The sequence below is a fragment of the Microbacterium petrolearium genome (genome assembly GCF_054782875.1).
This window is the reverse complement of the sequence record NZ_BAAGRQ010000012.1, coordinates 1-89814: the sequence shown is the minus strand read 5'-3', so window position 1 is coordinate 89814 and position 89814 is coordinate 1. Positions and strand designations below refer to the sequence as shown.

The 89814-nt window shown below is 71.5% G+C and carries 90 protein-coding genes, 2 tRNA genes and 2 pseudogenes; 59 read left to right on the top strand and 35 right to left on the bottom strand.

Translation table 11 applies throughout. The features are described 5' to 3' along the window. The 3 genes and pseudogenes from ACYVJ0_RS10515 to ACYVJ0_RS10505 form a co-directional block, all read right to left on the bottom strand. Positions 1-534, bottom strand: a pseudogene (locus tag ACYVJ0_RS10515) (hypothetical protein); the annotation flags it as partial. Further along, positions 522-1055, bottom strand: coding sequence for a hypothetical protein (locus tag ACYVJ0_RS10510; RefSeq protein WP_460817716.1), 534 nt, complete (start codon positions 1053-1055; stop codon positions 522-524). The gene ACYVJ0_RS10510 and the pseudogene ACYVJ0_RS10515, both read right to left, overlap by 13 nt. Positions 1056-1135: 80 nt before the next feature. Then, a complete protein-coding gene (locus tag ACYVJ0_RS10505) occupies positions 1136-1519 on the bottom strand; it encodes a DUF2255 family protein (RefSeq protein ID WP_460817714.1) in 384 nt (127 codons plus the stop codon). Positions 1520-1618: 99 nt separating this feature from the next. On the opposite strand from ACYVJ0_RS10505, the gene ypfJ reads away from it, so the two are divergent. Then, entirely contained in the window at positions 1619-2500 is an 882-nt protein-coding gene (gene ypfJ / locus ACYVJ0_RS10500; RefSeq protein WP_460817712.1) for a KPN_02809 family neutral zinc metallopeptidase, read from the top strand. A gap of 91 nt (positions 2501-2591) precedes the next feature. On the opposite strand, the gene ACYVJ0_RS10495 is transcribed toward ypfJ, so the two are convergent. Together ACYVJ0_RS10495 and ACYVJ0_RS10490 are read right to left on the bottom strand one after the other, a co-directional pair. Then, entirely contained in the window at positions 2592-2843 is a 252-nt protein-coding gene (locus ACYVJ0_RS10495; protein ID WP_460817711.1) for a TraR/DksA family transcriptional regulator, read from the bottom strand. 101 nt (positions 2844-2944) lie between these two features. Then, positions 2945-3457, bottom strand: a complete 513-nt coding sequence (locus ACYVJ0_RS10490; protein WP_460817709.1) for an O-acetyl-ADP-ribose deacetylase — start codon at positions 3455-3457, stop codon at positions 2945-2947. Positions 3458-3543: 86 nt separating this feature from the next. Here ACYVJ0_RS10490 and ACYVJ0_RS10485 point away from each other — a divergent pair, with 86 nt between their 5' ends. From ACYVJ0_RS10485 to ACYVJ0_RS10470, 4 genes are all read left to right on the top strand, one after another. After that, positions 3544-3861 carry a heavy-metal-associated domain-containing protein gene (locus ACYVJ0_RS10485; protein ID WP_460817708.1) on the top strand — a complete coding sequence of 106 codons (318 nt, stop codon included), beginning with the start codon at positions 3544-3546 and terminating at the stop codon, positions 3859-3861. A 40-nt stretch (positions 3862-3901) separates the two neighbouring features. Then, positions 3902-4783: a nuclease-related domain-containing protein gene (locus ACYVJ0_RS10480; protein WP_460817706.1), complete on the top strand. Its 882-nt coding sequence runs from the start codon at positions 3902-3904 to the stop codon at positions 4781-4783. Positions 4784-4858: 75 nt separating this feature from the next. Next, the gene (locus ACYVJ0_RS10475; RefSeq protein WP_460817704.1) at positions 4859-5635 is read left to right on the top strand and encodes a MerR family transcriptional regulator; all 777 of its coding nucleotides are present in this window, start codon (positions 4859-4861) and stop codon (positions 5633-5635) included. 29 nt (positions 5636-5664) lie between these two features. Beyond that, complete coding sequence (locus ACYVJ0_RS10470) at positions 5665-6957, top strand: CoA transferase (RefSeq protein ID WP_460817703.1); 1293 nt, start codon at positions 5665-5667, stop codon at positions 6955-6957. Positions 6958-6975: 18 nt separating this feature from the next. Here ACYVJ0_RS10470 and ACYVJ0_RS10465 read toward each other — a convergent pair whose 3' ends face one another. Then, on the bottom strand, positions 6976-7614 hold the full coding sequence (locus ACYVJ0_RS10465) for an MBL fold metallo-hydrolase (RefSeq protein ID WP_460817701.1): 639 nt from the start codon (positions 7612-7614) through the stop codon (positions 6976-6978). A gap of 140 nt (positions 7615-7754) precedes the next feature. On the opposite strand from ACYVJ0_RS10465, the gene ACYVJ0_RS10460 reads away from it, so the two are divergent. Next, positions 7755-7827, top strand: a tRNA-Glu gene (locus tag ACYVJ0_RS10460). Between the two features lie 51 nt (positions 7828-7878). On the opposite strand, the gene ACYVJ0_RS10455 is transcribed toward ACYVJ0_RS10460, so the two are convergent. Next, positions 7879-9114 (bottom strand): DUF4349 domain-containing protein, encoded by a 1236-nt coding sequence (locus ACYVJ0_RS10455; protein WP_460817700.1) that lies wholly within the window; start codon positions 9112-9114, stop codon positions 7879-7881. Further along, on the bottom strand, positions 9111-9668 hold the full coding sequence (locus ACYVJ0_RS10450; RefSeq protein WP_460817698.1) for an RNA polymerase sigma factor: 558 nt from the start codon (positions 9666-9668) through the stop codon (positions 9111-9113). Before ACYVJ0_RS10450 ends, ACYVJ0_RS10455 begins: the two co-directional genes overlap by 4 nt. 307 nt (positions 9669-9975) lie before the next feature. Here ACYVJ0_RS10450 and ACYVJ0_RS10445 point away from each other — a divergent pair, with 307 nt between their 5' ends. The 7 genes from ACYVJ0_RS10445 to ACYVJ0_RS10415 all read left to right on the top strand — a co-directional run bounded on the left by ACYVJ0_RS10445 (position 9976) and on the right by ACYVJ0_RS10415 (position 17615). Further along, positions 9976-11022: a TerC/Alx family metal homeostasis membrane protein gene (locus ACYVJ0_RS10445; protein ID WP_460817696.1), complete on the top strand. Its 1047-nt coding sequence runs from the start codon at positions 9976-9978 to the stop codon at positions 11020-11022. Positions 11023-11247: 225 nt separating this feature from the next. Continuing rightward, complete coding sequence (gene leuC / locus ACYVJ0_RS10440; protein ID WP_449853713.1) at positions 11248-12720, top strand: 3-isopropylmalate dehydratase large subunit; 1473 nt, start codon at positions 11248-11250, stop codon at positions 12718-12720. 1 nt (position 12721) lies between these two features. Then, a complete protein-coding gene (gene leuD / locus ACYVJ0_RS10435; protein WP_449853712.1) occupies positions 12722-13318 on the top strand; it encodes a 3-isopropylmalate dehydratase small subunit in 597 nt (198 codons plus the stop codon). A gap of 86 nt (positions 13319-13404) precedes the next feature. Beyond that, positions 13405-14763, top strand: a complete 1359-nt coding sequence (murA, locus tag ACYVJ0_RS10430) for a UDP-N-acetylglucosamine 1-carboxyvinyltransferase (RefSeq protein ID WP_449853711.1) — start codon at positions 13405-13407, stop codon at positions 14761-14763. Continuing rightward, positions 14760-15506 (top strand): lysophospholipid acyltransferase family protein, encoded by a 747-nt coding sequence (locus ACYVJ0_RS10425; protein ID WP_449853747.1) that lies wholly within the window; start codon positions 14760-14762, stop codon positions 15504-15506. The genes murA and ACYVJ0_RS10425 overlap by 4 nt, the downstream gene beginning before the upstream one ends. Next, positions 15506-16621: an NAD(P)H-dependent glycerol-3-phosphate dehydrogenase gene (locus ACYVJ0_RS10420; protein ID WP_449853710.1), complete on the top strand. Its 1116-nt coding sequence runs from the start codon at positions 15506-15508 to the stop codon at positions 16619-16621. The genes ACYVJ0_RS10425 and ACYVJ0_RS10420 overlap by 1 nt, the downstream gene beginning before the upstream one ends. Then, positions 16521-17615 (top strand): D-alanine--D-alanine ligase family protein, encoded by a 1095-nt coding sequence (locus ACYVJ0_RS10415; protein ID WP_460817693.1) that lies wholly within the window; start codon positions 16521-16523, stop codon positions 17613-17615. The genes ACYVJ0_RS10420 and ACYVJ0_RS10415 overlap by 101 nt, the downstream gene beginning before the upstream one ends. A gap of 15 nt (positions 17616-17630) precedes the next feature. Here ACYVJ0_RS10415 and ACYVJ0_RS10410 read toward each other — a convergent pair whose 3' ends face one another. Further along, positions 17631-18155, bottom strand: a complete 525-nt coding sequence (locus ACYVJ0_RS10410; protein WP_449853708.1) for a DUF3515 family protein — start codon at positions 18153-18155, stop codon at positions 17631-17633. A 43-nt stretch (positions 18156-18198) separates the two neighbouring features. Here ACYVJ0_RS10410 and thiL point away from each other — a divergent pair, with 43 nt between their 5' ends. Together thiL and ACYVJ0_RS10400 are read left to right on the top strand one after the other, a co-directional pair. After that, entirely contained in the window at positions 18199-19173 is a 975-nt protein-coding gene (thiL, locus tag ACYVJ0_RS10405) for a thiamine-phosphate kinase (protein WP_460817691.1), read from the top strand. A gap of 31 nt (positions 19174-19204) precedes the next feature. After that, positions 19205-19720 (top strand): YbhB/YbcL family Raf kinase inhibitor-like protein, encoded by a 516-nt coding sequence (locus tag ACYVJ0_RS10400; protein WP_449853706.1) that lies wholly within the window; start codon positions 19205-19207, stop codon positions 19718-19720. An 85-nt stretch (positions 19721-19805) separates the two neighbouring features. On the opposite strand, the gene ACYVJ0_RS10395 is transcribed toward ACYVJ0_RS10400, so the two are convergent. Both ACYVJ0_RS10395 and ACYVJ0_RS10390 read right to left on the bottom strand, forming a co-directional pair. Further along, positions 19806-20258 (bottom strand): dinucleotide-utilizing enzyme, encoded by a 453-nt coding sequence (locus ACYVJ0_RS10395; protein WP_449853705.1) that lies wholly within the window; start codon positions 20256-20258, stop codon positions 19806-19808. 96 nt (positions 20259-20354) lie between these two features. Then, positions 20355-21425, bottom strand: coding sequence for a COX15/CtaA family protein (locus ACYVJ0_RS10390; RefSeq protein ID WP_460817689.1), 1071 nt, complete (start codon positions 21423-21425; stop codon positions 20355-20357). Positions 21426-21649: 224 nt separating this feature from the next. Between ACYVJ0_RS10390 and sufB the strand changes: the two genes are divergently transcribed. From sufB to ACYVJ0_RS10355, 7 genes are all read left to right on the top strand, one after another. After that, a complete protein-coding gene (sufB, locus tag ACYVJ0_RS10385) occupies positions 21650-23068 on the top strand; it encodes a Fe-S cluster assembly protein SufB (protein WP_460817688.1) in 1419 nt (472 codons plus the stop codon). Position 23069: 1 nt separating this feature from the next. Next, positions 23070-24293, top strand: coding sequence for a Fe-S cluster assembly protein SufD (gene sufD / locus ACYVJ0_RS10380; RefSeq protein WP_460817686.1), 1224 nt, complete (start codon positions 23070-23072; stop codon positions 24291-24293). Further along, complete coding sequence (locus ACYVJ0_RS10375) at positions 24290-24616, top strand: non-heme iron oxygenase ferredoxin subunit (RefSeq protein WP_449853701.1); 327 nt, start codon at positions 24290-24292, stop codon at positions 24614-24616. Before sufD ends, ACYVJ0_RS10375 begins: the two co-directional genes overlap by 4 nt. 37 nt (positions 24617-24653) lie before the next feature. Then, complete coding sequence (gene sufC, locus ACYVJ0_RS10370; RefSeq protein ID WP_449853700.1) at positions 24654-25424, top strand: Fe-S cluster assembly ATPase SufC; 771 nt, start codon at positions 24654-24656, stop codon at positions 25422-25424. Positions 25425-25434: 10 nt separating this feature from the next. Continuing rightward, positions 25435-25764, top strand: coding sequence for a metal-sulfur cluster assembly factor (locus ACYVJ0_RS10365; protein ID WP_261167227.1), 330 nt, complete (start codon positions 25435-25437; stop codon positions 25762-25764). A gap of 64 nt (positions 25765-25828) precedes the next feature. Beyond that, the gene (locus ACYVJ0_RS10360) at positions 25829-26986 is read left to right on the top strand and encodes a MalY/PatB family protein (RefSeq protein ID WP_460817683.1); all 1158 of its coding nucleotides are present in this window, start codon (positions 25829-25831) and stop codon (positions 26984-26986) included. Then, on the top strand, positions 26983-28389 hold the full coding sequence (locus ACYVJ0_RS10355) for an MFS transporter (protein ID WP_460817681.1): 1407 nt from the start codon (positions 26983-26985) through the stop codon (positions 28387-28389). The genes ACYVJ0_RS10360 and ACYVJ0_RS10355 overlap by 4 nt, the downstream gene beginning before the upstream one ends. A gap of 10 nt (positions 28390-28399) precedes the next feature. Here ACYVJ0_RS10355 and ACYVJ0_RS10350 read toward each other — a convergent pair whose 3' ends face one another. Next, entirely contained in the window at positions 28400-28942 is a 543-nt protein-coding gene (locus ACYVJ0_RS10350; RefSeq protein ID WP_449853697.1) for a TetR family transcriptional regulator, read from the bottom strand. Positions 28943-28991: 49 nt separating this feature from the next. Between ACYVJ0_RS10350 and ACYVJ0_RS10345 the strand changes: the two genes are divergently transcribed. Genes ACYVJ0_RS10345 through ACYVJ0_RS10335 form a run of 3 tightly spaced genes read left to right on the top strand, consistent with a single transcriptional unit; the run spans position 28992 to position 30873 of the window. Further along, positions 28992-29582: a biotin transporter BioY gene (locus tag ACYVJ0_RS10345; RefSeq protein WP_460817680.1), complete on the top strand. Its 591-nt coding sequence runs from the start codon at positions 28992-28994 to the stop codon at positions 29580-29582. Next, positions 29579-30283: an energy-coupling factor ABC transporter ATP-binding protein gene (locus ACYVJ0_RS10340; protein ID WP_460817678.1), complete on the top strand. Its 705-nt coding sequence runs from the start codon at positions 29579-29581 to the stop codon at positions 30281-30283. The genes ACYVJ0_RS10345 and ACYVJ0_RS10340 overlap by 4 nt, the downstream gene beginning before the upstream one ends. Then, on the top strand, positions 30280-30873 hold the full coding sequence (locus tag ACYVJ0_RS10335; RefSeq protein WP_460817677.1) for an energy-coupling factor transporter transmembrane component T family protein: 594 nt from the start codon (positions 30280-30282) through the stop codon (positions 30871-30873). Before ACYVJ0_RS10340 ends, ACYVJ0_RS10335 begins: the two co-directional genes overlap by 4 nt. Here ACYVJ0_RS10335 and ACYVJ0_RS10330 read toward each other — a convergent pair. From ACYVJ0_RS10330 to ACYVJ0_RS10295, 8 genes are all read right to left on the bottom strand, one after another. After that, the gene (locus ACYVJ0_RS10330; RefSeq protein ID WP_449853693.1) at positions 30870-32156 is read right to left on the bottom strand and encodes a hemolysin family protein; all 1287 of its coding nucleotides are present in this window, start codon (positions 32154-32156) and stop codon (positions 30870-30872) included. The genes ACYVJ0_RS10335 and ACYVJ0_RS10330 overlap by 4 nt on opposite strands. A 91-nt stretch (positions 32157-32247) precedes the next feature. Continuing rightward, a complete protein-coding gene (locus ACYVJ0_RS10325) occupies positions 32248-33270 on the bottom strand; it encodes a TerC family protein (protein WP_460817675.1) in 1023 nt (340 codons plus the stop codon). Between the two features lie 183 nt (positions 33271-33453). Further along, a complete protein-coding gene (locus ACYVJ0_RS10320; RefSeq protein WP_449853691.1) occupies positions 33454-34464 on the bottom strand; it encodes a glycosyltransferase family 2 protein in 1011 nt (336 codons plus the stop codon). A gap of 37 nt (positions 34465-34501) precedes the next feature. Next, positions 34502-35830 carry an ATP-binding protein gene (locus ACYVJ0_RS10315; RefSeq protein ID WP_460817673.1) on the bottom strand — a complete coding sequence of 443 codons (1329 nt, stop codon included), beginning with the start codon at positions 35828-35830 and terminating at the stop codon, positions 34502-34504. Beyond that, complete coding sequence (locus tag ACYVJ0_RS10310) at positions 35827-36555, bottom strand: LytR/AlgR family response regulator transcription factor (RefSeq protein ID WP_449853665.1); 729 nt, start codon at positions 36553-36555, stop codon at positions 35827-35829. The genes ACYVJ0_RS10315 and ACYVJ0_RS10310 overlap by 4 nt, the downstream gene beginning before the upstream one ends. Before the next feature lie 32 nt (positions 36556-36587). Next, a complete protein-coding gene (locus tag ACYVJ0_RS10305; RefSeq protein WP_449853664.1) occupies positions 36588-37241 on the bottom strand; it encodes a hypothetical protein in 654 nt (217 codons plus the stop codon). Further along, positions 37238-39667 carry a glycoside hydrolase family 3 C-terminal domain-containing protein gene (locus tag ACYVJ0_RS10300; RefSeq protein ID WP_460817671.1) on the bottom strand — a complete coding sequence of 810 codons (2430 nt, stop codon included), beginning with the start codon at positions 39665-39667 and terminating at the stop codon, positions 37238-37240. The genes ACYVJ0_RS10305 and ACYVJ0_RS10300 overlap by 4 nt, the downstream gene beginning before the upstream one ends. Positions 39668-39751: 84 nt before the next feature. Beyond that, the gene (locus ACYVJ0_RS10295; protein ID WP_460817670.1) at positions 39752-42661 is read right to left on the bottom strand and encodes a glycoside hydrolase family 3 N-terminal domain-containing protein; all 2910 of its coding nucleotides are present in this window, start codon (positions 42659-42661) and stop codon (positions 39752-39754) included. A gap of 229 nt (positions 42662-42890) precedes the next feature. On the opposite strand from ACYVJ0_RS10295, the gene ACYVJ0_RS10290 reads away from it, so the two are divergent. Next, entirely contained in the window at positions 42891-44489 is a 1599-nt protein-coding gene (locus tag ACYVJ0_RS10290) for an ABC-F family ATP-binding cassette domain-containing protein (protein WP_460817668.1), read from the top strand. 88 nt (positions 44490-44577) lie between these two features. On the opposite strand, the gene ACYVJ0_RS10285 is transcribed toward ACYVJ0_RS10290, so the two are convergent. The 3 genes from ACYVJ0_RS10285 to ACYVJ0_RS10275 are packed head-to-tail and all read right to left on the bottom strand — an operon-like array spanning position 44578 to position 45952. Further along, positions 44578-45429: an SURF1 family cytochrome oxidase biogenesis protein gene (locus ACYVJ0_RS10285; RefSeq protein ID WP_460817667.1), complete on the bottom strand. Its 852-nt coding sequence runs from the start codon at positions 45427-45429 to the stop codon at positions 44578-44580. Next, positions 45426-45635: a hypothetical protein gene (locus ACYVJ0_RS10280; RefSeq protein ID WP_460817665.1), complete on the bottom strand. Its 210-nt coding sequence runs from the start codon at positions 45633-45635 to the stop codon at positions 45426-45428. Before ACYVJ0_RS10280 ends, ACYVJ0_RS10285 begins: the two co-directional genes overlap by 4 nt. Further along, entirely contained in the window at positions 45632-45952 is a 321-nt protein-coding gene (locus tag ACYVJ0_RS10275; RefSeq protein ID WP_460817718.1) for a DUF3099 domain-containing protein, read from the bottom strand. The genes ACYVJ0_RS10280 and ACYVJ0_RS10275 overlap by 4 nt, the downstream gene beginning before the upstream one ends. Positions 45953-46082: 130 nt before the next feature. On the opposite strand from ACYVJ0_RS10275, the gene fabG reads away from it, so the two are divergent. Continuing rightward, complete coding sequence (gene fabG, locus ACYVJ0_RS10270) at positions 46083-46793, top strand: 3-oxoacyl-ACP reductase FabG (RefSeq protein WP_460817663.1); 711 nt, start codon at positions 46083-46085, stop codon at positions 46791-46793. 286 nt (positions 46794-47079) lie between these two features. On the opposite strand, the gene ACYVJ0_RS10265 is transcribed toward fabG, so the two are convergent. Then, positions 47080-47892 (bottom strand): SDR family oxidoreductase, encoded by an 813-nt coding sequence (locus tag ACYVJ0_RS10265; RefSeq protein WP_460817661.1) that lies wholly within the window; start codon positions 47890-47892, stop codon positions 47080-47082. Between the two features lie 47 nt (positions 47893-47939). On the opposite strand from ACYVJ0_RS10265, the gene ACYVJ0_RS10260 reads away from it, so the two are divergent. Then, positions 47940-48446 (top strand): tetratricopeptide repeat protein, encoded by a 507-nt coding sequence (locus tag ACYVJ0_RS10260; protein WP_460817660.1) that lies wholly within the window; start codon positions 47940-47942, stop codon positions 48444-48446. Here the strand turns inward: ACYVJ0_RS10260 and serB are convergent. Beyond that, positions 48422-49054, bottom strand: a complete 633-nt coding sequence (serB, locus tag ACYVJ0_RS10255) for a phosphoserine phosphatase SerB (protein ID WP_449855284.1) — start codon at positions 49052-49054, stop codon at positions 48422-48424. The genes ACYVJ0_RS10260 and serB overlap by 25 nt on opposite strands. Positions 49055-49139: 85 nt before the next feature. On the opposite strand from serB, the gene ACYVJ0_RS10250 reads away from it, so the two are divergent. Both ACYVJ0_RS10250 and ACYVJ0_RS10245 read left to right on the top strand, forming a co-directional pair. After that, positions 49140-49928, top strand: coding sequence for an ABC transporter ATP-binding protein (locus tag ACYVJ0_RS10250; protein ID WP_460817658.1), 789 nt, complete (start codon positions 49140-49142; stop codon positions 49926-49928). Positions 49929-50021: 93 nt separating this feature from the next. Further along, the gene (locus tag ACYVJ0_RS10245) at positions 50022-50273 is read left to right on the top strand and encodes a type B 50S ribosomal protein L31 (protein ID WP_449855282.1); all 252 of its coding nucleotides are present in this window, start codon (positions 50022-50024) and stop codon (positions 50271-50273) included. 272 nt (positions 50274-50545) lie between these two features. Here ACYVJ0_RS10245 and ACYVJ0_RS10240 read toward each other — a convergent pair whose 3' ends face one another. Continuing rightward, positions 50546-51250 carry a 3'-5' exonuclease gene (locus ACYVJ0_RS10240; RefSeq protein WP_449855287.1) on the bottom strand — a complete coding sequence of 235 codons (705 nt, stop codon included), beginning with the start codon at positions 51248-51250 and terminating at the stop codon, positions 50546-50548. 258 nt (positions 51251-51508) lie between these two features. On the opposite strand from ACYVJ0_RS10240, the gene ACYVJ0_RS10235 reads away from it, so the two are divergent. Then, positions 51509-52390, top strand: coding sequence for an alpha/beta fold hydrolase (locus ACYVJ0_RS10235; protein WP_460817656.1), 882 nt, complete (start codon positions 51509-51511; stop codon positions 52388-52390). 3 nt (positions 52391-52393) lie between these two features. Here the strand turns inward: ACYVJ0_RS10235 and ACYVJ0_RS10230 are convergent, their stop codons facing one another. The 3 genes from ACYVJ0_RS10230 to ACYVJ0_RS10220 all read right to left on the bottom strand — a co-directional run bounded on the left by ACYVJ0_RS10230 (position 52394) and on the right by ACYVJ0_RS10220 (position 54461). After that, the gene (locus tag ACYVJ0_RS10230; protein WP_449855280.1) at positions 52394-52870 is read right to left on the bottom strand and encodes an Lrp/AsnC family transcriptional regulator; all 477 of its coding nucleotides are present in this window, start codon (positions 52868-52870) and stop codon (positions 52394-52396) included. A 136-nt stretch (positions 52871-53006) separates the two neighbouring features. Then, a complete protein-coding gene (locus ACYVJ0_RS10225) occupies positions 53007-53567 on the bottom strand; it encodes a histidine phosphatase family protein (protein WP_449855279.1) in 561 nt (186 codons plus the stop codon). Positions 53568-53609: 42 nt separating this feature from the next. Beyond that, the gene (locus ACYVJ0_RS10220) at positions 53610-54461 is read right to left on the bottom strand and encodes a Sir2 family NAD-dependent protein deacetylase (RefSeq protein ID WP_460817653.1); all 852 of its coding nucleotides are present in this window, start codon (positions 54459-54461) and stop codon (positions 53610-53612) included. 46 nt (positions 54462-54507) lie between these two features. On the opposite strand from ACYVJ0_RS10220, the gene ACYVJ0_RS10215 reads away from it, so the two are divergent. Next, positions 54508-55338: a TrmH family RNA methyltransferase gene (locus ACYVJ0_RS10215; protein ID WP_460817651.1), complete on the top strand. Its 831-nt coding sequence runs from the start codon at positions 54508-54510 to the stop codon at positions 55336-55338. A 6-nt stretch (positions 55339-55344) separates the two neighbouring features. Here ACYVJ0_RS10215 and ACYVJ0_RS10210 read toward each other — a convergent pair whose 3' ends face one another. Then, on the bottom strand, positions 55345-56184 hold the full coding sequence (locus ACYVJ0_RS10210) for an SGNH/GDSL hydrolase family protein (RefSeq protein ID WP_460817650.1): 840 nt from the start codon (positions 56182-56184) through the stop codon (positions 55345-55347). A gap of 53 nt (positions 56185-56237) precedes the next feature. On the opposite strand from ACYVJ0_RS10210, the gene ACYVJ0_RS10205 reads away from it, so the two are divergent. From ACYVJ0_RS10205 to ACYVJ0_RS10160, 10 genes are all read left to right on the top strand, one after another. Next, complete coding sequence (locus ACYVJ0_RS10205) at positions 56238-57983, top strand: DEAD/DEAH box helicase (protein ID WP_460817648.1); 1746 nt, start codon at positions 56238-56240, stop codon at positions 57981-57983. 206 nt (positions 57984-58189) lie between these two features. Continuing rightward, complete coding sequence (locus tag ACYVJ0_RS10200; RefSeq protein ID WP_460817646.1) at positions 58190-59281, top strand: VIT1/CCC1 transporter family protein; 1092 nt, start codon at positions 58190-58192, stop codon at positions 59279-59281. Between the two features lie 86 nt (positions 59282-59367). Further along, positions 59368-59453, top strand: a tRNA-Leu gene (locus ACYVJ0_RS10195). A 128-nt stretch (positions 59454-59581) separates the two neighbouring features. After that, positions 59582-60895, top strand: a complete 1314-nt coding sequence (locus tag ACYVJ0_RS10190; protein WP_460817645.1) for a M20/M25/M40 family metallo-hydrolase — start codon at positions 59582-59584, stop codon at positions 60893-60895. A 57-nt stretch (positions 60896-60952) separates the two neighbouring features. Beyond that, positions 60953-61786 (top strand): undecaprenyl-diphosphate phosphatase, encoded by an 834-nt coding sequence (locus ACYVJ0_RS10185; protein WP_460817643.1) that lies wholly within the window; start codon positions 60953-60955, stop codon positions 61784-61786. 63 nt (positions 61787-61849) lie between these two features. After that, complete coding sequence (locus ACYVJ0_RS10180) at positions 61850-62071, top strand: hypothetical protein (RefSeq protein WP_460817641.1); 222 nt, start codon at positions 61850-61852, stop codon at positions 62069-62071. A 90-nt stretch (positions 62072-62161) separates the two neighbouring features. Next, a protein-coding gene (locus ACYVJ0_RS10175; RefSeq protein ID WP_460817640.1) for an IS3 family transposase occupies positions 62162-63354 on the top strand; the annotation gives its coding sequence in 2 pieces (ribosomal slippage) (positions 62162-62446 and positions 62449-63354; 1191 coding nt in all). A gap of 37 nt (positions 63355-63391) precedes the next feature. Further along, positions 63392-63667, top strand: coding sequence for a hypothetical protein (locus ACYVJ0_RS10170; RefSeq protein ID WP_449855302.1), 276 nt, complete (start codon positions 63392-63394; stop codon positions 63665-63667). Between the two features lie 24 nt (positions 63668-63691). Beyond that, complete coding sequence (locus ACYVJ0_RS10165; RefSeq protein ID WP_460817638.1) at positions 63692-65926, top strand: glycoside hydrolase domain-containing protein; 2235 nt, start codon at positions 63692-63694, stop codon at positions 65924-65926. A 105-nt stretch (positions 65927-66031) separates the two neighbouring features. Then, on the top strand, positions 66032-66340 hold the full coding sequence (locus ACYVJ0_RS10160) for a hypothetical protein (RefSeq protein ID WP_449855307.1): 309 nt from the start codon (positions 66032-66034) through the stop codon (positions 66338-66340). A 356-nt stretch (positions 66341-66696) separates the two neighbouring features. Here ACYVJ0_RS10160 and ACYVJ0_RS10155 read toward each other — a convergent pair whose 3' ends face one another. After that, positions 66697-67758, bottom strand: coding sequence for an endonuclease/exonuclease/phosphatase family protein (locus ACYVJ0_RS10155; RefSeq protein ID WP_460817635.1), 1062 nt, complete (start codon positions 67756-67758; stop codon positions 66697-66699). Between the two features lie 409 nt (positions 67759-68167). Beyond that, on the bottom strand, positions 68168-68542 hold the full coding sequence (locus tag ACYVJ0_RS10150; RefSeq protein WP_460817634.1) for a hypothetical protein: 375 nt from the start codon (positions 68540-68542) through the stop codon (positions 68168-68170). A 507-nt stretch (positions 68543-69049) separates the two neighbouring features. On the opposite strand from ACYVJ0_RS10150, the gene ACYVJ0_RS10145 reads away from it, so the two are divergent. Together ACYVJ0_RS10145 and ACYVJ0_RS10140 are read left to right on the top strand one after the other, a co-directional pair. After that, complete coding sequence (locus ACYVJ0_RS10145; RefSeq protein WP_460817632.1) at positions 69050-69466, top strand: hypothetical protein; 417 nt, start codon at positions 69050-69052, stop codon at positions 69464-69466. 202 nt (positions 69467-69668) lie between these two features. Then, a complete protein-coding gene (locus ACYVJ0_RS10140; RefSeq protein ID WP_449855082.1) occupies positions 69669-69998 on the top strand; it encodes a hypothetical protein in 330 nt (109 codons plus the stop codon). A 159-nt stretch (positions 69999-70157) separates the two neighbouring features. Here the strand turns inward: ACYVJ0_RS10140 and ACYVJ0_RS10135 are convergent, their stop codons facing one another. Next, entirely contained in the window at positions 70158-71015 is an 858-nt protein-coding gene (locus tag ACYVJ0_RS10135; protein WP_449855083.1) for a PAC2 family protein, read from the bottom strand. Between the two features lie 101 nt (positions 71016-71116). On the opposite strand from ACYVJ0_RS10135, the gene ACYVJ0_RS10130 reads away from it, so the two are divergent. The 13 genes from ACYVJ0_RS10130 (at position 71117) to ACYVJ0_RS10070 (ending at position 85981) form a co-directional block, all read left to right on the top strand. Then, positions 71117-71797, top strand: a complete 681-nt coding sequence (locus ACYVJ0_RS10130) for an HAD family hydrolase (protein WP_460817631.1) — start codon at positions 71117-71119, stop codon at positions 71795-71797. After that, a complete protein-coding gene (locus tag ACYVJ0_RS10125; RefSeq protein WP_460817629.1) occupies positions 71794-72801 on the top strand; it encodes a tRNA (adenine-N1)-methyltransferase in 1008 nt (335 codons plus the stop codon). The genes ACYVJ0_RS10130 and ACYVJ0_RS10125 overlap by 4 nt, the downstream gene beginning before the upstream one ends. Before the next feature lie 67 nt (positions 72802-72868). Then, on the top strand, positions 72869-73846 hold the full coding sequence (locus tag ACYVJ0_RS10120) for an FKBP-type peptidyl-prolyl cis-trans isomerase (RefSeq protein WP_449855086.1): 978 nt from the start codon (positions 72869-72871) through the stop codon (positions 73844-73846). Positions 73847-73922: 76 nt separating this feature from the next. Further along, positions 73923-74915, top strand: a complete 993-nt coding sequence (locus ACYVJ0_RS10115; protein ID WP_460817628.1) for a helix-turn-helix transcriptional regulator — start codon at positions 73923-73925, stop codon at positions 74913-74915. Further along, the gene (locus ACYVJ0_RS10110; protein ID WP_460817626.1) at positions 74912-75883 is read left to right on the top strand and encodes a WYL domain-containing protein; all 972 of its coding nucleotides are present in this window, start codon (positions 74912-74914) and stop codon (positions 75881-75883) included. The genes ACYVJ0_RS10115 and ACYVJ0_RS10110 overlap by 4 nt, the downstream gene beginning before the upstream one ends. A gap of 88 nt (positions 75884-75971) precedes the next feature. Continuing rightward, positions 75972-76238 (top strand): Sec-independent protein translocase subunit TatA, encoded by a 267-nt coding sequence (tatA, locus tag ACYVJ0_RS10105; RefSeq protein ID WP_449855089.1) that lies wholly within the window; start codon positions 75972-75974, stop codon positions 76236-76238. Between the two features lie 6 nt (positions 76239-76244). Continuing rightward, positions 76245-77060, top strand: coding sequence for a twin-arginine translocase subunit TatC (tatC, locus tag ACYVJ0_RS10100; RefSeq protein WP_449855090.1), 816 nt, complete (start codon positions 76245-76247; stop codon positions 77058-77060). Between the two features lie 4 nt (positions 77061-77064). Beyond that, on the top strand, positions 77065-79452 hold the full coding sequence (locus ACYVJ0_RS10095; protein WP_460817624.1) for a DEAD/DEAH box helicase: 2388 nt from the start codon (positions 77065-77067) through the stop codon (positions 79450-79452). A gap of 64 nt (positions 79453-79516) precedes the next feature. Next, on the top strand, positions 79517-81103 hold the full coding sequence (gene lnt / locus ACYVJ0_RS10090; protein WP_460817623.1) for an apolipoprotein N-acyltransferase: 1587 nt from the start codon (positions 79517-79519) through the stop codon (positions 81101-81103). A gap of 31 nt (positions 81104-81134) precedes the next feature. Then, entirely contained in the window at positions 81135-81317 is a 183-nt protein-coding gene (locus ACYVJ0_RS10085; RefSeq protein WP_460817621.1) for a PspC domain-containing protein, read from the top strand. A 21-nt stretch (positions 81318-81338) separates the two neighbouring features. Continuing rightward, entirely contained in the window at positions 81339-81554 is a 216-nt protein-coding gene (locus ACYVJ0_RS10080; protein WP_460817619.1) for an SPOR domain-containing protein, read from the top strand. 58 nt (positions 81555-81612) lie between these two features. Continuing rightward, on the top strand, positions 81613-82950 hold the full coding sequence (locus ACYVJ0_RS10075) for a glutamine synthetase family protein (protein WP_449855095.1): 1338 nt from the start codon (positions 81613-81615) through the stop codon (positions 82948-82950). Positions 82951-82984: 34 nt separating this feature from the next. Further along, entirely contained in the window at positions 82985-85981 is a 2997-nt protein-coding gene (locus tag ACYVJ0_RS10070; RefSeq protein ID WP_460817617.1) for a bifunctional [glutamine synthetase] adenylyltransferase/[glutamine synthetase]-adenylyl-L-tyrosine phosphorylase, read from the top strand. A 157-nt stretch (positions 85982-86138) separates the two neighbouring features. Here the strand turns inward: ACYVJ0_RS10070 and glnA are convergent, their stop codons facing one another. Then, positions 86139-87563, bottom strand: coding sequence for a type I glutamate--ammonia ligase (glnA, locus tag ACYVJ0_RS10065; RefSeq protein WP_460817615.1), 1425 nt, complete (start codon positions 87561-87563; stop codon positions 86139-86141). Positions 87564-87734: 171 nt separating this feature from the next. On the opposite strand from glnA, the gene ACYVJ0_RS10060 reads away from it, so the two are divergent. After that, complete coding sequence (locus ACYVJ0_RS10060; protein WP_449855098.1) at positions 87735-88133, top strand: RDD family protein; 399 nt, start codon at positions 87735-87737, stop codon at positions 88131-88133. 83 nt (positions 88134-88216) lie between these two features. Here ACYVJ0_RS10060 and ACYVJ0_RS10055 read toward each other — a convergent pair whose 3' ends face one another. After that, complete coding sequence (locus tag ACYVJ0_RS10055; RefSeq protein WP_460817613.1) at positions 88217-88924, bottom strand: DUF4191 domain-containing protein; 708 nt, start codon at positions 88922-88924, stop codon at positions 88217-88219. A gap of 133 nt (positions 88925-89057) precedes the next feature. On the opposite strand from ACYVJ0_RS10055, the pseudogene ACYVJ0_RS10050 reads away from it, so the two are divergent. Further along, a pseudogene (locus ACYVJ0_RS10050) lies at positions 89058-89814 on the top strand (hypothetical protein); the annotation flags it as partial.

Genomic DNA, 89814 nt, shown 5'->3' with positions numbered 1-89814 from the left:
GGACACGGGCAGGTCGAACAGGGTGCCGGTGGCGGTGTGGGCGGTGGCGGTGACGAGGACGTTCATGGGCATGCCGACGACGGCGACGCCGTCGGGTTCGGTGCCGATGGCGGGGGTGGCGGGGGCGAATCGGGCGACGTCGGTGGCCTGCACGGCGGGGATGATCGGCGCGTCTTCGGTCTGCTCGGCGGGTGTTTCGGGGGCGTAGTCCTGCCAGCAGAGGCCGTCGGCGCGTGGGGAGGTCTGGTCGTCTCGGCATCGTCCCCACCGCGGGTCGCGTTGCGGCGGCGCCGCCTCACCGACGCCGTCTCCGTCGCCGGCGATCGGCTGCGTGCCACCGCCGGACTCCGACGAGCCACCGCCGGTACCGGGACGCGTGGCGGAACCGCCGACGTCCACACCGGAGCCATCGTTATCGACTGAGCAGTTGAATGGAAGAAACGTGCCGCAGGAGGATTCGCTCGCGGCGGCGGGTTGTGCTGCTGCGAAGACGAGCGTGATGAAGACCGCTGTTCCAAGCGCTACTCGTCGCATTCGAGGCCATCCTCGCGCGGACTCATGCGACTGATGGCGAGCCCCGTGCGGGTCTCGTTTGACGCTCGCAACTCGACTCGCACGGACTGCACGTCTGGACGGTCCGCGGGCACGAGTGACTCGCCGTTCTCATCAACGACATCGACGTCCGAAACATCTACGCAGACGTCCAGAGTCACCTCGCGGAGGTCATCTGAAGCGTCGTTCGGCGCGATCTGATCGACGACCGCTGTGCCGGACCGCGTCCACTTCTCGGCTGCGGCCGTCGTGAACTCTTCCCGAGAGGCACTGAGAGCATCGTCGGCGACCCACTCGTAGATCAGCTCCGCCGATGCGGGATCATCCGGCTTGGCGCGATTCGTGGCCTCCACATATGCCCGATACGTCTCCTCGGCTGCAGCAAAGGCTTCTTCCTCGCTCGCGAACCCAGTCGGCGTCGGCTCGGGCTCGGGCGTGGCAGCGCATCCGGCCACCGCAAGTGCGATACCCAGGAGCAAGGCGGCGGACGACGAACGCGACATGCCACACACGGTAGCGAGCGCGCCGGATCCGTGCAGTCGCTCTCCACAGACGACGCAGCGGTGCCGCGGCGGACCGCCCGTCAGTCGATCGGGACGATCCGCAGGTTCGCGTCGCGGGCGGGGGGTCGGGTCATGGCGCGGACGCCCGCGTCGTCGCCGTAGCGGGATCGCAGGGCCCCGTCGATCTCGGCCTCCCGCCCGGTGTCGGGAATGAACCGCACCGCGATCCGCCTGCGGCCCACCTCGATCCGGCCCCTCCCTGAGCGCGTGGCCGCGCGGTACCACGCGCCGGCCGTGACGTTGAGCGAGCGGACGAGCTCGTCGGATCCGAGGCGCACGTGGCCGACGGGCACCGCGGGCGCGAGGCTGCCGTCGGCCCGCTCGGGCGCGAGGCGGATGAGCGGGGCGTCGTCGAGCGCGGCCAGCTCGCCCGCGCTCCAGGCCCGTGGCTGCTCGCGCGTCATGTCGCATCCTCCCTCGGGGCGGTCCACGCCCGCGCGAACGACTCTACGCGCGCGGTCGGGGCCATTGGGCGGCGCGGGCGGTGCCGGTAGCGTGACGGCATGACGTTCAACGAGAACGCGGATGTCGGCGGCAACAAGGCGCGGCGGCGCGGACGGGGCGCGGCCATCGCGGGCGGCGGCACGCTCGGCCTCGGCGTGATCGCCGTGCTGCTCATCCAGGCGTTCACGGGGCAGGATCTCGGCGGGCTGCTCGGCTTCGCCGACGGTGCCGGCGACGGGCAGGGATCGGGCGGATCGTCCGTCATCGGAGACTGCGAGACGGGGCAGGACGCGAATGAGAACGACGACTGCCGGCTGGCGGCGGGATCGCTCGCGATCGACGAGTTCTGGTCCGAGACGCTCGAGGGCTATCGGGAGCCGCAGCTGATCATCGTCGACGGATCGACGCCCACGCAGTGCGGCACCGCCTCGAACGCCACGGGGCCCTTCTACTGCCCACCCGAGGAGACGGTGTACGTCGATCCCACGTTCTTCGGCCTGCTGCGCGAGCGGTACGACGCCTCGGCGGGCTCTCTCGCGCAGCTGTACGTGCTGGCGCACGAGTACGGGCACCACGTGCAGAACCTCATCGGCGTCTTCGAGCAGTACCCGAACAACGGCACCGGACCGGACAGCAACGGCGTACGCACCGAGCTGCAGGCCGACTGCTTCGCCGGCGCGTGGGTGGCGGCGATGACGCAGCAGGAGGATGAGAACGGCGTGCCCTACCTGCAGCCACCGACCGCGCAGCAGATCGCCGACGCGCTGGATGCCGCCGCGGCCGTCGGCGACGACCACATCCAGGAGCAGTCGGGCGGGTTCGTCAACCCGGAGAGCTGGACCCACGGATCCAGCGAGCAGCGGCAGCGCTGGTTCGACACCGGCCGCACCGAGGGGGTGCAGGGCTGCGACACGTTCGCGGTGGCGGGGGATCAGCTCTGATCCGACCGGCCACGAAACGCGCTGTTGCGGTGGTCGCTTCATCTTCGGCCGCTTCGCGGCCTCAGTTCAGCAACCGCCGGGTGCGGGCGGCTCAGGCGGCGCAGTGCACGCACAGTGTCGCGCTGGGACGCGCCCGGAGCCGCTCGGCGGGGATGTCGCGCCCGCACCGCGCGCACACGCCGTAGCTTCCCGCGTCGAGGCGCCCGAGGGCGGCGTCGACCTCGGCCAGCTCGGACCGCGCCTGCGCGTCGAGTCCCTCCAGGCGCGACCATTCCTCGGCGAGCGTGCCGCCCTCCGGATCGTGCTCGTCGTCGGCTGTCGCGGCCGAGCGCGCATCCGCCATCGTCGCGCGCGCATCCTCCCGTCGCCGACGGCCGTCCAGCAGCTGCGCCCGACGCGCCTCGAGGACTGCCCGGAACTCTCCCGGATCGATCCCGCCCGGGCTCACGAGTACCCGCCCTCTCGGATCGCGCGCCGCACGAGCTCGAAGGCCGGATCCTGGAACGCGACGATCCGCGCCTCCTCGACGGCGCTGCCCGCTGCGGCGATCGTCGACACGGCCGCCTCGACCGCGTCCTCGAGCGGCCAGCCGTAGACACCGGCGCTGATGAGGGGGAAGGCGACGGATCGGGCGCCGAGCTCGTCGGCGATCTCGAGCGCCCGGCGGTAGCACGAGACGAGCAGGCCGCGATCGCGCTCCCCGGCGACGTGGTTCGGTCCGACCGTGTGGATCACCCACCGCGCGGGCAGCTCGCCCCCGGTCGTCCACCCCGCGTCGCCGGTGGCCAGGCCGTGGGGGAAGCGCGCGATGCAGTCGGCCAGGATCGCCGGTCCGCCCGCCCGATGGATCGCGCCGTCGACGCCGCCCCCGCCGCGCATCGCGTTGTTCGCCGCGTTGACGACGGCATCGACGTGCTGCTCGGTGATGTCGCCCCGCACCGCCACGATCCTGGTCATCCTTCCAGTGTGGACGATCCCTCCGACGTTGGATCGAGATACCCCTAGGGGGTACTATGAAGCGCAGACGACGACAAGGAGATCACATGGCTGTCGAACGCATCGAACTCGGCAAGAAGGACGCGGGCGCGACGGGTTGCGCCTGCTGCGCCGCCCCGGAGACCTCCACCGCCGCGCAGACGCGGTCGGGGGAGACCGAGACCATCCGCGTCGAGGGCATGACCTGCGGCCACTGCGTCTCGGCCGTGACGGAGGAGCTCTCGGCCCTCGGCGGCGTCGAGGGCGTCGACGTGGATCTGGTGGCGGGCGGCGTCTCGACCGTCACGATCCGCCGCTCCGCCCCGCTGGATCCCGCCGCGATCGACGCGGCGGTGGGCGAGGCCGGCTACTCCGTCGTGCGCTGACCCCGCGCGGCGGCGCGGCGCCGTGAGGCAGAATGGCGCCGTGGAGACGGCCGCGGGCGACGAGCGGGAACTGAGGCTGCGGTACGCCGGCACCTGCGTGACCTGCGGTGAGGGCATCGCGAAGGGCGAGCGCGCCACCTACCTGCCGGCGGTTCGGAAGGTGCGGCACCTCGCCTGCGCGCCGTCGCAAACGGAGGTCGCATTCCCTGAATCCACGCCGGTGGAGCATCCGCCCGTCCACGCGGGCACGGCCGGCGCGTCCGCGCTGCGGGAGTTCGAGCGCCGGAGAGCGAAGGACGAGGCCCGCATCGCGGAGCAGAAGGCGAAGGTCGCCTCGGAATGGGGTACCGGGGTCATCGGACGGATCGCCGCGCTGCTCGCCGTGGACGATCGCCCCCGCACCTCGACCACCGTCTGGTCCCAGGGTGCCGCGGGCGAGGCCCGGGTCGCCGAGAAGCTCGACGCGCTCGCCGAGGTGGGCGTCGCGTCGCTGCACGACCGCCGCATCCCCGGTTCGCGCGCGAACATCGACCACATCGCCGTCACGCCGTGGGGCGTCTGGATCGTCGACGCCAAGCGGTATGTCGGCAAGCGCGTGTCGAGCGACGTGGTCGGCGGGCTGTTCGGCTTCGGCGGTCGGCGGCGTCTGCTCGTCGGGGGCCGCGATCGCTCGCCTCTCATCGACGGGATCGAACGGCAGGTCGCGCTCGTGCGTGCAGTCGTCGGCGACGCCGTCGACGTCACCGGCTGCCTCTGCTTCGTCGACGGCGAGTGGCCGCTGATCGGCGGTGACTTCGAGATCCGCGGCGTGCGGGTGTGCTGGCCGAACCGCCTCGGGAAGACGCTGCTGCGCACGTCCGAGCCGACCGTGGACATCCCGCACATCCACCGCCGGTTGGCAGCGGCGTTCCCGCCGGCCTGACGCCAGCTGTCGAACGCGAACTCGACAAGAACATCGCTTGACCTTGACGCCGCGTCAACCTCTAGCGTCGAGGTCATGAACGACGAGGAGTGGTCGATCCAGCAGGTGGCCCGGATCGCCGGAACCACCAGCCGCACGCTGCGTCACTACGGCGACATCGGGCTGCTTGCGCCGTCGCGCGTGGGCCACAACGGCTATCGCTACTACGACCGGGCCGCGCTCGTGCGCCTGCAGCGCATCCTGCTGCTGCGCGAGCTCGGGCTCGGTCTGCCGCAGATCGCCGACGTGCTCGCGCGCGAGACGCCGGAGGCCGATGCGCTCGAGGCGCACCTGGCGTGGCTGCGGCAGGAGCAGGACCGGCTGGTGCGGCAGATCGCGTCGGTCGCGACCACGACCCGTGCGCTGAGAGGAGAGGAGCAGGTCATGGCCGAGAAGATGTTCGACGGGTTCGACCACACGCGGTACAAGGACGAGGTGCAGCGCCGCTGGGGCGCCGCCGCGTACGCCGAGAGCGACCGCTGGTGGCGCTCGCTGAGCGCCGACGAGAAGGCGGCCTGGCAGCGGAAGGTGATCGACCTGGGGCGGGACTGGATCGCGGCGGCTGAGAGCGGTGCGGCGCCCGACGGCGCCGAGGCGCAGGAGCTCGCGCGACGTCACGTCGAGTGGCTCACGGGCATGCCGGGCACCCCGGCCGCCGACGGCGGCGACGTGAAGGGCTACGTCATCGGTCTGGGCGAGATGTACGTCGCCGATCCGCGCTTCGGCGCGAACTACGCCACGAGCGAGGGCGGCACGGCCGGCGCCGAGTTCGTGCGCGACGCGTTGCGGATCTACGCGGAGGCGCACCTGTGATCCGCCGGTCGCGCCCGTAGCCTTGCCGCATGACGCACGACGGCATCCCGGCGATGGGAGGCGACCTCCTCGCCCGCCTGCACGGCGGCGGGGAGGTCGCCTGGTCGGGGCCGCGGGCCTGGTGGGGTGGCCCGCTCGACGTCGAGGGACTCGCCCTCGGCGCGACCGACGCGGCGGCCCGCGCGCTCGCCGCGGTCACGGGGAAGACCGTGAGCGTCGACTCGGCCGGCGCCGCCGGCTGGTTCGGATCCTTTCCGCTGCTGCGGGTGGACGGGCGCGCACTCACGGGCTTCGCCCCGCTGTCGGGCTTCTTCGAGGCCGCCGACGGCTGGGTGCGCACCCACGCCAACTACCCGCACCACGAGCGCGCGCTGCTCGCCGCGCTCGGCGCGCGCGACGGTGACGAGGCGCGGGCGGCGATGCGGGGGATGCCGGCGCTCGAGATCGAGCGCGCCGCCTTCGAGGCGGGCGGGCTGGCGGTCGCCGTGCGCGACCCGGGCGACGTCCGCGGAGGCGGGGAGGGGGAGTGGATCCGCGTCTCGCACCTCGGCGAGGGACGGCCCTTCGACCCCGCACCGGGGCCGCGCCCGCTCGCCGGGCTCCGCGTGCTCGACCTCACCCGCGTGCTCGCCGGCCCGTCCGCCACGCGGCTGCTCGGCGCGCTCGGCGCCGACGTGCTGCGGGTGGACCCGCTGCACCTGCCCGAGCCCCTCGACCAGCACCTCGACACGGGGTTCGCCAAGCGCTCGGCCGTCGCGGCCTTCGGCGAGGGCATCGAGCGGCTGCTCGCCGACGCGCACGTCGTCGCGCTCGGCTACCGGATCGAGCGGCTCGCGCGGCACGGGATGGATCCCGAGAGCCTGCGGGAGCGGCATCCGCACCTGGCCGTCGTGTCCCTCGACGCGTGGGGCGACGCGCCGGGGTGGAGCGGCCGGCGCGGCTTCGACAGTCTCGTGCAGGCGGCCACGGGCATCGCCCGCGTGTACGGCCGCGACACCGGCGACGGCTGGCGGCCCGGCGCCCTGCCCGTGCAGGCGCTCGACATGGCCACGGGGCTCGGGATGGCGGCGGCCGCGATCGCGCTCGCCGCGTCCGGCCGAGCGGGATGGGCGCACCTCTCACTCCTCGGCACCGCCCACCGGCTGCTCGCCCTCGGCGCCGGTCCGCCCGACCCCGCCGCCCTCGACATCCCCCTGCGCACGACCGACAGCCCGTACGGGCGCCTCACGTACGCGCCGCCGCCCTTCCGCATCGCCGGTGAGGCCGTGGACTACGCGTCCGCGCCGCAGCGGTACGGATCCGCCGGGCTCGCCTGGCTCTGAGACGCCGGCGCCCGCTGGTCACACGTCGAGCTCGTCGCCCGGGTCGAGGTCGAAGAACTCGCCGCCGTGCTGCTCGGTCGCCCAGCGCAGGCGGTCGCGGTGCATCGTGCGCCCGACGACCGAGAGGGTCATGTCGTGCACGCCGAAGGCGCGGCGCGGCGCCACGGCGAGCACGAAGTCCATGGCGTCGCCGATGCGCAGCCACGGCGCCCCGAGCGGCGCGGCAAGCGTGTCGACCTCGACGCCCTCCGGCACGTGGAACGAGTCGCCGGGGTAGTAGAGGCGCTCGTTCACGAGCACGCCGAGGTTCTGCACCGGCGGCAGGCTCGAGTGGATCAGCGCGTGCGCGCCGCCGAAGAAGCGCAGCGTAAATGCGCCGGCGGTCACGACGTCGCCCGCCGAGACCACCTCGATGTCGTAGCCCGCCGCCGCATCGGCCACGCCCTGCGGCGCGTAGATCGGCACGCGGGGCGCGACCTGCGCGAGGTGGTCGAGCTGGGCCGGCGTCCAGTGATCCGGGTGCTCGTGCGTGATGACGACCGCCGCCAGATCGTGCAGCTCCGCGAGCGGGGTGGTGAAGCCGCCGGGATCGATGACGAGCGTGTCGCCGGCGTCCTGGAGGCGGAGGGTGGCGTGTTCGTGCTTCGTGACGCGCATATCGCCATCCAATCACCGTCCGGCCCCGGCGACACGCGCGAGATGCGCGCGGGAGCCGCGCCGATTTGTCCGGCTCGCCGGACTCATGGCATACTCTTCTAGTTGCCCCGCTGAGGGAGCAACGCGAGAAACTCAAGAACGGCCCCATCGTATAGCGGCCTAGTACGCCGCCCTCTCACGGCGGTAACGCGGGTTCGAATCCCGCTGGGGTCACATTCGGAAGCCCCCGGTTCCTCGGAACCGGGGGCTTCCTCCGTCTCGGGGTCAGGCCTCCGCGTCGCGCGCGGCCGCCCGCGCCCGCCCGCGGCGCCGGATGAGCCACACGAGCAGCACGACGGCGGCGATCGGCACGAGCCACGGCAGCGCGAACCCGACGACGGCGACGAGGCCCCCGAGCGCCGCGACGAGCGCGTTCCACCCCGTCAGCATGCCGTCGAGGAAGGGCGAGCCGGGCTCGACGGGCGCCGGGGTGTCCTGTCGCACGAGCCACACCTGCAGCGTCGACATCGCCACGCGCCCCTCGACGTGCTCCAGCTCGGACTCGTACGCCTCCAGCTCGGACTGCCGCTGCGAGAGCTGGTTCTCCACCTCCAGCAGGTCGGCCACCGAGCCGGCCTCGGCCATGAGCTCGGTGAGCCGCGCGATCGACGCCTCCGCCGCCGCGACGCGGGCGCGAAGGTCCACGGCCTGGCCCGTCACGTCCTCGCGTGCGATGCTCGTGCGCAGCACCTCGCCGAGCCCGCCCAGATCCGCGATTGCGGCGTCCAGGCTGTCGCTCGGCACGCGCAGGGTGGCCGCGTCCGAGGACGACGGGGCGATCGTCGACGTCGACGCGTCGTCCGACGACGCCTCGGGCGCCGCGCTCACTGCGAGGTGCTGCACGTACCCGCCGTGCTCGGCGGCGAGTGCGCTCAGCGCCTCGGCCGCGTCGGCGGGGGAGGCGACCTCGACCGAGACCTCGGCCGTCACCGCGACCTCCCGATCCTCCTCGAGCGCACCGTCCGAACCGGAGCCGGCGCTCGCGGATGCGCCGGCCGCCGCATCGCCCGATGCCGCCTCCTCGGAGCCCGCATCCTCCGACGCCGCACCTCCGGATGATTCGGCCGACACGCCGGCGCCGGGTGCCTCGACGCCGGGCAGGGTCGGCCATGGGCCGTCGGCGACGCCCGGCTCCGCGACCCACGACGCGTCACTCTCGCCCATCGACGTGCTGCGCACCTGGTTCAGGATCGCGGGGGAGACGACCGCCGCGACCACGACGAGACTCGCGGCGATCGCCACGCCGCTCCACGAGCGGCGCCGGCGGCGGGCGCGCCGGGCCTCGAGCCGCCGCTCGGCCGCGATCGCCTCGAACACCGCGTCCTCGACGCGCGCGATCGCCTCCTCGCCCATCTCGGGCAGCGCCGTCTCGGGCAGCGCCGTCTCGGGCGCGGCGCGGTCCTCGTGGGCGCTCTCCGCCCCCGTCGCGCGCGGCGCGTCCTCGTGCTCCGACGACGTCATGACAGCTCCTCTCCGGCGACGATCCGCAGCCGGCTCCGGATGCGGGCGAGACGGTTCCGCACGGCGCCATGCCCCACGCCGATGCGCTCCGCCGCCTCCGCGTAGGGCAGGCCCTCGGCCACACACAGGCGCAGGATCTCGCGGTCGACGCCGCTCATGCCCGCGAGCTCGCGCAGCACCGCGTCCAGTGTGGCCGCGGCGACCACCTGCCGCTCCACGTCCGTCGCCGCCGCGAGATGCTCGGCGTGCTCGGCCGGCGCGACGTGCGCGCGCTCGCGCCGACGGGAGCGGATGCGGTTCGCGGCGGTGTGGCGACAGATGGCGGCGAGCCAGGGCAGCAGCGAGTCGCCCGCGAGCGCGAGGCCGCCGAGCTTGCGCCACGCGACGACGAACGTCTCCTGCACGGCGTCCTCGGCGTCCGGCCTCGTGCCGAGCAGCCCGTGCGCGATCCAGTAGACCGCGCGCGCGTGCCGGCGGTACAGCGCGCGGAAAGCCGGCTCGCTGCCTCCGGCCGCGCGCGTCACCAGGGCCGCGTCGTCCTCGTCCTCGTGCATGCCTCCGCCTGTCGTCGGGTGAGGGAATCGTCTCTCACCCTGTCAGTGTCCGCGCGGGCGCGATCGTCTCGGATCGATCACGACATTTCCGCGGACCGGTCGCGCACCGGTCTCCGGCACCCCGCCGGTCGCCCGGGGACGCGACGTCGGCGACCTGTGGCGCGGTACCCTGGGGGAGCGAGAGGGAGTATCCCGTCATCGCGCATCCGTCATCACGAGCTCCGACGACGCGGCTCCGGGTGCGCACCGCGAACGCGCGGGGGAGAGACTTTCGAGATCCCACCACGTCTCCGAAAGGCTCCCGCCGTTGGACATCCCCGTCTGGTTCGAGGTCGGCTCGCTCGTCGTGCTCGTCCTCATCCTCGTCGCCGATCTGCTGATCATCCTGAAGCGACCCCACATCCCCTCCACGAGGGAGTCCACGCTGTGGGTGGTCTTCTACATCTCCCTCGCGCTCGTCTTCGCGGGGGTGCTGTGGCTGGTCGTCGACGCGCAGCACGCCGGCGAGTTCGTCGTCGGCTGGCTCACGGAGTACAGCCTGTCGATCGACAACCTCTTCGTCTTCGTGCTGATCATGGCCCAGTTCTCGGTGCCGCGCCGCTATCAGCAGGAGGTGCTGATGGTGGGCATCATCATCGCCCTCGTGCTGCGCGCGGCCTTCATCCTGCTGGGCGCCGCCGCGATCGAGAACTGGAGCTGGATCTTCTACCTCTTCGGCGCCTTCCTCGTCTTCACGGCCATCCGCCAGGCGCTGCCGGAGAAGCACGAGGGCGACGCGCAGACCGAGAGTTTCATCGTCCGGACGATCCGCCGGTTCGTGAACATCAGCGACGAGTACGACGGCGCGAAGCTGACGACCGTCGTCGACGGCAAGAAGATCCTCACGCCCATGCTCATCGTGTTCGTCTCGATCGGCGTTACCGACCTCATGTTCGCGATCGACTCGATCCCGGCCATCTACGGCATCACGCAGGTGCCGTTCCTCGTCTTCGCCGCCAACCTGTTCGCGCTCATGGGCCTGCGCCAGCTGTACTTCCTGCTGGGCGACCTGCTCGAGAAGCTGCGCTACCTGCACTTCGGTGTGGCGTTCATCCTCGCGTTCATCGGCGTGAAGCTGTTCTTCCACGCGCTGCACGTCAACGAGCTGCCCTTCATCAACGGCGGGCATCACGTGGAGTGGGCGCCGGAGATCAACAACTGGATGTCGCTGGGCGTGATCATCGGATCGATGGCCGTCGCGACGATCGCGAGCCTCCTGGCCGACGCGCGCGACAAGCGCAAGACGGCCGCCCGCACCGCGGGCGACGAGAGCGCGCTCCCGTCCGAGGCGCGCGCGCACGGCGACGAGCGCTGATCGATCCGATCAACGAAGGCGGGATCCTGCTCATCGAGCGGGGTCCCGCCTACGCTTTCGCTGGGCACAATGTGCGCGAAACGCGAGTCGGCGTTGCAGAGTGCTAGGGTGTTCGCATGCGCGCGGTGCTCCTCCTTAGTCGCCGCGACGAGCCCTCGTCCTAGGGCCAGGCTCGTCGCGGAGTCACGTGATGCGCCCGACCCGCCGACGAGACCTGGAACCGACATGACTTCACCCGCGACCCCCGCGATCCCCGAGAACCCCCGCACGCTGGCCGAGAAGGTCTGGGACGCCCACCTGGTGTCCAAGGGAGAGAACGGGCAGCCCGACCTCCTCTACATCGACCTGCACCTCGTGCACGAGGTCACGAGCCCGCAGGCCTTCGACGGGCTGCGGGCCGAGGGCCGCCCCGTGCGCCGCCCCGACCTGACGATCGCCACGGAAGACCACAACACCCCGACGCTCGCGATCGACAAGCCCATCGCCGACCTCACGAGCCGCACCCAGATCGAGACCCTGCGCCGCAACGCCGCCGAGTTCGGCATCCGGCTGCACTCGCTGGGCGACGCCGAGCAGGGCATCGTGCACGTCGTGGGCCCCCAGCTGGGCCTGACGATGCCGGGCATCACCGTGGTGTGCGGCGACAGCCACACCTCGACGCACGGCGCGTTCGGCGCGATGGCGTTCGGGATCGGCACGAGCGAGGTCGAGCACGTGCTCGCCACGCAGACGCTGCCCCTCAAGCCCTTCAAGACCATGGCGATCACGGTGGAGGGCGAGCTCAAGCCCGGCGTGACCGCCAAGGACATCATCCTCGCCGTCATCGCGCGGATCGGCACGGGCGGCGGCCAGGGCTACGTGCTCGAGTACCGCGGCAGCGCCATCCGCTCCCTCTCGATGGAGGGGCGCATGACGATCTGCAACATGTCGATCGAGGCGGGAGCGCGCGCCGGCATGGTGGCGCCGGACGAGACCACCTTCGCCTACCTGAGGGGGCGCCCGCACGCGCCGCAGGGCGCGGACTGGGACGAGGCCGTCGCGTACTGGAAGACGCTGCCCACCGACGAGGGGGCGGCGTTCGACGCCGAGGTCTTCATCGACGCGGACGAGCTGGAGCCGTTCGTCACGTGGGGCACGAACCCCGGCCAGGGTGTGAACCTGGGCGGCCGCGTGCCCTCGCCGGAGGACTTCGAGGACGAGGGCGATCGCAAGGCGGCCGAGCGCGCGCTCGAGTACATGGCGCTCGAGGCGGGCACGCCCATGAAGGAGATCGCGGTCGACGCCGTCTTCATGGGCTCCTGCACGAACAGCCGCATCGAGGATCTGCGCGCGTTCGCGTCGATCATCAAGGGCCGCAAGAAGGCCGACGGCGTGCGCGTCATGGTCGTGCCGGGCTCCGCGCGCGTGCGCCTGGAGGCCGAGGCCGAGGGCATCGACAGGATCGTCGAGGAGTTCGGCGGCGAGTGGCGCTTCGCCGGCTGCTCGATGTGCCTGGGCATGAACCCCGACCAGCTGGCGCCGGGGGAGCGCTGCGCCTCGACGAGCAACCGCAACTTCGAGGGTCGCCAGGGCAAGGGCGGGCGCACGCACCTCGTCTCGCCCCTGGTCGCGGCGGCGACCGCGGTGCGCGGCACCCTCTCGGGGCCGGCCGACCTCGCGCCGCTGGACGAGCACGCACTGACCGGAGCGGAGGCCTGACATGGAGAAGTTCACGACGCACACCGGCGTGGCCGCGCCCCTGAAGCGGTCGAACGTCGACACGGACCAGATCATCCCCGCGGTGTTCCTGAAGCGGGTCACGAAGACCGGCTTCGAGGACGCCCTCTTCCACGGCTGGCGCCAGGACCCGGAGTTCGTGCTGAACCAGCAGCCGTTCGCGGGCGCCTCGATCCTCGTCGCCGGCCCGGACTTCGGCACGGGATCGAGCCGCGAGCATGCCGTGTGGGCGCTGCGCGACTACGGCTTCCGCGTGGTGCTGAGCCCCCGCTTCGCCGACATCTTCCGCGGCAACTCCGGCAAGCAGGGCCTCGTCACGGGCGTGATCTCCGAGGACGATCTGCACCGGATCTGGGCCGCGATCGACGCGCAGCCCGGCATCGAGATGACGGTCGACCTCACGACGCGCACGGCCGTTGTCGGCGACTTCACGGCTCCCTTCGACATCGACGATTACACTAGGTGGCGGCTCCTCGAGGGGCTCGATGACATCGGGCTCACGCTGCGCGACGCGGATGCGATCACGCAGTTCGAGGCCCGCCGCGAGGCGTGGCGGCCACGCACCCTCCCGGTGCCGTGAGCCCGGCCGGAAGCCCCTGAGGATCGGGGCAGACGGCCCCCGACCGGCGGCGCGAGCCGCCTAGACGATGTGAGGCCATCTGCACCATGACACTTCTCGGCTCCACGGAGACCACCCAGCGCGTCGACGCTGACATCCTCGAGATCCGCGGGGGCCGGCCCCTCAAGGGTCAGGTGGACGTGCGCGGCGCGAAGAACCTCGCCACCAAGGCGATGGTCGCCTCGCTGCTCGGCGAGACGCCCAGCATCCTGCGGGACGTCCCCGACATCCGCGATGTCGAGGTCGTCCGCTCGCTGCTCGAGGTGCACGGCGTGCACGTGTCGGCCGGCGAGGAGCCGGGATCGCTCGTGCTCGACCCCGCCGACGCGAAGTCGGCGAACTTCGAGCAGATCGACGCCCACGCCGGCTCGTCGCGCATCCCGATCCTCTTCTGCGGGCCGCTGCTGCACCTGCTCGGCCAGGCCTTCATCCCCGACCTCGGCGGCTGCCGCATCGGCGACCGCCCCATCGACTTCCACCTCGACGCGCTGCGCAAGTTCGGCGCGATCGTCGACAAGCAGCCCAGCGGCATCCGCCTGTCGGCCCCCGAGGGCCTGCACGGCGCGCGCATCGAGCTGCCGTACCCGAGCGTGGGCGCGACCGAGCAGGTGCTGCTCACGGCCGTCAAGGCCAAGGGCGTCACCGAGCTGCGCAACGCGGCGATCGAGCCCGAGATCATGGACCTGATCGGCGTGCTGCAGAAGATGGGCGCGATCATCTCCTACGAGCCCAACCGCGTGATCTTCATCGAGGGCGTCGACGAGCTCAAGGGCTACGACCACCGCAGCCTCTTCGACCGCAACGAGGCCGTGTCGTGGGCCTGCGCCGCGCTCGTCACCGACGGCGAGATCTTCGTCAAGGGCGCGCGCCAGTACGAGCTGCTCACGTTCCTCAACGTGTTCCGCAAGGTCGGCGGCGACTTCGACGTCACCGACGACGGCATCACGTTCCGCCGCGGCGAGACGCCGCTGAAGCCCGTCATGGTCGAGACCGACGTGCACCCCGGGTTCATGACGGACTGGCAGCAGCCGCTGATCGTCGCGCTGACGCAGGCCGAGGGCACCTCGGTCGTGCACGAGACCGTGTACGAGAACCGCCTGGGCTTCACCCACGCGCTCAACCAGATGGGCGCCGACATCGTCGTGCACCCCAACGGCATCGACGACCCGAAGCGCCGCGTGCCCCGCCGCGCGCTCGAGCAGGCGGCCGTCATCAACGGACCGACCCCGCTGCGCGGCGCGGACATCGTGGTGCCCGACCTGCGCGGCGGCTACGCGTACGTCATCGCGGCGCTGGCCGCCGAGGGCACCTCGCGCGTGAGCGGCGTGCGGATCATCGCGCGCGGCTACGAGAAGTTCCTCGACAAGCTCAGCGCCCTCGGCGCCGACTTCGACGTCGTGGGCTGAGCGTGGCGCCGATCTCCCCGGAGCGTGCGCGGCCGGGCGGCGTCTTCCGCCTGCTCGCGATCATCGTCGTGCCGCTGTACGCGTGGTTCGCGAAGATCGAGATCCGCGGCCGCGAGAAGATGCCGCTCGACGGTCCCTTCGTGCTGGCCCCGAACCACCACAGCGAGATCGATCCGCTGACGATCGCCGTCGCCACGTGGAAGCTGGGACGCCTGCCGCGATTCCTCGCCAAGGAGAGCCTTTTCCGCGTGCCGGTGCTCGGCGCCGCCCTGCGGGCCACCAAGATGGTGCCCGTCAAGCGCGGCAACCAGGGCGCGCTCGCGCTCGAGCAGGCCAAGGTGCTCGTCGAGAACCGCAGCGGCGTGATCGTGTACCCGGAAGGCACCCTCACGCGCGATCCCGACCTGTGGCCCATGCGCGGCAAGGCCGGCGCGGTGCGGATCGCGCTGGCCGGCGGGTTGCCCGTCATCCCGGTCGCGCACTGGGGCGAGCAGCAGATCATGCCGCGCTACGGCAAGCTGCGCCTGTGGCCGCCCCGCCGGCCCGTGACGCTCGTCGTGGGCGATCCCGTCGACCTGTCGGACCTCGCCGGCCGCGCCCAGGAGCGCGCCGCGCTCGAGGAGGGCACGGAGCGCGTGATGGCCGCCATCACCGCGCTGCTCGAGGAGCTGCGCGGCGAGAAGGCGCCGCCCGAGCGGTGGGACCCCACCCAGCACGGGCAGGCCGAGACGGGGCGCCTCTGATGGGCCCGCGGGTGGCGGTGCTCGGCGCCGGCAGCTGGGGCACGACGTTCGGCAAGATCCTCGCCGACGGCGGCGCGCGCGTCACGATGTGGGCGCGGCGCCCCGAGCAGGCGCACGAGATCGACGAGGCCAAGCGCAACTCGCAGTACCTTCCCGGCATCAACCTGCCGCGCACCATCCGCGCGACGCCGCGGCTGGCGCGCGCCGTCGACGGCGCGGAGCAGATCTACCTCTCCGTGCCGAGCAAGACGGCGCGTGAGGCGCTCAAGCAGCTGCGGCCCTTCGTCGCGCGCTCCGAGGTGCCGATCGTGAGCCTCATGAAGGGCGTCGAGAAGCGCTCGGGCATGCGCATGAGCCAGGTGATCGCCGAGGTGCTGGACTGCGATCCCGCCCGGATCGCCGTGGCCAGCGGGCCGAACCTCGCGCTCGAGATCGCGCGCGAGCAGCCGACGGCCGCCGTCGTGTCGTCGAGCAGCCTCGAGACCGCCGAGCTCATCGCGCGCACGGCCACGAACCGCTACTTCCGCACGTTCGTCAACACCGACGTCGCCGGGACCGAGTTCGGCGGCGTGCTGAAGAACCTCATCGCCGTCGCGATCGGCATCGTCGACGGCGTGGGGTACGGCGAGAACACGAAGGCCTCGATCATCACGCGCGGGCTCGTCGAGATGACGGACTTCGCCGTCGCCTACGGCGCCCAGGCCGAGACGATGCACGGGCTCGCGGGCCTCGGCGATCTCATCGCCACGTGCCAGTCGCCGCTGAGCCGCAACAACACGGCGGGCCGCCTGCTCGGCCAGGGGTACACGCTGCAGGACGTCGTGGCGCACATGGAGCAGACGGCCGAGGGCCTCGGATCGGTCGGCCCGATCCTGAAGCTCGCGAAGGCGAAGGGCGTCGAGATGCCCATCGTGCAGCAGGTGAAGATGGTGCTGGACGGCGCGATGGATCCCAAGGACATCGGCCCGCACCTCACGACGGACGACGACACCCCGCAGGGCGAGAGGACGCAGAATGGCCAGGACGACCGTGGCGGTGCTCTTCGGAGGGCGTTCCAGCGAGCACGCGATCTCCTCCGCGACGGCGGGGGGAGTGCTCGGCGCGATCGACCGTGACCGCTACGCGGTGATCCCGGTCGGGATCACCCGCGACGGCGTCTTCGTGCTCGAGCAGGACGATCCCGCGCGCTTCGCGCTCGACGCCGAGCGGCTGCCCGAGGTGGTCGACAACGGCACGCGCGTGCTCTGGCCCCTGCCCGGCGAGGGGCGCGAGCTGCGCGTGCGCCGCGCCGACGGCACGGTCGACTCGCTCGGCGAGGTCGATGTCGTGCTGCCGATCCTGCACGGCCTGCACGGCGAGGACGGCACGATGCAGGGCTTCCTCGACATCCTCGGGATGCCGTACGCGGGCGGCGGCGTGCTGGACTCGGCGATCTGCATGGACAAGCACTTCATGAAGGTGGCGCTGCAGGCCGCCGGCATCGCGGTGTCGCCGTGGGTGACCGTGCGCGCGTCGCGCTGGGCCGCCGCGCCCGACGCCGTGCGCGCGGAGGCCGCCGCGCTCGGATACCCGCAGTTCGTCAAGCCCGCGCGGGCGGGATCGAGCGTGGGCGTGTCGAAGGTGCACGACGCGGGCGAGCTGGACGAGGCGATGAGCCTGGCCCTGGCCGAGGACGACAAGGTGCTCATCGAGGCCGGCATCGCGGGCCGCGAGATCGAGGTGGCCGTGCTCGAGGGCCGCGGGGGCGCGCCGGCGAGGGTGTCGCTGCCCGGCGAGATCGTGCTCACCACGCGCGAATTCTACGACTTCGAGGGCAAGTACCTGGGCGGCGACGGCGCCGAGGTGGTGTGCCCGGCCGATCTCACCGACGAGCAGATCGCGCGGATCCGCGACGTCGCGGCGCGCGTCTTCGAGGCCGTGGAGGGGCGCGGGCTCGCCCGCGTCGACGTGTTCCTCACGCCCGAGGGCGAGGTCGTCGTGAACGAGCCGAACACCATGCCGGGCTTCACGCCGATCTCGATGTACCCGAAGTGCTGGATCGCATCGGGCCTGAGCTACGCCGACCTCATCTCGGAGCTCATCGAGCTGGGCCTCGAGCGCACCCGCTGACCGGCGCAGGCCGGGTCAGCCGACGTACTCGGCCTCGTCCGGGGCGACGCACTCGCCCGTGCGCTCCAGCTGCGACACGGCGCCGCCGAGCGCGCTGAGCACGTCGTTGCTCGAGACGCCCTGGCCGTCCTCGTCCACCGCCGTGTCGACGTAGACCGACGCGGCGGGCGTGCGGCCGTAGGTGGCCATGCGCAGGCGCGGGAAGTCCGTGTCGTCGACCACCCAGTCCACGCCGCCGACCGAGACGCACTGCAGCGTGCTCGGCGCCAGCGGCTCCAGGCCGCACGCGAAGATGACCTCCTGATCCTCGCCCCACACGGCGGTCGCCTGCGCGTCGGTCCAGACCCGCGGCAGGTCGCCGAGCGCATCGGGCAGGCGCACCGAGACCTCGGCGCAGAGCGGGTCGTTCGCGAGCGGCTCGGCGGGCAGGTGCACCGTGGTGGCGCAGCCGCCGAGGGCGAGCGCGCCCGCGAGGATCGCGGCGAGCCGCGCACTCATGGCGCCCCCGGCCCGGGCGGCGGAGGAACGGCGGCGGATCACCCCTCCAGCGTATTGCGGGGTCGCGTGTGGATACCCTGAACGGATGGATCCGACCGTGGGCGAGCTGAGCGAGCGAGAGGTGCTGCGGCGCATCGCGGCGCGCACGGGCAGGGCGCCGGCGGCGATCGTGGGCCCGGGGGACGATGCGGCGGTCGTCGCCGCGCCGTCGGGCTCCGTGGTGGCCACGACCGACACGCTCGTGCACGGCCCCGACTTCCGCCTCGCCTGGTCGAGCGGGTACGACCTCGGCTGGAAGGCCGCGGCGGTCAACCTCGCCGACGTCGCCGCGATGGGCGCCCGCCCGACGGGGCTGCTCGTCGCGCTTGCGATGCCGAGCGCGACGAGGATCTCGTTCGTCGAGACCCTCGCCGACGGGCTGCGCGAGGCGTGCGAGGCGCTCGCCCCCGACTGCGCCGTCGTGGGAGGCGACCTCACCGTCTCCGACACCCTGACGATCGCCGTGACGGCGCTCGGCGACCTGGAGGGTCGCCCCGCCGTGCTGCGCTCGGGCGCCCGCCCCGGCGACGTCGTCGCCGTGGCGGGCGAGCTCGGCGCCGCCGGTCGCGGCCTGGCGATCCTCTTCGACCGCTTCCGCGACGACGGCGGCGAACCGATTCCCGTCGACCGCGCGGCGCTCGGGGAGGGGGAGTCCGCGCTGCTCGACGCGCAGCTGCGGCCCGCGCCGCCCCTCGGGCTCGGCCCGATGGCAGCGATGTCGGGCGCCACCGCGATGATGGACGTCTCGGACGGGCTCGCGCTCGACGCGACGCGGATGGCCGAGGCCTCGGGCGTGCGTCTCGACCTCGATCCGGCCGCCCTGGGCGCCGATCGGCGCGCCGCCCTGGAGGGCGGAGAGGACCACGCCCTGCTGGCGACGTTCCCCGGAGACGTCCTCCCGCCCGGGTTCCGCCCGATCGGCCGCGTCGAGGAGGGATCGGGCGTCTCGGTCGGGGGCGAGCCGTACGACCGCCGCGGCGGATGGGACCCCTACGCCGACTGGGACGCGCGCACCGGCTGACGCGGCGCGGATCGCTGGCTAGGCTGGCGCCATGTTCTCCTACGATCCGTATGCAGAGCTCGCCACGCTGAGGGACTTCGCGCCCCTCACCGTCACCAGCACCGACATCGCCGAGGGGCAGCCGCTGCCGAAGGCGCAGTGGGGATCGGCCGGCGGCGGGTCCGACATCTCCCCGCAGCTGAGCTGGTCGGGGGCGCCCGAGGGCACGAAGTCGTTCGCCGTGTCGTGCTTCGATCCGGACGCGCCGACGGGCTCGGGCTTCTGGCACTGGGCCGTCTACAACCTTCCGGCCGACGTGACGTCGCTCGACACGGGCGACGACCGCCCCTCGGCGGGCATCGCGCTGCGCAACGAGTCGGGCGAGCCCGGCTTCATCGGCGCCGGCCCGCCGCCGGGAACCGGCGTGCACCGCTACTTCTTCGTCGTCGACGCGCTCGACACGGTGCTGGAGCTGCCCGAGGGGGCGACGCCCGCGATCCTCGGCTTCAACCGGCACTTCCACGCGCTCGCGCGCGGCATCCTCGTCGCCACGGCGACGAGCGACTGACCGCCACGCGCGTGCACGACGCGCGCCGACGCCCGTTCCGCCGTGCCCCTCGGGGCCGGCGGAACGGGCGTCTCGCGTCCGGGCGTCAGGCGCGGTGGGTGGGCGCCTGCTCGGCCTCCGGCTCGGGGACCGGCCGAGCCGTCGCCGGCTCGTCGGCCGTGACGGGCGCGCCGGCAGCAGGGGCCGGCTCCTCCGTCAGGCGAGCAGCGGCCGGCGCGTCGTCGATCTCCGGCTCCTCATCGGCGGGCAGCGCCTCCGCCGCCGGCACGGGACGGGCGGGCACGAGCGCCTTGGCCGCGGCGATCGCGGCGGTCAGGGCGAGGCCGATCAGGCCGGCGCCGAGCACCGGTCCGCCCACCGTGACGAGCGCCTGGCCCGCATAGACGTCGGCCGTGGTGGCGCTGCCGTCGAGCAGGGTCGTGCTCATGTTGTCGATCGTGGGGAAGCTCATCGCGAATCCGGCCGCGGTGGCGGCGAGCGATCCGATCAGCAGCACCCAGTAGGGCGCGCTGGTGATGAGTCGGGGCGTGCGGGGCATGATTCTCCTCGGGTTCGCATGCGGACTCCGCCACGATCCCCGGCGCGCCCATGCGCGGCCGATGCGTCCCCTATGCTCCCGCTGTGGATCGCCGCGTCAGGCCACGGGGCGCTTCAGCCGCAGCACCACGACCGTGAAGGCGGCGGCCGAGAGGGCCGCGAGCACCATGTGGATGCCGACGAGCAGCTCGGGCAGGCCGTTGCGGGCCTGGAAGACGCCGACGATCACCTGCACGGCGATGACGGCGAGCAGCGCGACGAGCCACGGCAGGGGGCGGAGCCGGCGCACCGCGGCGATCACGACGAGCGCGACCACGAGGGCGAGCAGGATGTAGCCGGGCCACGAGTGCACGTGCGCGAGCACGGTCGCATCGAAGCCGTCGCGGATCACGGCGGCATCGCCGGAGTGGGGCCCGTTGGCCGTGGTGAGCACGCCGAAGAGGATCGTGAGGGCGAGGACGAGCGTCGTCGCGTGGGTGAGGGCGGCGAACCACGCCGGCACGGCGCGCTCGCGCGGGCCCGGCACGTCGTGCAGTCGCACGAGGTAGGCGGCCGTGACGCACACGAGCACGAGCGACGAGACGTAGTGGAAGCCCACGATGAAGGCATTCAGCTCGGTCAGCACCGTGATGCCGCCCACGAGCGCCTGCGCCACGACGCCGGCGACGACGATCCACGCGAGGATCTGCAGGTCGCGGCGGGCGGGCAGCGAACGCACCGAGTACACGGCCGCGGCGATCACGGCCAGCAGCAGCACGGCGGTCGCCGCCCAGAACTCGCCCACGGCGAGGTAGGCGACCACCGCGGCGGCGATGCCGCCCAGCGCGAACCACACCGCCGCCAGCACGTCGCGGCGCGTGCCCACGGCGCGCAGCGTGAGCAGCAGCACCGCGATGGCGACGATGCCGACCGCGCCGGTCATCGTGCGGTTGCCGAACTCGATGAAGCCGTGGATGCCCATCTCCTGCGTCGGCACGAGCGACTCCGGCGTGCACAGCGGCCACTCCGAGCAGCCGAGGCCGGAGCCGGTCAGGCGCACGGCGCCGCCCGTGCCGATGATCGTCGTCTCGAAGAGGAACGAGAGCCAGGCGAACAGGCGCAGCCAGCTGCCGCCGACGGCGGCGGCGCGGGGCGCGGTGAGCGGGGGAGCGGCGGGTGCGGTGGCCATGCGGGTGGTGCCTCCTGATCCGCTCCGAATCCGACACGCACGGCGCCGTGGGGGAGCGAACCTGTAGAATTGAATCGCTGAAAAAACGGGCGGTTCCGCCCGTGGCGACAGCAGACAGTCTAAGGCGCGATCCGCGTCGCAACGGGGCCCCAGTACGGCACTCCACTCCGGAGCGCCGGGCCGGCTGACACCGTTTCGGGACCCATGAGGAGAGTAGAGACCGCATGTCTGATGTGCTGATCGACCGCCCCGAGCTCGAAGGTCTGGGGGTGTACGAATTCGGCTGGCACGACCCGGACGTCGCCGGCGCGAGCGCCAAGCGCGGCCTCAGCGATGCCGTCGTCCGCGACATCTCGGCCCTCAAGCAGGAGCCGGAGTGGATGCTGAAGACCCGGCTGAAGGCCCTCTCCCTGTTCGAGAAGAAGCCGATGCCCACGTGGGGCGCCGACCTCAGCGACATCGACTTCGACAACATCAAGTACTTCGTCCGCTCCACCGAGAAGCAGGCCCAGACGTGGGAGGACCTGCCCGAGGACATCAAGAACACGTACGAGAAGCTCGGCATCCCCGAGGCCGAGCGTCAGCGCCTCGTCGCCGGCGTGGCCGCGCAGTACGAGTCCGAGGTCGTCTACCACCAGATCCGCGAGGACCTGGAGGCGCAGGGCGTCATCTTCATGGACACCGACACGGCGCTGCGCGAGCACCCCGAGTTCTTCGAGGAGTACTTCGGCACCGTGATCCCGTCCGGCGACAACAAGTTCGCCGCGCTGAACACGGCCGTGTGGTCGGGCGGATCGTTCGTGTACGTGCCCAAGGGCGTGCACGTGGAGATCCCGCTGCAGGCCTACTTCCGCATCAACACCGAGAACATGGGCCAGTTCGAGCGGACCCTGATCATCGCGGACGAGGGCAGCTACGTCCACTACATCGAGGGCTGCACGGCGCCGATCTACAAGAGCGACTCGCTGCACTCGGCGGTCGTCGAGATCATCGTGAAGAAGAATGCCCGCGTGCGCTACACGACGATCCAGAACTGGTCGAACAACGTGTACAACCTCGTCACCAAGCGCGCCGTCGCCCACGAGGGCGCGACGATGGAGTGGGTCGACGGCAACATCGGCTCGAAGGTCACGATGAAGTACCCGTCGATCTTCCTGATGGGCGAGCACGCCAAGGGTGAGACGCTCTCGGTGGCCTTCGCGGGCCCCGGTCAGCACCAGGACGCCGGCGCGAAGATGATCCACATGGCGCCGTACACGCAGTCGTCGATCGTCTCGAAGTCGATCGCCCGCGGCGGCGGCCGCGCCGGCTACCGCGGCGAGGTGCGCGTGGACGAGAAGGCCCACCACTCCGCCAACACGGTGCGGTGCGACGCCCTGCTCGTCGACACGATCTCGCGCAGCGACACGTACCCCGCGATCGACATCCGCGTGGACGACGTGCAGCTGGGCCACGAGGCCACGGTCTCGAAGGTGAGCGAGGAGCAGCTGTTCTACCTCATGAGCCGCGGCATGCCCGAGGACGAGGCGATGGCGATGATCGTGCGCGGCTTCATCGAGCCGATCGCCCGCGAGCTGCCCATGGAGTACGCCCTCGAGCTGAACAAGCTCATCGAGATGGGCATGGAAGGATCGGTCGGCTGAGATGACGGCCCCCACGCAGGCGCCTGCAGAGGCGCAGAACGAGCACGCCCACCGCGACCCCGCGACGGTCATCATCCCGCCGCAGGACGAGGTGACGGTCCCCGTCCAGACGCGCTCGGAGCGCCCCCGCTCCTACGAGCCCGCCGACTTCGGCACCCCCAGCGGCCGCGAGGTCAACTGGGTGCACGCCCCGATCAAGCGGCTCTCGCCGCTGTTCGAGCGCGCGGCCGAGAACGACGGCGTGACCTACGCCTTCGATGCGGGTGAGCGCTACGACGCGGGCACGCTCGCGATCGGCGCCGCCCCGCGCGGCGAGGTGTTCGAGCCCGAGGACCTGCCCGCCGCCGTGGCGTGGCAGGGTTCGCCCGAGGCGCGGTTCATCCGCATCCCGCGCGAGGAGGAGGTCGCCGAGCCGATCGTCCTGCGCATCACGGGCCAGGGCGCCGAACGCCGGGCCGATGCGCACCTCGTGATCGAGGCGCAGGAGCACAGCCAGGCGGTCGTCGTGCTGCGGCACGAGGGCGCGGCGCAGCTGGCCGAGAACGTCGAGATCATCGTGCGCGACGGCGCGACCCTCACGGTCGTGGCCGTGCAGCGGTGGGACGACAGCGCGATCCACGCGGCGGCGCACCAGGCGCGCGTGGGCCGCGACGCCACGCTGCGTCACTTCGTCGTGAGCTTCGGCGGCGGCGTCGTGCGCGTGAACCCGAACGTCGAGCTCGCGGGCGCAGGATCGAACGGCGAGGTCTTCGGCCTGTCGTTCGCCGACTCGGGCCAGCACCTCGAGAGCCAGGTCTACCTGCACCACAAGGGCCCCGAGACGACCGGCAACGTGCTCTACAAGGGTGCGCTGCAGGGCGCGAGCGCGCGCAGCGTGTGGATCGGCGACGTGCTCATCGGCCCGGACGCCGTCGGCACCGACTCGTACGAGGCCAACCGGAACCTCGTGCTCACGAACGGCGCGCGCGCCGACTCGATCCCGAACCTCGAGATCCAGACGGGCGACATCAAGGGCGCCGGCCACGCGTCGGCCACCGGTCGCTTCGACGACGAGCAGCTGTTCTACCTGCAGGCCCGCGGCATCGACGAGGCCGAGGCACGTCGCCTCGTCGTGATCGGCTTCCTCGCCGAGATCGTGCAGAAGCTCGGCCTGCCCGAGCTGGAGGCCGAGCTCTCGGCCGCGATCGAGCAGGAGATCGCCGCCGGGGAGGGGATCGCCGCGTGAGCGCGACCCGCGTCTGCGCCAAGAGCGAGCTGGTCCAGGACCAGGCTCGCCGCGTGGAGGTGGACGGTGTGCCCATCGCGCTCGTCCTGGACGCCCAGGGCGAGGTGCACGCGATCGGCGACACCTGCACGCACGGCGACATCTCGCTGTCCGAGGGCTTCGTCGAGGGCGACTCGCTCGAGTGCTGGGCCCACGGCTCGGCGTTCTCGCTGCGCACCGGCAAGCCACTGAACCTTCCGGCCTACGAGCCGGTGCCCGTCTACGAGGTGACGATCGAGGGCGACGACGTGCTCATCGATCCCACCGTCATCAAGTCGGCCTGAGCCAGGCCCCACGAACTCTCCACAAGAAGGAATCAACATGACTGTCCTCGAGATCAAGGACCTGCACGTCACGGTCGAGACCGACGAGGGGACCACGCCGATCCTCAACGGCGTGACCCTGACCGTGCGCTCGGGCGAGACCCACGCCATCATGGGCCCGAACGGCTCGGGCAAGTCGACGCTCGCGTCGACGATCGCCGGCCACCCCAAGTACACCGTCACGGGCGGATCGATCACGCTCGACGGCGAGGACGTGCTGGAGATGGCCGTCGACGAGCGCGCCCGCGCCGGACTGTTCCTGGCCATGCAGTACCCCGTCGAGATCCCCGGCGTGACGGTGGCGAACTTCCTGCGCACCGCCAAGACCGCCATCGACGGCGAGGCCCCCGCCATCCGCACGTGGACGAAGGAGGTCAAGGAGGGCATGTCGGCCCTGCGCATGGACCCCAAGTTCGCGCAGCGCAACGTGAACGAGGGCTTCTCGGGCGGCGAGAAGAAGCGCCACGAGATCCTGCAGCTCGAGCTGCTGAAGCCGAAGCTCGCCATCCTGGACGAGACCGACTCGGGCCTCGACGTCGACGCGCTGAAGATCGTGTCGGAGGGCGTCAACCGCGCGAAGGAGAGCACCGGCCTCGGCGTGCTCCTCATCACGCACTACACGCGCATCCTCCGCTACATCCAGCCCGACTTCGTGCACGTGATGGTCGCGGGCAAGGTCGTCGAGGAGGGCGGCCCCGAGCTCGCCGAGCGCCTGGAGGCCGAGGGCTACGCCGCCTACCTGCCTGCGGACGCGCCCGTCGAGGCGTAAGGTCGGGGCCATGACCGCGACGCTCACTCCCGAGAAGTACGACGAGGTCACCGAGGCACTCAAGGACGTCATGGACCCCGAGCTGGGGGTCAACGTCGTCGACCTGGGCCTCATCTACGACCTCGGCTGGGACGACGAGAACGACGCCCTCGTCATCCACATGACGCTCACGAGCGCGGGCTGCCCGCTCACCGACGTCCTCGAGGAGCAGACGGCGCAGGCGCTGGACGGCGTCGTCGAGCAGTTCCGGATCAACTGGGTCTGGATGCCGCCGTGGGGTCCCGAACGGATCACCGACGACGGCCGCGACATGATGCGCGCGCTCGGCTTCTCCATCTGATCCACCCGACGAGGGCCCCGTCCACGGACGGGGCCCTCGTCGTTCCCGGCTTAGGATGAGACGGGTGACCACGCCTCTCGACGCCCTGCCGCTGAACCTCCTGCGGGCCCGCACGAGCAGCAAGTGGATGCGCTACCCGGACGAGGTGCTGCCGCTGTTCGTCGCCGAGACGGACTTCCCGCTCGCCGAGGTGATCGAGCGCGCGCTGCTCGACGCCGTGCGCCGCGGCGACACGGGCTACGCGCCGCCGGGCGACTCCCGCATCCCCATGGCGTTCGCCGGCTTCGCCGCGCGCCGCTTCGGCTGGCGGGTCGACCCGTCGCGCGTGCGCACGACGTGCGACGTCATGATGGGCGTCGCCGAGCTGCTGCGCGCCGTCACGGAGCCCGGCGACCGCGTGGTCATCACGCCCCCGGTGTATCCGCCGTTCTTCGGGGTGCACGAGGAGAGCAGCACCGTGCCCGAGACCGTGCCGCTGATCCGCTCGGAGGAGGGCTGGTTGCTCGACCTGGACGGGATCGAGCGCGCCTTCGCCGCCGGCGCCCGCGCGATCCTGCTGTGCAACCCGCACAACCCCACCGGCACGGTGCACGACGCCGCGACCCTCGCCGAGCTGGCGCGGATCGCGCAGCGGCACGGCGCGTGGGTGATCAGCGACGAGATCCACTCGCCGCTCACGCTTCCCGGCGCGAGCTTCACACCGTTCCTCGCGGCCGCGCCCGAGGCGGCCGAGGTCGGCTTCGCGCTCACGAGCGCGAGCAAGGCGTTCAACCTCGCGGGGCTGAAGTGCGCGCTCATCGTGACGGCCGCCGACGGCCCCACGCGCATCGTGCGACGCATCCCCGACGAGGTCGAGTGGCGCACGTCGATCCTGGGGCTCATCGCCGGCGAGGCGGCCATGACGGCGGGCGACGAGTGGCTCGACGCGCTTCTCGCGCGGCTCGACGCCAACCGGGTGCTGCTGACCGACCTGCTCGCCGAGCACGCGCCGGGGGCGCGCTACCTGCCGCCGCAGGCGGGCTTCCTGGCCTGGGTGGACTTCGCGGCGGGCGGCTGGGGCGATGACCCCGCGCTGCGCATCCTCAAGGAGGCGCGCGTCGCGCTGAACCCCGGCCCGTCGTTCGGCGAGCAGGGGCGCGGCTTCGCGCGGATCAACATCGGCACCGGGCCGGAGATCCTCACGGAGGCGCTGCGCCGCATCGGCGGGGTGCGGGCGTCGTGAGCGCGCCCCGCGATTTCTCCGGCCCCATCCCGATCCCCGCGCACCCGGCGCCGACGCGCGAGAGCATCTGGGACCCGAAGCACGTCTGGGTGACGATCGGCTCGTTCGCGCTCATCTTCCTCGCGGCGGTGCAGTCCCTGGCCGTGACGACCGTGATGCCGGCCGTGAGCGAGGCGCTGCACGGCGAGGCGCTGTACGCCGCGGCGTTCTCGGGCACCCTGGCCGCGAGCGTCATCGGCATGGTGGCCGTGGGGGCCTGGGCCGACCGGGCCGGACCCGTCGTGCCGCTGTACGCGGCCGTGGCGCTGTTCGTGACCGGACTGATCATCGACGCCCTCGCGCCGACGATGGGCGTGCTCGTGATCGGGCGGCTCGTGCTCGGGCTGGGATCGGGCGGCCAGCTGGTCGCGCTCTACGTGGTGGTGGCGCGGATCTTCCCCGCCGCCCTGCACGGCCGCGTGTTCGCCCTCTTCTCGGCCGCGTGGATCGTGCCGGCGCTCGTGGGGCCGTTCCTCGCCGGGGCGGTGGCGCAGTACCTGCACTGGCGCTGGGTGTTCGCGGGCGTCGCGGTGCTCGCGGTGCTCGCCATGGTCATGATCGCGCCGCGGCTGCGCGGCCTCGACGAGCCCGCGGGCGCGCCGGCGGCCGGATCGCGCCGGCTCATCGTGCGCCGCCTGCTGCTGGCCGTGATCGTGGCGGGCGCGGCGCTGTCGCTCGGGCTCGCGGGCGATCTGCCCAGCCCGTGGTCGTGGGTGATCGCGGCGGCCGCCCTGTTGCTCGTCGCGGTGGCCGCGGCGCCGCTGCTGCCGCGCGGCACGTTCCGCGCGGCGCCCGGACTGCCGTCGGTCATCCTGATGCGCGGCGTGCTCGCCGGCGGCTTCTTCGGCGCCGAGGTGTATGTGCCCAAGCTCTTCATCGACGCCTACGCCTGGACGCCGACCTTCGCGGGGCTCGGGCTCACGATCGCGGGCATCACGTGGGCGCTCGGGGCGGAGCTGTCGGCCCGTCACGCCGACCGCGTCGGCAACACGCGCCTCGTGCTCACGGGCGTGACGATCCTCGCGGGCTCGGTCGCGCTCGTGCTCGTCGCGGCCGTGGCGGGCTGGCCCGGCATCGTGCCCGCGCTCGCGTGGGGCGCCGCGGGCCTCGGCATGGGACTCGTGTACGCGCGGCTGTCGGTGCTCATGCTGGCGTACTCGAGCGCCGCGAGCCAGGGGTTCAACTCGTCGGCCCTGCAGATCGCGGATGCCGTGGGCTCCTCGGCCGTCATCGCCGTGATGGGCCTCGTCTTCCTCTCGCTCGGCCCCGCCACGGGCTTCTCGGCCGTGTTCGCGCTGGCGGTGCTCATCATGCTGCTCACGCTCGTGCCCGGCCTGCGGCTCGGGCACGCGCGCGAGCTCTGACGGGCCCCGCTCAGGAGCGCAGGCCCGCGAGGATCGCGGCGACGCCGGCGTCGAAGTCGGCGGCGGTCTCGTCCGCGACGGCCGTGGGGTCGGCCTCGACGGCGCCGAACTCGGCGGCCTGGATGCGCTGCTGCACGAGCGAGGCGTGCCCGAGGACGAACGGCAGCAGCACGCGGGCGGCGCGATCGGGATCGGCGGACCTGTCGCGCCCGAACGCGGCGCGCAGCGTGTCGTGCGCCGCGAGCGCGCCGAGCGACAGCGCCGCCGAGCTCAGCACGACCTCGGCCCCGTCGCGGTGGGCCAGCAGCGCCGAGCGCAGCGCCCGCGCCGTGCCGACGACATCCGCAGCGGGGGAGGCCTCCGCCACGATCCGGTCGGCGAGCGAGGCCAGCAGCGCCTGCTTGCTCTCGACGTGCCAGTACAGCGCGCTCGGCTGCACGCCCAGCTCGGAGGCGAGGCGGCGCATCGTGAGGTCGGGCAGGCCGTAGGCGTCGAGCAGCCGCAGGGCGACGTCGACGATGCCCTCCCGGTCGTGCCGCACGCGATCGCGCATGCCTCGACTATAGTGAACGCTGTTCAGTGAACGGTGTTCAGGAGGCGGAATGGCAGGGAAGTCCTGGGAGGCGCGCGACCTCGCGCGGGTCGCGGTATTCGCGGCGCTCATCGTGGTGCTGGGGCTGATGGGGCCGATCCCCGTGCCCGGCCTGCCCGTGCCGGTGACCGCGCAGACGCTCGGCGTCATGCTGGCCGGCACCGTGCTGGGCGGACGCCGCGCCGGAGCCGCCGTGCTCATCGTCTTCGTGCTCGTCGCCATCGGCCTGCCCGTGCTCGCGGGCGGACGCGGCGGCCTCGGCGTGTTCGTCGGCCCGACCGTCGGCTTCCTCCTCGGGTGGCTGCCCGGTGCGATGGTGGCGGGCTGGATCGCGCATTCCGGCCGGCTGACGTGGTGGCGGGTGCTGCTGGGCGCGCTCGTGGGCGGCATGGTCGTCGTCTACGCCGTCGGCATCCCGCTGCTCGCCCTCGTCGGCGGGCTCACGCTGCCGCAGGCGGCGCTGGCGAACGTGGCGTTCCTGCCGGGCGATGCCGTCAAGGTCGCCCTCGCCACGATCCTCACGCTGCTGCTGTACCGCGCGTACCCGCCGGCGTTCCCCGCGTCGGTCCGCGCGCGGCGCGCGGCGCGGGCGCGCGCGTGACGGCACCCGGCATCGAGGTGCGCGGGCTCGGCGTCGCCATCGACGGGGCCCGCATCCTCCGCGACATCACGGTGTCGCTGCCGCAGCGCCGGATCGCCGTGATCGGGGCGAACGGATCGGGCAAGTCGACCTTCGCGCGCACGCTCAACGGCCTCGTCGCCCCGAGCGAGGGGACCGTGCGCGTGGCCGGCATCGACGTGGCCCGCGAGCCGCGGCGCGCGCGCGAGGCGGTGGGGTTCCTCTTCACGAATCCCGACGCGCAGCTGCTCATGCCCACGCCGATCGAGGACCTCTCCCTCTCTCTGCGCGCGGCGGGGGCGAGCCGGCGCGAGGTCGCCGCCGAGGCCATGGCGGCGCTCGAGCGCTTCGGCCTGGCCGAGCGGGCCGATCAGCCGTCGTACAGCCTCTCGGGCGGGCAGAAGCAGCTGCTCGCGCTGGCGGCCGTGCTCGTGCGCCGGCCCCGCGTGGTGGTGGCGGACGAGCCGACGACCCTGCTCGACCTCGGCAACGCCCGCCGCATGGCGCGGCTGCTGCTCGAGGGCGACGAGCGCGGCCCGGTGGCGGATCAGGTGGTCATCGTCACGCACGACCTCGAGCTGGCCGCGCGCTGCGACGTCGCGCTGCGCTTCGCGGGCGGGCGGCTCGCCGAGACGGGGGAGCCCGAGGGCGTGATCGACCGGTACCGCGCGGAGTTCCCGTGATCGCGCTCTACCGGCCGGGGCGCAGCCCGCTGCACCGCGCGCCGGCCGGGGCGAAGCTGCTCGGGCTCGCCGCGCTCGGCCTGGCCGTGTCGCTCATCCCTCACACGGTCTGGACGGCGGCCGGAACGCTCGTCGGGGTGCTGCTGCTGTTCCTGCTCGGCGGCATGGGGCCGGGGGAGTTCGGGCGCCAGTTGTGGCGGGCGAAGTGGATCGTCCTCCTCCTCGCGATCTCGCAGGCGGTGTTCCTGGGGCCGGAGGCGGCGCTCATCGGCACGACCCGCGTCGTGGCGATCGTGCTGCTCGCCGCGCTGGTGACGCTCACGACGCCCATGGGCGAGCTGCTCGAAGCGCTGCAGACCGCCCTCGGCCCGCTGCGGCGCGTGGGCGTGGACCCCTGGCGCGTGGCGTTCACCGTCTCGCTCGCGATCGCCGCCGTGCCGGTCGTCGCCGGCTTCGCCGCGCAGGTGCGCGAGGCGCAGCGCGCCCGCGGCGTGCGGCTGGGGCCGCGGGCCGTGGTCACGTTGCTCGTCCTCGCGCTGCGGCACGGCGACGACGTCGCCGACGCCCTCACGGCCCGCGGCCTGGCCTAGGCCGTCTCCACCTCCGCGGCGGCATGCGGCGTGACACGCAGCCACGCGATGCGGCGGCGGTCGGTGGCGGTGACCTGGATGGTCGCGCCGGGCACGTCGATGGTGTCGCCGACGGCGGCCAGCCGTCCCAGCCGCTCGGTCACGAAGCCCGCGATCGTGTCGGACGCGCCGCGCGGCAGCTCGAGGCCCGTGAGCTCCTCGAAGTCCTGCAGGTTGAGGCGGCCGTCGATCATCCCGCTTGCCGTGGTGGCGACGCCGTCCGTGTCGTACTCGTCGAAGATCTCGCCCACGACCTCCTCCACGAGGTCCTCGAGCGTCACGATCCCGTCGGTGCCGCCGTACTCGTCGACGACGACCGCGATCTGGTGGTTCTCGGCCCGCATCTGCGTGAGGGTGGGCAGCACCCGTGCCGTCGACGGGAAGTACGGGATCGCGCGGATCGCCGACGCGAGCGCGCGGGACGGATCGTCCGCGGCCGCCTCGAAGAGGTCGCGCACGTGCACGAAGCCGACGATGTCGTCGATGGAGGTGTCCGACACCGGGTAGCGCGAGAACGGCAGCTCGCGCACCCGCTCCACCGCCGCCGACACCGTGTCGGTGGCATCGAGCGCGACGACCTCCGGGCGCGGCCGCATGACCTCGCTGATCTGCCGGCCGCGCAGCGAGAGCACGTCGTCGAGGATGCGCCGCTCGTCCTCCGGCAGGCCCTGATGGGTGGAGACGATGTCGCGGATCTCCTCCTCGCTCAGCTCGCCGGCGGTCTTGTGCGGGTCGCCGCCGAGCAGCCGCACGAGCGCGTTCGTGCACACCGACAGCAGCCAGATGACGGGGCGCATGATCGTCGCGAAGCCGTCGAGCACCGGCGCGACGGCGTACGAGAACGCGGTGTTGCGCTGGATGGCGAGCCGCTTGGGCACGAGCTCGCCGAGCACGAGGGAGAGGAACGCGATGACGAGCGTCAGCAGCACCGTCGCGACCGTGAAGGCCAGTGGCTCCGCCACGCCGAGGGCCTCGAGCAGCGGCGCGACGGACGGGGCGATCGATGTGGCGCCGTAGGCCGAGGACGCGAAGCCCGCGACGGTCACGCCGATCTGCACGGCGGACAGGAAGGTGTTGGGGTTGCGGGCGAGGGCGGCGACCTTCTGGCCGCGGCGGCCGCGGGCCGCGATGGCGTTGATCTGGCTCTCGCGCAGGGTCACGAGGGCCATCTCGGTGGCGGCGAAGACGCCGCCGATGAGGACGAAGAGCAGGACGAGGGCGATGTTCCAGAGCAGGGCGTCCATCAGCGGCCCCCTCGCTGCGGGACGGCGGCGCCCGGTGCGAGCCGGGCGCCGGGACTATGAGGGTCGGACGGATCGGACGTGCGAGCGGTGCTCACGAGCTCTCCTTCTGAGCGTCGGTGACGGGACGCGCGTCCGCGTCGTCCTCGCGCCGGCGATCGGCGCGGGTCTTGATGAGGCTGGCGACGGTGGCCACGGCGATGGTCGCGCCGATGAACAGCAGCGAGAACCAGATCGGGATCTCGGGCGCCCAGGCCACGCCCTCGCCGCCGTTGATGAACGGCAGCTCGTTCACGTGCAGCGCGTGCAACAGCAGCTTCACGCCGATGAACGCGAGGATCACGGCGAGGCCCTGCGCGAGGTAGACGAGGCGCTCCAGCAGGCCGCCGATGAGGAAGAACAGCTGGCGCAGGCCCATGAGGGCGAACGCGTTCGCGGTGAAGACGATGTACGCCTCCTCCGTGAGCCCGTAGATCGCCGGGATGGAGTCGACCGCGAAGACGAGGTCGATGAAGCCGATCGCGACGATCGTCAGCAGCATGGGCGTGACCCAGCGGCGGCCGTCCTTGCGGACGGTGAGGCGATCGCCGTGGTACTCGTCCGTGACGGGCAGCACGCGGCGCACGAGGCGCATGAACGCGCCGTCGGCGGGATTGTCGTCGTGCCCGCCGCGGGCCTGCCGGTACGCGAGCACGAGCAGCAGCGCGCCGAAGACGTAGAAGATCCACGAGAGGTTGGCGATGAGCGCGGCGCCGACGGCGATGAAGATGCCGCGCAGGATGAGCGCGATGACGATGCCGATCATCAGCACCTTCTGCTGATAGATGCGCGGCACGGCGAAGCCGGTCATCACGATGAGGAACACGAAGAGGTTGTCGACCGACAGGGCCTTCTCGGTGAGGTAGCCGGCGAAGTACTCGCCGCCGTACGTCCATCCCGAGACAAGGCCGATGCCCACGCCGAACAGCAGCGCGAGGCCGATGTAGAAGGCCGACCAGCGGGCGGCCTCGCCGACCGAGGGCGCGTGCGGCTTGCGCACGTGCGCGAAGAACTCGTAGACGAAGAAGACGATCGTGACGAGGATGGTGATGCCCCACACGACAGGGGTGATGTTCAAGGAAGGCTCCAGGACTTGGCGTGGACGAATCGACATCAAGGTCTTCCCCATTCCCGTGACGGGAACCGGTGGCCCGGAGTGCGATGCACCCGTAGTGACGAGCCGACCGTGTCGGAGTACTCCCCTTGCACTCTCGATCCTAAGGGATCGAGATGGATGCGGGCTGTCAGCCCGGGCGGCGGCCTAGCTGAAGCCGACCACGCGGCGCGCGACGCGGTAGGTCAGCAGCGTGACGCGCCGCCCCACGGGCCCGGGCAGGTTGGCGCTCGTGCCCATCACGCCGTGGCGCAGCCGCGTGTAGATCCACGGGCTCTCGTGCTTGATCTCGCGCCACAGGGCGCGCCGCTGCGCGAGGTGCTCGGGCGTGCCCGCGCGCACGAGCAGGGCCGAGGTGATGCCGCACAGCACCTCGACGTGGTGCAGCACGTAGCCGTACAGCCCCTGCGGCACGGTCGAAGGATGGGGGAGGGCCGCGAGCACGAGGCGCGTCACCCGCAGCTGCTGGTCGACGCGGCGCACCATGACGGCGTCGTTGACCGACTGGTCCGCGCGACCGATGAAGTAGCGGTACAGGTCGACGTCGAGGTAGTACAGCCGGCGGGTGTGCACGAGCGGCTGCACGACGTAGAGGTTGTCGACGTAGAAGGTGTGCTCGGGCAGCGCCAGCCCGGACTCCCGCAGCAGCGCCGTGCGATACGTGAGGGCGTGCATCATGAGGTACTGGCGGCGCCCGAAGACGCCCACCTCGTCCCAGCCGAACACGCGCCGGCGCGGCATGACGTCCTCGTACCGGATGTGCCGGCGGCTTCGTCCCAGCCGCTCGTGCACGTAGTTCGTCACGACCGCATCGACGCCGCCGGTGGCCTCGAGTCGCTCGAGCGTCGCCACGAGCAGGCGCAGGGCGGGCACATCCAGCCAGTCGTCGGCGTCGAGGACCTTCAGGTACGCGCCTCGCGCGGCGGCGACGCCCGCGCCGATCGCGCCGCCGTGCCCGCGGTTGCGCTGATGGATGACGCGGAAGGTGTCGGGGTGCTCGAACGCGTAGCGGTCGGCGAGCGCGCCGGTGTCGTCGTGCGATCCGTCGTCGACGACGATGACCTCGATGCGCTGCACGCCGATGAGGGGGTCGAGTGCGCGGGCGAGATACGCGGCGGCGTCGTACGCGGGCACGACGATCGTCAGCAGGGGATGCACGTATAGATCGTCGTCGAAGACGGGCGTTGGCACCAATTCAGCTCGCATTCGTGGGATCGAGACGTGGGGAGGGGAGGAGGATCCGCAGCGAGAACCAGCGCTCGTCGGCGGAGATCGAGACCGTGCCGCCGTAGCGCTCGACCGTCTGCTCGATGCTGCGCAGGCCGTAGCCGTGATCGGAGCGGCGGCCCTTGCGCGAGACGATGCGGCCGTCGGCGCGGTGCAGGACGCCGTCGAAGGTGTTCTCGACGCGCAGCATGGCGAAGTCGTCCTGCGCGAACAGAGCGACGCGCACCGCGCGGCGGTCGGGATCGTCCACGCGCCGCGTGTTCTCGATGGCGTTGTCGAGCGCGTTGCCCATGACGGCGACGATGTCGAGGTCGCTCATCCCCTCGAGCAGGGCGCCGTCGGCCACGCACGTGATCTCGACGCCGTCCTCGCGGGCCGCGGTCGCCTTCGCGTGCAGCACGGCGTCGAGCACGGCGCTGCCGGTGTGGAAGAGCGCGCCGTCGTCGGCGAACGAGCGCTCCAGCTCGTCCACGAGACGCGAGCGCGCGCCCGGATCGGACTCGGCCCGCAGCGCCTGGATCGCGTGCTTCATGTCGTGGTGCTTGCGCGCGGTCTCGTCGATCGCGCGCTTGGTGGCGCGGTACTGCTCGTGCTGGCTGCGCAGCAGCGACTGCATCGCCTGCGTCTGCGCGCGCGAGCGCAGCTCCATGCGCCACTCCTGCTGCGCGTACAGGGCGATGTAGCCGCACAGGTCGACGAGGGTGCGGATGTAGAAGATCTCGGGTCCCAGGCGGCCCGAGAACGGCGTGTTCGCGTTGACGAAGCTGAGGTTCGACAGCGCGAAGGTGACCGCCGCGATGGCGCCGGCCGAGATCACCTCGCGCCAGCCCACCTCGAGCGGCTCGGCGCGCGGCATGTGGCGCGCCTCGGCCACGCCGGCGATCGCGAAGCACGCGCCGTACGTGGCGACGAGCAGGGCGACGGCGGGCGGGGTCAGCTGCCCCGTCGGGAAGAAGTAGGTGTGCAGCTGCCAGTGCAGCGAGGCGACGAGCTCGGCCAGCACGAACGCCCGCGCCGTGAGGTACGCCGTCGTCGCCCAGCCGCCGGCGACGCTCGTGCGCAGGAAGACGAGCATGACGACCACGGCGGCGAGCATGCCGACGGTCCACAGCGGCAGCGGCAGGGCGTCGGCGAGCAGCTGCGTGGCCACGAGCGCCGCGAGCCCCGCCGCGAGCACGGCCACGAGCGTTGCAGGGCCGACGCGCCGCCGCACGATCGCGATGTACACCAGGCACGCGCCCCACTCGGCGAGGCCGGTGCAGATGCGGGGGATATCGGGCAGCGCCTCGCCGATCACGAGGCCGCCCCGACGGAGCCGATGTGCGCCGCGAGGGCGGCGAGGAACGCCTTGCGCTTGGGCCGGCTGATCGGCAGGACCGTGCCGTCGCGCAGGCGGCACTCGCTCTGCTCGACCCCGGTCACGTGGGCGAGGTTGACGAGGTAGCCGCTGTTGCACCGCTGGAACGCCGCGCCGTCGAGCTCGGCCTCGAGGGCCTTCAGCGACGAGACGACCGAGTGCGTCGCGGTGTGGGTGTGGATGAGCACGCGGTGCCCGGCGGTCTCGAGGTACACGATGTCGGCGAGGTCGACGCGGTGGTGGGCGCCGTCGGCCTGGAACAGCAGGGTGCGCCGCTCGCGGCGCGCGAGCTGCGCGAGCACGCGATCCATCTCCTGCGCGAATGCGGGGTACGCGACGGGCTTGAGCAGGTAGCTCAGCGCCTGCACCTCGTAGCCGCCCACGGCGTAGCGCGGCGAGTTCGTGATGAAGACGATCACGACGTCGTCGTCCAGCTCGCGCACGCGCCGCGCGGCGGCCATGCCCGAGACGCGCTCCATCTCGATGTCGAGCAGCAGCACGTCGTACTCGGGCCGGTAGCCCGTCACGAGGCCCGCGCCGTCGTCGAACACCGACACGTCGAACCGCACCCCCCGATCCGCCTCGTAGCGGTTCAGGTGGGCGACGGCCTGCTCCCTGCTGTGCGGGTCGTCCTCGACGACGCCGACCCGCACGATGCCTTCCACGACGCCAGCCTACTGACGGGTCATGGCCGCGCTCACGATTCGCGCGGCCCCCGCGCCGGCTCGGCCGCCGCGGCATCGGCCTCGGCGTCGGCGGTCTCGGGCACCTGGCGGAAGATGACCTTGAAGATCGGGTAGAACACCCAGAACGAGATGGCGGCGTTGATGATCATCGTCACGACGTCGGCGGTCGTCTCGCCCGTCGCGCCCCAGCCCCATGTGTCGATCAGCAGCTCGTAGATGGGCGCCTTGTAGAAGCCCTGCGCGGCCGCCGCGATGAACGTGATCACGACGTACGCGACGGCGTACCAGAACGCCGCGCGCCAGATCGAGGTGTTCGACTTGAACGTGATGTTGCGCTGCGCGAAGAAGTTGAGCACCTGCGCGATGAGCAGCGTGATCTGCACCGCGAGGAAGTAGGCGAGCCCGCCGCCGCCGGCGGGCAGCGGACCCGCGGCGTAGTCGAACATGTAGTACTGGCTGCCGTCCACGTTCGCGCCGATCGGCAGCCACCGGAAGTCCACGTCCACCAGGCCGGTGAAGCTGTCGAAGCCCCAGCGGAACAGCGGCATGAGCGCCAGCTGCAGCACCGTCACGCCGTTGGAGAGGAGGAAGAACATCGCGAACTTCGACAGCTCGGGATGCTTCTCCTGGAACGACGACCACCAGCGCCGGATCGAGGCGATCATGCGCGACCTCCACTCTGAGTCTCGAAGGAGCGGCGGGTGCGCCGCTCCGCCCGGCGTCCCCGCAGGAACGCTCGGATGATCTGGGCGAGACCGCGCAGGGCGCGGCCGTTCGCGAGCGTGAGCACGCCGTCGACGAGCTCGGGCGTCGCGAGTCCGCCCGACATCTTCGCGAGCGCCCGGAACGGCATGTTCAGCAGGAACAGCATGTTCAGGTCGGGCGTGCCCTTGCGCTCGGAGGAGGCGCGTCGCCCCTCGAGCAGGCGGTAGATGAGGCGTCCCAGTGCGCTGGGCGAGTCGGCGAGGCGCAGCAGCGGATCGTTCACGGCGATCCTGCCCGCCTCGTCGACGCGCGGGACATCGCGGCCGAGCAGCGCCGCGAAAGCCTCGTCCGATACGTCCGTCGTCCGCGCGGGGTACGCGGCCAGGGCCGGATCGGGCTCGCCCGCCGGGACGGTGCCCGCGACGTCGAGCGACGCGGTGAGGCGGAGGTCGCGCACGCTCGCGCCGACGCGCACCTCGTAGCGACCGGCCTCCACCTGCCACGACGCGGTCTCGGTGTCGTAGAACCGCAGGGCGCGCTCGGGGAGCGGGACGGTGATCGTGCGCGCCTCGCCGGGCTCGAGGTGCACCTTGCGGAAGCCGGCGAGCTCGAGTGCCGGGCGCAGCACGCGGCTCGCGTCCGCGCGGGCGACGTACACCTGCGCGACCTCCGCGCCGGCGACAGGTCCCGTGTTCTCGAGGGTGAAGGCGGCCTCGCGCTCGGTGACGACGAGGTCGCGGTAGGCGAACGTCGTGTAGCTGAGCCCGAAGCCGAACTCGAACGCGACGTCCGCGCCGGTGCTCTCGTACCAGCGGTAGCCGACGAACGGACCCTCCCGGTACTCGGCGGTCGCGCCCGTGGCGGGGAACGCCCCGGCGGTGGGGGTGTCGGCGAGCGAGACGGGGAGCGTCTCGGCGAGGCGCCCCGACGGGTTCACGGCGCCCGTGATCACGTCGACGAGCGCCTCCGCGCCGGCCTGGCCGCCGAGGTAGCCGTGGACGAGGGCGTGCGCGTCGGATGCCCACGCCGTCTCGACGGCGCCGCCCGCGCTGAGCAGGACGACGACGGGCACGCCCGTCGCGGCGACGGCGCGCAGGGTCTCGATCTGGTTGCGCGGGATCTCGAGGGTCGCGCGATCCATGCCCTCCGACTCGGCCGTCTCCGGCAGGCCGAGGCACACGATCGCCACGTCCGCCTCGCGGGCCGCCCGCGCGGCCTCGGCGACGAGGGCGGGTTCGGGCGCGCCGTCGCGACGGAAGCCCTGGGCGTGGCCGGCGAGGGCGAGCGGGGAGGCGGCGACGGCGTCGACGAGGTTCGTCACGCGCGTGGCGTTGACGAGCGACGATCCGGCCCCCTGGTAGCGGGGGTTCTGCGCGAAGTCGCCGATCAGCGCCACGCGCGTGCCGGCGGCGAGCGGGAGGATGCCGCCCTCGTTGCGGAGCAGCACGGCCGACTCGGCGGCGGCGCGGCGGGCGAGCGCGTGGTGACCCGCGACGTCGATCGCGGTGCGCGCGGCGACGTTCGCCGTGCGCTCGATGAGCACGAGCAGCTCGCGGACGCGGTCGTCGAGGTCGCTCTCGGCGAGCTCGCCGCCCTCGACCGCCGCGACGATCTCGCGCGCCGAGGTGAAGCCGGGGGAGGGCATCTCGAGCGTGCCGCCGGCGGCGACGGCCGCCGCGGCGTCGTTCCCGCCGCCCCAGTCGCTGATGACGGCGCCGTCGAAGCCCCACTCGTCGCGCAGCACGTCCTTCAGGAGGTGCGCGTTCTCGTGGGCGTAGGCGCCGTTCACGAGGTTGTACGACGACATGATCGCCCAGGGGCGGGCCTCGCGCACGACGATCTCGAACGCCGTGAGGTAGATCTCGCGCAGCGTGCGCTCGTCGAGCACGGAGTCGCTGGCCATGCGGCGCAGCTCCTGGCTGTTCGCGGCGAAGTGCTTGGGGGTGGCGGCCACGCCCTGCGACTGGATGCCGCGCACGTACGCGGCGGCGAGGCGGCCGGACAGCTCCGGGTCCTCGGAGAAGTACTCGAAGCTGCGCCCGCCGAGCGGGCTGCGCTTGATGTTGAGGCCGGGCCCCAGCAGCACGTTCACGCCCTGCGCGCGCGCCTCCTCGCCGAGCGCCGTGCCGATCCGCTCGGCCAGCTCCTCGTCCCACGCGTTCGCGACGGTCGCCGCGGTGGGGAAGCACGTGGCGGGCTCCGAGGCGGCGATGCCGAGGTGGTCGCCCGCGCCCGTCTGCTTGCGCACGCCGTGCGGGCCGTCGGCCAGCCAGATCCGGTCGATGCCCGCGCGCGGCACGGGGCGCGTCTGCCACGTGTTCTCGCCGCTCAGCAGCGCCGCCTTCTCGAGCAGTGTGAGGCGGGAGATCGTGTCGTCGTGGGTCATGCGTTGCTCCTGTGGGGTGACGTCCCGCCGGTGACGGCGGGACGGGGCGGGCGCCTCGGGAGAGGACGCCCGCCCCGGTGTGCGTCAGGCCGTCGCGGCGCCTTCCGCCTCGGCCGGCGTGCCGGAGGGACGGTGACGGCGCACGCGGATCACGACCCACACGATGCCGGCCGCGATGAGCAGGCCGAGGGCGATCGTGGCCCACAGGACCCCGAGCTCCCAGCCGGCCATGTGGTACTCGAGCGTCGCGCCCGGCGCCATGCCGTTCATCGCGTTCGAGTTGGCGACCGTGTAGAGGATGTGGTGCATCGCGGTGCGCATGTTGTGCACCGCCGCGGCGCTCTCCGTGTCCTGCATGACCTTGGAGCCGGCGAAGGTGAGCTGCAGGTCGGAGCCCGCGGCGATGCCCTGGTCGGCGTACATGTAGTCGTACAGGTTGAAGTCGGTGATGACGAAGCCGTCGAAGCCCCACTCCTCGCGGAGCACGTCGGTCATCAGCGCCGTCGATCCGCCGGCCCACGTGGTGCCGAGCAGGTTGAACGAGCTCATGATGCCGAGCGCGCCGACCGTGGTGGTCTGCGGCTCGCCCTCGGCGTCGAGGTAGGGGACCTCGCCCGAGGTCTCCTTCACGGGGATCTCGAACGCCTTGAGGTAGATCTCGCGCATCGCCTGCTCGGTGACCCACGTCGCCAGGCCCTTGCCGTTGACGCGGTTGGTCTCCTGGTCGTTCAGCGCGAAGTGCTTCGTCAGCGTGTAGACGCCGCGCTCCATCGCACCGTTCGAGACGGCCGTGGCGAGCTTGCCCGAGATGACCGGGTCCTCCGAGTAGTACTCGAAGTTGCGGCCCGCGAAGGGCGAGCGGTGCAGGTTGACCGCCGGGGCGTACCAGCCGTTGGCGCCCATCGTGAGCGCCTCGTTGCCGACGGAGACGCCCATCTCGCGGGCGAGCTCGACGTTCCAGGTCTGGCCGATGAGGTACTCGGACGGGAACGCCGTGCCGGTCCACAGGGCCGGGTTGATGAACGAGCTGAAGCCGGCGGGGCCGTCGAGGTCGTTCGTGCGGATCTTGCCGATCTCCGGGATGGCCGCCGTGTTGTAGGCGCCCGAGAGCAGCACGTCGGTCATGTCCTCGACCGTGAGCTGGTCGAGCAGCTCGTCCCACTTCGGGTCGTCCGCGTCAAGGCCGCGCAGGTCGATCAGCGAGAGGTCGTTGTCGGCGCCGGTGGTCGGCATCTCCACATCGGCCTCGGCGTTGACGGCGGCCGCGTCGTACGGCTCGAAGCCCTCGACGACGGCGTCGCTGGCGACGAAGTCGTCGCCCTCGGGGGCGGTGGGGAAGGTACCGGCGAAGTCCGCGCGCGAGAACTCGGTGCGGTTCTCGTCGAACGCTGCCGAGACGTCGTCGAAGCGGTTCACGGCCGGGACCTCGTCGCTCGCGCGACCGTCGACGTAGGCGATCGTCTCGTCCACCGTGTAGGTGATGGGCTCGACGCCCGCCGCCAGGTGGTGCGAGTCGGTCTGGAGCTTGAGCTCGTAGTCGCCCTGCTCGAGCACGTACGCGCCCGCGCCGCGCCAGTCGTAGGAGGCCATGTCCTCGACGTCCATCGTGACGGTGACCGTCTCGGTCGCGCCCGGCTCGATGACCGGGGTCTTGACGAAGTCGCCGAGCACGACGTGCGCCTTCTCGATGCCGCCCGGCGTGTACGGAGCGGTGTAGTACAGCTGCACGACGTCCTTGCCCGCGACGTCGCCCGTGTTCGTCACGGCCACGTCGATCGAGATCTCGCCGTCGACGTCGCCGAGCTCCTGCCCGGTCACGGCCCACTCGAACTCGGTGTAGCTGAGGCCGTAGCCGAAGGGGTAGACCACGGCCTGGTCGTAGTCGATGAAGCCCTCGGCGGCCGCGGTCTCGTAGTAGCGGTAGCCGACGTAGATGCCCTCCTCGTAGTCCACGAAGTAGGCGTCGTCGATGTTCTCGTACGCGTAGTCGCCGAAGTTGGCGAACGTCGGGTCGGCGGTGAAGTCGCGCGCGAAGACGTCGACGGTGTGACCGGAGGGGTTCACGTCGCCGATCAGGATGGAGCCGAGGGCCTGGAAGCCGTTGGCGCCGGGGGAGCCGACGAGCAGGATGCCGTCGATCTCCGGGTCGTCCTGCAGCGTGCCGAGCTCGAACGACGTCGAGGCGTTGACGAGCACGACGACGTCGTCGAAGTGCTCCTTCGCGAGGTTGAGGGCGTCGATCTCGTCGGTGTTCAGCTCGAGCTGGTGCGTGCCGGGCTCGGCGCGGTCGTCCCACGCCGTCATGTCGGTGGCGAGGTCGCCGCCCTCACCGCCGCCGCGGCCGATCACGACGATCGCCGCGTCGCCGTACTCGCCGAACGAGTCGATCGCCGCGTCGGTGTAGTCGCTCACCGGCATCTCGCCGATGTTGTAGTTGGAGGCCTCGGGGTCGTCCATCACGATGTTCGTGCGGCCGCCGTCGGCGGGGGCGTTGTCGGCGGCGAAGTCCGCGAGGAGGTCGTAGACCGTGTCGTTGACGGTGAAGCCGCCGGCCTCGATGCCCGCGCGGATGTTCGTCGCGCTCGTCGTGTCGGCGGTGCCCGATCCGGAGCCGCCGTAGACCGGGTCGGCGGCGCCGCGGCCGAGCAGCGTCACGGCGCCCGGCTCGAGCGGCAGGGTGCCGTTGTTCTTGACGAGGGTCATGCCCTCCTCGGCGATCTTCACGACCGTCTCGGTCGACGCCGCCTTGGCCTCGTCGACGGTGGCGTGGTCGCCCTCGTAGTACCGGGTGTCCCAGTCCTCGGTCTCGGCGGTGTTCTTGATCTCCCAGGTGCCCGCGCCCATGTAGGACTCGATCGCGCCCCGGAACATCCCGATCGCGACGTTCGCACCGACGGCGATCACCGTCACGAACGCGAGGACCGGTACCCAGATCCAGAGGAATCTCTTGTTGCTCATCGGCTTCTTCGGCTTCTTCGCCGTGGCGTCGCTCACGTGCTGCTCTCCTTGCAGTTCCCGCGCCCCTGCATCCGTGCAGGCGCGTCCGGTGTCATAGGGACCTTCTCGACATCTCAGCACCCGCCCCGGCCGCGGCGCGTCGCGCATGCAGAATCTGTCGTCTGCCGTGCATAACCTGCACTCCCGGCTCGCGGACGGCGCGCGCGACGTAGGATGGGAGGCTGGCGCGGTCGCGCCCGATCCCCGAAAGAACGGATGTTCCGCTGTGCTTGCCGTGCACGACCTCGAGATCCGCGTCGGCGCGCGCATGCTCATGTCCGGCGTGACGTTCCGCGTGGGTCCCGGAGACAAGGTGGGCCTCGTCGGCCGCAACGGCGCGGGAAAGACCACGCTCACGAAGGTGCTGGCGGGAGACCTCATCCCCGCCGGCGGCCGCGTGGATCGCAGCGGCGAGCTCGGATACCTGCCGCAGGATCCGCGCTCCGGCGATCCGGAGGAGCTCGCGCGCACCCGCATCCTCGACGCCCGCGGGCTCGGATCGATCCAGCTCGGCATGGCGAAGGCGACCGAGGAGATGGGCTCGGACGACCCCAAGGTCGCCGAGAAGGCCATGAAGCGCTTCGGCAACCTCATGGAGCGCTTCGAGGGCCTGGGCGGCTACGCGGCCGAGGCCGAGGCGGCCACGATCGCGAACAACCTCTCGCTGCCCGACCGCATCCTCGACCAGCCGCTCAAGACGCTCTCGGGTGGCCAGCGCCGCCGCATCGAGCTCGCGCGCATCCTCTTCAGCGACGCCGGCACGATGATCCTCGACGAGCCGACGAACCACCTCGACGCCGACAGCGTGGTGTGGCTGCGCGAGTTCCTGAAGTCGTACAAGGGGGGGCTGATCGTCATCAGCCACGACGTGGACCTCGTGGAGGAGACGGTCAACCGCGTCTTCTATCTCGACGCCAACCGCCAGGTGATCGACATCTACAACATGGGCTGGAAGCACTACCAGCGCCAGCGCGTGGCCGACGAGGAGCGCCGCCGCAAGGAGCGCGCCAACGCCGAGAAGAAGGCGTCGGTGCTGCAGCAGCAGGCCGCCCGCTTCGGCGCCAAGGCGTCGAAGGCCGCTGCCGCGCACCAGATGGTGGCGCGCGCCGAGAAGCTGCTGTCGGGCCTCGAGGAGGTGCGCCAGGAGGACCGCGTCGCCAAGCTGCGCTTCCCGAAGCCCGCGCCCTGCGGCAAGACGCCGCTCATGGCGTCGGGCCTGTCGAAGTCGTACGGCGCGCTCGAGATCTTCGCCGGCGTCGACCTCGCGATCGACCGCGGCTCGAAGGTGGTCGTGCTCGGGCTGAACGGCGCCGGCAAGACGACGCTGCTGCGCATCCTGGCGGGCGTCGACAAGAGCGACACGGGGCAGATCGAGCCGGGCCACGGCCTGAAGATCGGCTACTACGCGCAGGAGCACGAGAACCTCGACGTGAACCGGTCGGTGCTCGAGAACATGATCTCGGCGGCCCCCGACCTCAACGAGACCGAGGCCCGCAAGGTGCTCGGCTCGTTCCTCTTCACAGGCGACGACGTGCTCAAGCCCGCCGGCGTGCTCTCGGGTGGCGAGAAGACGCGCCTGTCGCTCGCGACGCTCGTCGTCTCGAGCGCCAACGTGCTGCTGCTCGACGAGCCGACGAACAACCTCGATCCCGCCTCGCGCGAGGAGATCCTCGGCGCCCTGTCGCACTACGAGGGCGCCGTCGTGCTCGTGTCGCACGACGAGGGCGCGGTCGAGGCGCTCAACCCCGAGCGCGTGCTGCTGCTGCCCGACGGCGTCGAGGACATCTGGAACCGCGACTACCTCGAGCTCATCACGCTGGCCTGACGGCCGGGTTGCGGAGGTCGTCACCGCCATCGGTTGCTGAACGGAGGCGCGAAGCGCCGGAGATGAAGCGACCAGCGCAACCGCTCCATCACGCGTCGAGCAGGGCGTCCTCCTCCTCGGCGTCGCGGTCGCGGCGCTTCGCGCGCGCACGCCGCGGCGGCGCGGGGATCGACTCGTCGTCGCCCTCGTCCTCGTCCGGGTCGAGATCCTCCTCGCGCTTCGCGGCGATCTCGGTGCGGATGATGTAGCCGATGAAGCCGAAGCCCATGACGGCGAACAGGATCCACTGGATCGCGTACGACAGGTGCGGACCGGGATCCTCGGTGGGCGGCGTCAGCTCGCCGGGGCGCTCGGCGGGCGCCGGATCCTCCGACACCATGATCCCGTAGGCGCTCACGATCGTCCCGTCGCCCGCGGCCTCCGCCACGGACGGCAGGTGCAGCGTCGGCAGCTGGCCCTCGGGCGCCGTGCGACCGGAGGTGGGCAGGGGCTCGCCCGGGCGCAGGCGCGCGATCACGGTGACCTCGCCCTCGGGCGCGGCGGGCACGACGTCCGGCTGGGACTCGTGGCCGGGCGGCACCCAGCCGCGGTCGACGACGAAGATCCGCCCGTCCTCGAGCCGCAGCGGCACGAGCACCTCGAACGCCGCCGTGCCGCCCTGCGCGCGATTGCGCACGAGCAACTGGTGCTCGGTGAGGTACTCGCCGGTCAGTTCGACGGGGCGCCACTCGTCGGCGGGGTCGAGGTCGTCGGTGCCGGCGATCAGCCGCTCGACGGGCACGGGTTCGGCGTCGTAGTTCGCCTCGACGAGCGCGATCATCGCGGCGCGCTCCTCGTTGCGCGAGAACTGCCAGTGCGAGAGGAAGCCGCACGCGACCGCGAACAGGGCCGCGACGAGGCCGTAGACGGTCCAGCGGACGGCGGGGGAGCTGTTCCTCACGAGGCGACACCTTCCACGACCTCGAGCGGGAAGCCGCGGGATCCGAGGAAGTCGCGCAGGTAAGCGACGTGCTCGTCGCACGCCAGCCACACCTTGCGGCGCTCGGGGGCGTGGATCTTCGGGTTGCGCCAGCGGATGCTCCACGCGGCCGGCGCGCGGCAGCCGGCGCGCGAGCACGTGGGCTCGACGGGGTCGAGGCCGATCACGAGGGCTCGCCGTCCTCGCGCGGCGCCGGGCGGGGCGCCTCCGCGATCCGGATCACCCACGGATCCTCCGGCGCGGCCTGCGGGGTGGCCTCGATCCGCGCCCGCTCGGGGCTCTCGGCGTGCGACACCACGCGGGGCGAGGCGGCGTTGGCCATCACCACGGCGATGTACGGCAGGAAGATCGCGCCGACGGCGAAGACCGCCGTGTGCCAGCCGTACGGCACGACGGCGGCGCACAGGATGACGCACGCGAGGCGGACGGCCATCGTGAGCAGGTAGTTGCGCATGCGCAGGTTCTCGTCGTCCTCCGGAGACATCTCCAAGGACGTCGCAGACTGGGCCCTCGACGCGCGCTTCACGATGCTTCCAGCGTACGCGTGCCGGGGCTGTGCGGCCGCTGCCCGTAGGCTGGAGGGCGGTCCGAATCCCCAGCCAGGAGGCACATCCGTGAGCACCGAGAACGTCGTCCTCGTCACCGGCGGCAACCGCGGCATCGGCCGCGCCATCGCCGAGCGCTTCGTGCGCGAGGGCCACCGCGTCGCGGTGACCGGCCGCAGCGGCGAGGGGCCCGAGGGGGTGCTCACCGTGCACGCCGACGTCAACGACGGCGCCTCGCTCGACGCCGCGATCGCCGAGGTCGAAACGCAGCTCGGCCCCGTGACGACCGTCGTGGCGAACGCGGGCATCACCCGCGACACCCTGCTGATGCGCATGAGCGACGAAGACTTCGACGCCGTCGTCGGCACGAACCTCGGCGGCGCGTTCCGCACCGTCAAGCGCGCCATCAAGAGCATGATCAAGGCACGCCGCGGCCGCATCATCCTCATCTCCAGCGTCTCAGGCCTGTACGGCGTGGCCGGTCAGGCGAACTACTCCGCCTCGAAGGCCGGCCTCGTGGGCTTCGCCCGCGCGATCACGCGCGAGCTGGGCGGCCGGGGCATCACGGCGAACGTCGTCGCCCCGGGCTTCATCGAGAGCGACATGACGGCCGAGCTGGACGACGCGACCCAGGCCACGTACAAGAAGCAGATCCCCGCCGGCCGCTACGGCTCGGCCGACGAGGTCGCGGGCGTCGTCGCGTGGCTCGCCTCCGACGAGGCCGCCTACATCTCGGGCGCCGTCATCCCCGTCGACGGCGGGCTGGGGATGGGGCATTAGTTTTCCTTGGTTCTGCGCGCGCTCGGGCTGTTCTTTTTTTGAATCTGCGCGCGCTCGGGCGCCGCTCGCGTGCTCGCGCTCTCGCGTCCCGCGAGAGCGGAGGCGGCGCTTCGCGCCGCGGGGCGGCCGCATTGGCGGCCGCACGCTCGCGCTTCGCGCTCGCACAGTGATCGGTTGCGCGGTGACTTGCTGACCGGTTGAACCGGTCGGTTGATCCCATCGGTTGCTGAACGGAGCGGCCGGAGGGCGCGGAGATGAAGCGACCACCGCAACCGCCGTCGGCGGGTCAGGCGCGGCGGAAGCCGCCCTCGCTGTCGATGACCTGGCCGACGATCCACTCGCCCTCGTCGCTGACGAGCCACGCGATGAGGCGCGCCGGGTCGTCGGGCTCGCCGAAGCGCCCGCTCGGGAACCGGTCGCGCAGCCACTCCAAGGTCGCGTCGTCCATGCCGTTGCCCGGATCGAGGAAGCCGGTGTTCACCGGTCCCGGGTTCACGGTGTTGAGCAGGATGCCCTGCGGCGCGAGCTCGTCGGCGACCGTCATGGTCATGCCCGCGAGCGCCGCCTTCGCCGTGGCGTAGGCGATCTCGCCGCGCATTGGACCCTTGCCCTGGCCCGACGTCATCCAGATCACGCGGCCGCCCGGTCTGGACGGATCGTGGCGCGCGGCGAACGCCTTCGTGAGCAGCAGCACCGCGCGGGCATCCACTGCCCAGTGCGCGTCGAGCGCCGCGGCGTCGATCTCGGCCAGCGTGCCGTCCGTGCCCGAGATCGCGTGGTTGCACACGAGGATGTCGAGCGCGCCCAGCGTGTCGATCGCCGCGTCGACCAGTGCGGCCGGCGCGGCCGGATCCGCGAGATCGCCCGGCAGGTCGAGCAGGCGCGCCCCCGGCGCGAGGTGCGGCTCGATCGACGCGCGCACGTCGGCGAGCTCGTCCGCGCCCCAGGGCTGCTCGACGTCGTGGGCGCGGTGGTGATGGATCGCGACGTCGGCGGCCATCGCCGCGAGTCGCCGCGCCACGGCCGCGCCGATCCCGCGCACACGGCTCGCACCGGTCACCAGCGCCGTGCGTCCCCGCAGCGGCAGAGAATGCGTCATCCGTCCTCCTCGAGCAGTGTCAACCGCCACGACGATACGCTGGCGCGATGGATCGGGACGAGTGGGAGGAGCGCGTCGCGGCGCTATGGGCGGACGACCTCGGCGACGAGGAGCGGATCGAGCGGATGCGGGTGCTCGCGGCGGATGCGCCGCACCCGGCGCTCGGCGCCTTCGAGCTCGGGGGCGCGCTCGACTCGGCGGGCCGCGAAGCCGCGGCCGACGAGCGGTACGCCGCCGCGACGGACGCGGGCCTGGCCGCGATCGACCCCGCGCGTGCGGGGCAGCTCGTCGTGCAGCACGCGTCGACCCTGCGCAACCTGGGTCGCACCGACGAGGCCATCGCGATGCTCCGCGCCGCGCGGCCGCACCCCGAGACCGGGGCGGCGCCCGCGGTGTTCCTCGCGCTCGCGCTGCACAGCGCCGGGCGTTCGGCCGAGGCGCTGCGCGTGGCCATCGAGGCGATCGAGCCGGGCCTGCCGCGCTACCGCCGCTCCGTCCGCGCGTACGCGGCCGCGCTCACGGATGCGGATCAGGGCAGCAGCGGCAGCACCTGAGCGAGGTCGACGGGGCCGATCACGAGCGGCGCCTGCGCGCGCACCGTCGGCTTCGCGTTGAACGCGAGTCCGAGCCCGGCCGCGGCGATCATGAGCAGGTCGTTCGCCCCGTCGCCGATTGCGACGGTGCGGCGCATCGGCACGCCGTGCTCCGCCGCCCACGCGCGCAGCTGCGCGGCCTTGCCCGCCGCGTCGACGATCGGCCCGTCCACCTCGCCGGTGAGCGTGCCGGAATCCGCGACGAGCCGGTTGGCGCGCCACACGTCCACCCCGAGCGACGGCGCGAGGTCGTCGAGGATCTCGTGGAATCCGCCCGAGACGACGCCGACGACGCCGCCGCGGGCGTGCACGCCGTCGATCAGCTCGCGCACACCGGGCGTCGGCTCGATGCGCGCCCGCACTCGGGCGAACGACGCGGTCGGCACCCCCGCGAGCTCCCGCACGCGCGAGCGCAGGCTGGCGGCGAAGTCCACCTCGCCGCGCATGGCCGCCTCGGTCGCGGCGGCCACCTCGGCGCCCCGGCCGGCCTCGTCGGCGATCAGCTCGATCACCTCGTTGCGGATGAGCGTGGAGTCGGCATCGAGGACGACGAGGAAGCGCGCGGTCACGAGGCTCGAGCATATCGGTGCGCGCCGCGGGCGAATCGGCGCGCGCGGCCCGATCCGGGTGCTCGGGATCGGTAGGCTGATCGGCATGGCAGACCCCGTGCTCTCGTTCGCCGATGTCGTCGTCCGTCGTGGCCCCCGCAACATCGTGGACGGGGTCAGCTGGACGGTGAACGACGACGAGCGGTGGGTCATCCTCGGCCCGAACGGCGCCGGCAAGACGACGCTGCTGCAGCTCGCCGACACGCTCATGCACCCGACCTCCGGCACGGTGCGGATCCTCGACGAGCAGCTCGGCCGCACCGACGTGTTCGAGCTGCGCCCGCGCATCGGCTTCGCGTCCACGGCGCTGGCGCGGCAGATCCCCGCCGAGGAGACCGTGCTGAACGTCGTCATGACGGCGGCGTACTCGGTGATGGGCCGCTGGAACGAGGAGTACGAGAACGTCGACGAGCGCCGCGCGCTGCGCGTGCTGCGCGACTGGCGGCTGGATCACCTCGCCGACCGGCTCTTCGGCACGCTGAGCGACGGCGAGCGCAAGCGCGTGCAGATCGCGCGGGCAATCATGACCGATCCCGAGCTGCTCCTGCTCGACGAGCCGACCGCGAGCCTCGATCTCGGATCGCGCGAGGTGCTGCTGGCGCTCCTGTCGGAGTACGCGGCCTCGCCGTCCACGCCCGCGATCGTCATGGTGACGCACCACGTCGAGGAGATCCCCGTGGGCTTCACCCACGTGCTGCTGATGCGCGACGGGGGAGTGGTGGCGGCCGGCCCGATCGGCGAGACGCTCACGCCGCACAACCTCTCCGAGACCTTCGGCATGCAGATCGCCCTCGCCTCGGCGAACGGGCGCTACGCCGCCCGCGCGCGCATCTGAGCGCGTCCCGTGTGACCTCTGATAGACTTGATCGCTGGCGCCGTCGCGCCCACAGACTTTCCCTTTATCCATCGCTCCCGCAAGGACATCCGAATGAAGACTGACACCCACCCCGAGTACAAGCCGATCGTGTTCCGCGACCTCGGTTCGGGCGAGACGTTCCTCACGCGCTCGACCGCGACCAGCGACAAGACGATCGAGCTCGACGGCGTCGAGTACCCGGTGATCGACGTCGAGATCTCGTCGGCCTCGCACCCGTTCTACACGGGCAAGCAGCGCATCATGGACTCGGCCGGTCGCGTCGAGAAGTTCAACCAGCGCTTCAAGGGCTTCGGCTCCAAGTAAGCAGCCGATTCACGAGGGCCCCGCTCCGGCGGGGCCTTCGTCGTTCCCGGGTTTCGCCGAACCCGCCCTCGATCCGCGAACCCGTCCCGGATCCGGCGCGGGTTCGGCGATCGCGCGCGGGTTCGGCGGCGGGGCGGCGGGGACGAGTTCATCACCACGATGACGCTGATGGCGCCCGCGAGCGCGCCGAGGAACGGCAGCGCGAGCAGCGCGATGCGGATCAGCTCGTCGAGGCTCATGCCCCGATGGTACGGGTGCTCGCTCCGGCGGGATCAGCGGATGGGCCAGCTGCCGTCGACGACGGCGTCGATGCGACCGATCCTCACGAAGTACTCGGTGAGGCTCTCGGCCTGGGCACGGGCCCAGCCGATCTGCCGGGTGTGCAGCTCCTCCACCGTGTCGGGCAGCGTGTCGGCGTAGCGCTCGGCGATCGCCAGCGCGACGCGGCCGGCCGCGATCGCGTCGGCCGAGGCCTCGTGCGCGGCCTCCAGGGCGACGGCGTAGTGGGCGGCGACGACGTCGAGCGTGCGCTTGCCCTTGCGGAACCGGTCGACGGTCTTGTCGATCACGAGCGGATCGATCACGGGGTGCGGATCGGCGATCGGCTCGAGGCCGTGGCGCTGCGCCTCGTGCTTGAGCATCGACAGGTCGAAGGCGGCGTTGTAGGCCACGATCGGGATGCCGCCGGCGAGGATCGTGCGCAGCGCGTCGACGATCTCGGCCACGACCTCGTGTGCCGGGCGCCCCTCCGCCCGCGCGTGCGCGGTCGTGATGCCGTGCACCGCCGTGGCGCCCTCGGGGATCTCGATGCCGGGGTCGGCGAGCCACGACTCGGCGTGCAGCACGGCGCCCGACGAATCGAGCAGGCCGACGTAGGCCGTGACGATCCGGTCGTTCTCCACGTCGACGCCCGTGGTCTCGAGGTCGAACACGGCCACGCGATCGAGCAGCCGCGTCGAGCGCTCCGCGAGCACCATGGGCGAGTCGTCGACCGGATCCGGGGTGGGCTCGCGAACGGCGACGGTCTCCGCGACGACGACGGTCTCTGCGACGACGGCCGTGGGCGCCACGACGGCCTCGGGTGCGCCGCTCGGCTCGTCCAGATCATCGAGGTCGAACAGCGGCGGCGGATCGGGCCAGCGGTCGCTCATATCCACACCGTAGGGCGGGGCGCCGACATTCCCGGGGCGCGGCGGCGGCGCGTCGCCGCACCTTTCGCTCCGTAGACTCGACGGGTGCCCGTCGCCTCTCCCTACGCCGATCGGCTCGCCCGCATCCCCGTCGAGCGCCGCGAGGTCGAGGTGCTCGGCGGCACGACGGCGTACTGGGCGTACGGACCCGAAGACGCCGAGACGACGATCGTGGCGTACCACGGCTTCCGCGGCGACCACCACGGGCTCGAGCCGGTCGTGGCGCACCTGCCGGGGGTGCGGGTCGTCATGCCCGACCTTCCCGGCTTCGGCGCCTCGCCGCCCCTGCCGGGCCGCACCCACGACCTCGATGCGTACGCGGAGTGGGCCACGGCCTTCGCGCAGGCCGCCGCTCCGGGCGCCGTCGTCCTCGGCCACTCGTTCGGCTCGATCGTCGCCGCGGCCGCCGTGGCGAGGGGACTTCCCACGCCCCGCCTGATCCTCATCAACCCGATCGGTGCGCCCGCGCTCGAGGGCCCGCGGGGCGTCTTCACGCGCCTCGCGGTGCTCTACTACGCGGCCGGCGCCCGCCTGCCCGAGCGGATCGGCACGTGGCTACTGCGCACGCGCGTCATCGTGCGGGTCATGAGCCTCGCGATGGCCAAGACGCGCGAGCCGGCGCTGCGCCGCTGGATCCACGACCAGCACGACCGCTTCTTCTCGGGGTTCGCCGACCGCGACGTGCTGCGCCAGGCGTTCGTGACGAGCGTGTCGCATGACGTGCGCGAGTCGGCGCCGCGCATCGCGCAGCCCACCCTGCTCGTGGCGGCCGACCGCGACGACATCACGCCCATCGAGGCCGAGCGGGCGCTGCGCGGCCTGTTCCCCGACGCGCGCCTGGTCGAGCTGGCCGACGTCGGCCACCTCATCCACTACGAGAAGCCGGCCGAGGCCGCCGAGGCGATCCGGCGATTCCTGGCGGAGTAGGCGTCAGCGGCCGTCGCGCTTGGCGAGCTCCATGAGCCCGCTCACACGGTAGGGGATCGCCTCGCTCATGACGAGCGAGGTCTCGGTGCGCTCGACGCCCTCGATGCCCAGGATGCGTCCGTCGATGTCGAAGAGGTGGCGCGCGTCGCGGCAGGCGACGAAGGCCATCAGGTCGGTCTGCCCGCTCAGGCCGTGCACCTGCAGCACCTCGGGCAGGCGCGCGAGCTCGGCGGTGATCTTCTGCAGGTGCGGCTGACGCACCCCCACGGCGATGAACGCCTCGAGGGGGAATCCGAGGGCGGCCGTGGAGATCGAGCGCTCGAACGACCGGAACGCGCCGGACTTCTCCAGCCGCGCCATCCGGGCCTGCACGGTGTTGCGCGACAGGTGCAGGCGCTCGGCGAGCGCCACCACCGTGGCGCGCGGGTCCTCGGCGAGGGCGGCGAGGAGTTCGAGGTCGACGTGATCGAGCGAGGCCATAGCGAAGGAGCCTAGCAGGTACTAGCGGCCGGACCTGAGCAGGATGCTCAGTCGTTATCGAATCGAATGCGCGCCCTGCGGAGACCTTCCGCGGCTACGGCCCGCCGATCTGACAAACCGCACGCCCGTGGGTGGGTCAGGCGATCGCGTCGGCCGCGGCGAGCGTCACGCCGTCGGCGGCCACGTCGAAGACCCAGATCGAGGCGTTGGTGACGGGGGAGTCGGCGTTGGGCAGCGCTCCGTCGGTCGCCAGGCGCAGCAGCGTGCCGATCACGCCGCCGTGGCTCACCGCGATCACGCGGGCGTCGCCGTGGCGGGCGGCCAGGTCGTGCAGCGCCGTCGCCGCGCGCTCGGCCACCGCCGGCCGCGTCTCGGCGCCCGGCACCGCATCGCCGTAGCGCTCGCGCGCCTCGAGCACGCTCAGACCTTCGGCCACGCCGTAGCCGCGCTCGCCCAGGGCGTCGACGGTCTCGGGGGCGGGCAGGGCGAGCTCCGCGGCGATGATGCGCGCCGTCTCGGCCGCGCGCGAGAGCGGGCTCGCGGCGATCGCCGTGTAGCCGCCGTCGCGCAGCCGCTCCGCCGCCGCCCTGGCCTGCGCGCGGCCGGTGTCGTTGAGGGGGATGTCCGAGGAGCCCTGCAGGCGTCCTTCGAGGTTCCAGTCGGTCTGTCCGTGGCGCACGAGGGCGATGAGGGTCACCCGTCGAGGCTAGCGTCCGGCCGCGCCCTCACCCCTGGGAGGTCACCGGACGGCCGGCAGCGCCCGCGCGAGGCGTGCCAGCACGGGGCTCGTGCCCGCGTCGATCTTCACCGTGGCCCGGCGATCCGCCTTCGTCTCGCCGCGGTTGACGATGACGACGGGCAGCTTGCGGCGCCGGGCGCGCTCGACGAGGCGGATCCCGGAGTTCACGACGAGCGACGAGCCGGCCACGAGCAGCGCGTCGGCGGTGGCCACCAGCTGCTCGGCCTCGCGGAACCGGCCGGCGGGGATGTACTCGCCGAAGAACACGACGTCCGGCTTGAGCATGCCGCCGCACACCGTGCAGGCGGGGATCACGAAGCCCTCCGTCGACTCCGGCAGCACGTCGCCGTCCGGACCGAGCGGCACGTTCTCGGGCACGGTGATCCACGGGTTGTCGGCCTCGACTCGCGCGCCGATGTCGCGCCGGTCGAAGACCTGGCCGCAGCGCAGGCAGAACACGCGGCGCATCGTGCCGTGCAGCTCGACGACGCGGCTGCTGCCGGCGCGCAGGTGCAGGCCGTCGACGTTCTGCGTGATGACGCCCGTGGCGATGTCCGCGCGCTCCAGCTCGGCAATCGCCTCGTGGCCCTCGTTCGGCCGCGCGGTCGAGAACGCCTGCCAGCCCAGGTGCGAGCCGACCCAGTACCGGCGCCGCGCGGCCTCGTCGGCGAGGAACTGCTGCGCCGTCATGGGCGTGCGCCGCGGCGCGCCCTCGCCGCGATAGTCGGGGATGCCCGAGTCGGTGGACACGCCCGCGCCCGTGAGGATCGCGAGGCGCCGCCCGGCGAGCGCGTCGATCGCGCGGCCGACCTGGGCGGTCGCGGCGGCATCGAGCGAGGCGGTGGCGGTCACATCGGAAGTCTAGGCTTTGGGGGTTGTACCGGGATCGGAGGAGCGGATGGGGATCGAGCGGATCGACGACGCCGCGGACGAGCGGCTGGCCGACTACCGCGATCTCACCGACGTCGCGCTGCGCCGCGTGCTCGAGCCGCGGGGCGGGCTGTACATGGCCGAGTCGTCGAAGGTGCTGGGCCGCGCGCTCGCCGCGGGCCACGAGCCGCGCTCGGTGCTGACGGCCGAGAAGTGGCTGCCCGAGGTCGAGGCGCTGCTGGCGGGGCACCCCGAGGTGCCCGTGTACGTCGTGCCCGACGCCGTCGCCGAGGCCGTGACGGGCTACGCCGTGCACCGCGGCATGCTCGCCGCCATGCACCGGCCCGCCGACCGACCCGTCGCCGACGTGCTGCACGGCGCGCGCCTGGCGCTCGTGCTCGAGGACATCGTCGACCACACCAACGTGGGCGCGGCCTTCCGCGCCGCCGCCGGCCTCGGTGCCGACGCGGTGCTCGTCACGCCGCGCTGCGCCGATCCGCTCTACCGCCGCAGCGTGCGCGTGAGCATGGGCACCGTCTTCCAGGTGCCGTGGACGCGCCTGCCGGAGTGGCGCGGGCGCGCCGACGAGCCCGGCGCGACCGATCTGCTCCACGAGGCGGGCTTCCGCGTGGCGGCGCTCGCGCTCGCCGACGACGCGGTCGCGCTCGAGGACTTCGTGGCCGATCCGCCCGAGCGCGTCGCCCTCGTGATGGGATCCGAGGGGCACGGGCTGTCGCGGCAGGCGCTCGCCGCGGCCGACACGACCGTGACGATCCCCATGGCCGGCGGCGTCGACTCCCTCAACGTCGCCTCGGCCGCCGCCGTCGCCCTGTGGGCGCTGCGCTTCGCCCGGCGCTGATCCGGTTCAGTCCTCGGCCGCGGCCGACGGGCGGCTGAGCACCGGCAGCGCCTCGGGGCGCTTGGGCAGGATGTGGTCGCCCGAGGACTGGTGGCGCAGGCGCCGCAGCACCCACGGCACGAGATGCGTGCGCGCCCACACGAGGTCGTCGCGGCGCGCCTCGGTCCACTTGCGCTCGGGCAGGGGGTCGGGCTGCATCGGCTGCAGGTCGTTCGGCACGTTCAGCGTGCGCAGCACCATGCGGGCGACCTCGTGGTGCCCCAGCGGGTTCAGGTGCAGGCGGTCGGGCGACCAGAACCGCGCGTCCTGGATCTCCTTCAGCGCCCACAGATCCGCGACGATCGCGTCGTGGCGCTCGGCGACCGCCCGCATGTTCTCGTTGTAGATCGCGATCCGGCCGCGCAGCGCACGGAAGACGGGGTTCCAGCCCACGTCGAAGCCCGTGAAGATGACGACCGCGGCTCCCGTGCCGGCGAGCTTCGCCACGGCCTCGTCGAAGAGCACGGCGATCTCGTCCGGGTCGGTGCCGGGCCGCAGCACGTCGTTGCCGCCGGCGCAGAGCGTGACGAGGTCGGGCTGCAGCGCGACGGCGGCGTCGAGCTGCTCGGCGGCGATCTGGCGGATGAGCTTGCCGCGCACGGCGAGGTTGGCGTAGGCGAAGTCGTCGACCTGGCTCGCGAGCACGTCGGCGACGCGATCCGCCCAGCCGCGGTGCCCGCCGGGCGAGTCGGGCTCGGGGTCGCCGATGCCCTCGGTGAACGAGTCGCCCACCGCGACGAAGCGGCGCCAGGGATGCGGGCCCTCGTTGGCGACGTCGGGAGTCCGGGAGGAAGTCGTGTCGCTCATGACAGGAAGACTACGCGGAGCGCCGTGTCGGCGGCCTCGCTTATCGTGGATGGGTGCTGTCACCGTCCTTTCCGCAGAGAGCGCCCTGGGGCACCGCGGGAAGCCTCAGGGCCTGGCAGCAGGAGGCCCTCGACGCCTACGAGGCGGCCGGCAAGCGCGACTTCCTCGTGGCCGCCACGCCCGGCGCCGGCAAGACGACGTTCGCCCTCACGCTCGCGCGCAAGCTGCGGCACGAGGACGTCATCGACCAGATCATCGTCGTCGCGCCCACCGAGCACCTCAAGACGCAGTGGGCCGACGCGGCCGCTCGCGTGAACATCCGCCTCGATCCGGCCTTCCGCAACAGCCACACCGCCCCGTCCCGCCAGTACCACGGCGTCGTCGTCACCTACGCGCAGGTCGCCGCCAAGGCGATCGTGCACCGCGCCCTCACCGAGCGCGCCCGCACCCTCGTCATCCTCGACGAGGTGCACCACGGCGGCGACGCGCTCAGCTGGGGCGATGCGATCCGCGAGGCGTATGAGCCCGCCACGCGGCGCCTGCTGCTGAGCGGCACGCCGTTCCGCAGCGATGACGCGCCGATCCCGTTCGTCGAGTACGCGCCCGACGAGCAGGGCCGGCGCACCTCGGTCACCGACTACGCGTACGGCTACGGCCGCGCGCTCGCCGACGGCGTCGTGCGGCCCGTGCTGTTCCACGTGTACTCGGGGCACATGAAGTGGCGCACGCGCGCCGGCGACGAGCTCGAGGCGCACCTGGGCCAGGACAACATCAAGGACGTCACGGCGCAGGCGTGGCGCACGGCGCTCGATCCGAACGGCGAGTGGATGTCGGCGGTGCTGCGGTCGGCGGATGCGCGGCTCACGGAGATCCGCCACCATGTGCCCGACGCGGGCGGCCTCGTGCTCGCGACCGACCAGACCGCCGCGCGCGCCTACGCCAAGCTGCTGCACTCGATCACGGGCAAGCGGGCGACGGTCGTGCTCTCCGACGACGTCGAGGCGTCGCGGCGGATCGAGCGGTTCAGCGAGAGCGACGACCGCTGGATGGTCGCGGTGCGCATGGTGTCGGAGGGCGTGGACGTGCCCCGCCTCGCGGTGGGCGTCTACGCCACGTCGTCGTCGACCCCGCTGTTCTTCGCGCAGGCCATCGGCCGCTTCGTGCGCGCTCGCCGCCGCGGCGAGGCCGCGAGTGTGTTCCTGCCGCACGTGCCGGTGCTGATGGGGCTCGCGGGCGAGATGGAGCGCCAGCGCGACCACGTGCTCGACCGCGGCGAGAAGGACGAGGACGGCCTCGACGACTCGCTGCTCGAGGCCGCCGAGCGCGAGGACAAGGCCTCCGACGCGCTGATGGAGGAGGGCTCGTTCCAGGCGCTCGGATCGGTCGCGCACTTCGACCGCGTCGTGTTCGAGGGCAAGGAGTTCGGCCAGCTCGCGGTGCCCGGCACCGAGGAGGAGCAGGAGTTCATCGGCCTGCCCGGTCTGCTCGAGCCCGACCACGTGCACGAGCTGCTCATGCAGCGCGTGCAGCGGCAGTCGAAGCACCGCCAGGCCCGCGAGTCCCGCGAGCAGGAGGGCGAGGTCACCACGACGCTGCCCGAGCCGCTGCACCGCACGCTCAAGGAGCAGCGGCAGCTGCTCAACAGCCTCGTCGGCGTCTACGCGCGCCAGACCGGCCAGCCGCACGGCGCGATCCACGCCGAGCTGCGCCGCACGTGCGGCGGCCCCGCGGTCGCGCAGGCCACGGTGGCGCAGCTGCAGAAGCGCATCCAGGTGCTCCGCCGCCGCGTGCACTCGTAGTCGCTCGTCCGGCGCGGGGGTGCGGCCCGGTTCGGGAGGGGATCCCGGTTCGAGAGGACGGATCGGCGGGGTTCGGTCCTCGGGAGTGGGGATCTCCTCTCGAAGCGCCCGCGGTCAGCGGCCGATCCGCCGTTCGGATCCCCGAAATGCTGTCAATCCGGCCTCCCGGGCCGGGGAGCGCGGCGGCCGGCGGATAGCGTTGTGCGGTGAGCGACGCCCCATCCCAGACCCCGAACGCCCCGACCGCCGCCGACCGGCGCCGGTTCGCCCAGTACATCGCGGACGAGCGCGCGGAGGCCGCGGTGTACCGCCGTCTCGCGCGGCTGCGCGAGGGCGAGGAGCGCGAGATCCTGCTCGAGCTCGAGCGGGCCGAGCAGCGCCACGAGGAGCACTGGGTGCGGCTGCTGGGCGGCATGCCGCCCAAGCTCCCGCGCGCCCGGCTCGCCGACCGCTTCACGGGCTGGATGGCCGCGCGCTTCGACTCCGTCTTCACCCTCGCGCTCGCGCAGATGGCCGAGAGCCGCTCGCCGTACGACAAGGATCCGTTCGCCACGCCCGCGATGCGCGCGGACGAGAAGATCCACCACGAGGTCGTGCGGGGGCTTGCGGCCCGCAGCCGCCGGCGGCTGTCGGGCACGTTCCGCGCCGCCGTCTTCGGCGCCAACGACGGGCTCGTGAGCAATCTCGCGCTCGTCATGGGCATCGGCGCGACCGGCGCCGCGCCGCACTTCGTGCTCTTCAGCGGCATCGCCGGCCTCCTCGCCGGCGCGCTGTCGATGGGCGCGGGGGAGTTCGTCTCGGTGCGCTCGCAGCGCGAGATGCTCGACGCGACCGAGCCGAGCGACTTCGGCGACCGCTACCTGCCCGATCTCGACATCGACGCCAACGAGCTCGCCCTCGTCTACCGCACGCGCGGGCAGAGCGAGCAGGAGGCGGCGGAGCACGCGCGGCGCGTGATCGAGGCCGCGCACGCCGGCACGATGCCGACCGGGCCGCACGCGATCAACGCGCACGAGGTGGTCGGCGGGGCCTTCCGGGCCGCGTGGTCGAGCTTCCTGTTCTTCGCCTCCGGCGCGATCATCCCCGTGCTGCCGTGGATCTTCGGCCTCTCCGGCATCCCGGCCGTCGTCATCGCGCTCGTCCTCGTGGGGATCGCCCTGCTGCTCACGGGCGGCACGGTCGGTCTGCTGTCGGGTGCGTCGCCGATCCCGCGCGCGCTGCGCCAGCTCGGCATCGGCTTCGGTGCCGCCGCCGTGACGTACCTGCTGGGCCTGCTCTTCGGGGTGAGCGTGGCGTGACGCGCCCGGGCGTCGGCCCGGTGCGGGGATCGGGTGGGGATCGTGGTAACGTAGTTCCTCGGTCCGCAGTGCGGATCACACCCAATGCGCGGGTGGCGGAATAGGTAGACGCGCTAGCTTGAGGTGCTAGTGCCCGTATTAGGGCGTGGGGGTTCAAGTCCCCCCTCGCGCACAGAACGAGGAAGGACCCGGCCGAGCGGCCGGGTCCTTCTTCGTATGCCGAGGGAGTGGGGGAGTCACTTCTCCGGGGGATCTCCGTTGCGTGAGGAGGCTCAGCGCCCTCCCGGTAGGTTGGAGCGCATGGCCCGACCCGAGAACACGCCCGAGAACGAGGTGCCGGAGGTCGCGCGGATCGCCGCGGACCTGATCCGGATCGACACGACGAACTACGGCGGCGGCAACGCCAAGGGTGAGCGCGAGGCCGCCGAGTACGTGGGCGCGTACCTGGAGTCGCTCGGCCTCGAGCCGGAGTACTACGAGCCGATCCCGCGCCGCACGAACGTCATGGCGCGCGTGACGGGCCGCAACCCCGACAAGCCCGCGCTCGTGCTGCACGGGCACCTGGACGTCGTGCCCGCCGTGGCGGAGGACTGGTCGGTCGATCCGTTCGCGGGGGAGATCCGCGACGGCATGCTGTGGGGCCGCGGCGCCGTGGACATGAAGAACATGGACGCGATGATCCTCACGGCGGTGGCCGACCTGCTGCGGGCGGGGGAGCGGCCCGAGCGCGACCTCATCCTGGCGTTCTTCGCGGACGAGGAGAACGGCGGCGTCGAGGGGTCCGCGCTCGTCGTGAAGGACCGCCCGGACTGGTTCGCCGGCGCGACCGAGGCCATCAGCGAGGTCGGCGGGTACACCATCCCGATCGGCGACCGCAGCGCGTACCTGCTGCAGGTGGGCGAGAAGGCGCTGATGTGGATCAAGCTCATCGCCCGCGGTCGCGCCGGGCACGGCAGCCGATTCCACCCCGAGAACGCCGTGACGCGGCTGTCCGAGGCGCTCGCGACGCTCGGCCGCGTGGCGTGGCCCGTGGAGATGACCGCGACCACGAGCCAGCTGCTGGAGGGCATCGCCGAGCTCAGCGGCGAGACGAGCGCCGATCCCGACGTGCTGGCCGCGCACGCGGGGCCCGCCGAGGCGTTCATCAAGTCGACCTTCCGCACCGTGTCGAACCCGACCGGCCTGACGGCGGGCTACAAGCACAACGTGATCCCGGATCGCGCGGAGGCGACCGTCGACGTGCGCGTGCTGCCCGGCACGGAGGACGCGGTGCTCGCCGAGATCCAGCGGATCGTGGGCGACGACATCGAGATCGAGATGGTCGTGCGCGACATCGGGCTGGAGATCCCGTTCGCCGGCCCGCTCGTCGACGCGATGGTCGGCGCCCTCGGCCGCCACGACCCGGGCGTCCCGGTGCTGCCGTACCTGCTGGGCGCCGGCACCGACAACAAGGCCCTCTCGCAGCTCGGCATCGACGGCTACGGCTTCGCGCCGCTGCGCCTGCCGGCCGACCTGGACTTCACGGGCATGTTCCACGGCGTGGACGAGCGCGTGCCGGTCGACGCGCTCGCGTTCGGCCAGCGCGTGCTCGCGGACCTCATCCGCTCGTACTGACGGATCCTCCGGAAGTCTGACGAGACGTTCGGCGCCGGTGACCTAGAGTCGACTCTCGTGCATTACATCGAGGCGCTCATCCTGGGGCTCGTGCAGGGTCTGACGGAGTTCCTGCCGATCTCGTCCAGCGCGCACATCCGCGTCGTCGGCGAGTTCCTGCCGTCGGCGGCGGACCCCGGCGCGACCTTCACCGCGATCACGCAGATCGGCACCGAGCTGGCCGTGCTCGTGTACTTCTGGAGCAGGATCGTCACGATCATCCGCAAGTGGGCGCTGTCGCTGGCCGGCAAGGTCGCGAAGGACGACCCGGACGTGCGGATGGGCTGGCTCGTCATCATCGGCACGATCCCGATCGGCATCCTCGGCTTCACGCTGCAGGAGTACATCCGCGACACCTTCCGCAACCTGTGGCTCGTCGCGGCCGTGCTCATCGGCTTCGGCATCATCCTGGGCCTCGTCGACCGCTATGCGCGGCGCGACCGGACCATGGACGAGGTCACCTACCCGCACGGCCTCACGATCGGCGTGGCGCAGGCGCTCGCGCTGGTGCCGGGCGTCTCGCGCTCCGGCGCGACGACGACGGCCGCGCGTGCCCTCGGCTATGACCGCACCTCGGCGGCGGAGTTCGCCTTCCTGCTCGCGGTGCCGGCGGTGTTCGCCTCGGGCCTGTGGGAGCTGCGCGAGGGCCTCCAGACGGGCGACCCGGGTCCCTACGGCTGGGGCGGCACGATCCTCGCCACCGTCGTGGCGGGCGTCGTCGGCTGGCTCGTCATCGCATACCTGATGCGCTACCTCAAGACGGGCAGCTTCCTGCCGTTCGTCCTCTACCGCGTGGCCCTCGGCGCCGTGCTCATGATCCTGCTCGCCACCGGCGTGCTGGCGGCATATTGATTCGCGCCGGCCCGCACATGGCCGGATGGTGCGCCTCTGACGACGTCATCCTGGAGCCCGACGGTGAGCACTGAGCCCGAGGCCATCGACACCGAGCGCGAGCCGACCACATGGACCCTCGCGCCCGACGAGTTCGCCGCGACCAAGAACCGCGCTGCCAAGATCAGCGCCCGCGCGATCTCGGCACAGCGCTCGCCGCGGTACGCCGAGCTCTGGAGTGCGATGGGGATCTCGCGGCCCGCCGTGCGGTGGGTCGTCGACGGGTTCGACCTGTCACGGCCATGAGCGCCCGGTGTACGCGGCTTCGGGACTGCTGCACGAGTAGGTGACATCTGAGCTGGCTTGCCCGGGAGGGCGGCCTGGAAGGATGTTGCTGTGCCCAAGCCTTACCCGAGCGAGTTCCGTGACGACGTGGTGCGCGTCGCTCAGAACCGCGAGCCTGGAGTCACGATCGAGCAGATCGCGAAAGACTTCGGTGTTCACCCGATGACGCTGCAGAAGTGGCTCCACCGCGCCAAGGTCGAAACCGGCGCTGCGCCCGGAACGACCCGCTCCGAGGCGGCCGAGCTGCGCGAAGCGCGCAAGCGGATCCGGCTGCTCGAGCAGGAGAACGAGGTGCTGCGTCGGGCGGCGGCGTATCTGTCGCAGGCGAACCTGCCGGGAAAAGGCTCTACCCGCTCGTGACGGAGCTCGCCGCCGCAGGGATCCCTGTGACGGTGACGTGTCGGGTGCTCAAGCTCTCCCGCCAGCCCTACTACCGGTGGCTGGCGGACCCCATCACCGAGAGCGAGGTGGTGGAGGCGTATCGCGCGAACGCGCTGTTCGACGCGCACAAGGATGACCCCGAGTTCGGACATCGGCTGCTCGCCGACGAGGCCCGCGACCACGGTGAGGCGATGTCGGACCGCACCGCGTGGCGGATCGCCTCAGCGAACGGCTGGTTCAGCGCGTTCGGGAAGCCCAAGCGCGGCAAGCACCGGAAGCCGGGGCGTCCCGTGCACGACGACCTCTGCGCCGTCGTAGACGAGCACGGCCGGACCCGACACGTGTTCACCGCCGACGCGCCGAACGAACTGTGGCTGACGGACATCACTGAGCACAAGACCGCCGAGGGCAAGCTCTACCTCTGCGCGATCAAGGACGTGTTCTCCGGTCGAATCGTCGGGTACTCGATCGACTCGCGGATGAAGTCGCGACTGGCCGTTCAGGCGCTCGAGAACGCCGTCGCGATGCGCGGCGACGTCGCCGGCCGCTTGGTTCACTCAGACCGGGGATCTCAGTTCCGCAGCCGGAAGATGCTCCGCGCCCTGGCCCGTTATCGCATGGTCGGATCCATGGGTCGCGTCGGCTCAAGCGGGGACAACGCGGCTATGGAATCCTTCTTCGCGCTGCTCCAGAAGAACGTCCTCAACCGCCGCACCTGGACCACTCGCGACCAGCTGCGCATCGCGATGGTCACCTGGATCGAACGGACCTACCACCGGCGTCGGCGGCAGGCGCGCCTTGGCCGTTTGACGCCCATCGAGTTCGAGACCATCATGAACACGGCCGTCGCACTGGCGGCGTGACTAAGAACTGTCACCTATCCGTGCAGCAGTCCCTTCGTTGCTGCAGACCAGTTCGCTCAACACGCGCCGCCGGACCACCACGCAAGAACTCCGGTTGGCGATCGCGGTGTCGATCGAACGCAAGAATCACCGGCAACGCGAGCAGGATCGCTGCGGTGGATTGACGCCGATCGAATACGACGACAGACTGACCCCCGACCGCGAGTCCTCGCGGCCTACAACCGAGTGTCACCTACGGCTGCATCGCGCCTATCACTTGGCGGATTCAGTCTCGACCCGCCGCATGAACTTCAACCCAGAGCAGCGTGCCTGAGGTCTCAACGCGTGGAGGCGTATCATGACTGACATCTATGTCCAGCGAACCCAGCAGTGGATCAACGACGCCTACGTAGGCAACCCGGATACGCCCGACATCGGCCCGGTTGCCGTCGATGGCTACACCGGGTGGCAGACCGTGACGGCATTGCTTCGGGCGCTTCAGTACGAGCTCGGCATTACCAACCGGTCGGACGCCTTCGGGTCGACGACCCTGTCGTTGCTCACCGCGATCAGTCCGATTAACAACAGCACGTCGAATAAGAACATCATTCGCATCGCGCAGGGCGCGATGTACTGCAAGGGTTATGCCGGCGGCGACGGACACATAACCGGCACGTGGGAAGCTCTTGCGATCGCTGGCATGCAAGATCTTCGTGGCGACATGGGTCTGACCGCAGGTAACGGTGATATCGAGCCGAAGGTCTTCAAGGCGCTCTTGAACATGGACGCTTTCGAGCTCGTCAGTGGGGGGACATCGTTGGTGCGGTCGATCCAGCGATCACTCAACGGACGGTATCTGAATCGTCGTGATTTCTACGTCGTTCCCACCGATGGACGGTACACCGGTAACCTGCAGACAGCGCTGATATACGCGGTCCAGTATGAGCTCGGCCTCGCTGATGGTGTGGCGAACGGAAACTTCGGTCCGACGACCAAGGCACAGCTGGGTAGTCAAGCGAACCTGTCCGCGGGCTCGACCGACACGACGAAGTACTTTGTGCACTTGTTCCAGGCTGCCCTCATTGTCAACGGATATCCAGTTTCATATGACGGAGCTTTCGGTTCTGGCACACAGGCCCAGACGTCGGTATTCCAGAACTTCGTGGCACTTCCGGTAACGGGAACCGCGAACGTCCAGACCTGGGGATCGTTACTCGTGAGCTATGGCGACGCGGATCGACCGGGTACCGGTGCAGACTGCGTCTCCACGCTTACGACGTACCGTCTCTCAGATCTTCGCGCGGCGGGTTACACCCACTTCGGCCGATATCTCACGAATACTCCGGATAACATCCTCGACAAGTGCATCAAGGCCGGAGAGCTGTCGGACATCTATACGGCAGGCGGGAGGCTGTTCCCGTTGTTCCAGACCGGAGGTGGGACGATCGCCCACTTCACGGCTGAGCGCGGGAGGGAAGTGGGGCAGGAAGCTGCCAGCGCAGCGTGGGCGTACCGAATCCCCGCGAATACGATCATCTATTTCTCGGTCGATTTCGACGCGACGGATTCCGAGATCATCAACGCGGTTATTCCATACTTCCAGGCCATCCCGGAGGGGCTCAGTCGTATGGGTCGCACCTATCGAATTGGCGTGTACGCACCGCGGCGCGTCTGTCACCTGCTAACAAACGCGGGTCTCGTGGTAAGCTCGTTTGTCTCAGACATGTCCGCGGGATATGGCTCGAACAAGGCGCAGATTCTGCCTGATAACTGGGCGTTCGATCAGATCCAGACGAAGTTCGAGGGCAGCGGCTCGGGTCTCGTCGAAATCGACAAGAACATCGTGTCTGGGCGCTACTCGGGTATTAACACATTCGCGCCGGCGTGGGGTGTCGGGGACGATCCCGAGATCGATTGGCGGGGTAATCCGGATGCATGGGATGCCATGTTCGAGGAAGCGTATCGCGACACCTACGAGCACGAAGGCGCGATCCAGCAGGCGTACAATGCGGCCAACAAGGAGAATGTCAAGGGCAACGTTCTTGCCCTGGATCCGTACATGACCCAGCTTGCGGCAGACTTTAACTGCCGCAAGGCGCTGATCCTGACACCGATGATCCACGAGGGCCTCTGCTGGAACGATGCGGATGCAGCCGCGGACCTCCTCGTCCGGGCGTACTACGTTGCGCTCGAAGGCGGATCCCCCGAGATCCCGGGTTACGAGTTCAACGACTCGTCCACGGGACTGTGCCAGATCTTCTCGCGCACTGCGATCATCGCGTACAACTTCGCGATCACCTGGGGAATGCAGACAGGTCGTAACTACGATTACAACGTCTGGCAGGACCGGTGGGATATGTGGAAGCGGCTGCAGGACCACGAGTTCAACCTCAAGGTGGCTATGTTCGTGATGATGCGTGAGGCGCAGGTGAACCTCGGGATCACGCCGACGGACACCAGGGACATGACGCCCAGCCAAGTGATGCGAATGTGCGTTCTGTACAACGGCACCAACACGAATGCGCAGGTCTACGGCCGCAATCGCATGAGCCAGTACTACACGCTCTGCAAGTGGGAGGAAGTCTTCCGGTAAATCGGAAGACTCAATCCAGGTGACCGCGCCGGGAGACAGCTTTCGCCCGGCGTGGGCACCTGTGAGAATGGCCTAATGACAGTGAGGACGGGAGCAAGTTCGACGATGGGCGACCCTGCCGACACCCGTTTCATCGGATCCGTTCTCACGGGTCTCGGCGCGGTCCTCTCCGCGGGCGTCGCCATCTGGGTGCTCGGGATGTCGGCGGGCTCCCACCGAGAAGGCTTTGGCACGGCGGTGGGGGTCTTCTTCTACGGGGCCTGCGCTCTGTTGATGGTCACCTCGGTGATCATCGCGATGATGGGTGCCCGTCGAGCGCAGGGCCGTGACCGACGTGCGCTTCTCACACTCGCGGTCGCGATGCCGGCAGTCGGCCTCGTGGTGATTGTCACCGCCGCCTCGGTACTTCTTTGACAGGGCCAGTGTTCAGCCGCTCTGACGAGCACGTCTACGATTATTAGAGGTCTCAGCTGCGCTCCGAGAGCTGATGAGGGCTCGTCGACCGCCTCGGCAGTCGGGCTGGGCGCAGGGCCAGCCTCTCACCGGGGTCGATTCCAGACCGCGTTTGTTCAACTGCAGCACGTTGACGTAGGCGGTCACCGATCGCGATGGGGCTGTCACCGAGTGCGACCGCGTAGCGGGCGGTCTGCCTCTCGTCGTTCAGCGCGAGCTCGCCCTGCGCCTAGGAGCTTTTCCCCAAGTCGATGAGGTCGTGACGGAACTCGGCCTAGACCTACCCGCGTCGTATCGCACCGCGCACTGATTCGCTCTCAGGAGCCGAGTACCGCGACGATCGGCCGATGATCGCTGCCAGGGCTCGGAGTATCGATGATTCGCACATCGAGCACCTCCCAGAGTGCGCCGACGAGAACATGATCGATCGGCGAGGATAGTGGCTGAGGTGCGGTCGAGGGCCACGTGCCCGATGCGGCCATGGACGAGGCCTGGGCGGCATCGCTGCAGCCTGGCAGAGCGCCGAGATGGTCGATGGTCGCGTTGAGATCGCCTGCGACGACGACGCCAGCGCCCAAGGTCCGGCACTGCTCCGCGACCCATTTCAGCCCATCCCGCCAGTCGTCCATGTTCGCCGGTAGCGGCGGCATCGGATGCGCAACGACGATCGGCGGAGAAGCCTCGTCGTCGGGGAGCCAGACTCCGCTCGGCAGACCCGGTGTGGAACCACGAGAAGCATCGAGCCGATAGCTTCCGAGCTCCGTCGAGATCAGCACGGAGGTCGGAATCCGCTCTCCCACCGTCGACGACGACATTGTCAGCCCGTGTTCTGCGAGGATCGTGCGTATCTCGCCCGCAGCCACGGCGTCCGTCTCAGGCAGGGCAATCACATCAGGTCGAACCGTCAGGGCGAGATCGGCGATCTTCTGAGTCGACGTCGCACCGCCCTGGGCGTTCCACGACAGGACGATGAGGTCGCCGTCGACGAGCATGGAGGTGCTGTCAGGGGGCGCGAAGGCGTTTCCCCAGCCCCGTGCTCCGAGGACGGCGGCCTGCGCGAGGGCAGCGATCAGGAGGACGCCGGCGACGACGACCGCGATGATCCGGCGAGATCGCCGATTCGCCAGGAGGGCGATTCCTCCCGTGATCACGGCGACGACAGCGAAGCCGATAACGAGGACCGGGCGAAAGGCAATGAGCTGAGCGACGCCGAAGGCTCTGTGCAGCCCGAACGACTGAGGCCAGGTGGCGCCAACGAGCATGACAGAGGCGACAATGAGGGCTGCGATCACGACGACGACTCGTCGGGTGCTCCAGCGCCGCGGGGTCGATGAACCGTTGTGCGTCACCGGTGGGCGCGGTTCTATCGTCACTGCCATGTGCACAGTTTCCTCTGATGAGCTGAAGGGAATTCGGACGGAGTACGACCGGGCCCGATTGGCGAGAAGTGCAACATCGTGCACCGGGAGGGCCTGTTCGACTCTCACGTGCTGGAGTAGCGGGCGAAGATCGCCGAGGGCACGCTGGAGCCCCGCGCACAAGGGCCGCCCTCACTCTGCGGAGCGGGGTGCGTGTCGCGGAGCTGGGACAGCAGGTCACCCTGCTGGAGGCTGATCTCGCGAAGCGGGACGAGACGATCGTGGCGCGGGACGAGGCGCTAGCTAGACTCGCTGGGAAAAGGTGCCGCTTTCCTGGAAGCACTGTCGAGCTAGAACGCACGGTTATTCCCGCTTGGAAGGCGTGACAGACATCCTGGAACGAGCCCGAGCGGAAAGCTCGTTCTACTTGCTATGAGAAGAGCTGGCGAAGCGCGTCGAGGTCGCCGGAGTCGACCACCTTCTGGACCGCGGCAATGGTGTCCTGATTCACAAACATGCCCTTGAGTGTGTCGTTCCAGATCGCCCGCACGGTGTCCACGTCACCGGCGTCAACCGCCGCGCCGGCAGACTCGATTGCCTGTTGGTACGGCATCTGCTGGAAACCAGCAACCACGTCATCTGGGTTGTAGTACGGCACCCAGGGGGTCTCTGGGTTGGGAGTGAGCCAGAGCACCTGGCCGGGGTGGATGTCCCGCCTGTGGTTCATCGAGGCAAGGGTTGGGTACGCGCAAAGCCGTTCAGCGACCACGGCCTCGACGTCGCCGGGCTCAACGGTATAGGTCACGGGGGTGCCGTTCTCATCTACTGTCACCTCGCCCCGCGCGAACTCACGTGCGCCTAGATCCCGGAGAGTCCCCTGCCGCTCCCAATACAGACCCCCCGCGTCGCTGTAGATCCCCGATGCGTCGGAGCAGGTTCCCGGTTCGGTCGATTCCGGCGTCGGCGTAGCCTCACTGACCGGCTCAACAGGCGTTGGAGCGGATGCCTTGGGCGTCTGGGCTGCCGCTGGTGCTGTGGCGCTGCACCCGGCAAGCGCGACAGTCGTTAGAGCGAGCGCAGCGAGAGCTGTGCAGAGCTTGGCTTTGCGTGACATAACGCTCCCAGATTCGGAGACTGCGACCCTGTTTTCGCCGCGGGAGAATCCTAGCCCCTCTGAGCCACGTGATCGCAGATGCACTGCATCGCGTCGCCGGCGACTTGCTCGGCTCGCTCGACGGCGGTCTCGTTCGGCGCATAGAGTGCCGCCAAGACCAAACGGACACTCCGTCGGTCAGCCGGAAGGAAAGTGCACATGGTTCTGGATTTCAGCACGACTGCCACCCAGGCACTCACCGAGCGCTACGGCCACACAGCGCAGCAGGTGTGGGCCGCCCAGCGTACGTTCCCGGGCGGCCCAGTGAGGGTGCTCCTCACCGACGTCTCGGTCGGCCAGGTCACCAACATCGGGTTCGTCGATAGGACGTTCATCTACGCCAGCTACTTCATCGGTATCTACCAGACGCGGACCGGTGAAATCATCGGCCGCATCAGGATCAACAAACACTGGGGCGTGAGCCCCGGATGGCAGACCATCTCTTCGAACGCCCCTGCTGGCGTGTACAGGATGGTCACTCAGCTGGACTATGTACGGGTCGGTCCCGATGGCCAAAACCTCGACATCTCGCTGCCCGCCGAATGTCGGGCTGCCTTCCGGGTGACCGCTGGCTGACCCACACAAGATGCCCCCGTCCGGCTTGCCAGGGGCATGAAGTACGGCCGGGCGCTACACGAACTGCGCGACGCGACTGCGGCCGAGTCAGCCAGCCCCGAACAGCGAAACACCACCAGCAACTCGTGGCCGCGTTCGCCGCAGCCGTCGCTCGCAAGCTCTTCCGCCGAACGAGTGGCTGCGCATCTACCGGGCGCTGATCATGTCGCAGCCCGATCAACGTCGCGCGCAGTACGCCAAGCTGGTGGCGATGGCCGGCAAGCCACAGACGACCTCGCTCCTCCGCCCCAAGGTGCGCACCGAGTCATCTGTCGACACCGCGGGCAACGCCGTCGCGGGCCGACCTCGACACCTGATGTCGGACGCCGATGCCAACTTCCCGATCGGCTCCCTCGGTTCTCGGGAAGTGGAGGTGCTCGATCGCGAGCTGCTGCGGGACGCCTGGTACCGAAACCCGCCCCGCTGCGATGGCGCGCTCTCGATCGCGTACAAGGACTGCAAGACCGACAGGTCCTACGCGTACTCGACCTGACGCAGCAGGCCGTGAGAGCGGCGATCGACAACGCCACCACGGCGGCCGAGCTGTACCGGGGGCCGCTGGCCACCACCGCGGCTGGCCGCGTCCTGCTTGGCCCAGTCCATCAGTTCGAGCGCATCGTCAGGGAGACGGATCGAGACGGGCTTCTTCTGATCAGCGGCGGCCGCGGGGGTCGTCGCCGTCGCGGCGCAGGTAGCGCTCGAAGGCCTTGGCGATCGCGTCGCCCGACGCCTCGGGGGACTCGACCGTGTCGCGGTTCTCCTCGAGGTGGCGGATGTACTCGCTCATCTCCTCGTCGTCCGCGGCGGCGGCGTCGATGGACGCCTCCCACGCGGCGGCCTCCGTCTCGAGCGTGCCGCGGGGCACGTCGGCCCCGCTCAGCTCTGCCAGGCGCTCGAGCAGCGCGAGCGTGGCCTTGGGGGAGGGCGCGTGGCTCGCCACGTAGTGCGGCACGCTCGCCCACAGCGACACGGCGGGGATGCCCACCCGCTCGGCCGCGTCGGCGATCACGCCGATGATGCCGGTCGGGCCCTCGTACGCGCTGCGCTCCAGCTCGAGGGCCGTGCGCAGCGGCTCGTTCTCGCTCGTGACCGTCACGGCGATGGGGCGCGTGTGCGGCACGTCCGACATCATCGAGCCGAGGGTGACCAGGCCCGTGATGTCCTCGCGCAGCGCCACGTCGAGCAGCTCGCTCGTGAAGGCGCGCCAGGCGCGCGCGGGCTCGACGCCCGTGAGCAGCCACAGCTCCACCGGCGACGGGCGCGTCGGGCGGTGCAGCGTCGCTTCCGGCCACTTCAGCGAGCGGCCGCCCTCGCCGTCCGCCTGCATGATCGGGCGCGTGTACTGGTAGTCGAAGTACAGCTCCGGATCGACGGAGAACACCGGCTCGTAGGCGCCGGTGCGTCGCAGCTGCTCGATCGCATTGGTCGCGGCCTCGCCGGCGTCGTTCCATCCGTCGAACGCCGCCACGAGGATCCTGCCGCCAAGCGTGTTCTGCTCGCGTGCCGTCACCGGTCTCCCTTCCGCCGTTCTCTTCACCCTACGACCGGATGCGCGCCCGCGGGCTCTCCGCGCGGGCGGAGCGCGCAGGATGCGCCGGATAGGCTGAGTCGATGACTACGCCTCAGGCCGTGCTGTGGGACATGGACGGCACCCTCGTCGACTCCGAGCCGTACTGGATCGCCGCCGAGACGGAGTTGATCGCCTCGTACGGGGGCACCTGGACCCACGAGGACGCCCTGCAGGTGGTGGGCCTCGGGCTGCTCGACTCGGCCGGCATCATCCGCAGCCGCGGCGTCGACATGGAGCCGCAGGCGATCGTCGATCACCTCACGGCCGAGGTCATCCGCCGCACGCAGACCTCGGGCGTGCCGTTCCGCCCCGGCGCGCGCGAGCTGCTGCTCGGCCTGCGCGACGCGGGCGTCAAGACCGCGCTCGTCACGATGTCGCTGCACCGCATGGCGCGCGCGGTCGTCGATCTCATCGACTTCCCCGCGTTCGACCTCATCGTCGCCGGCGACGACGTGGAGCGCCCCAAGCCGTTCCCCGATCCGTATCTGCAGGCGGCGCGCACCCTGGGCGTCGACATCCGCGACTGCGTCGCCCTCGAGGACTCGCCCAACGGGCTGCGCTCGGCCATCGCCTCCGGCGCCACGGCCCTCGGCGTCGAGAACCTGCTCTCGCTCGAGGGGCTCGGCGCCGCCGAGGTCTGGAAGGGGCTGGACGGGCGCGGCGTCGACGACCTCGCGGCCCTGCACGCCCGCCACCGCGCCTCCGAGGATTCCGCCCGATGATCGACAAGCCCCGCGGCCCGTTCCGCTACGGCGACCGCGTGCAGCTGACGGGACCCAAGGCCCGCATGCACACCATCACCCTGCGCGAGGGCGGCGAGCTGCACACCCACCACGGCGTGCTGAAGCACGCCCAGCTCATCGGACAGCCCGACGGCTCGGTGGTCGAGAACAGCGCGGGCCACGAGTATCTCGCGCTGCGCCCGCTGCTGCGCGACTTCGTCATGTCGATGCCGCGCGGCGCCGCCATCGTCTACCCGAAGGACGCCGCGCAGATCGTCGTGCAGGCCGACGTGTTCCCCGGCGCCGTCGTCGTGGAGGCCGGCGTCGGATCGGGCGCGCTGTCGCTGTCGCTGCTGCGCGCGATCGGTCCCGAGGGGCGGCTGATCTCCTTCGAGCGGCGCGCGGAGTTCGCCGAGGTCGCCACGGCGAACGTCGAGACGTTCTTCGGCGAGCTGCCGCCGCACTGGGAGGTGCGCGAGGGCGACCTGGCCGAGGAGCTGCCGCGCGCGGTCGAGCCGGGCAGCGTCGATCGCGTGGTGCTCGACATGCTCGCGCCGTGGGAGGTGCTGCCGGCCGTGGCCGATGCGCTCACGCCGGGCGGCGTGGTGATCTGCTACGTCGCCACCGCCACGCAGCTCTCGCGCACCGCCGAGTTCCTCCGCGGGCTCGGCGCGTTCACCGAGCCGGATGCGAACGAGACGATGGTGCGCGGCTGGCACGTGGACGGGCTGGCGGTGCGACCCGACCACCGGATGGTCGCCCACACGGGATTCCTCATCTCGGCGCGACGGCTCGCGCCCGGCGCCGTGCCGCCCGAGGTGAAGCGACGCGCCTCCAAGCGCAGCTACTCGGACGAGGACCTCGAGATCTGGACGCCCGGCGGCGTCGGGGATCGCGAGATCACCGACAAGAACCTGCGCAAGCGCATCCGCGAGGCGGAGAAGGCGCGCGACGGCGCCCGCATCGCCGCGGCGGCGCGCGCGGCCGACGACGCCGAGGACTGAACGCGCGCCCGCGTTCCCGCCCGCGACGGATTCGGGCGATCGGGCCGGCGCGCTTAGACTGCGATGCGTGCGTAAGACTCCCGCTGCCCTCATCGTGACCGCCCTGGCGGGCCTGAGCCTGGTGGCCTGCGCCCCGGCCGCCGGCCCGAACGCGGATGCCGACTGCACCCGCCCCGACCAGAACGAGGCGGTCGCGCACGCCATCGAGGTGACGGGCCGCGAGGGCGACATCCCCGAGATCTCGCTGAACCAGCCGTTCGACACCGATCGATCGATCTTCGCCGACGTGACCGAGGGCGACGGCCCCGCGATCGAGGACCTGGACCAGCCGGGCGTCGTCGACATGTCGCTGTTCTCGGCCGAGACCGGCGATCCCATCATCGGCACCTCGTACGAGGCCGACGCCGCGCCCACTCGCGTGGGCACGTGGCTGACGCAGTTCCCCGGCCTCGAGGACGCGCTCACGTGCGCGCCGGCCGGCACGCGCACGGTGGTCGCGCTCAGCGAGGACGACGTCGAGGACGCCACGCGCGCCCAGTACGCCATGCAGGGCTTCCCGGCCCAGGGCGGCGTCATCGCCGTCGTCGACGTACGCGACGTGTACCCGACCGCCGCGTGGGGCAGCCCGGTCTACAACGCCGAGGCGGGTGTGCCATCGGTGGTCCGCACCCCCGAGGGGCGTCCCGGCATCACGGTGCCCGACGCGCCCGCGCCGCAGGAGCTCGTCGTCCAGACGCTGCTGCAGGGCGACGGCGCCGAGATCGGCGCGGGCGACACCGCGATCGTGCAGTACACGGGCGTGACGTGGGACGACAAGAGCGTGTTCGACTCGTCGTGGGACAGCGGCGCGCTGCTGCGCGCGTCGGCCGACGGCATCATCCCCGGCTTCTGGCAGGCGCTCGAGGGGCAGAAGGTCGGCTCGCAGGTGCTCGCCGTCATCCCGCCCGAGCTCGGCTACGGCGAGCAGGGCAGCGGCGCCACGATCCCGCCGAACGCGACGCTCGTGTTCGTCATCGACATCGTCGGAGTCGAGCCGGCTTCCTGATCCGTCGCGAGTCGGCTCCGGTGCGGGGCTCGCGCCGACGCGGCGGCGTGGCGCGCTCCGCCCATAGGATGGGCGGGTGGCCGCCGCGATCCCCCCTGAAGAGCGACAACTCAACCTCGTCGTCGCGCTCATGGCGACGGAGATCGGCCTGACCAAGCAGCAGATCCTCGACAACGTGTCGGGATACCGCCAGCGTCAGGGCGCCGCCTCGTCCGAGGCGCTCGAGAAGATGTTCGAGCGCGACAAGGAGGAGCTGCGACGCGTGGGCGTGCCGGTCGAGACGATCGGCGACGCGAGCGATCCGAACGACCTCCGCGAGGCCCGGTACCGCATCCCCAAGGCCGAGTACGACCTGCCGGAGGACCTCGCGTTCACCCCGGCCGAGCTGGCGGTGCTGAGCCTGGCGGGCAGCGTGTGGAGCGAGGGATCGCTGTCGCAGGACGCCCAGCGCGGGCTGCGCAAGATCCGCGCCCTCGGGATCGACGTGGACGAGCCGATCCTCGGCTTCGCGCCGCGCATGACGGCGCGCGAGGCGGCGTTCGGCCCGCTGCAGGAGGCGATCGACGAGTGCGTCGTCGTCGAGTTCGACTACCTGAAGCCGGGGGAGGAGCACCCGCGCCGGCGCCGGGTGCGTCCGCTCGCGCTCGTGGACTGGGAGGCGCGCTGGCACGTGTACTGCCACGACCTCGGCGCCGGCGGCGACCGCACGTTCCTGCTGAGCCGCATCGTGGGCGACGTCGTCGCGACGCGCGAGCGCTTCGATCCCGCCCCGCGCGAGGGCGCGGGCGAGCGCGCGCAGCGCGGGCTCGAGGAGGTCGCGGCGTGTCAGTCGGCGCTGCTCGAGGTCACGCCGGGCACCGAGGCGGCGCTGCGGCTGGGCCGGCGCTGCGAGCAGCAGGCGCAGGGCATCCGCGTGCCCTATGTCGACCGGCACATCCTGGCCGACGAGCTCGCCTCGTACGGGCCGGAGGTGCGGGTGGTCGAGCCCGCCGATCTGCGCGCGGCCGTGATCGAGCGGCTCCGCGCCGCCCGCGATCTGCACGCCGCGAGCGGGGAGGGGGCGGCATGAGCGGCCGGCGTCCCGCGCTCGTCTCGAGCGACCGCGTGCAGCTGCTGCTCACGCTCGTGCCGTACCTGCTCGAGCGGGGCGAGGTCTCGCTGGCCGAGGCGGCGGCGGAGTTCGGCGTGACGCCCGCGCAGATGCGGGCGATGGTCGAGAAGCTCACCGTCATCGGCCTGCCCGGATCGGACGAGTACTGGCAGATGCCGGGCGAAATGTTCGACATCGACTGGGATCTGCTCGACGAGCGGGATCGGATCGCCATCACGTACGCCCCGGCGCTGGATCGCGCGCCGCGCCTGACCTCGCGCGAGGCCGCCGCGCTGCTCGCCGGGCTCCGGCTCGCCAGCGCGATGCCGGGCGTTGCGGGGTCCGACGTCGTCACGGGGCTGATCGCCAAGCTCGCCGCCGGCGCCTCGGCGGCGCCGGCCGACGTCGTGATCGTGCCGCCGCGGGTCGACGAGGTCAGGGATGTCGTGGCGCGCGCGCTGCGGGACCGCGTGGCGGTGTCGTTCACGTACCGCGCCCCCGACGCGCCCGAGACGACGCGCACGGTCGATCCGGTCAAGGTGCTCATCTCCAACGGCCAGTGGTACCTGCAGGGCTGGTGCCACCTGCGCCGCGCCATGCGCACCTTCCACCTCGAGCGGGTGAGCGCCCCGCGTCTGACCGACATCCCCGCCGAGCACGCGCACGAGCCCGTACCGGAGCTGTTCGAGCCCGGCGCGGACGACGAGGTCGCGGTGATCCGCTTCCGCACCGAGCTGGCCCCGCTCGTGGGGGAGTACCTCGACCGCGCGGAGCGCGAGGACGGGGGCGGCGTCACGACCGCGCGCCTGCGCGTGGCCGACGCGCGCAGCCTGAAGCGGCTGGCGGCGCGGCGCGGCGGGGCCGTCGAGATCCTCGAGCCGGTCGCGGCCAGGCGGGCCGCGGCGGAGTGGGCCGAAGCCGCCCTCGCGCTGTACGGCGAGGACTGACGACGCACGGGTCATTCGAGGACGTCCCCGGAGGCGCGCGAGTTACACTGGCCCTGCGTACACGCATCCCCCGACGTTCGGAGTGAACATGGGCAACATGGGCCCCTGGCAGATCCTGCTGATCCTGGCCGTCATCCTGCTGATCTTCGGTGCCGCGAGGCTCCCCGCGCTCGCGAAGAGCCTCGGCCAGTCGGCCCGCGTCTTCCGGGGAGAGATCAAGCAGATGAAGGACGACGGCACGCCGGCCGAGCCGTCCGCGTCGACCGTGCAGTCCAAGGCCGCCGAGCCGCAGCCCGGCTACACGGTGAACGGCGAGCCGGCGCAGAAGCTGCCCGGCGAAGAGCACAAGCAGTAGCGCGCGGTGGCCACGGCTGACGCAGACGTGACCATCGAGGAGGACGAGCCGCCCCACGAACGGCGGATGACCTTGGCGGGCCACCTGCTCGAGCTGCGGCGGCGGCTGATGATCGCCGCGATCGCGTTGCTCGCGGGCATGATCGCGGCGTTCTTCCTGACGGATCTCGTCATCCAGGGGCTGCTGTACCCGATCTCCGTCGTGAGCGAGAAGCTCGGCGACGACTTCACGCGCCTGGCCTACACGGGCATCACGAGCGCGTTCGACATGCGGCTGCGAATCTCGTTCGCGATCGGCCTCATCATCTCCGCGCCGGTGTGGCTGTGGCAGATCTGGGCGTTCATCATGCCCGGGCTCAAGAAGAAGGAGATCTGGTACACCGTCGGCTTCCTCGGCGCCGCCATCCCGCTCTTCTTCGGGGGCTGCTTCGTCGCGATCATGCTGCTGCCGAACATCATCCTCGTGATGAGCGAGTTCGTGCCGAACGAGGCCTTCGCGTCACAGTTCTACGAGTCGTCCGCCTACTACGACTTCGTCTTCAAGCTCATCACGATCGTCGGCGTCTCCTTCGTGCTGCCGGTGTTCCTCGTGGCGCTGAACCTCGCGGGCGTCGTGAGCGGCAAGACCATCGTGAAGGGCTGGCGCATCGCGCTCATCATCGCCCTCATCTTCGGGATGATGGCGTCGCCGCCCGCCGACATCGTCACGATGCTCGTGCTCGCCGCGATCCTGTTCGTGCTCTACCTGGCCGCCGGCATCATCTCGCTGCTGTTCGACCGCCGCAGGCGGAAGCAGAACCCCGACCTGTACGTCGAGGTCTAGCCGCATGAGGCATCCCGTCACGGCCGCGTTCGCGGCGAAGCAGCGCTTCGAGCTGGATCCCTTCCAGGTCGCCGGCTGCGAGGCGCTCGAGGAGGGGCGCAGCGTGCTCGTGGCGGCACCCACGGGCGCGGGCAAGACGATCGTGGGCGAGTTCGCCGTGCACCTGGCGATGCAGACCCCGGGCGACAAGGCGTTCTACACGACGCCGATCAAGGCGCTGTCCAACCAGAAGTTCCGCGAGTTGCAGGACGTGTACGGCGAGGAGAACGTCGGCCTGCTCACCGGCGACGTCAACATCAACGGCGACGCGCGCGTCGTCGTGATGACGACCGAGGTGCTGCGCAACATGATCTACGCCGGCTCGTCGTCGCTCACGGGCCTGCGGTACGTCGTGATGGACGAGGTGCACTACCTCGCCGACCGGTTCCGCGGCGCCGTGTGGGAGGAGGTCATCATCCACCTCCCCGAGAGCGTGCGGCTCGTGTCGCTGTCGGCCACGGTCTCGAACGCCGAGGAGTTCGGCGACTGGCTCGGCACGGTGCGCGGCGACACCGAGATCATCGTGTCGGAGACCCGCCCCGTGCCCCTCGAGCAGCACGTGCTCGTGCGCGGCGACCTGCTGCCGCTGTTCGACGAGCGCGCCGATGCCGCCGCAGGCCGGGTGAACCGCCAGCTGCTGCGGATCGGCGGGGGCGGATCGGGCGCGTACGATCGCACGTTCGGCGGGCGCCGGCGCGCCGGCCGCCGCGGCGGGCGTGGCGGGGCGGGACCGGGACCGCGGATGCCGCGGATCGACCGGCCCGACGTCATCCGGCTGCTGGAGCGGTCCAACCTGCTGCCCGCGATCTTCTTCATCTTCAGCCGCGCCGGATGCGACGGGGCCGTGCAGCAGGTGCGCCGCAGCGGCCTGCGCCTGACGACCGCGGACGAGCGGGCCGAGATCCGCCGGATCGTGGACGAGCGCACGGGCACGCTCGCCGAGGAGGACCTCGGCGTGCTGGGCTGGTGGGAGTGGCGCGACAGCCTCGAGCGCGGCGTCGCGGCGCACCACGCCGGACTGCTGCCGGCGTTCAAGGAGGTCGTGGAGGAGCTGTTCCAGCGCAAGCTGCTGAAGGCCGTCTTCGCCACCGAGACGCTCGCGCTCGGCATCAACATGCCCGCCCGCACGGTGGTGCTCGAGAAGCTCGAGAAGTTCAACGGCGAATCCCGCGTGCCCATCACGCCGGGGGAGTACACGCAGCTGACGGGTCGGGCCGGACGCCGCGGCATCGACGTCGAGGGCCACGCGGTCGTGCAGTGGACGGACCAGCTCGATCCGGAGGCCGTCGCGTCCCTCGCCTCGCGCCGCACGTACCCGCTCAACTCGTCGTTCCGGCCCACGTACAACATGGCCGTGAACCTCATCGACCAGTTCGGGCGGCGCCGGGCCCGCGCGATCCTCGAGTCGTCGTTCGCGCAGTTCCAGGCCGACCGCTCGGTCGTCGGCCTCGCGCGGCAGGTGAAGGACGCGGAGGGCTCGCTCGAGGGCTACGCGAAGGCGATGGCGTGCGACCGCGGCGACTTCCTCGAGTACTCGGGCATGCGCCGCGAGCTGGGCGACCTCGAGAAGGCGCAGCGGCGCGACACGGGCGCCTCGCGCGCCCAGCGCGAGCAGCGCACGCACCAGATCACCGCGCTGCGCAAGCGGATGACGCGGCACGCGTGCCACAAGTGCCCCGACCGCGAGCAGCACGCGCGCTGGGGGGAGCGGTACCAGAAGCTCAAGCGCGAGACGGATCGCATCCGCAAGCAGATCGCCTCGCGCACCGGCACGGTCGCGCGGCGGTTCGACCGGATCATCGACGTGCTCGTCGAGCTGGACTACGTCGTGCTCGACGGGAACGAGGCGACGCTCACCGAGGCCGGTGCGCGCATGAAGCGCATCTACGGCGACCGCGACCTGCTCGTGGCCGAATCGCTGCGCGCCGGCATCTGGGAGGGGCTCGACGCCCCGGCGCTCGCGTCGTTGGCCTGCTGTCTCGTCTACGAGCCGCGCGGGCGCGAGGAGCTGGGCGGGCATCCGCTGCCGCGCGGTCCCTTCCGCGAGGCGCTCAGCCGCACGCAGGAGCTGTGGGCGCGGCTCGACGACCTGGAGCAGGATCACCGGCTGCCCGGCACGCAGGAGGTCGCGACGGGCCTGGCGCAGGCGATGCACATGTGGGCGCGCGGCCAGATGCTCGACCGCGTGCTCGGCGAGGCCGACATGGCGGCCGGCGACTTCGTGCACTGGGCGAAGCAGACGATCGACCTGCTCGACCAGCTCTCCGGCACCGCCTCGGGCGACCTCGCGCGCACGGCCCGGCGCGCCCTGGATCAGGTGCGCCGCGGCATCGTCGCCTACTCCGCCGTGTAGCTCGGGGCCCTCGCGTCACCCGCATCCGGCCGGGCACCAGCCGGGGCGGAGTAGGCTTCTCCTCATGCCCGAACGCCGCCCGCCGCTGCCGCTGTGGGCGGCCGTCCCCGTCGCGGCGGCCGGCGGGCTCGCGCTCGATGCGAGCTTCCCGAGCGCCGGCATCTGGCCGCTCGCCTTCGTCGCCGTGGGCATCTCGCTCGTCACGCTCATCGGCCGCCGCGCCGGCGCGGCGTTCCTCGTCGGCCTCGCCTTCGCCACCGCGTTCTACTACCCGCACGTCGACTGGGCGGCCGGATTCCTCGGCGACAACGAGCTCGCGTGGGTGCCGTGGGTCGCGCTGGCCGGCGTCGAGAGCGTCTTCATGGCGCTCGGTGCGATCCTGCTCGCGCTCGCGTACCGCTGGACCGACGCCTGGGGTGGCTGGGCGCGGCTGATCGGCGTACCCGCCCTCGTGGCCGGCCTGTGGACCGCGCGCGAGGTCGTGATGGGCTCGTGGCCGTACGGCGGCTTCGCGTGGGGCCGGATCGGCATGAGCATGTCGAGCGCGCCGCTCGCGCAGGTCGCGTCGTGGATCGGCGTGACGGGCCTGACCTTCCTCGTCGTGCTCTTCGCGGCGATGCTCATCGAGGTCGTGCGTGCGTCTGCGCGGGCGAGGAGCGGCGCGCAGGATCGCGCGACCCGCGCCCGCATCGCCGGAACCGCCGCCCCGGCGGGGGTCGTGCTCGCGATCCTGGCGCTCGTGCCGCAGTTCCCCACGAGCCCCGCCGGCACGATCCGCGTCGGCGCCGTGCAGGGCAACGGCCCCGCGGCGTACGTGGACGAGCGCGACTACCTCGACGTGCTGCGCGCGCAGCTCGCGGCCACACGCGAGCTCGAGGGCGAGGACCTCGACGTCATCCTCTGGCCGGAGGGTGGCGTCGACGCCGATCCCCGCGCGGAGCGGTCGGTCGCGCGCATCCTCGAGGACGTCGCCGACGACCACGGCGCGCCGCTGCTCATGAACGCGGCCAGCGCCGAGGGCGACGACGTGTACAACATGTCGATGCTGTGGACGGCCGACGGCCTCTATCAGACGCACTCCAAGCGCAACCCCGTGCCGTTCGGGGAATATGTGCCCGACCGTGCGTTCTACGAGGCGATCGTCCCGTCCCTCATCGGCATGATCGGGCGCGAGTACACCCCCGGCACGGATTCGCCCGTGTTCGACCTCGCCGGGACGGCGGCCGGCCTGGCCATCTGCTTCGACGTGATCGACGACTCCTTCATCCGCGAGGGGATCCGCGACGGGGCCCAGGTTTTCCTGTTCCAGACGAACAACGCCGACTTCCGCGGCACCGACGAGAACCTGCAGCAGCTCGCCTTTGCGCGCATGCGCGCGATCGAGACGGGGCGCAGCGTCGTGAACCTCTCGACCGTCGGCACGAGCCAGCTCATCGCGCCCGACGGCGCCACGCTCGCGCAGGTGGGCGTCGACGTGGCCGGCGTCATCGTCGCCGACGTCGAGCTGCGCGACGGGCTGACGGCGGGCGTGGTGCTGGGCCCGTGGGTCACGGGCCTGATCACCGCCGGGTCGTTCCTCGCACTGCTCGTGCTCGGCGTCCTGCGCCGGCGGCGGCGCACCGGCGCGGGTGCCGGGGACGAGACCCCGTGACGCCCGGGGCGCGGGCGGCTACGCTGGCCCCATGTCGATGAGCGTGGTGCGGCCCCGTGGCGATCGAGTGCTCGCGGGCGTGTGCGGGCTGATCGCGCGCCGGTTCGGTCTGTCGTCGACGCTCGTGCGCGTGCTCGCCGTGATCGGGGTGCTCTTCTTCGGATGGACGATCCCGGTCTACATCGCGCTGTGGGTCGTCGTCCCGAGCGACTGACGCCGAGCGAGAGGAGCCGAGATGGCCGATCAGGATCAGGACGCGCAGTTCTGGTACAACTCCAAGACGGGCGAGGTGGAGCAGGGGCTCGTGTCGCCGGCCCCCGACCGCATCGGCCCGTTCGCCACGGCCGAGGAGGCCGCCAGGGCCTACGAGATCCTCGCCGCGCGCTCGCGCAAGTGGGCCGAGGAGGAGGCCCGCGAGGACGACTGGGGCGCGGGGTCCGCCGCACCGTGAATCCGCCCGCCGACCACTAGGCTGGGATCTCCGGCGTCATCCCTTCGGAGAGGATTCGATGGACAAGCAGATGGACTTCGTCCTGCGCACGATCGAGGAGCGCGGCGTCAAGTTCGTGCGACTGTGGTTCACCGATGTGATCGGCACGCTCAAGTCGCTCGCGATCGCGCCCGCCGAGGTGGAGGGCGCCTTCACCGAGGGCATCGGGTTCGACGGCTCGGTGATCGAGGGCCTCACGCGCTCGCACGAGTCCGACCTGCTGGCCCACCCCGACGCCTCGACGTTCCAGATCCTGCCGTGGCGCGGCACCGTCGATCCGACGGCCGCCATGTTCTGCGACCTCACGATGCCCGACGGCCAGCCCGCCGTCGCCGATCCGCGCAACGTGCTCAAGCGCACGCTCGCGAAGGCCGCCGAGGCCGGGTTCAGCTTCTACACGCACCCGGAGATCGAGTTCTACCTGCTGAAGTCGCGCACGTTCGGCACCGACGGGCCGGAGCCCGTGGACCACGCCGGGTACTTCGACAACGTGCCGGGCGGCACGGCCCACGACTTCCGCCGCAGCTCGGTGCGCATGCTCGAGGACCTCGGCATCTCGGTGGAGTACAGCCACCACGAGGGCGGGCCCGGTCAGAACGAGATCGACCTGCGCTACGCCGACGCGCTCGCGATGGCCGACAACATCATGACCTTCCGCACGGTCGTGAAGGAGGTCGCGATCGAGCAGGGCGTGCACGCCACGTTCATGCCGAAGCCGTTCGCCGCGCATCCCGGATCGGGCATGCACACGCACATGTCGCTCTTCGAGGGCGATGTGAACGCCTTCTACGAGGAGGGCGCCGAGTACCAGCTGTCGAAGGTGGGCCGGCACTTCGTCGCGGGGCTGCTGGCGCACGCCCGCGAGATCTCGGCGGTCACCAACCAGTTCGTGAACTCGTACAAGCGCCTGTGGGGCGGCGACGAGGCGCCCAGCTACGTCACGTGGGGTCACAACAACCGCTCGGCGCTCGTGCGCGTGCCGCGCTACAAGCCGGGCAAGAGCAGTTCGGCGCGCGTGGAGCACCGCGGCATCGACTCGGCCGCGAACCCCTACCTGTCGTACGCGCTCATGCTCGCCGCCGGCCTGAAGGGCATCGAGGACGAGTACGAGCTGCCCGCCGAGGCGGAGGAGAACGTCTGGGCCCTCAGCGACGCCGAGCGCCGCGCGCTGGGCTACCGCGCGCTGCCGCAGACGCTCGACGAGGCCGTCGCCGCCATGGAGGACAGCGAACTCGTCGCCGAGACGCTCGGCGAGCAGGTCTTCAGCTACGTGCTCGCGAACAAGCGGCGCGAGTTCGAGCAGTACCGCTCGCAGATCACGCCCTTCGAGCTGCGTCACCACCTCGACATCGTCTGATCGGCACGATGCCGAGGAACGCCGGGTCGCGCGCATGAGTTCGGGCAGCCGGGCCGCCGCGCGCACCGGGCTCGTGCGCCTCGGGTTCGCGCGCGTCGACGAGGCCGAGGACCGCATCGCCGAGCTCGCCGAGGCCACCGGCCTGGAGCGCGCCGTGCTGCTCGACGGCGCGGGCGAGGCGGCCGACCCGGACGAGGCATTGGCGTGCCTCGTGCTCATCGCGCGGCGCCACGCCGAGGCGGTGGCCGGCGCGCTGCGCCCCGAGCGCGCGCGGCGCACGGCGTGGCGGCTGCTGGGCGCGTCGCGGGGCTTCGGCGAGTTCTACCTGCGGCGGCCCGAGCACCTCGCCGAGCTGGCGACGGCGGGGGAGCGGCTGCCGACGGCCGACGAGATGGGGCGCGCGCTGCGGGACGCCGTCGGCTCGGCGGAGGGGTTCGCCGAGACGTGCGACGAATCGGCGTGGGTCGCGCTGCGGGTGGCGTATCACGCCCAGCTGGCGCGGATCGCGGCCTTCGATCTGCTTGCGCCCGCGCCCGTCGAGGTGCTCCCGGCCGTGTCCGCCGCGCTCGCGGACCTCGCCGGCGCGGCGCTCGAGGCCTCGCTCGCCGTCGCCCGCACGCGCGTGGCCACCGGCACGGGCGGGGCGGGCCTGTTCCCGCGCGAGGAGGTGGCCGACACGTGCCTGGCCGTGATCGGCATGGGCAAGGCCGGCGCGCGCGAGCTGAACTACGTCAGCGACGTCGACGTGATCTTCGTCGCCGGCCCGCGCGAGGGATCCGGCCTGGACGAGAGCCGCGCGGTCGACATCGCCACGCGCCTGGCCGTGCAGACGATGCGGGGCATCTCGGGCTTCGAGGCCGAGCCGCCGCTGTGGGAGGTCGACGCGAACCTGCGACCCGAGGGCAAGCAGGGCGCGCTCGTGCGCACGCTCGAGTCGCACGTGGCGTACTACGAGCGATGGGCGCAGAGCTGGGAGTTCCAGGCGCTGCTGAAGGCGCGCCCGCTCGCGGGCGACGCCGCGCTCGGCGAGGCGTACGTCGCGGCGCTGCGGCCGGCGGTGTGGCAGAGCGCGGCGCGCGAGAACTTCGTCGACGGCGTGCAGCGCATGCGCGAGCGCGTGACGGAGCACATCCCGCCCGACGACGTGCCGTACCAGCTCAAGCTCGGCCCCGGCGGGCTGCGCGACATCGAGTTCGCCGTGCAGCTGCTGCAGCTCGTGCACGGCCGCACCGACGAGGCGGTGCGCCAGCGCGGCACGCTCGAGGCGCTCGAGGCGCTGGCCGACGGTGGGTACATCGGCCGCGCCGACGCCGCGGCGTTCGACGACCACTACCGCCGGCTGCGGCTCATGGAGCACCGGCTGCAGCTGCAGGGCCTCAGCCGCACGCACCTCATGCCGCGCGACGACGACGGCGTGCGCGTGCTCGCGCGCGCCACGGGCCTCGCGGCCACCGGCTCCGGTCTGCGCGAGGCGTGGGAGCGCATCAAGCGCGAGGTGCGCGACATCCACCTGCGCATCTTCTACCGCCCGCTGCTGTCGGCCGTCGCCGCGCTGCCGAGCGACGAGGGCCAGCTCACCCCGCAGCAGGCGCACGACCGCCTCGCCGCGATCGGCTTCCACGATCCGGGCGGCGCCCTGCGGCACATCGAGGCGCTCACGAGCGGCATCAGCCGCAAGGCCACCATCACGCGGCATCTCATGCCCGTCATGCTGCGCCGCTTCGCCGAGGGGGTCGATCCCGACTACGGCCTCATCGCCTTCCGCCGGATCAGCGAGCGGCTGGGGGCCTCGCCGTGGTTCCTGCGCATGCTGCGCGACTCGGCGGGAGCCGCCGACGCGCTGGCCAAGCTGCTGTCGGGGTCGAAGTACGTCGGAGAGCTCATGGAGTGGATCCCGGAGTCGGTCGCGTGGCTGGACGGCGGCGCGCAGCTGCGGCCGCGCGCCGGTTCCCAGCTCGCCGAGGAGGCGCGCGCAATCCAGTCCCGGCACGCCACGATGCAGGACGCGATGCGGGCGGTGCGCGCGCTGCGTCGTCGCGAGCTGCTGCGCGCGGCGATGGCGTCGATCCTGGGCGCGGTGACGATCAGCGAGCTCTCGGCGGCGCTGACGACGATCACGGAGGTCACGATCCAGGCGGCACTGCGGGCCGTGCGCCGCGAGGTCGTGCCGCCCGAGGACGACGCGCTCGACATCGCGGTGATCGGCATGGGGCGCTTCGGCGGCGCCGAGATCGGCTTCGGATCGGACGCCGACGTGCTGTACGTGTACCGGCCGCAGGGTGTGGATCCGCAGCGCGCGCAGCGCTACGCCGAGCGCATCGTCGCCGAGCTGCGCCAGCAGTCCGAGGATCACCGCGTGCCGCTCGAGCTCGACGCCGGCCTGCGACCCGAGGGGCGCAACGGGCCCATCGTCCGCTCCCTCGACGCGTACCGGGAGTACTACCGCCGGTGGTCGCTCTCGTGGGAGGCGCAGGCGCTGCTGCGGGCGCGGGGGATCGCGGGATCGGCGAGCCTGATCGAGGCCTTCCTCGAGATGGCGGACGAGGTGCGATACCCGGGGGAGCTGGATCCGCAGGAGGTGCGGGAGATCCGGCGCATCAAGGCGCGCGTCGAGAACGAGCGACTGCCGCAGGGCGCCGATCCGCGCCGTCACCTCAAGCTCGGCCCCGGCGGGCTCAGCGACGTGGAATGGCTCGTGCAGGTGCTGCAGCTGCAGCACGCGCACGAGGTGCCGGGGCTGCGCACGACCTCGACGCTCGGCGCCCTCGCGGCGGCCGTGGACGCGGAGCTCGTGCCGGCCGAGCCCGCGCGACGCCTCGAGGAGGCGTGGCGGCTCGCGTCGCGGCTGCGCTCGGCCAACACGCTGCTCACGGGCCGCACGAGCGACGTCCTGCCGAGCGACCGGCGCGACCTCGACGGCATCGCCCGCATCCTGGAGTACCCGGCCGGCTCGGCCACGGCGCTGGAGGAGGACTGGCTGCGCACGTCGCGCCGCGCCCGCCGCGCCTTCGAGAACCTCTTCTACGGCTGATCGCGCGGAACACGACGCCGGCCCGCCGCGCCTCGGCGCACAGATCTCGCCGTTCCCCACACGATCCTGGCGCAATCGTGTGGGGGAAGGCCCGTCGCGTGCGAGAAGGCCCGGCCCCGCGGACGGCGGGACCGGGCCTTCTCGGCGTGGAACGGCGTCAGACGCCGTAGTACAGCTCGAACTCGAACGGGTGCGGACGCTGCTGCATCGGCAGGATCTCGTTCTCGTACTTGTACTCGATCCACGTGTCGATCAGCTCGTCGGTGAAGACGCCGCCGGCCGTGAGGAACTCGCGGTCCTTGTCGAGGGCCTCGAGCGAGTCGAGCAGCGAGTTCGGCACCTGCGGGATGCCCTTGGCCTCCTCGGCCGGCAGCTCGTAGAGGTCCTTGTCGATCGGCTCGTGCGGCTCGATGCGGTTCTTGATGCCGTCGATGCCGGCCATCAGCTGCGCCGCGAACGCGAGGTAGGGGTTGCCCGACGAGTCCGGCGCGCGGAACTCGATGCGCTTGGCCTTGGGGTTCGAGCCCGTGATCGGGATGCGGATCGCCGCCGAGCGGTTGCCCGCCGAGTAGACGAGGTTGACCGGCGCCTCGAAGCCCTTGACCAGGCGGTGGTAGCTGTTCAGCGTGGGGTTCGTGAACGCGAGCACCGCGTGGGCGTGCTTGAGCAGACCGCCGATGTACCAGCGCGCGACGTCCGAGAGCTGGGCGTAGCCCTTCTCGTCGTAGAACAGCGGCTTGCCGTCGGCCCACAGCGACTGGTGGGTGTGCATGCCCGATCCGTTGTCGCCGAAGAGCGGCTTCGGCATGAAGGTGGCGGTCTTGCCCCACTCCTCGGCCGTGTTCTTGACGATGTACTTGAACTTCAGGATGTCGTCCGCGGCGTGGACCATCGTGTCGAACTTGTAGTTGATCTCCGCCTGGCCGGCCGTGCCCACCTCGTGGTGCGAGCGCTCGACCTCGAGCCCGACCTCGATGAGCTTCAGCACGATGTCGTCGCGGATGTCGGCCTGCTTGTCGACGGGCGAGACGGGGAAGTAGCCGCCCTTGTGGGGCGTCTTGTTGCCGAGGTTGCCGCCCTCCTCCTCGCGGCCCGAGTTCCATGCCGCCTCCTCGGAGTCGACCGAGTAGAAGCTCTTGCCCGAGGTGACCTCGTAGCGCACGTCGTCGAAGATGAAGAACTCGGCCTCGGGGGCGAAGAACGCGGTGTCGGCGATGCCGGTGGCGGCGAGGTACTTCTCCGCCTTCTTGGCGACCTGGCGCGGGTCCTTCGAGTAGATCTCGCCGTTGCGCGGGTTGTAGATGTCGAACACCATCACGAGCGTCTTGGCCTCGCGGAACGGGTCGACGTAGCCGGTGGTGACGTCGGGGATGAGCTGCATGTCCGACTCGTTGATGTTCGCGAAGCCGCGGATCGAGGAGCCGTCGAAGAGCTGTCCGACCGTGAAGAACTCTTCGTCGACGGTCGAAGCCGGGATGTTGAAGTGCTGCTGGACACCGGGGAGGTCCGTGAAACGGATGTCGAGGAACTTGACGTCCTCGTCCTTGATGAACTTGAGCACCTCGGAGGAATCTTTGAACATTGAGGCTCCAGGTTGGGGATCTTCGGGTCGGACACCCTCCACGGGTGACCCCCCGACCGTATCCGCGCGGCATTGCTCGAGGGTGTCCCGAATGTTTCCGGGGTGTTACGCGGCGGCGGCCGGCCGGCCGGGTCCGGCGGTCGCTCAGATGGCCCGCCGTAGGCTGGAGGGGTGACCGACGCGCATGCCGACACCGACTATCCGGGCCGGGATCTGGGACTGCCGCGCACGGGACCGGGGAGCCTCGGATCGCTCGGCAGGCGGATCGGCGGGCTCGCGATCGACTGGGCGGCCGCCTACGTGATCGCCGCGACGTTCTTCGCCTCGGAGGCGCTGGCGATCCACCTCACGTTCATGGCGATCCACATCGTCTTCATCCCGACGATCGGCGGCAGCCCCGGCCACCGCATCTTCGGCCTGCGGGTGCAGCGGGCCACCGGCGGGTGGGCGGGGCTGTGGCGCCCGCTCGTGCGCACGGTGCTGCTGGGCCTGGTCATCCCCGCCGTCATCTGGCAGGACGGTCGTGGCCTGCACGACGGCGTGGCGGGAACGGCGCTCGTCCGCGCCTGACCCGGATCGCGCCGCGCGGCACGACGAAAGGGCCGCCCGAACCGCGATCGGCGGTGGGGCGGCCCTTCGGCGTGCGGCGAGGCTCAGCGCGGGCGCGGGGCGCGGGCGCGCATCGGGTCGATGCCCTTGGGGATCGGAAGCGACGACATCGTGCCGCCGAGCGACTCGAGGCGCTGCACGACGGCGCCCATCGTGGCGCGGTCGATGGCCTTGGGGAGCGCCTTGACGGTCTTGGCGAGATCCTTGATCGGGATCTCGCCCTCGCCGTGGCCCACGTAGAACTCGTGCACGGGCACGCCGTGCGCGGCACGGGTGGCCTTCATCCGCTCGTCGCGGAACAGCTTCTTGAGGCGGCCGCGCGAACCCTCTCCGACGAGCACGATGCCGCCGCGACCCACGGCGCGGTACACGGCCTCCTGCGTCTTGGGGTTCACGCCCACCGGCATCTCGTCGGCGCGCCAGCGCCGGCCGAGCATGGTCGAGAGCACGTGGCCCGCGGCGCCGGGCATGCCGTCGATGCGGCGGTACATGACGACGGTCGACAGCCGCGTCATGAGGATCATCGACGCGAGCACGCCCAGCATGAGGCCGAAGATCGGCCACAGGATGAAGCCCCACACGTTCGGCTGCAGGAGGAACGCGAGCAGCACGCCCAGGCCGATGCCCGCGAGGACGATGCCCGCCAGCGCCCAGGGCAGCCACGCGAACACCTCGCGCGTGAACGTGAAGAGCTGCCTGAGCTGAGAGAAGAATCCCGGGCGCTTCTCCGCCTCGGTACCGCGTGCTGCCATACCCTCCAGCCTACCGAGTGCCCGCGCCGTCCACGTGCCGCGCGGCTCGCTCACAGCGTGCCGGAAGGACCGATCGGTCCACGGATGCCGCCGCCGCGCCCCGAACCGGCGGCCTGCGCCGCACGCTGGAGGCATGACGTGGGAGCGGACCATCGACGGCGGCGAGGAGCGCGGCGAGCTCGTCGGCGGCGCCTACCGCCCGATCCGGCGCCTCGCGCCCGGTGAGGCGCCCATTCCCGGCGAGCTCGCGGCCGTGGGGGACGACACCGTCGTGCTCGTCGATGTCGGGGAGCTCGCCGGGTGGGCGGGGTGGGCGCATGGCCGCTCGCAGCATGTGTGCGGCGTGACCGATGTCGTTCGGCGCACGCGCGGCCACGATGCCGTGCTGTCGCGGTGCGTGCTCCGGCTCGACGCCGCCCTGCGCGCGGCCCCGCCGCTGTCGGGCGGCGAGGCCGTGACCCTCGCCGTCAGCGTGCTGCGCGGCGCGGGGGAGGTGCGGCGCGCCCGCGGCGGCGAAGGGGCGCGCGGCGCGTGGTGGCTCACAGCCGAGGGACGGCCGGCTTTCGTTCCGGCGCTGCGCGACGCGGCGGACGGCGAGGACTGCGGCGCCGCGGCGGCGCGGATCGTGGAGGAGGCGGCCGCGGGCGTCCAGGACCGCATCGTGCGCAGGCTGCTGGACGAGGCGTGCGGGTGGCTCGACGATCCCGACGCGGCGGGGGATGCCGCTGAGGCGCTCGAGGAGCGGCTGTTCGAGGCCTGCGCGCCGCGGCCGCTCGGGCGCCTGCTCGAGCCGCCGGGCGGCGATGAGGGCGAGCAGCTCGCCGTCGCGCAGGGCCGCGCCACCGACCGCCGCGCGCGGCGCGAGCGGCGCGCGGCGGGCGGAGCGCGGC

What these genes read in the sequence shown, in the direction of transcription:
- ACYVJ0_RS10510 (WP_460817716.1), bottom strand. Translation starts at nt 1,055, where the DNA reads ATGTCGCGTTCGTCGTCCGCCGCCTTGCTCCTGGGTATCGCACTTGCG.
- ACYVJ0_RS10505 (WP_460817714.1), bottom strand. Translation starts at nt 1,519, where the DNA reads ATGACGCGCGAGCAGCCACGGGCCTGGAGCGCGGGCGAGCTGGCCGCG.
- ypfJ (WP_460817712.1), top strand. Translation starts at nt 1,619, where the DNA reads ATGACGTTCAACGAGAACGCGGATGTCGGCGGCAACAAGGCGCGGCGG.
- ACYVJ0_RS10495 (WP_460817711.1), bottom strand. Translation starts at nt 2,843, where the DNA reads ATGGCGGATGCGCGCTCGGCCGCGACAGCCGACGACGAGCACGATCCG.
- ACYVJ0_RS10490 (WP_460817709.1), bottom strand. Translation starts at nt 3,457, where the DNA reads ATGACCAGGATCGTGGCGGTGCGGGGCGACATCACCGAGCAGCACGTC.
- ACYVJ0_RS10485 (WP_460817708.1), top strand. Translation starts at nt 3,544, where the DNA reads ATGGCTGTCGAACGCATCGAACTCGGCAAGAAGGACGCGGGCGCGACG.
- ACYVJ0_RS10475 (WP_460817704.1), top strand. Translation starts at nt 4,859, where the DNA reads ATGAACGACGAGGAGTGGTCGATCCAGCAGGTGGCCCGGATCGCCGGA.
- ACYVJ0_RS10470 (WP_460817703.1), top strand. Translation starts at nt 5,665, where the DNA reads ATGACGCACGACGGCATCCCGGCGATGGGAGGCGACCTCCTCGCCCGC.
- ACYVJ0_RS10465 (WP_460817701.1), bottom strand. Translation starts at nt 7,614, where the DNA reads ATGCGCGTCACGAAGCACGAACACGCCACCCTCCGCCTCCAGGACGCC.
- ACYVJ0_RS10455 (WP_460817700.1), bottom strand. Translation starts at nt 9,114, where the DNA reads ATGACGTCGTCGGAGCACGAGGACGCGCCGCGCGCGACGGGGGCGGAG.
- ACYVJ0_RS10450 (WP_460817698.1), bottom strand. Translation starts at nt 9,668, where the DNA reads ATGCACGAGGACGAGGACGACGCGGCCCTGGTGACGCGCGCGGCCGGA.
- leuC (WP_449853713.1), top strand. Translation starts at nt 11,248, where the DNA reads ATGACTTCACCCGCGACCCCCGCGATCCCCGAGAACCCCCGCACGCTG.
- leuD (WP_449853712.1), top strand. Translation starts at nt 12,722, where the DNA reads ATGGAGAAGTTCACGACGCACACCGGCGTGGCCGCGCCCCTGAAGCGG.
- murA (WP_449853711.1), top strand. Translation starts at nt 13,405, where the DNA reads ATGACACTTCTCGGCTCCACGGAGACCACCCAGCGCGTCGACGCTGAC.
- ACYVJ0_RS10420 (WP_449853710.1), top strand. Translation starts at nt 15,506, where the DNA reads ATGGGCCCGCGGGTGGCGGTGCTCGGCGCCGGCAGCTGGGGCACGACG.
- ACYVJ0_RS10415 (WP_460817693.1), top strand. Translation starts at nt 16,521, where the DNA reads ATGGCCAGGACGACCGTGGCGGTGCTCTTCGGAGGGCGTTCCAGCGAG.
- thiL (WP_460817691.1), top strand. Translation starts at nt 18,199, where the DNA reads ATGGATCCGACCGTGGGCGAGCTGAGCGAGCGAGAGGTGCTGCGGCGC.
- ACYVJ0_RS10400 (WP_449853706.1), top strand. Translation starts at nt 19,205, where the DNA reads ATGTTCTCCTACGATCCGTATGCAGAGCTCGCCACGCTGAGGGACTTC.
- ACYVJ0_RS10395 (WP_449853705.1), bottom strand. Translation starts at nt 20,258, where the DNA reads ATGCCCCGCACGCCCCGACTCATCACCAGCGCGCCCTACTGGGTGCTG.
- ACYVJ0_RS10390 (WP_460817689.1), bottom strand. Translation starts at nt 21,425, where the DNA reads ATGGCCACCGCACCCGCCGCTCCCCCGCTCACCGCGCCCCGCGCCGCC.
- sufB (WP_460817688.1), top strand. Translation starts at nt 21,650, where the DNA reads ATGTCTGATGTGCTGATCGACCGCCCCGAGCTCGAAGGTCTGGGGGTG.
- sufD (WP_460817686.1), top strand. Translation starts at nt 23,070, where the DNA reads ATGACGGCCCCCACGCAGGCGCCTGCAGAGGCGCAGAACGAGCACGCC.
- sufC (WP_449853700.1), top strand. Translation starts at nt 24,654, where the DNA reads ATGACTGTCCTCGAGATCAAGGACCTGCACGTCACGGTCGAGACCGAC.
- ACYVJ0_RS10365 (WP_261167227.1), top strand. Translation starts at nt 25,435, where the DNA reads ATGACCGCGACGCTCACTCCCGAGAAGTACGACGAGGTCACCGAGGCA.
- ACYVJ0_RS10350 (WP_449853697.1), bottom strand. Translation starts at nt 28,942, where the DNA reads ATGCGCGATCGCGTGCGGCACGACCGGGAGGGCATCGTCGACGTCGCC.
- ACYVJ0_RS10345 (WP_460817680.1), top strand. Translation starts at nt 28,992, where the DNA reads ATGGCAGGGAAGTCCTGGGAGGCGCGCGACCTCGCGCGGGTCGCGGTA.
- ACYVJ0_RS10330 (WP_449853693.1), bottom strand. Translation starts at nt 32,156, where the DNA reads ATGGACGCCCTGCTCTGGAACATCGCCCTCGTCCTGCTCTTCGTCCTC.
- ACYVJ0_RS10305 (WP_449853664.1), bottom strand. Translation starts at nt 37,241, where the DNA reads ATGATCGCCTCGATCCGGCGCTGGTGGTCGTCGTTCCAGGAGAAGCAT.
- ACYVJ0_RS10300 (WP_460817671.1), bottom strand. Translation starts at nt 39,667, where the DNA reads ATGACCCACGACGACACGATCTCCCGCCTCACACTGCTCGAGAAGGCG.
- ACYVJ0_RS10275 (WP_460817718.1), bottom strand. Translation starts at nt 45,952, where the DNA reads ATGTCTCCGGAGGACGACGAGAACCTGCGCATGCGCAACTACCTGCTC.
- ACYVJ0_RS10265 (WP_460817661.1), bottom strand. Translation starts at nt 47,892, where the DNA reads ATGACGCATTCTCTGCCGCTGCGGGGACGCACGGCGCTGGTGACCGGT.
- ACYVJ0_RS10260 (WP_460817660.1), top strand. Translation starts at nt 47,940, where the DNA reads ATGGATCGGGACGAGTGGGAGGAGCGCGTCGCGGCGCTATGGGCGGAC.
- ACYVJ0_RS10250 (WP_460817658.1), top strand. Translation starts at nt 49,140, where the DNA reads ATGGCAGACCCCGTGCTCTCGTTCGCCGATGTCGTCGTCCGTCGTGGC.
- ACYVJ0_RS10245 (WP_449855282.1), top strand. Translation starts at nt 50,022, where the DNA reads ATGAAGACTGACACCCACCCCGAGTACAAGCCGATCGTGTTCCGCGAC.
- ACYVJ0_RS10240 (WP_449855287.1), bottom strand. Translation starts at nt 51,250, where the DNA reads ATGGTGCTCGCGGAGCGCTCGACGCGGCTGCTCGATCGCGTGGCCGTG.
- ACYVJ0_RS10230 (WP_449855280.1), bottom strand. Translation starts at nt 52,870, where the DNA reads ATGGCCTCGCTCGATCACGTCGACCTCGAACTCCTCGCCGCCCTCGCC.
- ACYVJ0_RS10215 (WP_460817651.1), top strand. Translation starts at nt 54,508, where the DNA reads ATGGGGATCGAGCGGATCGACGACGCCGCGGACGAGCGGCTGGCCGAC.
- ACYVJ0_RS10210 (WP_460817650.1), bottom strand. Translation starts at nt 56,184, where the DNA reads ATGAGCGACACGACTTCCTCCCGGACTCCCGACGTCGCCAACGAGGGC.
- ACYVJ0_RS10190 (WP_460817645.1), top strand. Translation starts at nt 59,582, where the DNA reads ATGGCCCGACCCGAGAACACGCCCGAGAACGAGGTGCCGGAGGTCGCG.
- ACYVJ0_RS10165 (WP_460817638.1), top strand. Translation starts at nt 63,692, where the DNA reads ATGACTGACATCTATGTCCAGCGAACCCAGCAGTGGATCAACGACGCC.
- ACYVJ0_RS10160 (WP_449855307.1), top strand. Translation starts at nt 66,032, where the DNA reads ATGGGCGACCCTGCCGACACCCGTTTCATCGGATCCGTTCTCACGGGT.
- ACYVJ0_RS10155 (WP_460817635.1), bottom strand. Translation starts at nt 67,758, where the DNA reads ATGGCAGTGACGATAGAACCGCGCCCACCGGTGACGCACAACGGTTCA.
- ACYVJ0_RS10145 (WP_460817632.1), top strand. Translation starts at nt 69,050, where the DNA reads ATGGTTCTGGATTTCAGCACGACTGCCACCCAGGCACTCACCGAGCGC.
- ACYVJ0_RS10140 (WP_449855082.1), top strand. Translation starts at nt 69,669, where the DNA reads ATGTCGCAGCCCGATCAACGTCGCGCGCAGTACGCCAAGCTGGTGGCG.
- ACYVJ0_RS10130 (WP_460817631.1), top strand. Translation starts at nt 71,117, where the DNA reads ATGACTACGCCTCAGGCCGTGCTGTGGGACATGGACGGCACCCTCGTC.
- ACYVJ0_RS10125 (WP_460817629.1), top strand. Translation starts at nt 71,794, where the DNA reads ATGATCGACAAGCCCCGCGGCCCGTTCCGCTACGGCGACCGCGTGCAG.
- ACYVJ0_RS10110 (WP_460817626.1), top strand. Translation starts at nt 74,912, where the DNA reads ATGAGCGGCCGGCGTCCCGCGCTCGTCTCGAGCGACCGCGTGCAGCTG.
- tatA (WP_449855089.1), top strand. Translation starts at nt 75,972, where the DNA reads ATGGGCAACATGGGCCCCTGGCAGATCCTGCTGATCCTGGCCGTCATC.
- ACYVJ0_RS10095 (WP_460817624.1), top strand. Translation starts at nt 77,065, where the DNA reads ATGAGGCATCCCGTCACGGCCGCGTTCGCGGCGAAGCAGCGCTTCGAG.
- lnt (WP_460817623.1), top strand. Translation starts at nt 79,517, where the DNA reads ATGCCCGAACGCCGCCCGCCGCTGCCGCTGTGGGCGGCCGTCCCCGTC.
- ACYVJ0_RS10085 (WP_460817621.1), top strand. Translation starts at nt 81,135, where the DNA reads ATGTCGATGAGCGTGGTGCGGCCCCGTGGCGATCGAGTGCTCGCGGGC.
- ACYVJ0_RS10080 (WP_460817619.1), top strand. Translation starts at nt 81,339, where the DNA reads ATGGCCGATCAGGATCAGGACGCGCAGTTCTGGTACAACTCCAAGACG.
- ACYVJ0_RS10075 (WP_449855095.1), top strand. Translation starts at nt 81,613, where the DNA reads ATGGACAAGCAGATGGACTTCGTCCTGCGCACGATCGAGGAGCGCGGC.
- ACYVJ0_RS10070 (WP_460817617.1), top strand. Translation starts at nt 82,985, where the DNA reads ATGAGTTCGGGCAGCCGGGCCGCCGCGCGCACCGGGCTCGTGCGCCTC.
- glnA (WP_460817615.1), bottom strand. Translation starts at nt 87,563, where the DNA reads ATGTTCAAAGATTCCTCCGAGGTGCTCAAGTTCATCAAGGACGAGGAC.
- ACYVJ0_RS10055 (WP_460817613.1), bottom strand. Translation starts at nt 88,924, where the DNA reads ATGGCAGCACGCGGTACCGAGGCGGAGAAGCGCCCGGGATTCTTCTCT.